Source organism: Rhizobium sp. LjRoot30 (genome assembly GCF_964253915.1).
In the GTDB taxonomy this organism is placed as follows: domain Bacteria; phylum Pseudomonadota; class Alphaproteobacteria; order Rhizobiales; family Rhizobiaceae; genus Metarhizobium.
Map to the genome: position 1 here is coordinate 225,300 of NZ_CAXUSG020000007.1, position 94,063 is coordinate 319,362.

Below are 94,063 nucleotides of genomic sequence, written 5' to 3' on the forward strand. Positions count from 1 at the left end.
ACGGATACGGGTCTGCTCGGGCAGCGACAGGCCGAATTCGGCCAGCACGCCGCGTGGATCGATAACGGCCCGCGAGCGATAGGCCGGCGCCTTGTACCAGACCGGCGGCAACCCCAGCACCGACCACGGATAACAGGAGCACAGGGTGCAGACGACAAGATTATGGGTATCCGGCGCGTTGAAGACAGCCCGCATATGTTCGCCCTGCCGCCCGGTAAAGCCGAGGCTGGCGATTGCCGCCGTGGCATCCCGTTTCAGCCACTCGGCAAAGGCCGGATCGCTCCAGGCCTTTGCGACGACCTTGGCGCCATTGCGCGGGCCGACTTTCGTTTCGTAGGTCTCGACGATCACATCGATCGCGCCGGGGTCGATCAACCCCTTTTCCGACAGCAGGCTTTCCAGCGCTTTTACGCGCGCCTGCATATCGGAGTAATGGTTCTCCGGGTGATCGTGGTCGTGATCGTGCCCATGGTGATGATGATGGTCGGCCATGTCCTGCTCCCGATGTTCGAACCGATCTTACTTGAGCATCGGCCACAAACTCAACACCAACAACACCGCCATGACGATGTTGAACCATTTCAGCCGCACCGGCACGGACAGCCACTCCCGCAGCGCCGAACCGAAACCCGCCCATGTTGAAACGCTCGGCAGGTTGACCACCCCGAAGGCCAGGCCGACGATCATGACGGTGAAGAAATATTGCTCGGTGTCGGTGTAGGTGGCCATAGCCGTCACCGCCATCACCCAGGCTTTCGGGTTGACCCATTGAAATGCCGCGGCGCCGAGAAACGTCATCGGTCGCGCCCCTGCCTCCGCCTCGCCGATCGCCCGCGACGTGCCGATCTTCCAGGCGATCCAGACGAGGTAAGCGCCACCGGCGAATTTCAACGCGGTGTAGAGCAGCGGCACCGTGTGCAGCAAGGCGCCGAGGCCGAAGCCGACGCCGAGCAAAAGCGAGAAGAAGCCGGCGCCGATGCCCAGCATATGCGGAATGGTCCGCCGGAAACCGAAGTTCACGCCGGAGGCAAACAGCATCATGTTGTTCGGCCCGGGGGTGATCGAGGTGGTAAAGGCAAACAAAACCAGCGCAAGCAGCGTCTCGAACGGCATTCCACTCTCCGCAAAGAAGTTCGGCATACTGAAGTCGTTTCGGTTGCGCCAGACGGAAACTTGTCATTGTGACAAACCGGTCGTCTTCGGCGCTGTTCCATCAAGCCCGCCCGGACAAACCGCACCGGAGGCGACCGCAAATCGCTGGCTGCATCGGGGGAAACCGGATATCGTCGCCGCGTCTGCCCGAACGGCGCAACGGAGGAGCTTCATGTCCGATCCCATCCCCACCGTCACCCTCCCTTCCGGTATCAGCGTCCCCGCCCTCGGCCAGGGCACCTGGAACATGGGCGAAAACGCCGCCGATGCCACACGGGAGATCGAAAGCCTGAAGGCCGGGCTTTCCCTGGGATTGACCCTGATCGACACCGCCGAAATGTATGCCGAAGGCGGCGCCGAAAAAGTGGCCGGCCGCGCCATTGCCGGCCAGCGCGACGAGGTGTTCCTGGTCAGCAAGGTCTATCCCTGGAACGCCAGCCGGCGCGGAACCATCGAAGCCTGCGACCGCAGCCTGCAGCGCCTCGGAACCGACCGCATCGACCTCTACCTGCTGCATTGGCGCGGCGATCATCCGCTTGCCGATACCGTCGCCGCCTTCGAAGAGTTGCAGCAGGCCGGAAAGATCGGCGCCTGGGGTGTCTCGAATTTCGACGTCGACGACATGCAGGAGCTTCTGGCCGTGCCGGGCGGCGAAAACGTCGCCGCCAACCAGGTCCTCTACAATCTCGGCCGCCGCGGCATCGAATATGACCTGCTGCCGTTCTGCCAGGAGCGCAACATCCCGATCATGGCCTATTCGCCGATCGAGCAGGGCCGGCTTTTGCATCACCCTGATCTCGTCGATATCGCCAAGGCCTATCAGGCGACGCCGGCGCAGGTGGCGCTGGCCTTCGTTCTCGAACGCGACGGCGTGATCGCCATTCCGAAGACCAGCCATCCGCATCGTGTCGAGGAAAACCGCGGCGCCCTCGACCTCGATATCACCGACGAGGACTGGGCGGTCCTCGACGCTGCGTTTCCGCCGCCGGCGAGGAAAACCTCGCTGGCGATGCTTTAAGACATCTGTTTTCACGCAATTCCGGACACAAACCGCTCAGCGCTTTTGCTGGAATTGCTCCGGCTTTACATGCCCTGCGGGCCGCGGTTCATCGCCGCGATGCCGGTGCGGCAAACCTCGATCAGCCCCAGAGGCTTCACGATCGCCACGAACTGGTCGATCTTCGACGACTTGCCGGTCAGTTCGAAAATGAAATGCTCGACGGTGGCGTCGATCACCTTGGCATGGAAGGCATCGGCCAGGCGCAGGGCTTCCGCACGGCTCTCGCCGGTGCCGGCCACCTTGATCAGCGCCACTTCACGCTCGATCGGCCGCTCCTGCTTGAGATCGCGTGCACGCACCGTCAGGTCGACGACGCGGTGAACCGGCACGATGCGCTCCAGCTGCGTCTTGATCTGCTCCAGCACGATCGGCGTGCCACGCGTGACGATGGTGATGCGCGACAGATGCGATTCATGCTCGGTTTCGGAAACCGTCAGGCTCTCGATGTTATAGCCCCGGCCGGAAAACAGGCCGATGACGCGAGCAAGGACGCCCGGCTCGTTATCGACCAGCACCGAAAGCGTGTGGCTTTCAACCTTGGCCGTTTCCGGCGAGATGAAATAGGCGGAGCCTGTGGGTTGCAGGTGTGCGTTCATGTTGTTTCGTCCGTTGTTTCAGCAAGTGTTTGATTTCAGGACGCCAGCGTGATGGTGGCGTCGGGGAAATGGCGTTTGGCGTATTTTACGAGATCGCGGTCAAAGGTGGCAAAAGCGTCCGCGTGGCGTGCATTGATCACATGAAACGCATCCGCAAAATCCGTGCCGTCTGCATGCGCCGGAAGCACAGCTTGAAGCGTGTCGACCTGCTCGACCTCGAAGAGCGGCAGTTCGAGCATGGAGCCGATCATCCGGTTTATCGCCGGGCGGTCTATTCTCATGACACCTCTCAGCACCCATTCGGTTTCAAGCAGAACCGTTGTCGATACATAAAGCGTCGCCGTCCCCAGCAAGGATTCAGCGTATCTGGCCTCGGGCGAATCCTCATTTGCCAGAAGGCGTGCGAGGATATTCGTATCAACGGCTATTTTCTTCATCCCAGCGCCGGCGCGCTTCCTCCTCTATACCCTTTCGGATCATTTCGTCGGTGAGCGGTGGCCCTTTGTAGACAGGCCGCATCGCCAGAAACTCCTCCACCGTCAGCGTCTTCTTCGGCGCCTCCGCCTTCGCCTCCACCGGCCGCAGCATAATCTCCCTGCCGCCGTCGATGACCTCGAACTCGGTGCCCTCGGAAAAGCCGTGCGCATCACGAACCGCCTTCGGAAGCACGACAGCACCCGCTTTCGACATCTTCGTTCTGCTCATGGGCTTTCTCCGGAACGACGGGATGCGGCCAGGATAGCCGCATCCCCAGCGCTTATCAAACCAGCTGTCGGCCCTTCGCGTCGATGGCGTTGGCGACGGCCTCGTCGGTGGCTTCGTCGGGCAGCAGCATCTCGTTGTGGGCCTTGCCCGAGGGGATCATCGGGAAGCAGTTGGCGAGGTTGGCGACGCGGCAATCGAAGATCACCGGCCGCTTGACCTCGATCATCTCCTGGATCTTGTCGTCGAGTTCACCCGGCTTTTCGCAACGCAGGCCGACGGCGCCGTAGGCTTCCGCCAACTTGACGAAGTCGGGCATGGCTTCTGTATAGGAGTTCGACAGGCGGTTGCCGTGCAGCAGCTGCTGCCACTGGCGCACCATGCCCATGTACTGGTTGTTGAGGATGAAGATCTTCACCGGCAGCCCGTACTGGATCGCCGTCGACATTTCCTGAATGCACATCTGGATCGAGGCATCGCCGGCAATGTCGATGACCAACGCGTCGGGATGGGCAACTTGCACGCCGAGCGCTGCCGGCAGGCCGTAACCCATGGTGCCGAGACCGCCCGAGGTCATCCAGTGATTGGGCGCCTCGAAACCGAAGAACTGCGCCGCCCACATCTGATGCTGGCCGACTTCCGTGGTGATATAGGTATCGCGGCCCTTGCTGAACTCGTAAAGGCGCTGCAGCGCATATTGCGGCATGATGACATCATTGCTCGGCGTGTAGGCAAACGAATTGCGTGCCCGCCAGCGCTTGATGCTCGCCCACCAGTCTTCGGTCTGCGCCTTTTCCGGCTTTTTCGGCAGTGCCCGCCACAGGCGAACCATGTCTTCCAGGACATGGCCGACATCACCGGTGATCGGCACGTCGACCCGGACGTTCTTGTTGATCGACGACGGGTCGATGTCGATGTGGATCTTCTTCGAGTTCGGCGAGAAGGCATTGAGACGGCCGGTAATGCGGTCGTCGAAGCGGGCGCCGACGCAGACCATGACGTCGCAATCATGCATCGCCATGTTGGCTTCGTAGGAACCGTGCATGCCGAGCATGCCGAGCCAGTTCGGGCCGGATGCCGGATAGCAGCCGAGGCCCATCAACGTCGAGGTGATCGGGAAATTGGTGAGTTCGACCAGCTCGCGCAGCAGCTTGGAGGCTTCCGGACCGGAATTGACGACGCCGCCGCCGGTGTAGAAGATCGGCCGGCGCGCCGTTGCCATCAGCTCGATGGCGGCGCGGATGCTGTTCAGGTTGCCCTGTACCTTCGGCTGGTAGCTCTGCTGCGTCAGGTGCTCGGACGGCGGCTCGTAGAAACCGGTGGCAAACTGTACGTCCTTCGGAATATCGACGACAACCGGGCCGGGCCGGCCGGTCTGGGCGATGCGGAACGCCTCATGGATGACGCGAGCCAGATCGTTGACGTCCTTGACCAGCCAGTTGTGCTTGGTGCAGGGGCGCGTGATGCCGACGGTATCGCATTCCTGGAAGGCGTCCGAACCAATCAGCGAGGTCGGAACCTGGCCGCTGAGGCAGACGAGCGGCACGGAATCCATCAGCGCGTCCTGCAGCGGCGTGACGGCGTTGGTCGCGCCCGGACCCGACGTCACCAGCATGACGCCGACCTTGCCGGTCGACCGGGCATAACCTTCGGCCGCATGGCCGGCGCCCTGCTCGTGACGCACGAGGATGTGCTGGATATCGTCCTGCTGGAAGATCTCGTCATAGATCGGCAGCACGGCGCCGCCGGGATAGCCGAAGATATGTTCGACTCCATTGTCCTTCAGCGCCTTGAGAACGATCTCCGCGCCCGTCATCTGCTCTTTGCCCGTCATGCCTGTTTCCGTTCTGCTGCTTGTTCGGGTTGGATGGAAAATTTGGACATAAAAAAAGGCCCCTTTAGGAGCCTGTCTGTCGCGCATGGGTGGCTACCGCCGGGTGGTTAGACCACCCTGCCCATGCGCGTTCCCACCACAATAAGGTTGCCAAAAATCTTCATAGCGCGAAGTGATAGACAGAAATATTCGGCACGTCAACGCGCTTCTTCATAAAACGATGCTGCGCCGCAGCTTGAAACCCGAGCAACTGCCTACACCAGTTGTTAAGCCGGCGTCGTTATGGTCTGGCATGAGGAAGAAGGCCCGCGGCATACGAATTCCGCCCCAAAAAGCCTTCCTGTTTCCGTAACGGGAGCGACGTTGCTAAATAATGACCTCCAGACATCCGGCAAGGCCGGAGAAAGCGAGCGCCGTGACGGGATGCATCCCGGCAACCGCTTTCTCGGACGGGTCATTGCGTGCAACGGTTCGCGCGCCACCATCGCGGCGGTTGCCGAAGCCGGTGGCACCGATCTCACCGAACTCTGGTCCGTCGGCCGGCTGATTTCCATTTCGGTCGGCAAGAACCGTGTTGTCGCGCTGGCCTATTCGATGGCTGTCGGTGACAGAAGCTGGGGCGAAGTACAGGACAACCAGTTTCACATCGAAGTGGAGCTTCTCGGCGAAGTGCAGGTCCATCCCGACGGCCGCGAGCAATTCTCCACCGGCATCTCCCGCTATCCCTATCTCGGCGCCATCGCCCACCGTATCCGCGCCACCGACCTCGTCCGCATCTACGACACCGGCAAGACCGATACCTGCGTCGTCGGCAAGCTGACGCAGGACGAAAGCATCGACGCGACAATCCATATCCCGTCGATGCTGTCGAAACATTTCGCCGTCGTCGGATCGACCGGCGTCGGCAAGTCCACCGCCGTATCGCTGCTCCTGCACCGCGCCATCTCCTCCGACCCGAAGCTGCGCGTCCTCATCCTCGACCCGCACAACGAGTTCGCTGCCGCATTTCCCGATCACGCCGTCGTCATCGACACCGATACGCTCGATCTGCCCTTCTGGCTGATGCGCCTCGAAGAATTCGCCGAGGTCGTTTTCCGCGGCCGTCCGCCGGTGGCGGAAGAACTGGACATGCTGCGCGACCTGATCCCGGAAGCCAAGCGCGCCTTTCGCGGCAGCGACTCGCCGCTGATGCGCCGGCAGACGGAAAAAAGTTCGGTTACCGCCGACACGCCCGTTCCTTACCGCATGGCCGACCTGTTGGCCCTGATCGACGACCGCATCGGCAAGCTGGAAGGCCGCAGCGAAAAGCCTTTCCTGCGTTCGCTGAAGATCCGCGTCATCTCGGCGATCAACGATCCGCGCTATCACTTCATGTTCTCCAACAACACGATCAGCGACACGATCATGGAGACGATCGCCCACATCTTCCGCATTCCGGGAGACAACCGGCCGATCAGCACGTTCCAGCTCTCGGGCATTCCCTCCGAGGTGGTGAATTCCGTCGCCTCGGTGCTCTGCCGCATGGCGTTCGAACTGGCGCTGTGGAGCAACGGCGCCATCCATATGCTGGTCGTCTGCGAAGAGGCGCACCGCTACGTGCCCTCCGATCCGACGCTCGGGTTTTTCCCGACCCGCCAGGCCATTGCCCGCATCGCCAAGGAGGGCCGCAAATACGGCGTCTCTCTCGGCATCATTACCCAGCGGCCGGGCGAACTCGACCAGACGATCCTCTCGCAGTGCTCGACATTATTTGCGATGCGGCTCGCCAACGACCGCGACCAGGAAATCATCCGCTCGGCAATCCCCAATTCCTCGATCTCGACCACCAATTTCATCTCGTCGATCGGCAACGGCGAAGCCATCGCCTTCGGTGAGGCAATCGCCGTTCCCATGCGCATGCGCTTTACCCGCGTCGAGGAGAGCCTGCTGCCGAAGGCCAACGGCGCAACGGCAAAATCAACCGACGAGACGCCCGATACGGTCGATCTGCGCGGCATCGTCAGCCGCATGCGGGCCATTTCCGGCCCCGACATCTCGGCTTTCCAGCAAAGCTACTCGGCGACGCTCGACGGCGAGGATTTCGACAGCGACTTTGCCATGCCGATGCGCGAAGTGCCGGCGCCTTCCATCGAGCGCAGCACGGCGTCTTCCTTGTCGGGTGGAACGCCACCGGAACCCTATCGGTCCGATATGCTGCCCCGTGGCGGCCCGTCCGCACCGCCGGAAGCATCGACAAGCTACGACCCGCGGCGCCGGTCTATGGACGAGCCGCATGCCGCTCAACGCCCGCCGTCAACGACCTATCCCGAGACAAGGCGCATGCAGCCGGCCGACTCTCCGCCGACACCCTATCGGCCCGCCCAACCGGAGACAGACGCCTCCGGCAGCATTCGCCGCGATCCAGGCATGTCGTTGCGCGAAAGCATCCTGAAGAAGCCGCTCAGCAGCCTCTATCGCAAGGATTGAGTGATCGTCAGGGTGTCGCCAGGCGCTCCCAGCTGTCATCCATCTGATTGCGGAACCAGGTCATCTGCCGTTTGGCATATTGGCGTGTTGCCGCCGCACCGCCTTCGATCACCGCCGCCCTGTCGAGTTCCCCGCGCAGGAGGCCGGCGATCTGCGACACGCCGATCGCCTTCATCACCGGCATGTCGAGCGGTAGGTCCTGCGCCAGCAGGGCGCGAACTTCCTCCACCGCCCCCTCCTCCAACATCCGGTCGAACCGGCGGTTGATGCGATCGTGCAGTATGGACCGATCCGGCAGGACGACGATCTTGCGCGACCGGGCGGGATCGACGACCACCGGTCCCGTCGTCTGCTGGAACGTCGAAATCGACCGGCCGGTGCTTTCCAGCACCTCGATAGCCCGCACGATGCGCTGCCCGTCCTGCGGATTGAGCGTCCCGGCCACCTGCGGATCGCGCTCGGAGAGATCGCGGTGCAATGCCTCCGGGCCGAGATCGCGCAACCGCAGCCGCACACTGCAGCGGACATCCTGATCCACCTCCGGCATTTCCGAAAGCCCGCCGGTCAGCGCCTTGAAATACAGGCCGGTACCGCCGACGAAAACCGGCAGACGACCTTCCGCACGCAGCCGCGGCAGCAAGGCCGTCACATCCCGCAGCCAGGCGCCGGTGGAATAGGTTTCGCGCGCCGGGACATGGCCATAGAGCAGATGCGGAACGTCGCCCATTTCGTCTTCGGACGGACGGGCCGTCAGGATGCGCAGCGTGTCATAAACCTGCATGCTGTCGGCGTTGATCACCACACCGTCCTGCTCTTGCGCCAGCTTGAGGGCAAGCGCGGACTTGCCGCTGGCGGTCGGCCCGGTTATCAGGATCGCGTCCCTATCGTTTTCAAGGTTCTTCATCATGGCTTTCGTTGCCACGCTTATGGCCAATCCGTCAAATCCCGTCCTGTCCGCAGCCATCGCGGAACGGGCCGCAGCCACCGTCGAGGCCGCCGGCCTCTACTGGCTGGCAGACGGGATCGCCTGCGACATCATGCTTCGCGACGGCAGCGATACGGCTGAAGCGGAAGCGGCGATCCGTGCCGTGATCGCCGATGCGCCCATCGACGTGGCGCTGCAGGATGCCGACGAGCGCCGCAAGCGTTTCCTCATCGCCGACATGGATTCGACGATGATCCAGCAGGAATGCATTGACGAACTGGCAGCCGAAGCCGGCTTAAAGGACAAGGTCGCCGCCATCACCGCCCGGGCGATGAACGGCGAGATCGCCTTCGAGCCGGCGCTGCGCGAGCGCGTCGCGCTTTTGAAGGGCCTGCCGCTCTCGGTGGTCGACGACGTCATCCGCAAGCACATCACCCTGATGCCCGGCGGACCGGAGCTGATCGCCACCATGCGGGCGCGAGGACACTACACGGCGCTCGTCTCCGGCGGCTTCACGGTCTTCACGGGCCCGATTGCAGCCCGGCTCGGCTTCGACGAAAACCGCGCCAACGTGCTGCTGCAGGAAGACGGTTTCCTCAGCGGCTTCGTTGCCGAGCCGATCCTCGGCAAGCAGGCGAAGGTCGATGCGCTGCTCGACATCACCCAAAGGCTTGGCATCTCGCCGCAGGAGACGATGGCCGTCGGCGATGGCGCCAACGATCTCGGCATGCTGCAGCTGGCCGGCTCAGGTGTTGCCCTGCATGCCAAGCCCGTCGTCTCGGCGCAGGCAAAGATCCGCATCGACCACGCCGACCTCACGGCCCTGCTCTACCTGCAAGGCTACCGCAAGCACGAATTCGTCACCGGCTGAAGCAAGACGATCTTCGAAGGCAGGCCTCCATGCATATCCTCGACGCCGAAAGAGTGCGATTGCGCAACTGGAAAGAGACCGACCGTGATCTCTTCCATGAGATCAATGCCGATCGCAAGGTGATGGAATTCTTTCCCTTCCGCCGGACGAAGGCGGAATCCGACGTCCTGTTCGACAAGGTCCGGGGAATGATCGATGACACCGGCTTGGGCTTCTATGCCCTCGTCGACAGGATCAGCGACGAGCCGATGGGGTTTTGCGGCCTGTCGCGACCCAATCTGGAACCGCAACTGGAAACCCAAGGCGTCGAGATCGGCTGGCGGCTGGCGACACGCTTCTGGGGTAAGGGTTATGTGACGGAAGCGGCAGCGGCGCTGATGCAGCACGGTTTTGTCACCGTCCAGCTTCCCGAGATCGTCTCGTTTGCCGTCAGTGCCAATCATCGCTCGACGGCGGTGATGGAGCGGCTCGGGATGCGACGGGACCCCGGCCGCGATTTCGATCACCCCCGCGTGCCCGACAGCCATCCGCAGCTGCGCCGCCACGTCGTCTATGTCGTGACCAATCAGGAATGGCTCGCCCGCCAAGCGGGCAAGCCCTGACTGCAGCCGGCCGCTATTCCAGCGGCAGGGCAACGAAACGCAGGTCGCCCGTGGCACCCGCGATCATCAGATGCGCATTGCGCCGGCCTTCGCTCTTCAACTCGCCAAGCTTCTTGGTGACGGCCGCCGGCGTATCGACGAAGCTCTGCGCCACCTCGACGATGACCTCGCCCTTCTTGACACCCTTCTGGGCTGCCACGGAGCCATCGGCGACCTCGGTGATCAGGACACCTTCCACGCCTTCGGAAATGCCGAAGGACTTGCGCCCTTCCGCATCCAGCGCGCCGAGCGTCATGCCCAATGTCGCCGCCGGCGTCACGTCGCCATCCTCCTGCGGTGTATCGGGCGTTGCCTGCTCATTGTTGTCCGCATCCGGAACGGTCTCTTCCTCGCCTTCCGGAACGATGACGGGATCGGTCTGCGCCGCCGCCGTGTCGACGCTGTCTTCCAGGCGACCGAGCGTCACCTTGACGGTCTGTTCCTTGCCGTCGCGCAGGATGACCACGTCGACTGCCTTGCCGACCGGGCTTTCCGCCACGACGCGCGGCAGGTCGCGAACCTCGGCAACGGCCTTGCCGTCGAATGTTAGGATCACGTCGCCGGTCTTGATCGGGCCGTTTTCCACCGGTCCGCCCTTGACGACGCCGGCAACCAGCGCGCCACGCGCCCGGTCGAGGCCGAGGCTCTCGGCGATGTCATCGGTGACCGGCTGGATGCGCACGCCGAGCCAGCCGCGACGCGTCTCGCCGAACTCGATCAACTGCTTGACGATATTCTCCGCCAGTTCCGTCGGCACGGCAAAGCCGATGCCGATCGAACCGCCGCTCGGCGAGATGATCGCCGTGTTGATGCCGATGACCTCACCCTTCATGTTGAAGAGCGGGCCGCCGGAATTGCCCTTGTTGATCGCCGCATCGGTCTGGATGAAGTTGTCGTAGGGGCCGGCATTGATGTTGCGGCCGCGGGCCGAAATGATGCCGACCGTCACCGAGCCGCCGAGGCCGAACGGATTGCCGATCGCCATCACCCAGTCGCCGATGCGCATCACCTTCGAATCGCCGAATTTCACCGCCTTGAGCGGCGCCTTCGGCTCGACCTTGAGCACCGAAAGGTCGGTCTTCGGGTCGGTGCCGATCAGCTTCGCCTTGAGCTTCGAGCCGTTCGGAAACACCACCTCGATATCGTCGGCGCCCTCGATGACGTGGTTGTTGGTGACGATGAAGCCGGCCGGATCGATGACGAAACCGGAACCCAGCGAATTGACCTTGTGGCTGCCGCTGCCGTCATTCTCGCCCTTGAAGAAATCGTTGAAGAACTCCTGGAACGGCGAGCCTTCCGGGATCTGCGGCAGCGGTCCGCTTTCGTCCTTCTCCTTGACGTTCTGAGACGTCGCGATGTTGACGACGGCGTCGAGCAGCCCTTCCGCCAGATCCGCGACCGAAGCCGGCCCGGTGCCGGGCGGCGTCCCTTGTGCCTGCACGGCAGGCACTACTGCGCCAACAAGCAGGCTTGCGGTCGCCAGCATCACCAGTGAACGTTTCAGGGATGATCGTATCGTCAGCGCCATAGGGCTTCCTCATGCTGGAATTGCGGGACGCGGCGAAGGCCACCATAATTCGGAATGATCACAGGTTAAATGGCCTTTTCAGGGCAGCCGGATCATATTGCCGCGAGCAGGCCACTTGTCGGCCCCCTTGTCCACACCAAAGAAAGAGGCCGGAAAACCGGCCTCTCGAAGTCTCGTGTCATGCCCGGTCGGGCAATCAGTTCGCCGGAACCGCTGCGCCGCCGGTGACCGGTACGGCGCCATCTGCCGGCTGCGCCGCAGCGCCGGCCGAATTTTCGAAATAGCGGAAGAATTCCGAGTTCGGCGAAAGCACCATCGTCGTGTCCGGGCTGCCGACCGCCGCCACGTAAGCGCGCATCGAACGGTAGAACTCGAAGAACGACGGGTCCCGCGAAAAAGCGTCGGCAAAGACGCGGTTCCGCTCGGCATCGCCTTCACCGCGCAGGATTTCCGAATCGCGCTGGGCTCCGGCGATCAGCTCGACCACCTGGCGGTCGGCGATAGCGCGACGGCGCTGGCCTTCTTCGTTACCGCGGGCGCGGATCAGTTCCGCTTCGGCAAGACGCTCGGCCTTCATGCGCTCGAAGGTCTGCTGCGAGACTTCCTGCGTCAGGTCGGTGCGGCGGATGCGGACGTCCTCGATGCGCAGGCCGAGCGATTCGGCATCCGGGCGCAGGTCGTCACCGACCTCCTTCATCATCGAGGCACGCGCATCGGACAGTGCCGATTCGAAGCCGCGCAGACCGTAAACCCGGCGCAACGAAGCATCGAGACGGGTACGCAGGCGCGATTCGGCCGCTTCCCGGTCACCCGAGACGGTTTCGCGGAAACGACGCGCATCGGTGATCTTGTAGACCACGAAGGCATCGACCTCGTAGAACTTGCCGCCCGAAACCTGGACGCGGATATTGTCCAGATCGAACCGCAGGGCCTGGTCCTGCACGTACTGGACGCGGTCGGCATCCATGAAGGCGAACGGCAGCTTGAAGTAGAGGCCGGGCTCCGTCTTGACGTCGCGGATCTGACCGAAGCGGACGACGATCGCCTGCTCGCGCTCGTTCACCACGAAAACCGACGAATAGATAATCCCGAGAACGACGACGAGGCCGATCAGGAAAGCGGGCAAACGATTGGACATCACTGCGTCCCTCCCTGCTGCGACTGCGGACGGGTGATCTCGTTGAGCGGCAGGTAAGGCAGCACGCCTTGCTTTTCGTCGATGATGATCTTCTTCGAGTTCTTCAGCACGTTTTCCATCGTTTCGAGGAAGAGACGCTTGCGCGTGACATCCGGCGCCTTGGAATATTCGTCGTAGATAGCAACGAAACGTTGCGCTTCACCTTCCGCTTCCTTGACGACGCGATCCTTGTAGGCGGCCGCTTCTTCGCGGTTCTGCGCCGCCTGACCACGGGCCTGACCGAGCTTCTGGTTGGCGTACTGGTTGGCTTCCTCGACGAAACGGTCTTCGTCCTGCTCGGCGCGCTGCACTTCATCGAACGCGTCGGCGACTTCACGCGGCGGTGCCGCATCCTCGATCGCCACGGCATTCACCGAGATACCCGAACCGTAATGGTCCATGGTCGTCTGGATGGTGCTCTTCACTTCGGCGGCAATCTGCTGGCGGTTGTCGCGGAAAATATCCTGCGCCGGACGGCGGCCGACCACTTCGCGCATGGCGCTCTCGGCCACCTGCTGCAGGGTCTCTGCCGGATTTTCGAGATTGAAGAGGTAGGACTTCGGATCGCTCACCGTATAGAGCACGGAGAACTGCACGTTGACGATGTTCTGGTCGCCGGAAAGCATCAGGCCGGAATTCGAAGAAGACGACGCCTTCGAGCCGATATTCTGCTGCTGCTCGGTCACCTTGACGATTTCGACGGTTTCGAACGGCCAGAGGTGGAAATGCAGGCCGGGCATGGCGACTTCCTGCTTCGGCTTGCCGAAGCGAAGTTCAACGCCACGTTCGTCCGGCTGGACGGTGTAGATCGACTGGATGAGCCAGAAGATGACGAGGACGCCGGCGAGAATGACGAGCACGCCGCCGTTGAAACCACCGGGAATGATATTCTTCAGCTGGTCCTGACCCCGCCGGATGATATCTTCGAGATCCGGAGGGCCGCCATTGTTGCCACCGCCGCCGCCACGCGGGCGGTTCGGTCCCTGGCCCCAAGGCCCCTGATTATTGCCGCCACCGCCCCCCCAAGGGCCGCCGCCGCCACCATTCTGATTGCTCCAGGGCATCAAAACCTCATCTGTAAGACTTGCGCAAACGGTCGTACCCGCAATCCATATGACTGCCGGCACGCGTTATCCACCTTATAGGTATCGCAGACAGTGCTTTCAACGCGACATGCTAAACTTCGGGCCAATTAACGGAAAATAGTTAAACTTTGGCCGCCCGCCGCCGGTAGATAACAAAGCGGGTGGCATAACTGTCGCGCTCACCGGCGGGAACGACTTCCTCGTCGCCTTTTTCCCAAAACGCTGGATCGATGGCGGGAAACCGCGTGTCGCCCTCCACCACACAGTCCACGTGGGTGACATAGAGGATATCGGCCCGATCCAGCGCCTGCCGGTAGATTTCGCCACCGCCGATCACCGCAATTTCCGGCGCATCCGTTTCCGCAGCCAGAATTGCCGCCTGTGCCAATGCCGCATCGAGATCATGAACGGCATCAACGCCCGCAAATTGAAAACCCGTATCGCGGGTGATGACGATGTTCGGCCGTCCCGGCAACGGCTTGCCGATCGACTGCAGCGTCTTGCGTCCCATGACCACCGGCTTGCCGAGCGTCAGCGCCTTGAAGCGCTTGAGATCGGTCGACAGCCGCCACGGCATGTCGCCGTCACGGCCGATGATGCCATTCTCCGAAACGGCGACGACGATGGAAATGGCGGGAACTGGCATGCATGTCCTTTCTGCTTGGAGACAAGGCTCTCCCCGCATCTCTTACATCCGGTTTCTTTGCGGCGCCATCTCCTGCATGGAAAGCGTGTCAAAAGGGGTGAAACTTAGATTTTCGTTCACCATCGCCACTAAACGAATAGAAACAAAAAGCACCTAGTGTCGCCTCCAGAAGAGAAAATCTGAATTTTTCATTTTGATAGACATCAATAAACGGGGCGTCGCACCTTAGGGAGTCAGGATATGCCATTAAGCGCAACAGACCGTAAGACCTTTGACGACAAAGTCGTACCCGGGGTTAGGGAAGTATTTGGCAGCGACGCCCTCACCCGGACCCAAGCATCCTTTATACTGGCCGAACTGGAAAAGAACCCCTCGGCAGCCAACTCGTTTTTCGCCGCGAAAATCTTCGACGTACCCATGGTTCGAAGCGGCTCCACCCATGTCTGCCGCGCCATCATGTGCATCAAGGCTGTCAACGGAGTGGTAATCGGCGGCGTGTCGGCGGACAAGATTACCGCCCAATACAATTCGATGCTTATCGACTACAGGACAGACGATAGGAAAAAGAACACATACAGGCTCGAGCTGACGAGCATGATCGCCGCCTTGGGAACCGCCCGAGGGTCGGAACCGACGATGTCGTCTGAACCGCTGCGCCCGCAAGACACCGCGAGCCACCCCGACGCCATTGCGCCAGTCTTCCTTCCGACAGAGCTGGAAAAGAGGATGAAAGCCAACTTCCTCGCGTCGATCAGTTCCGCCGGAGCGTCCGGCGGCCGAAGCAACCTCGCTTATCGCCTGACCAACGAAATCTCCAGCAGCCGCACCGGGCCGTTCATCCCGGTCGACCAACGGGTCCTCGCCCCGGACACGCTCACCGCAAAGGTTACGAGCGACAGGGAAAGCGCCATTCTCGACGTGAAGACGAAATTCCTCAGCCTGGCGAACCAGAACCTGGTGCATCTGACCAAGATGGGCGAGCAGGTGGACAGCGCATACGACAACTTCAGTGCCGTCTACCGCGATGCCGGCGAAGCGGGTAACGCCCGCCTGAAACTCATCTCGATGATCGCGACCAAAACCCTCTCGGCCATTCCGGTCGTCGGTTCCGTGGTGGGCGCCGTGGCCGGTGCATGCATCGATTCGCTCAAGTACAATACCAAGATCGCCCAGACGGACTACGAACGCGCACCCCCGATCATCGACCAGAGCAGCGCCATCTCCCGCATGGTCGGCGCGGTGACCGAGAAGGTCGACAAGCATACGACGCTCGGCGTTCGCGCCGATACCATCCCCACCGTGCGCTCCATCCGCCAACTTCTCAGGGATAGCTGGGCGGTAGCCCAGGAGGGTGCGGAAACGGCGCTGAAAGAAACGCTGCAGACCACATTCGAAATGGAAGGCGACGCCCGCCAGCAAGCGAGGTCCGCGCAGCAGCGCATCGCCCTCCACGGCAACAAATTCGGCTCCTACCTTCACGGCGACGTCATCAACAGCATCAAGAAGGACAAGGAAGACATCAAGCGGGCCCTCGAAAACTATTTCATGCGGCGGGTGATGATCCCCGACGACAAGATGAGCAAGTATGTCGAACTCAGCCTTTTTGCCACCTACATGGAGCAACTGGTGAAAACGGAAAAGTTCCACGCCCGTTTCGCCGACATCAAGGGCATCAGCTTCTCGCTTCCGGCGCCTGTCGCAACGCGGCTGATACAGCTTGAAATCATCCAGCCGAAAGGCAGCAGCCACTATATCGACGTGGTGAACGGCGGCCGGCTGCCCTACGACGGGCACCAGGTGCACGATCTCGGCCTGCTGCTCTTCTTCCGCTGGTATGCGGACGTAAACCCCTTCGAGATGATCGGCAGTTCGACCTTCACGCCGGCAAAACTCGACGCCAAGATCAAGCAATACATCACCAGCATCGGTGCCGCGATCAACAGCAGCAAGTCGAAGGGCTTCTTCCGCTCCGGCGTCAAGGACATGACGCAGATCGCAAGCGTGCACGAAAATCAGGTTAAGGCCATTCGCGCCTGAGCCCACGGCCAGGAAGGCGCCTCACACCGCAATCGGCGCCCTGATCGTCGCATCCGCCTCATAACCTTCGAGGGTAAAATCCTCGAAGGTGAAGGCGAAGATGTCTTTCACATCGGGATTGATGCGCATCGTCGGCAGCGCCTTCGGCGTCCGCGAAAGCTGCAGCTTCGCCTGCTCGAAATGGTTGGCGTAGATATGCGCATCCCCGAAGGAATGGACGAAGTCGCCCGCCTTCAGCCCCGTCACCTGCGCCACCATCATCGTCAGCAGCGCATAGGAGGCGATGTTGAAGGGCACGCCCAGGAAGATATCGGCCGACCGCTGGTAAAGCTGGCAGGACAGCCGCCCGTCGGACACGTAGAACTGGAACAGGCAGTGGCAGGGCGGCAGCGCCATCTCGTCCACTTCGGCCGGGTTCCAGGCAGAAACGATGTGGCGGCGGGAGTTCGGGTTGGTCTTGATACCCTCGATCAGCCCGGCGATCTGATCGATATGCCGGCCGTCCGGTGCCGGCCAGGAACGCCATTGCGAGCCGTAGACCGGGCCGAGGTCGCCGTTCTCGTCGGCCCACTCATCCCAAATCGAAACGCCGTTCGCCTTGAGATAGGCGATGTTGGTCTCGCCCTTCAGGAACCACAGGAGTTCGTGGACGATCGATTTCAGGTGCAGCTTCTTGGTCGTCAGGACCGGAAAGCCCTCGGCGAGATCAAAACGCATCTGGTAACCGAAGACCGAGCGCGTGCCCGTACCGGTGCGGTCGCCGCGGTCGCTGCCGGTGTCCATCACATGGCGCAAAAAGTCGAGATATTGTTTCATGAGCGTGCCGCCGTCGATTCCCTTGAGCATCCCAGTTTAGCCGCCAAAGGCGGCCAAACCAAGCGGCCATGCGGGGTATCCCCATCTTCGCCGGCGGCAGCGGCAGCCGTTACAGCGAACCGAGCTTGCCGAGTTCCTTGGCAACCAGGTAATAGAAGGTCACGCGCGATTTCGAGCGGTCGGCCGCCATCGCCTTGCAGGTGGTATCGATCGCCTTGTCGGCTTCATCGCCACCGATGCCGAGCTTCTTTTCGCACCATTTTTCCTTGACTCGGGCGAGTTCGGTCGGGTCGGAGGCCGATACCAGCGAGGAATCGCGGTTGCGCAGCGCAATCCCCAGGTGGCGCACGATCTTCTGCACGATGGCCTCGTCTGCATTGCCATCGTACTTCTTCACGTCTGCGAGATAGTCGGTCGTCATGTGCTCTCCTTCCTCCGGGGTGCATCGTTGGCGGCACCCGCGCCGCGAGAATGGTGGAAGCATTTCCCGGCGTCAAGCGGCGGCGAATTCCTGTTCGGATGCCCGGGAACCGGATCGGCGGGAGGTCTCGCAGCTGTGGTTGCGGGGGACACCACTGTTGTTGGTGAATTCCCCTCCGTGCTAGAGGAGTAAAGGCTGCCACGCCAAAATAGCCTTGCCTCCTGCATTCCTGATCTCAACAATCAAACCGGAACACACGTGGCGGACAACGGGAATAAACTGCACGCCGGGTTCCGGCCGATAGAAATCTGCAGCACGATTGCGCCAACCTCGATAATTCGATCAACAATTATATTCGCTTATGGCACCTTCACGCTGCGGTACGATTCCAGTCTTCGTGAATTTCGATAAAATTTTCTGTGTCGTTTCACCTTTGGAGGTTTAAATGATGGCGTCTGTCGAGCAGAGCCTTACGCACCACCGAACGGGCTATTTTCCGCGCCTGCGGCAACACTATATCCTTGTTTCGACAATACTGACGCTGCTTGGACCAACGATTGCGGTCGCTCAAGAACAATCCCTCCCTCTCGTGACCGTGGCCAAGCCCATCGTTCGCGATGTTGTCGATAACGACGAATTCATCGGCCGCTTCGAAGCCGTTGATCAGGTCGAGGTCCGCGCCAGGGTGGGCGGCTACCTCGAGGAAATCCGGTTTAAGGACGGAACCATCGTCCAGAAGGGCGATATCCTGTTCGTCATCGACCAGCGCCCCTATGTCACCGCCCGCAATCAGGCCAACGCTGCGCTGGAGGTTGCCAAGTCGACGCTGACCTTCGCCGAAGCCCAGTTCAAGCGGGCCGAATCCCTGGCGCAAAGCGGCAGCCAGTCGATATCGACGCTCGATGACCGCCGCCGCGAATGGATTTCTGCCCAGGCAAGCGTGCAGGGTGCCCAGGCCGCGGCCGACCGGGCCGCACTCGATATGGAATACACGGAGATCAAGGCGCCGATCACCGGCCGCATCGACCGCCGTCTCATCTCCGCCGGCAACCTGATCCAGGCGGATCAGTCCATCCTGACGACGATCGTTTCGATGGACCCGATCGACTTCTATTTCGACGTCGATGAGCGCCGCCTCTTGAACTTCGCCGACACCGCCCGCTCCCGCGGTTCGGACCTGCAACAGGGCGGCGGCGGCCTCGACGTGAAAGTGGAGATCACCGACAGAAACCAGGAGGCCTTCGTCGGTAAGCTCGATTTTGCCGAAAACCGCGTCGACCATGAAACCGGCACCATGCGTATCCGGGCACGGTTCTCGAACCCGGATCTCATCCTGCAGCCGGGCCTGTTCGGGCGTGCGCATATCGAGGCCTCGAACACCTACAAGGCGGTGCTCATACCGGATGAAGCGATCGGATCGGATCAGGATCAGCGCATCGTCTATGTCGTGGGCGATGACGGAACGGTATCGTCGAAGCCTGTCAGGCTCGGGCCGCGCATTTACGGATACCGCGCCATCCGCGAAGGACTGTCAGGCGACGAGCAGATCATCGTCAACGGGCTGATGCGTGCCCGTCCGGGCGTCAAGGTCAAGCCGGAAGTCACGACCCTGCCCGAGACGAGAACCGAAGGTGCGCCCGACTCCGCGACGCTGGAGGCGCTGCAATGAGGTTCGCGCACTTCTTCATCGACCGGCCGATCTTCGCGACGGTCATCTCGATCCTGCTGCTGATCGTCGGCGGCATCGCCTATTTTCAGCTGCCCGTATCGCAATATCCGGAAATCGCTCCCCCGACCATCGTGATCCGGACGGCCTATCCGGGAGCGGATTCCGAAACGATCGCCAACGTGGTCGCAACGCCGCTGGAGCAGGAAATCAACGGCGTCGAGAACATGCTCTACATGTCGTCCTATTCCAGCGCCGACGGCCAGATGCAGCTAACCGTGACATTCAAGCTGGGCACGGATCTCGATCAGGCACAGGTTCTCGTCCAGAACCGCGTCGCCATCGCCGAACCCCGGCTTCCCGAAGAGGTCCGGCGGCTCGGCATCACCACGGCAAAAAGTTCGCCCGACATCATGATGGTCGTGCATCTCCTGTCGCCGAACGATCGCTACGACCAGCTTTACGTCTCGAACTATGCGCGTAACCGCATCCGCGACAGCCTTGTCCGGCTCGACGGCGTTGGCGACGTGCTGCTGTTCGGAGAACGGGAATACTCCCTGCGCATCTGGCTCGACCCCGACAAGCTCTCTGGCTTCGGCATGACCGCGGCCGACGTGGTGCAGGCGCTTCGCGAGCAGAACGTGCAGGTGTCCGGCGGCTCCATTGGCGCACCGCCGACAAGCGACGCCAATGCGTTTCAATATACCGTGACGACCCAAGGCCGGTTTTCCGACCCGCGGCAATTTCGCTACGTGATCGTCAAGTCCTCCGAGGCCGGCCGCCTTGTCCATTTGCAGGATGTCGCTCGCATTGAACTGGGCGCTCGCGACTATGTCACCAACAGCTATCTCGACGGCAAACCCGCCGTCGCCATCGCCGCCTTTTCCCGTCCGGGAACGAATGCGCTGGAGGCGGCCGAGCAGATCCGTGCGACGATGGAGGCCGCGGCCCGCGATTTCCCTCCGGGGCTCGAATACAGGATCGTCTACAATCCGACAGAATTCATCTCCGCATCGATCGAGGAGGTCTACAAAACGATCATCGAGGCGGCGATTCTCGTCGCCATCGTCGTGCTTGTCTTCCTGCAATCCTGGCGGACGGCGCTTATCCCGATCATAGCCATTCCCGTGTCGCTGGTGGGCACCTTCGCGTTCCTGCTGGCGTTCGACTTTTCGCTGAACATGCTGACGCTGTTCGGGCTGGTCCTGGCGATCGGCATCGTGGTCGACGACGCCATCGTCGTGGTGGAAAACGTCGAGCGCAATCTCGCGGCGGGGATGTCGCCGCTGGAGGCGTCGCATGTGACGATGGACGAGGTCGGGACTGCGGTTCTGGCAATTTCGCTGGTGCTCATCGCCGTGTTCGTGCCGACCGCCTTCATCCCGGGGATCTCCGGACAGTTCTATCGGCAGTTTGCGGTGACCATTTCGGTCGCTACGGCCATCTCCGCCCTCAACTCGCTGACCCTGTCGCCCGCCCTCGCCGCCTTGCTGCTGAAACCGCACGCGCATGCCCACACACGGCGAAATCCGGTCAGCGCACTGTTCGGGGCTATCGCCGACGGCTTCAACAACGGCTTCGATAAATTGAGTCACGGCTATTCCTGGGTCGTGCGCCATCTGGTGCAGACACGGACTGCCCTTGCAGCCGTCATGCTGGCTTTTGCCGGATTGCTCGTTGCCACCTATCTGATGGGGACCACGGTGCCGCGCGGCTTCATACCGTCCGGCGATCAGGGTTATGCGATCGTCGTTGTCCAACTGCCGGACGGGGCGTCGCTGAACCGCACGGACAAGGCGATGCTCGAAGCCGACGAGATCATCAAGGGCGTACCGGGCATCGCCAACACGGTATCGTTCTCCGGTTTCAGCGGCGCGACCTTCACCAATGCCTCCAATGCCGGCGTCATCTTCGCCACCTTCGAATCTTTCGAGGCCCGGCACGAAAGCCATAGGACGGCCACCGCCATCATCGGGGAAATGTACGGCAAGCTTCAATCGATAAAAGAGGCTTTCATCATCGCCATCCCGCCGCCCTCCGTTCGCGGTATCGGCAACGGCGGCGGCTTCAAGATGCAATTGGTCGACCGGGGCACGTCGGACATGCGGCGGGCGCTGGGGATCGCCTACCAGATGATGGGAACCGCCAATCAGACCGAGGGGCTGACGGGCGTCTTCACCACCTTCTCGGCCAACAGCCCGCAATACTTCCTGGAGATCGACCGGGACAAGGCGAGAATGCTGAACGTCCCCATTCCCAACATCTTCGATACGCTGTCGATCAACCTCGGCACTGCTTATGTGAACGACTTCAACGCTTTCGGACGCGTCTATCAAGTGCGTGCGCAGGCTGACCAGCAGTTCCGCGTCAATCGCGAGGACATTCTGGGGCTCAAGGTCCGATCGGCCACCGGAGCCCTGGTTCCGCTGGGAACGCTGGTCGACATCAAGGATACCAGCGGCCCCTCCCTCGTCCAGCACTACAACATGTATGTCTCGGTGCCGCTCCAGGGTACGCCGGGTCCCGGCGTATCGACCGGCGATGCGCTGGAAAAGATGGAAAAGATCGCCAGCGAAATCCTGCCGGCTGGCATGGGTTACGAATGGACGGAGCTTGCCTTCCAGGAGCGCAATACCGGCAACACAGCGATCTACATCTTCGCTCTCTCGGTCGTCTTCGTCTTCCTGGCGTTGGCCGCGCAGTATGAGAGCTGGACGTTGCCGCTGGCGATCATCCTGATCGTGCCGCTGGCGATCCTCGCCGCCCTGCTCGGGGTGCAGTTCCGTGGCATGGACAACAACATCCTCACCCAGATCGGCTTGATCGTGCTGATCGGCCTCGCCGCAAAAAATGCCATCCTCATCGTGGAATTTGCGCGACAGGCGCAGGATGAAGGCATGACGGCGGTGGACGCAGCGGTGGAGGCAACGCGGCTTCGGCTTCGGCCGATCCTGATGACCGCCTTCGCCTTCATCTTCGGGGTGCTGCCGTTGATGATCGCGACAGGCCCCGGTGCGGAAATGCGCCAGTCCCTCGGCACCGCCGTATTTTTCGGCATGCTTGGCGTGACGCTGTTCGGCCTCTTCCTGACCCCGGTCTTCTACGTGATCCTGCGCGGGCGGAGGAAGGCTAGGCCGAAGATCGAGGAGGCGACGGAGACGACATCCGCCACTGTTTCCCCCTGAAACCGAGTGCCGGGGACGCGCCTATAATCCCCGGCATATTCAACGACGCCAGACAGCGGCGGAAATCCAAGGCAGCTTCGTTGAAACGGTTGTCCACATGAGCCGCTGACGATGACGAATGGCCTTGAAAGTGCCGCAACTTTTGCCTATCTGTCAAAGTGCTCCGCTTGCGGAGACTACGGTGCTAAACCTTTTGTGCAATAGGCATACAGGACGGGGCTTCGATGCCCCCGCCTCCACCAGCAACCTCGATGATCGTTTCATCGGCAAATGGGGGCGACATGGGATCGACTGGTGTTGAAAGACAAAAGCTGTGCTCGGCATGATACCGCCGTTATCGGGTCACAAGTGTAGTTGCAAACGACAACAACGCTAAGGGTTATGCTCTCGCTGCCTAATGGCGGTGCGGGAAACCCGACCTAAGTCCTTGCGGTTAGCACCGTAAGGCGGGGTCCGAAGGCACCTGGCAACAGAAGCCTTCACCTTCTCCATTCGCTGCAAATTAGATATGATGAACTGACTCGGCCCTTGAGGGGTTTCCCACGGCGCGGCAACATGGCATATAGCCTTGATTTGCGATGGTAAGTACAGAAAGACAGGACAAGATGGGGCAGGACCACATCCGTTACGACATTCTCGCGCAGGACGCGCTCCGCGGCGTGATTCGCAAGGTTTTGACTGAAGTCGCTGCCACCGGCCGCCTGCCGGGCGACCATCATTTCTTCATCACCTTTCTGACCGGTGCGCCGGGCGTGCGCATCTCGCAGCACCTCAAGTCGAAATATGCCGAGCAGATGACCATCGTCGTCCAGCACCAGTTCTGGGAACTGAAGGTGTCCGACGTCGGTTTCGAGATCGGCCTCTCCTTCTCCGACACGCCGGAAAAGCTGGTGATCCCGTTCAATGCCATCCGCGGCTTCTATGATCCGTCGGTGAATTTCGAGTTGGAATTCGACGTGCCGCTGGCCGAAGAAGAAGATCTCGGCGGTGCCGAAATCACCGCCTATCCCGTCGCCAGCGAAAAGCCGGAAACAGAAGCCAAGCCCACCGGCGGCGACGACAAGAAACCGGCCTCGGTGGTTTCGCTCGATTCCTTCCGCAAGAAGCAATAAACATTCAATTCCGGGCGCCCAAAGCGCCCGGTGCCGTTTTGGAGACGTCTATGAGCGGAGATCTCGTCAATCTGCGCCAGTTCCGCAAGCAGAAGGACCGCCGCGACCGCGAGGCGCAGGCGGAGCAAAACCGCATCTCCTTCGGCCGCACCAAGGCAGAAAAAACGCTGACCCAAGCCTTGAACGACAAGGCGGAAAAGACCCTCGACCAGGGTCGCCTGGAGCACAAGCCGGACACGGAATAGAGCAATTCCAGTGGTTCTTCCCGGATACCCGGGTTCGGATCAGCACACGATTTCAATGCCTTGAACATCGAACCGGAATCAGGTTCGCAACGGCTTGAATCAGTTTGTCAGGCCAGCGCATTTCCGCTTTTCTGCGAATCGCGAAAATGCTCTTCCTTTTGTTTTTGCGCAATTCCGGACGCAAAACCGCTACGCACTTTTGCTGGAATTGCTCTAGGATGATCAGAAAACACTCCGCCACGCTGCACGGCCACCGCACCAGCTTCTCGCTCGAGGACGCATTCTGGGATGAGTTGAACGCCATCGCCGCTCAGAAAAACATGCCGCTGGCAGCCCTGCTCCGCGAAATCGACGACAGCCGCAGCCCGGACAGCAACCTCTCCTCCGCCCTGCGCGTCTTCGTTCTCGACTGGGTCAGGCAGGCGGCGCGATAGCGCGGTCTCGTTGCCTGCTGTTGCAGGGCTTTCGCCTATGGCGCGGCCTGTTACTGTTGCACGCCCGGCAAAATCTCGAAATTCAGCCCCTCCGGCGCAACGAGCTCGCCGCCGCGCGTAACCTTCTCTTCCGGGTTGACGGGCATGGACCGGCGCTGGACTTCCCGTTCTGCCTCTTCCCTGGCGGCTTTTTCCGCCGCCGCACGCGCCTCGGCAGCCGCTTTTTCCTGCGCGACCTTCTCCGCCGCTGCACGAACTTCGGCCTCGGCCCGTTCGCGCTCAGCCCTTTCGGCCGCCGCCTTGGCCTCGGCTTCAGCCTTGCGCTGCGTTTCTCTTTCGATTGCCAGCTTTCTCAGGCGAAGTTCCTCGCCGCTGCGAACGCGCTCCTCTTCGGCCGCCCGCTCGCGGGCTGCCTGCCGCTCGTCGGCGCGGAACTTGTAGAGCGCCACCTCGCGCCGCAGCCGCTGTTTTTCCAGGACATTGGATTGTAGCCGCTCGACCCGCCGCCGCTCGCGCTCGAAGGCCCGCATCGACAGGAAGTTGGTAACGTCGGTCACGTCCATGGCCTGTTCAGGAGCCGCCAGCGGCCCGGAAAACTGCAGTTGGACGCCAGGCTCGGTTCCGGTCGGCGCATCGACGGGCGGCGAGAAGGCGATGTTCAGCGCCGCATCCAGCGTGTGCGCGGCGACATCGATCGTCGCATCGGCCGTCAGCCGGGCGAATTCGTTGGCGGCGGTGATGTTTTGCGCCCGCAACATCCCGGATGCCAGGTTGAACGGTACGCTGACGGCGCCCAGCGATGCCGTTTCTCCCGATATTAGATTCTTGACCACCGGCAGGATGCGGGCGGCACCAAGCTCACCCTGCATGTCGTCGGCAGCCGTCATCAATGGCCGCAGCAGTCCGAGGTTGAGACCTTGCACCGCCGCATCGGCAAGATTGAGTTCGCCCGATCCGCTGGCGCCATCGACGATCTGCGCCACGGACTGGCCGGTCGACTCGGCCGTCATCGTCAGGCCGAAACGGCCGGTCACGACGGGCGCTCCACCACGCATCCAGGCGATGGCGGCAGTATCTCCATCCTCGACGTCGAAACGGGTCTGCAGGAAACCGGCGCCTTCGGAATTGCCCAGCAAGACGCGGCCCGACAGCTTGCCGCCGCTCCAGGTTCCGTCGATGTCGTCCAGCACCAGCTGGTCGCCCTTGAAATTCAGGTTGCTGGTAAAATCGCGAACCGGCCCGAAGACCCCCGGCCAGAAATTGGTGGCCCGCAGTTTCAGATTGGCGTTGAGGCCGCCAACAAGTTTCGGCAGCGGCGCCGAGGAAAAATTGCCGGTCAGCGGATCGAACAACGGTCCATAGATCGCCTCCGCCATCCAGCCGAGATCGGCCGTCGTCACCTTGACATCGCCAGACGCCGTCAGCACGGCCTGCTGGCGGTCGAAGGTGATGCCGCCGGCAAGCACGTTTCCGCCGCCTTCGATCCTGGCGTTGGAGAAGGTCATCTGCGCCGGGTCGACCGCCAGGTCCGACGTCGCCTTGATCGGCAGGCCGGCGCCGAGCTGCGGCAGGCTGATGCCGTTCATGATGAGGTATGGCTCGATGTCGCCGCTCTCCAGCGTCATCTTCATCTGGCCGGACAGGAATCGCTCCGAGGCGAGGTCAATGTTGCCGGAGGCGTTGAACGACGTCTGTTTCGTCGTATAGGCAACCGTCGCATCCGCCGTCGTGCCGCCGGAGCTGGCAATCTTCAGCGCCACCACGCCGTTGCTGTCGGCTTCCAGCGGTAGCGGGTCGAAGCCGGCCTGGCCGAAGAGGATCGACGTCACCGGGTTCTCGAGCGTCGCCTCCAGGCTGACGCCATCGGAAATGCTGAGCAGGTCCTGCAACTTGAAATCGAGGTTGACGCGGCTGCCGTTGGTGGTCCCCGCCAGCTTGACGGACAGCCCCTGCCCCTGCTCGCCGCCGATCGAAAGCGTCAGCTTCAGATCGGCATTGGCAAACCACGCGGCATTGCGCACCAGCCGGTCGATAACGGGATGATGCGGCAGGTGTGCCTGCAGCATCGCCAGGAACGGGCCGGGATCGAAGGCCTGAAACGTCATGCGGCCTGTGCCGGAATAATCCGTCAGCGCTCCTTCGGCGCGCCCGATCGCGGTCAGCGCCGCACCCGAGAGGTTGCCGATCGTCAGCCGCTCCAGCGAAAGCGCGCCATCGTCGACGGTGAACACCGTATCGACATTTTCGGCCTCGACGCCGAAGGCAATGAATTTCGACGCCTTCATCTGCGCGGCGATGCGATGCTCCAGGAAACCGCTATCGGCATCCTTGCCGGCGAAGATGCCGGCCAGCGCCCGCAACACGTCGAGATCGATGGCATTGCCGTTGAGATCCATCGACAGGCTCGGCCGTTCGCCTTCCACCGCCTGCCGCTCGATACGGCCGCGCATCACCTCCTGGCCGACGACGAATTCCAGCCGCTCGAAGCGCTGCAACTCGGGCGTCAGGCTGACGGAAGCGGAAAAACCAGCCGTCTTCAACTGCCGGATGACCGGATCGACGTTGCCGGACAGCCAGCTCGACAGGCCGGAGGGCTGGGTCGAGGCGACCAGCATGTCGCCGGTGAAGGACGGTTCGCCGCGCAGCACGAGATTGCCCTTAGCTTCCACCTGGGTACGCCCCGGGAAGATCGCCACGGCGTTGTCGATCGCCCAGCCGTCGCCGTCCGGTCGGACATCGAGGCGCACGTCGCGGATCGTGGTATCGCCGACGACGATGGCCGGCAGTTTCAGGTTGGCCCGGCCGGGCACCTGCGGCACGGGGATATCCGCCAGGATGCCGATCAGCGTATTCAGCCGCTCGTGCGCTGAAATGGCGGCATCCCGCCCAGTCTTGCCTTCGGTGCCGCGATTGCCGATCCGGTTGACGTCGATCTGCTGGCCGTCCGCCGTCAGCAGGAATTCCGGCTGCTTGCCGGTATCGAGCGTCGCTTCGCCGGTAACGACATAGGGATCCTGCGTGTCGCCGATCTCCAGGCGGTACTCCGGAATCCGCATGCGTTCGTTGGTCAGCTCGAACTGTCCGGAAAGGCGGGGCGCCGGTGCGGCCTGCTTGTTGTCGGTCTTTTCCAGCGAAGCCGCGGTAAAGCTGCCCTGGTAGCTCGGCTTGCTATCGACGATCTTCAGTTCACCGTCGAGATCGACGCTGAGCGCACGGCCGTTCGGCACGATGCGGGTCTTCAGCCGCATGGCATTCTTGTCTTCGTCGGGCTGCGTGCTCGTCAGCGAAAACGCGCCTTTTTCGCCGTCCAGTGCCGCACTGCCCTCCACGCGCCACGGCCCCGCCAGCGATTTCGCCGACATTTCAGCGTTCAGATCGGAAATGCGCCTGGTGCGGCCGGACTGCTCGTCGATGAAATCGATCTGCCCGCCGGTGATGTGGACGTTTTCCAAGACGACGGAGCGCGCCGGAATATCGGCCTTGCTGCCGCGCATCCAGTCGAGCGTGCCGTCTTCCAGAAGGCGGATACGGGCAACCGGTTCTTCGATGCGCATGTCGAAAATCAACGCCTCGCCGCTCAGGAAGGGCGCAAGCTCCGCGTCCATGGAAAAACGCTCGACCTTGACCAGTGGCGTGCCGTCCTCTTCCTGCCCGACACGCACGTCGTGCAGAGTCACGGAGGGAAACGGCAGGATGCGGGCATCGACGGCGCCGTGAACGACCACCTTCTTGCCGATGATACGGCTGGCCTGCTGCTCAAAATCCTTGCGGAAGTCGGTCCAGTCGACAAAGAGCGGTGCGAGAAGCGCTGCAAACAGCAGCACCACCAGCACGCCGCCGAGGAACACCAGAATCCGTCCTAGCACCGCATCGTCTCTCCGTTGCGCATGAAGGCCCCACTTCCGACGGAGGAGGCTCTGACAAGTTCATGCGCATATTCAAAATGTTAGGGCATCCTGCCAGATCTCTCTTACAGCCCTCGGCAGGAACACTAACCGCATTCCCGGCAGGAGCAAGCCGCCAACGCGAAAAATGCAGCTTTTCAGCCGAGATAGAAGATCTTTCCGGGGTTGAAGATGTTGTCCGGATCGAGCGAGCGCTTGATCTGGCGCATCAGGTCAACCGTGCCGCCAAGCTCCTGTTCCAGATAGGGTATCTTGCCCTGGCCGATGCCGTGTTCGCCGGTGCAGGTGCCATCCATGGCCAACGCGCGCGCATTGAGCCGCGCCACGAATTCCTCGGCCTTCCGGACGTCGGCGGGATCCTTGTCGTCGAGCACCAGGCTGACGTGGAAATTGCCGTCGCCGGCATGGCCGACGATCGGCGCGATCAGCCCGTGGGCGTCGATATCCTCTTCCGTCTCGGCGACACAATCGGCCAGCCGCGAGATCGGCACGCAGACGTCCGTCGCAATCACCGCCGCACCCGGCTTCAGGTTCTTGGCGGCGAAATACACGTCGTGGCGGGCCTTCCAGAGCTTGGCACGAACCTGCGGATCGGCGGTCCACTGGAACTCGCCGCCGCCGCATTCGGCAACGATTTCACCGAACTGCTGCGATTGCAGTGCCACGCTTTCCTCGTTGCCGTGGAACTCGACGAACAGCGTCGGCTGTTCGGCCAATGTCAAACCGGAATAGGCGTTGCAGGCCTTGATCTGCAGGGTATTGACGAGTTCGATGCGAGCAACGGGAATGCCGAGCTGGATCGTCATGATGACAGCGTTGGAGGCATCGCGAAGCGATGGAAAGCCGCAGACGCCGCCGGCGATGACCGCCGGAATGCCCTGCAGCCGGAGCGTCACGGAGGTCAGCACGCCAAGCGTGCCCTCAGCGCCGACGAAGAGCCGCGTCATGTCGTAACCGGCCGACGATTTGCGGGCGCGCCGGGCGGTGCGAACCTCCTCGCCATTGGCGACGACGGCGGTCACGGACAGCACGTTGTCCTTCATCGTGCCATAGCGCACCGCATTGGTGCCGGAGGCGCGCGTCGATGTCATACCGCCGATCGAGGCATTGGCGCCGGGATCGATGGGGAAGAACAAGCCGGTGTCGCGCAGGTAGACGTTCAGCTGCTCGCGGGTCACACCCGGCTCGACCGTGCAGTCCAGATCTTCCGGATTGACTTCGAGAATGCGGTTCATCCGGCTGAAATCGATCGATATTCCGCCTGAGGGCGCATTCACCTGGCCTTCGAGGGAAGAGCCGGTGCCGAAGGGAATGACCGGCACGCGGTGGTCGGCGCAGGCGCGCACCACCGTCTTCACGTCATCGGCGTTTTCGGCAAAGACGACGCCATCCGGCAGCTGCGCCGGAATATAGGTCGTCGTATGCGCATGCTGGTATCGCAGCGTCTCGCCCGTCTGAAAACGCTCGCCGAACGCCTGCTTCAGAATGCCCAGAACACTGGCGATACCGGCTTCGTTCCGCTCGCCCGCGCGGAGATCCGACAATGCCATGACTACTCTTCCCCACTCATCATCATGTTACGTCACTGCCGTTTCGATCAGCCCGCCTTGATCGGCGCGATCATGATCTCTACGCGACGGTTCTGCGCCCTGCCCGCTTCGCTGCCGTTCGAGGCGACGGGCTGGCTCGGGCCGAAACCCATGGCCGACATGCGGCGCTGGTCGATGCCCTGGCTTCCGAGATAGCTGGCGACGGAGATGGCGCGGCGCTGCGACAGATCCTCGTTATGCGCTAGGCTGCCGGTCGAATCCGTGTGACCGTTGACGTCAACGAGGGTCTGGTTGAACTTGCGCAGGACGATGGCAACGGAATTCAGCGTCTGGAAGAAGGCCGGGCTGATCGAATCCTGATCGGTCGCGAAAGTGATGTTCGACGGCATGTTGAGGATGATCCGGTCGCCGGCGCGGGTCACGGAAATGCCGGTGCCCTGCAGCTGCGCACGCAGCTCGGCTTCCTGATTGTCCATGTAATTGCCGATGGCGCCACCAGCCAGCGCGCCTATGCCGGCACCGAGCAGAGCCGCATTGCGACGCGAAACCGCCGAGTGACCGACAGCCAAACCGCCAAGCGCACCCAGGCCGGCGCCGATCATCGCACCGCCCGCGGTGTTCGAAACCTTCTGCTCGCCGGTATAGGGATCGGTGGTCGTGCAGCCGGAAAGATAGACGGCGGCAAGGCCGGCGATGGCAATTTTCTTCATCATGGAATCAGGCTCCCTCTTCAGGCTTGAAACTTCGTCATATCACGAATCACGGCAATTTCATGGGTAGCGACCTCTCCGCTCGCAACCCTCGCCCGGTGTGATCGCAAAACCACATTTCTGGCCAGAACACTACCGCCGGCAGCTTCACCTTGACACCGGGCAATGCTCATGAAAACTTTTTAAGCATGAAATAATAATGCCTAATTTTAGGGCAAAAAAAGGGAACAAAAATCATGATCAGCATCAGCGAATTTCTCGCCCGCGTGCCAAAGATCGAACTCCATTTGCATCTGGAAGGCAGCATCCGGCCGGAAACGGCGCTGGCGCTCTCGGTCAAGAACGGGGTGAAACTGCCACCGTTCAAGGAGGTCAAGGATCTCTATCGCTACGAGACGCTGGAAGAATTTCTAACGATCTACACAGCCGTCTCCGACAGCGTGATTTCCGCCGACGACTATCGCCGCATCACCTACGAAATGCTGCAAAGCTGCGCCGGCAGCAATGCCCGTTACGTCGAATTCTTCTTCTCGCCGCAGGTGCATTTCGCCAACGGCGTCTCCTTCGACACGCAGATGGACGGCATCCTCACCGGCATGGCCGATGCGGAACACGATTTCGGCATCGTCAGCCGCATTGCGCCGGGCGTGAACCGCGAACTCGGCCCGGCCGCCGGCGAGGAGCTTCTCGATATGATTCTCGCTCGCGGCGATGAAAAGCTGATCGGCATCGGCCTCGATTTCAACGAAGCCCCTTTCCCGCCGGAGCCTTACGGCCCGCTCTTTGCCCGCGCCCGCAAGGCGGGCCTCAACGTCACCGCCCATGCCGGCGAAACCGGTCCTGCCGATTTCGTCCGCCGCTCGATCGATTCTCTTGGCGTCCGGCGCATCGACCACGGCTACCATGTCGTCGATGACGAGGCGCTGATGGCGCGCTGCCGCGACGAGGGCATCCTCTTCACCGTCTGCCCCTCGACTAGCGCCGTCACCTCGCCCTGGCACGACCTCTCGGCACCGGATCATGCCATTCGTCAGATGAAGGAGTTCGGATTGAAGGTGATGATCAACAGCGACGACCCGCCGATGTTCTTCACCGATCTCGGCGGCGAATATGAAAAAGCGGCGCAACAACTCGGCTTTTCGCCCGCGGATATCCGAACATCCATCCTCACCGCCATCGAGGGGTCCTGGCTGGACGACGCGACCAAGAAGAGCTGGTCGTCCGCCTGGGCCGCTGAAATCGATGCGCTGATCGCCGAAACCGCCTGACGGGGCCAGTCGATACGGACGGCCTTTGCCATCCGATTTCTCGCCTGAGCCCCCCCAACCTCTGCTCTGCCGTTTCCAACGGCACAGACAGCAGCTTTGCTGCCGTGGCATCTTCTCTTCGCCATCCTGGATTCGGAGAGAACGATGATTGCGCTGTGGATCGTGTTTGCCGGCTTTGTGGCCACCGCCATCTTCGTATCGGCAACGGCCTTGGCAGGTCGGGCTTTCGGGCTTCGACCGCAGACGATTTCCTGTGGTGCCGGCCCGGCGCCGGTCACAATCCGGCTTGGAGGCTGCGATTTTCGTCTCGGCATCATCGTCCTCGCCGGCTCGGTGCGTTTTGCCGAAGACGAGCGCAGCGTCGAAAGCCTTGCCGTATGGCAACAGGTGCTGCTGCATCTGAGCGGCGTTGGCGCCCTGCTGCTTGCGGCGATCCTGCTTGCCGGAGTGGACGAACTTCATCTCGCCTGGCGGGCCGCCACGACACTGGTAACGTTTTCCCTGTCGCCGCTCGATCACGACGCGCTGTTCCGCGACGCTCTCGCCGTCTATGCAGCGCTGCCGGTATCCGGCAAATTTGCCGCAATCTTCGCCGTGTTTGCGGGCGTCAACCTGCTGCCGATCGCGGTTTTCCCCGCCGGCGGGATCGTCATCGCCGTTGCCGATCGTCTTGCCGGCCTGCCCCGCGACGATGGTGTCGTGCGGATCTATCTGCTCGCCAGCCTCGCCTACATGATCTGGATCTTGCTTCTGCTGCTTGCCCAAGCCTGGCGCCTTGTTCAGCAGAGCGGCTTGATTTGACAAGGGAATCACCGAGACATCGAGCGAATCGGAATGAAACCAGAACATGGGTTCTGGCCTTTCAATCCCGAATCACTACATTACGCCGCATGAGCAACGGTTTTGACGATATTCCCTTCTTCGACGAAGAGCCTGACGAGGCTCCGCGTCGGCCGCAGCAACCCGCCCCGGCCCCGCAGCCGACCGGCGGCATTGCAGCGCGCGCCATGGCCGCCCGCGACGGCAATCGCCCGCCGGCCGCCTATCTCTCCGGCCTGAACCCGGAGCAGCGCAAGGCCGTCGAGACCGTTGATGGCCCCGTTCTCGTACTCGCCGGCGCCGGCACCGGCAAGACGCGGGTGCTGACCACCCGTATCGCCCACATCCTCGCCACCGGCAGCGCCTATCCCTCACAAATCCTCGCCGTCACCTTCACCAACAAGGCGGCGCGTGAGATGAAGGAACGCATCGGCGTGCTCGTCGGCGAGATGGTCGAAGGTATGCCGTGGCTCGGCACCTTCCACTCGATCGGCGTCAAGCTTTTGCGCCGTCATGCCGAACTCGTCAGCCTGCGTTCCGATTTCACCATTCTCGATACGGACGATGTCGTCCGCCTGATCAAGCAGCTGATCCAGGCCGAAGGCCTCGACGACAAGAGATGGCCCGCCCGCCAGTTCGCCGGCATGATCGATACCTGGAAGAACAAGGGCCTCGGCCCGGCTGACATCCCGGAAGGCGATGCCCGCGCTTTCGCCAACGGCAAGGGCCGCGAGCTTTACCATGCCTACCAGGCGCGCCTGAAGACGCTGAACGCCTGCGATTTCGGCGACCTGCTGATGCACCCGATCAGCATCTTCCGAAACCATCCGGATATCCTCAAGGATTATCACGCCCGCTTCCGCTACATCCTCGTCGACGAGTATCAGGACACGAATACCGCACAATATATGTGGCTGCGGCTGCTCGCCCAGCGGCCGAAGGGCGTGCCGCAGAATGTCTGCTGCGTCGGCGACGACGACCAGTCGATCTACGGCTGGCGCGGTGCCGAAGTGGACAATATCCTGCGCTTCGACAAGGATTTCCCGGGCGCCGTCATCATCAAGCTGGAGCGCAACTACCGCTCGACTGAACATATCCTCGGCGCCGCCGGCCACCTGATCGCGCACAACGAGGGACGCCTCGGCAAGACCCTGTTCACCGAACGCGCCAATGACGACGACGAGAAGGTCGTTGTCCACGCCGCCTGGGATTCGGAAGAGGAAGCCCGCGCCGTTGGCGAGGAGATCGAGCGGCTGCAGCGCGGCGATGCCGACGGCAAGAAGCACAATCTCAACGACATGGCGATCCTGGTGCGCGCCTCCTTCCAGATGCGCGAGTTTGAAGACCGTTTTGTCACGCTCGGCCTCAACTACCGGGTCATCGGCGGCCCGCGCTTCTACGAGCGCCTCGAAATTCGCGATGCCATGGCCTATTTCCGCCTCGTCTGCCAGCCGGCGGACGACCTGGCGCTGGAGCGCATTATCAACACGCCGAAGCGCGGTCTCGGGGATACCACGGTGCGCGCCCTGCACGACTATGCCCGCGGTCGCGACACGCCGATGCTGGCCGCAGCCGGCGAGCTGATGGATACGGACGAATTGAAGCCGAAGGCGCGCAAGGCGCTGTTCGACGTCGTCACCGATTTCCGCCGCTGGCAGAGCCTGCTGGAAACCACGCCACACACCGAACTTGCCGAGCAGATCCTCGACGAGAGCGGCTACACCGCCATGTGGCAGAATGACAAGTCGGCGGAAGCGCCGGGGCGCCTGGAAAACTTGAAGGAACTCATCCGTTCCATGGAAGCCTTCGAAAGCATGCGCGGCTTCCTGGAGCATGTCTCGCTGGTGATGGACGCCGAGCAGAACGAAAACCTCGACGCCGTCTCGATCATGACGCTGCATTCCGCCAAGGGCCTGGAATTCGACACCGTCTTCCTGCCGGGCTGGGAGGAAGGCCTGTTCCCGCACCAGCGCGCCCTCGACGAAGGCGGCCGCTCCGGACTGGAGGAAGAACGCCGCCTCGCTTATGTCGGCCTGACGCGCGCCAAGCGGCGCTGCCACATCTGGTTCGTCTCCAACCGCCGTATCCACGGCCTGTGGCAATCCACCCTGCCCTCGCGATTCCTCGACGAACTGCCACCGGCGCATGTCGATGTCGCGGCTTCGGACAATTCCTACGGCGGTTATGGCGGCCGCGGCGGTTACGGCCAGTCGCGCTTCGACAAGGTCGATACCTTTTCCAACAACTATTCGACGCCCGGCTGGAAACGCGCCCAGGCCAACAAGACCGATGCCACGCGCACCAACTGGGGCACACGCTCCGGCCATGCAGTGGAGAGGATCGGTTATGGGGAGAGCGGCCCGAAGAGCCGGACGATCGAAGGGGAACTGGTTGCCAAGTCGACCGCGGATGTGCCTTCGAAATTCACGGTCGGCGACCGCGTGTTCCACATCAAGTTCGGCAACGGCAATGTGTCGGCCATCGAAGGCAACAAGCTGACCATCGATTTCGACCGCGCCGGCCAGAAAAGGGTTCTGGATGGGTTTGTCGAGCGGGCCTGAGCCCGCTCGCCTGCGTCGATCAGATTACCGCAGAGCGCGGCGCTTCTGCCCTGCCTTGCCGTCATCGGCGGAAGCCGTGAACGAGCGCCAGCCGGACATCTTCGGCACGATGACCATCGTGTCGATTTCACCGCGCTGGAAGGCCTTCAGGAATTTCGGATAGTTGGCAAAAGCAACGCAACCATGTGAATCGCCGCGGCGTTTCAAGAGGTAGCTGTGAGCCAGCAGGCCGGTGCGGCCAAGCGGCGCAATGCCGTTGGTCGGCGTCAGGCGGATAGCAGCAACGCCATAGAACAGGCTTTCACGCATCGACAGGCGATAGGTGCCGGCCGGTGTCGGCCCGCGCATCTTCACATGCGTGAACTTCGGGTTGTCGCGCATGGCGCCGATGCCGGAATGCGCCTCCAGCTTCTCGCCGTTCGGCATGTAGACCACGCCCGCCGAGATATCGTAATAGGCGACCTTGCCCTTGCGGCGCGGGATGACGGGAATGACATCGTCGTCGTCATCATCCATGGAAGCATCCGGGCTTGCATAGGCAAGCTCGCGCTTGCCCGTACGCTTGCCGTCTTCCTTGTCCTTTTCAGGCTTTTCGATTTCCACTTCCGCCTGAATTTCCGGCCGGGAAACCGGCAGCGGGATTGAATCCGGCAAATCCGTCATGGTCGCAGCCGGATCGGCGAGAACCAGGTTGAACGGTTTTGGCAGGAGATCCTCCTGCACCGCCGTCGGCTCGACCAGTGCGGTCGCCAGGATCGGCTGCACCACCGCCGTGGCGCTGGCCGCAAACTCCTTCTCTGCCCTCGACCCGGTAAGCGCCGCAACCGCCACGACCGGCGTCGTATCGACAACCTGCTTCACCGACTTGATGGAGGCGACAGCCGTCATTCGCGTGTGCGACAGGCGGATCGCGTCCGCCGTCAGCTTGCCATCCTGCGTCTGCTCCTTGCCGGAAACATCAAGCCGCGCCAGCACCGCCATCTTTTCCCGCGACGAGCGGATCGCATCCTCGGTCAGACCGCTCTGGGCGATCCTTTCCGACAGAGGCAATTGCATGCGCGAGAACTTGCTTGGCTGGACCCGGCGCTCCGCCGGTGTCGCCCGAATAATCGGGTTCAGCGCCAGTGACGCTTCCAGACGATTTCCGGCCCCCGGGGCGTAAGACGTCGCCATGGTCTGCATGGTGGCAAGCGTTGCCATCATCCATGAGACGGCAGCGATGCCGGCACAGGCGGTAACAACCCCGCCCAGAAACCGGCGACCACGTGCCCGCCGGCGAATTGCGACTGATGAAGCTTCGGAACGACCGAACTGTTTGACGCTGGACGCCATGATACTCGTTACCCAATACGCATTACTCAATCCGGCTCGTGCCTTTTCGGGCTGTCCGCCGGGGCCGGTATACTGGCGACCGGCATTGCGCTTTGCGCTCTTCTGCCGTGTCGACTCGGGGGAAGAATGACAAACTATGGTAACCAAATCCTTTATACGGAGTGGACAATTCGCCGGAAGTCCTGGCCTGGCACACGTTGGGCGCGACATCTCCATTCAGAAGGACGACAGACAGCATAGCCACCGCGACGCATGCCGGGCAGATGCAAGCTTCAGATTCGGATGTACTTTTCAGGCGATGCGGCTGCGTATATTGCAATTGCGTCATGAAAACGGCACGGAATATGCCTGCGCGCAAAAATCCCGCAAAAAGTCACATTTTTGGTTGTTGGGGGCCTGTCCGCGCCGATGCCTAGCCCCCGAAGGCGGGCAATCGGCCAAGCCACGTCGTCCGGGATTCGTAGGCGGCGGCGACCTGAAGCACGGCCCTGTCAGCCCTCGGACGGCCGATGATCTGGATGCCTGCCGGCAACCCTCGGTCGTCGAAGCCCGCCGGCATGGCGGCAGCGGGCAGGCCCGCCATTGTCGGCCCGATCACCACCTCCATCCAGCGGTGGTAGGTGTCCATCGCCCGCCCGGCAATCGCCTTCGGCCAGTCGAGCGTGACGTCGAAGGGGAAGACCTGCGCCGATGGCAGGATCAGGAAATCGTAGGTCGCAAAGAGATCGCAGACGTAACGGTACCAGTCGCTGCGCACGCCGGAGGCGGCATGAACCTCGGCGGCGGACAACCGCTGGCCGTTTTCGATTTCCCAGATCATTTCCGGCTTCATGAAAGCGCGCTTTTCCGGATCGGCGTAATCGGCCTTCTGTCCCCCGGCGACAAGGAAGTGACGCAGAGTCCGCCAGCTTTCCCAGAGTCGGCCCATCTCGAAGCTTTGCGTTACGTCCTCCACATGGCATCCCATGCCGGAAAATACGGCCAGCGACTGGCGGCAGAGTTCCAGCACGCCATCCTCGAATGGCAGGTAACTCTTGTAATCACCAAGCCAGCCGATCCGTGCGCCGGCAAAATCCGGCAACGGATCGAGCGAAAAATCTTCCGCCGGCAGCGACAGCGGATCGCGCTCGTCATAACCGGCCTGCACGGAAAGCAGCGCCGCGACATCCCGCACCGTCCGGCCCATCGGCCCGTTGACGGCGAGTTGGCCGAGGAAAAGCTCGTTGCCGAGCGCCGGCACGCGACCGAAACTCGGGCGGAAACCGACGACATTGTTGAAACCGGCCGGATTGCGCAACGAGCCCATCATGTCGCTACCGTCCGCCACCGGCACCAGCCGTGAGGCCAGCGCCGCCGCCGCGCCGCCGCTCGAACCGCCGGCGCTCTTGGTGGGATCATACGGATTGCGTGTCGCACCGAAGACGGAATTGTAGGTGTGGGAGCCCAGCCCCATTTCCGGCGTGTTGGTCTTGCCGATGATGATCGCTCCGGCGGCGCGAATGCGCTCGACCTGGATATCGTCGAAATCCGGCACGAAATCACGGTAGATCGGCGAGCCGAAGACACAGGGCAGTCCCTTGGCCTCGGAAAGATCCTTCACCGCATGCGGCAGGCCGTGCATCCAGCCGCGCGAACGGCCGGCTTCCAGTTCGGCATCGGCCGTGGCCGCCTCGCCGAGCAGCACATCCCTGTCCCGCAGGCTGACGATCGCATTGACCTTCGGATTGATCGAAGCGATGCGGTCGAGATAGGCGGCCATCACCTCACGGCAGGAAAGCTTGCGGTCGTGGATGGCGGCGGAAAGGTCGAGGGCGGAAAGCGAGGTGATGTCGGTCATGATGGCTTCGTTGGCTCGTCGAATGTCGATGATGGAGGCTTAGCAGGAGTCGCGGCTCTTGCCTGCGGAATTTTGCACGACCGTCGTTCTTGATCTCACGGCGCGATCTTGGCATCGTGCGGCCGTCATCCCGCCTCAAGGAAACCAGCCCCATGAAAGCCCTGCTGCTCATCGACATCCAGAACGGTTTCTGCCCCGGCGGCAATCTTCCCGTGGCGGAAGGCGACCAGGTGGTGCCTGTTGCCAACAGCCTGATCGACAGCGGCCGCTACGACCTGATCGTCGCCTCGCAGGACTGGCATCCGGCCGGTCACGGCAGCTTTGCCTCTGCCCATCCCGGCAAGGCGCCGTTCGACATGGGCGAACTGTCCGGCAAGCCGCAGATGATGTGGCCGGATCATTGCGTCCAGGGCTCCAGCGATGCCGAATTCCATCCCGACCTGAAAACCTCGGCCATCGACCATGTGCAGCAGAAGGGCCAGAACCCGGCCGTCGACAGCTATTCCGCCTTCCGCGACAACGACCAGGCGGCCCTCACCGGCCTCGCCGATTACCTGCGCCAAAAAGGGGTGACGGAACTGGATATCGGCGGCCTGGCGACCGATTACTGCGTCAAGTTCTCGGCGCTCGATGCGGTGGAAATGCTGCCCGGCGTCAAGGTCCGCTTCATCGCCGACGCAAGCCGCGGCATCACCGCCGAGGGTGTCGCGGACGCCATTGCCGACATGCGCAGCAGCGGCGTCGAGATCACCGACAGCAAGGCTGTGCTCGCCGGATAGACGTCTGGTCTGCACCGCAGTCCAACCCTCGATCACAGCACAAGACAGCGACGGCCAGCCCGCCCCGCCGATGCCTTTCCATGCGGGTTTTCCTGTTTTAGCGTCATTGAAAACAAGGCCAGACACCCCCATCTGCATAGTTATTAAGCCGATTGCCTTTTTGCAATGCACAGGGTAGGAAACAGCCGCATTTCTTGGGGTATGAGCGGTGTTGTGGGGAGATTATACCGCACTGCCGCAAAGACGGAGGACCCGGCATGGAGATCATCACCAGCATCGTTGCGCTGCGCGAGCGTCTTGCCATCCATAGGCGCGCCGGACGGTCGATCGGCCTGGTGCCGACCATGGGTTACCTTCATGTCGGCCACATGCAGCTCGTCGCCCGCAGCCGCGCCGACAACGATGTCACCGTCGTCTCCATCTTCGTCAATCCGCTGCAGTTCGGCGCCAATGAAGATCTCGCCAAATATCCCCGTGACCTCGAACGCGATGCCGCCATGCTGCGCGCCGCCAAGGTGGATTTCCTGTTTGCCCCCGGCGTCGAGGACATGTATCCGCGACCGATGGAGACGGTGGTCGATGTGCCGTCGCTCGGTGCCGAGCTGGAAGGTGCCGTCCGCCCCGGGCATTTTGCCGGCGTCGCCACCGTGGTCACCAAGCTGTTCAACATCGCCCAGCCCGACAAGGCCTATTTCGGCGAAAAGGACTACCAGCAGGTCGTCGTCATCCGCCGCATGGTCGAGGACCTGGCGCAGCCGGTGCGCATCGTGCCGGTGCCGACGGTGCGTGAGTCGGACGGTCTCGCCTGCTCCTCACGCAACGTCTACCTGAATGCACAGGAGCGCGCCGCTGCGGTGATCGTGCCGAAAACGCTGGCGGAAGCCGAACGCCTCTATCACAGCGGTCTGCGCGATGTTGCCGCCTTCGAGGATGCTTTGAAGCGTTTCGTCGCCACCGAGCCGCTGGCCGATCCGGAAGTCGTCGCCCTGCGTGATCCCGACACACTGGAAGAAATCGATACCATCGGTGATAGTCCGGCACTGGTGCTGCTCTATATCCGCATCGGCAAGACGAAGCTGCTCGACAATTGCCTGATCGGCAAGTCGCTGGCCGAAACCCACCGGGCCGCCTGAGATGAGCGCCGTCGGAGCCCAGCGGCGCCTCAGCCCCGCCGCCATTACCGCCCTCAAGGGCGAACGCCCCATCGTTTCGCTCACCGCCTATACGACGCCGATTGCCCGGCTGCTCGATCCGCATTGCGACCTGCTTCTCGTCGGCGATTCGCTCGGCATGGTGCTCTACGGGCTGGAAAGCACCGTCGGCGTCACCATGGAAATGATGATCGCCCACGGCCAGGCGGTGATGCGTGGCGTCAAACGATCCTGCGTCATCGTCGACCTGCCCTTCGGCAGCTACCAGGAATCCAAGGAACAGGCTTTTCGCAATGCCGCCCGCATCCTCAAGGAAACGGGGTGTGACGGCGTCAAGCTCGAAGGCGGCGAGGAAATGGCCGAAACGGTCGTCTTCCTCACCAGTCGCGGCATTCCGGTCTTCGGCCATGTCGGGCTGATGCCGCAGCAGGTGAACACGACGGGCGGTTACCGCTCGCTCGGTCGCTCGGAAAAGGAAGCCGCCAAGATCCGCCGCGACGCCCGCGCCATCGCCGAGGCCGGCGCCTTCGCCGTGGTGGTCGAGGGCACGGTCGAGCCACTGGCCCGCGAGATCACGGGTAACATCGCCATCCCCACCATCGGCATCGGCGCCTCACCGGCCTGCGATGGACAGGTGCTGGTCTCCGACGACATGCTCGGCCTGTTCAACGACTTCAAGCCGCGTTTCGTCAAACACTTCGCCGAACTGGCGCCGATTGTCTCTCAAGCAGCGGAAGATTATGCGCGCGAGGTCAAGGAACGGCGCTTTCCGGGGCCGGAGCATACGTTCCAGGTGAAGAAGTAACGGCTGACTGGCAAGCCGCCATTCGCTCAACGCCGTCTTCCTCTCGCTCAAGCCCGTCATCCTCGGGCTTGACCCGAGGATCTGCCGACGTCTGCCAAGAAGCCGACGGTAGAGAGCGCATCTGGCATGCTTGGATCCTCGGGACGAGCCCGAGGATGACGTCAGAGGGGCTGTTTCGCCTCTTGGCAGCCAAGCCAGCCGGGAGGTTACCGCCGTTCCTCCACGGGCTTTTCCAACAGATAGACGGCATCCGCCACATCGTCCATTTTCGCGACAAACGTCTGGTGCGCGGCCCGCAGTCCCTGATTGTAGTGATAGGGGCCGATCAGCTCCGACATGAAATCGAGCAGCAGCTCGGCCGGCAGCGCGCCGATCTCCTGGTCAAGTTCGTCATCGAAATAGCTGCGGATGCGCTCGACGAGCAGCGCCTTGGCGGCCTTTGCGATTTCGACCTTCATGAGCCTCCTCCCCTTGCGTCGCCGCGCAATGCTTCACCGGAATCAATCGATCCATAAGGCATATTTGATTGCGGCAAAAAGCGCATCGCATTAAGGCTGCCTGATCTTCAGGGAAAGCGGCAGATGGACAGATCGGAATTCATGGAAGGCGTGCGTGGCGGGTTTCCCGTCATGGTCTCGGCGGCACCGTTCGGCGCACTTTTCGGCGCCGTCGCCGTCGCCAACGGCCAGACGATCGCCGAAGCGACGCTGATGAGCGCCACGGTGTTTGCCGGCGCCAGCCAGCTGGTCGGCATCGAGCTGTTCGGCCACAAGGTGCAGCCCTGGCTGATCATCCTGTCCGTGCTGGCGGTAAACTTCCGCCATATCCTCTATTCGGCGGCGATCGCCCGCTTCATCCGGCATTTTTCGCCGCTGGAAAAATTCCTGACCTTTTATGTGCTGACCGATCCGCAATTCGCCCAGACGGTGCAGCGCGGCGAAACCGGCCGCAAGGTGACTTTCGCCTGGTACGCCGGCTTTGCCGTCATCATCTATTTTCCCTGGCTGGTGATGACGGCGCTCGGCGGCGTCTCCGGCAAGCTGATCGGCGATCCGAAGATCATCGGCCTCGACGTGCTGCTACCGATCTATTTCATGGCGCTGGTCATGGGGTTCCGCAGGAAGCCGAACTTCATCCCCATCGTCGCCGTCAGCGCTGTCGCCTCGGTGCTGGCGCTGCAATTCGTCGGCTCGCCCTGGCATGTCAGCATCGGCGCCATCGCCGGCATCGTGCTTGCTGCCTTGTTGCCCATCGACAAGCAGGCAGCCGCCGCTCCGTCAACGGAACAGGAGGCATAGGCCGATGGAAAACCTGTTCAACAGCGACATGGTGATCCTCATCCTGCTCTGCGCCGTCGCCACCTTCGCGACGCGCATCGGCGGTTACATCCTGATCACGCGGCTGAAAAGCATCCCGCCACGGCTGGATGCCGCGCTGAACGCCGTTCCCGCCGCCGTATTGACCACGCTTGTGGCGCCGGCGTTTTTCGCCGGCGGCATCGAAGTGAAGGTAGCGATGGCCGTCGCCCTGGTGATCGGCCTGCGATACTCAGCCATGCCGATGCTTGCCATCGGCTGGCTGGTCGTCATGGGCTTCCGTCACATCCTCAATTAAGCGGACGGGTTGCCTGCTGCAGCCAGTTGCGCACCGCCGGATCCTCGATCAGCGGCAACAACGTCTCATGCGTCTTCGCATGATAGGCATCGATCCAGTGGACCTCGTCTGCGGTCAACAGTTCGCGCAGGATGAGGTTGCGGTCGATGGGGCAATAGGTCAGCGTTTCGAAACCGAGCATCGGCTGATCGCCGCCATCGACGTCTTCCGCCTCGCGCACATAGATCAGGTTCTCGATGCGGATGCCGAAGCTGCCGGGGCGGTAATAACCGGGCTCGTTGGAGAGGATCATGCCGGGCAACAGCTCCTGTGTCGAAAGCCGCGCAATGCGCTGCGGCCCTTCATGCACCGAGAGATAGGAGCCGACGCCGTGGCCGGTGCCGTGGGCGAAATCCGCCCCCGCCTTCCACAGGTTGATGCGGGCAAGCGGATCAAGGTCGCAGCCGCGCGTTCCCTTGGGGAAACGGGCCGTCGAAATGGCGATCATGCCCTTCAGCACCAGCGTGAAGAAGCGCTTGCGCTCGGGATCGACGGCGCCGACAGCCACCGTGCGGGTGATGTCAGTCGTGCCGTTGATATATTGGGCGCCGGAATCGATCAGGAACAGTTCGCCAGGCGCAATGAAGCGATCGGTATCGACGGTGACCCGGTAATGCATGATCGCCGCATGTTCGCCGGCTCCGGCAATGGTATCGAAGGAAATGTCCTTCAACGGATTTTGCATCGCCTGGCCGACGCGGCCGCGCACCTCTTCCAGCTTCTTCGTCGCGTCGATCTCGGTGATCGTGCCGGGCTTGGTATCTTCTAGCCAGGCGAGGAATTCGACCATCGCCGCGCCGTCCTGCACATGCGCCGCCGCCGAACCGTTGATCTCGACGAGGTTCTTGCAGGCCCGCGGCAGCTTGGCCGGATCGTTGCCTTCAACCACCTCGCCGCCCTTGGCGCGGATCAGTTCGGCCAGCGCAAAAGGCGTCAGGTCGGGATCGACGAGAATGCGGGCACCGTCTGCCGCAACCGCAGCGAGGCGTTTTTCCAGCGTGTCCGGCGCGACCTGGTGGCTAAGCTGCGCGAGATAGGCTTCCGCCTCAATATTGGTCTTGCGCTTGTCGAGGAAAAGTTCGGGCTTGCCGTCGGCATGGATGATGGCGCGCGCCAGCGGATGCGGCGTATGCGGCACATCCTTGCCGCGGATGTTGAAGATCCAGGCGACCGACGATGGATCGGTGATCAGCACTGCCGCAAGATTCTTCTGCTTGAGGTCATGGGCGATGGCACCGATCTTTTCGGCCGCCAGCACGCCGGACTCGCCGAGATTCTGGATCGTCACCGCGCCCAGCGGCTCGGCCGGCCGGCTGGCCCATAGGCGATCGAGCGGATTGTATTTGAGGAAAACGAGCGCACCGCCGATATCGGCGAGCGCCTTCTCCAGACGCCGCACCTCGGCGCCAGTGTGCAGCCAGGGGTCGATACCCAGCCGGAACCCTTTTGGCGCATGCTTCTTGATCCACAGATGCGGCGGCTCGCCGACAAGATCACCTCCGGTGAAAACCGCGCCGTCCACCTGTTCGGCAAGCTGGGTGACATAACGGCCGTCGACAAAAACCACCGCCTGCCCGCGACCGATCAATGCCACGCCGGCCGATCCGGTGAAACCCGTCAGCCAGGACAGGCGCTCGGACGACGCTGGCACGTATTCGCCCTGATATTCATCGGCGCGCGGCACCAGGAAAGCGTCGATGCCGAGCTCATCGAAGGTTGCGCGCAAAGCCTCCACCCGCTCGCGACCGAACTGCGGCGTGGATGTGACCTCGAAAGACTGAAACATGGCGACTTTCCAATTGTGCTGAACGATTCCAAACCGCGGCATACTATCTGCGCAAAGCAAGGGCGGAAAGGACAAATGACCGCCACCGCCTGTCCGCGCATATCAGCAGGCGCTGCATTATGTATGCAGCAGACGCATGGCATCCATGACGGATTGCCTCTGTCCATATGAGAAAATCTGCGTATAGTGCGCGGCAACGAAAGGGGTTCGAACGAACTTCATTCGAAACCAAGCGAAAGAGCTACGCGCCCTGAGCGAAATATCCGGTCGGTCACTCCTCCTCCCTCCTCCGATCGGGTATTCAGAGCGCTAGATGTCCGCTCGAGCATCTCCTCTAAGGCTCGCGGACCACGATCAGGTCAGACTGATCGGCAGGCGGTGCCACTGGCACCGCCTTTTGCTTTTTAAGGCCCTTTTCTCACCCGGCCCGGTCGAGATGGATGGTCACCCAGCCGTTGCGCCAGATGGTGCGCACATGGCGGAGATGTTCGCCATTATAGGCGGCCAGAACCTTCCAGCGCTGTGCCGCCAGAATCCCCGACAGGATCACGGAACCGCCCGGCGCCAGATGGGTGGCAAGCTGCGGCGCCATCTTGATCAGCGGCCGCGCCAGGATGTTGGCGATGATCAGGTCGAACGGACCGTGGCGACGGAAGGCATCCGAATGAAAGCCCGGCGCCGTCTCGACGGTGATCCCGTTGGCGATGCCGTTGCGGCGGACGTTTTCGCGGGCGACGCGGGTAGCGATGGGATCGATGTCGGTCGCTAGCACCGGGATGTGCCGGAGCTTGCGCACGGCAATGGCGAGCACGCCGCTGCCGGTGCCGAGATCGAGCGCATTGCGCACCGTGCGGGCGCGCATCACCGTTTCGATCACCTCAAGGCAGCCCGCGGTCGTGCCGTGATGGCCGGTGCCGAAGGCCTGGCCGGCGTCGATCTCGATGCCGATGTCGTTGATGGAAACCTTGTCGCGGTCGTGCGAGCCGTGCACGAGGAAACGCCCTGCCCTGACAGGCTTCAGGCCCTCCAGCGACTTCGCCACCCAGTCGATATCGGGGATAACCTCGCGCATGATCGACAGGTCGGCGAAACTCGCCGCCACCATGGCGTCCAGGCGGCTGCGGATATCGTCTTCCTCATCCAGCATCATGTAGATGGAGGCTTCCCAGATATCGCGCTTTTCGTCGATTTCCGTCGTGGCGATCGCCAGATCTTCCTCGCCGAAAACCTCGGTCATCAGGTCGAGGACCTCTCCGGCCCGCTTTTCGGTCGTCGTAAGGTAGAGGCGAATATCCACGGCGGTCGGTCACTTTCTCGGATTTGCGGCTTCAACGCCGTCTTTAACGGCAAACGCCCCCCGACCGCAATCTCCGACCTTTTGTCTTTATGCAATTCCGGACGCAAAACCGCTACGCACTTTTGCTGGAATTTGCCCTAGCCCTTGGCAGCGAGGTTTTCCAGCTTCTTCACCGCCGTCTCCGGATTTTCCTGATAGGCGATGGTGCCGGAAAAACGTCCCTGCGAATCGAGCAGGAAGACGGAAGCCGTATGGTCCATGGTGTAGTCGCCGTTCGGCTCCTTCTCGTCCAGCGGCACCTTCTTGGCGTAGACGCGGAAACCCTTGATCACCTCGGCGATCTTCTCCGGCGGGCCGGAGATGGCCGTGATGCGTTTCGAAACGTTGGAAACGTACTGGCCGAGCAGTTCCGGCGTATCGCGCTCCGGATCGACGGTGATGAAATAGGCCTGCAGCTTCGTTCCATCGGGATCGACCTTGGCCAGCCAGCCATCCAGTTCGTACAGCGTCGTCGGGCACACTTCCGGGCAATGGGTGAAGCCGAAGAACAGCGCGGTCGGCTTGCCGCGCAACGCCTGCTCGGTGATCGGCTTGCCATCCTGGGCAACGAGCTGGAACGGCACGCCGAACGGGCCATCCGCCAGTTCCTGCTTCGAACGCGTCATCTCCAGCGTCAGCCAACCAAGCACGCCGGCAAGAACCACGACGGCGACCCAAAGGATAATGCGTACGGTTTTCATGCCACTCCCCGCGATCACGGCGCCCCGATGCGCCTTTTGCCGCCAGATATCGCGTCTCTCGGCGGGAGGCAAATCAAGTTCCGCGTTATCCGCCGGCCCGCGCGGATTTGTCACGATTGCAACATCCTGCAATCAAACATGCGCCATTTGCGGACATGTCGGGCCGGAGTGCGAATATCGTTAGCGAAGGTTTAAGCAATTTTTGAGAATTTTGGAGTGCGTTCGCAGTCTTCCAACTGCCTGACATGATGTCTACCGGCTTTGCCGGCCTCCGCATGGGTGAATTCGGGGTTGCGGAAAAGCGGCGTACGGTGCCGCGGGGGCGAGACAATACATGTCGACAGGCAACATTCAGAAAACATTGTCCGTGCGCCAGCGCCTGCTGTCGCTCAGCGTCGCGGCGATCATCGGTTTCGGCTCCGTGGTTGCTGTGGGCTGGTATCAGAACAGCGTGGTCAAGACCGCCCTCGACCGCGCCAACACCATCCAGACGAGCGTCGGCATCGTCAACGAAATGCGGACCGCCAATCTCGATCTCGTGCTGGCAGCGATGGATACGATCATCGACCGCGACGAGAAGGCGATCCAGCCGGAGCGGCTGCAGACCATCCAGTCTTCGATCAAGAGCCTTTCCGACGGCCAGCAGATCCTGCGCGACCTCGCAGCGGAACTCGGCGCAAGCTCGATCGTCGGCAGCTTTGATGCCGATCTCAAGGAATTGCAGCAGGCCATCGCCGTCGACCTGAAATCCATGGTCGAAAAGGGTGCGCCCGTCGAGGAATACGGCAAGCTCGACGATGTGGTCGACGGCGCCGGCGCACGCATGGGCGCCGCCCTGAAGACCCTGTCCAACGACGGCGGCAAGTTGGTCACCGCAAGTGTTGCCGAAGCCAAGGCCACCTCGAGTTCGGCGCTGATCTACCAGCTGGCCTTCGGCCTGATCGCCCTCCTGACCATGACGGCACTGCAGAAATACCATGGCGGATCGTTACGTCGCGGCATCTCTGCCGTACGCGAGAGCATGCAGCACATCGTCGACGGCGATACGGCACGGCCGGTTTCGGAAACCAGCCGCGGCGACGAAATCGGCGACATGGCGCGCGCAACCGAAGTGTTCCGCCTGGCAGCCGTCGAAAAGCTGTCGCTGGAGCAGCAGGCGGACAACAACCGCCGCCGCGACGAGACCGAGCAGAAGAGCCGCGAAACCGACAGACTTGCGGAAGAAAAAGCCATCAAGGCAGTCGTCGATGCGCTGGCACATGCGCTGACCCGCCTTTCGGAAGGTGATGTCACCGTCACCATCGACAACCCGTTCCGCAACGATTTCGAACAGCTGCGCGCCGACTTCAACCGCACGACGGCGCGCCTGCGGCAGGTGCTGACCGAAATCCGCGAAAACGGCACCTCGATCGAGGCCAACAGCCGGCAGATGCGCTCCTCCGCCGACGATCTCGCCCGCCGCACCGAGCAGCAGGCCGCCTCGCTGGAGGAAACCTCCGCCGCGCTCGATCAGATCACCGCCACCGTTCGCAGCGCCACGCAGCGCGCCGAAGAAGCCAGCCACATGGTCGAGGAGACCAAGCGCAATTCGGAAAAATACGGCCAGATCGTCAGCGAGGCCATGGCCGCCATGGAGCGCATCGAGGATGCGTCGCGGGAAATCGGCAAGATCATCAACGCCATCGACGAAATCGCCTTCCAGACAAACCTGCTGGCCCTCAACGCCGGCGTCGAGGCAGCCCGCGCTGGTGAAGCCGGCAAGGGCTTTGCCGTCGTCGCCCAGGAAGTGCGCGAGCTTGCCGGCCGTGCCGCAACGGCGGCCAAGGACATCAAGACACTGGTCAGCAAATCCAGCAGCGAAGTCGCCAGCGGCGTGGAGCTGGTTACCGCCACCGGCGAGGCGCTCAACAAGATGGGCGAGAACGTCCTGCGCATCAACGACCACGTCCAGTCGATCGTCACTTCCGCACGCGAACAATCCGTCGGGCTTTCGGAAATCAACACCGCCGTCAGCCAGATGGACCAGGCGACGCAAAAGAATGCCGCCATGGTCGAAGAGACCAACGCCGCCAGCCACACGCTGGCCAGCGATGCGGAAAATCTGGCCAACCTGATCGGCCAGTTCAATATCGGCGGCGGAGCTTCCGCCGCGCAGATGCCGCGATCGGCCACCGCCGCCTCGCGTCCGACACCGTCCCCCGCAAAGGCCCTGATCAGCCGGGTTGCGGGAACTTTCAGCAACGGCAACGCCGCCCGCAAGCCTGCGCCTGCGGCGGTCAGCGAAGAATGGGAAGAGTTCTGATCATGTCCAACGCCATCAAGCAGTCGGGAGCTTATCTCGAAATCGTTTCCTTCCACCTCGGCGACCAGGAATTCTGCATCGACATCATGGCCATCCGCGAAATCCGCGGCTGGGCTCCGGTGACGCCGATGCCGCATACCCCGCCCTACGTGCTCGGCCTCATCAACCTGCGCGGCGCGGTGATCCCGGTCATCGATATGGCCTGCCGCCTCGGCATGAAGATGACCGAGCCGTCCGAGCGTTCGGCGATCATCGTCACCGACATCGCCGGCAAGCTCGTTGGCCTGCTGGTCGAACAGGTTTCCGACATGATGACCATCCGCAGCGAAGACCTGCAGCCGGCGCCGGAGATCATTCCGGAAGCCCAGCGCGCCTTCTGCCGTGGCATCGTCGCCCTGGAAAAGACCATGGTCTGCTTCCTCAACCTCGACACGGTCATCGCCGACGAGTTGGCGCAAGCCGCTTAAAAAAGCCTTCCTGCAGACCTTCCCGGTCAGCCGCCTCGTCATTGACGGGGCGGCCGAAGGCGTTTGCGGGGCAGGCATGCCCAAATTCCTTGCCAATTCGTTAAGATCCACGGAACGATTTCCCGTTCCGCGCGTTTCATCGAGTGATTTCGCTCGAACCGGCAAGGACCACGGTCATGAGGACCCGTATCTATGCAGCGCTTTCCGTTTTTCTCACCCTCTCGGTCGCCGCTGGAACCGTTCACGCGGCAGATCCCAAGGGGCCGAGGCTGGGTACGCCGGCCGTGGACCAGACCATACCGGGCACTGACGACATGACGACGGGCTCGATCGCGCCGGCCGTTTTCAGCGTCGTCTTCGTCGCCGATCTCGACCGGACGGACCCCACGCGCCGCATGATCGAGCAGCAGGCGAGAAACCTCGTGGAGGTCAACAGGGTGCGCAAGGTGCTTGCTGACGATCCCTCCGCCGTGGCGCAACTGCGCGACCAGCATATCGACGAGGCAAACATCATAGCCGTCGGCCAGGATGTGGACGGTTCGAATGTGTTTTATGTCGAATAGCAAAGACACATGCCCCGGACGCGCAAGCGTCCAGGGCTGTGATTGGAACTGACGGATGGGGTTGAACCACCAGGCCAATAGGGCAAGACAAGGAACAAGCCGCGAAAACAAACAACTTTAGCACGACATGCCGGTGTCCACTTGCAGTCTGCAACAGTATGGATTGCAGGAAAAGGACAGCCGCGATGAAAAATCCGTGATATCGCAATAACAGCGCGACCATTTTTGGTTCGAATGGTCGAGAGCCTTTACGGCTTGCCGTTTTTCCATTCCACCGGCTGATTGTAGAGCGGTATGGTCGAGATCGCCATCTTGGCGGAGCCATCCGTCAGTTCGCGCGTGTGAACGAGATAGATCAGCGTGTCGTTCGCTTTGTCGTAGATGCGGTTGACGACCAGCGACTTCCAGATCAGCGACATGCCCTCGCGAAACACCTCCTCGCCATCCTTGGACAGGTCGATGTCGCCGATGGCGATCGGCCCCGTCTGGCGGCAAGCGATGGAATTGTTGGAAGGATCTTCGAACCAGTTGCCGTTCTTGAGCCGGTCGATGATACCGCGTTCGAAATAGGTGACATGGCATGTCACCCCGGAGATTTTCGGGTCCGCCATCGCCTCGACGATGATGTCGTTGCCGATCCAGTCGACACCGACCTCCCCCACCACTTCGGCGCGGATGGGAAGTGCAAGGCAAAACAGCGAAACGAGCGCGACGGCAGCGCGGCGAAAAACGAACCCCATGAGCACGGCCCCTCCTGATCGGTGACGCCCTGTAGATAGGTGTGGGGCACGGCAATGCAAGGCGTCGCACCGCCCGAGACGGTCGCGGACGGAATGAGCGTCTGCCGCCTGCCCCCTTCTCTCCCGCGGGGGGAAGGTCCCGGCAGGGGGATGAGGGGGTTGCCACGAGGGAAGGTCCTGCCGTGTAGCGCCCCCTCATCCGACCCTTCGGGCCACCTTCTCCCCGCTGGGGAGAAGGGTGAACGTCCCTCAGCCGCCGATCAAGGCCAGCCACTCGTCCTCGTCCATTGTCTGGATGCCGAGTTCCGCTGCCTTGGCAAGCTTGGAACCGGCGCCCGGCCCCGCGACGAGAATGTCCGTCTTCTTCGACACCGAACCAGCCACCTTTGCGCCCAAGCGCTCAGCATTGGCTTTCGCCTCTTCCCGCGTCATCTTTTCCAGTGAACCGGTGAAGACCACCGTCTTGCCGGTAACCGGGCTACCCGTCGCGGCAGGCTGTTCCGCGGCCTGAGGCGTCACTTCGGCGATCAGCTTGCCGATCACCTCGGTGTTGCGCGGCTCCTTGAAGAATTCGACGATAGCGCGCGCCACCACCTCGCCGATGCCTTCGATGTTGTTGAGATCGTTCCAGGCATCGCCGCTGAAAACGGCCGCCTCGGCCATCGCCGCCTGCAGCGCCTCATAGCTACCGTAAGAGCGCGCCAGCAGTTTGGCGGTGGTTTCGCCGACATGACGGATGCCGAGCGCATAGATGAACCGGTGCAACGCAATGCTGCGGCGCTCATCGATCGCATCGTAGAGTTTGCGCACGCTGACCTTGCCGAAACCGTCGATGTTCTCGAGCTTGGTGAGCGAGGCCTCCTGCCGGCGCTTCAGCGTAAAAATGTCGGGAGCGGTGCGTATCGACAAAGCGGGGTCTTCCGCCTCGAAGAAGAAATCGACCTGTTTTGCACCCAGCCCCTCGATATCGAAGGCATTGCGCGAGACGAAATGTTTCAGATGTTCCGTCGCCTGCGCCCGGCATACGAAACCGCCGGTGCAGCGCGTCACCGAATCGAGCTTGCCGGTCTTTTCGTTGCGCTCGCGCACCGCATGGCTGTCGCAGACCGGGCAACGCTTCGGGAACTCGTAACGCACGGCTTCCGCCGAACGCTTTTCCATCACCACATCGAGCACCTGCGGGATGACGTCGCCGGCGCGCTGGACGATGACGGTGTCGCCGATGCGGATATCATGGCCCTCTTCGCGGATGCGTTCGCCGCTGTTGCCGATGCCCTCGATGTAATCGGCATTGTGCAATGTCGCATTGGTCACCACGACGCCGCCGACCGTCACCGGCGTCAGCCGCGCCACCGGCGTCATTGCCCCGGTGCGGCCGACCTGGATGTCGATGCCCTCGACGGTGGTGAAGGCCTGTTCGGCCGGAAACTTGTGCGCCGTCGCCCAGCGCGGGCTGCGCGAGCGGAAGCCGAGACGCTCCTGCAGCGCCAGCTGGTCGACCTTGTAGACGACACCGTCGATGTCGTAGTCGAGGCCCGGCCGGGCCAGCCCGATTTCGTGATAGTGCGCCAAAATGTCTTCGACGGAGCTGAGCCGCTTCATCATCGGGTTGACGGGAAAACCCCAGCTCTTGAACACCTCAACCATGCCGAACTGCGTATCCGCCGGCATCTCCGACATTTCGCCCCAGGCATAAGCGAAGAACCGCAGCTTGCGGCTCGCCGTCACCCTGGCATCGAGCTGACGTAAAGAACCGGCCGCCGTGTTGCGCGGGTTGACGTAGGTCTGCTTGCCTTCCGCAACCATCTGTTCGTTGAGCGCCAGGAAGTCGCTCTTTGCCATGTAGACCTCGCCACGAATTTCCACGACGTCAGGCGCGCCGGCCGGCAGGAGGTTGGGGATCTCGCGGATGGTCTTGATGTTTTCCGTGACGTTCTCACCCGTAGCGCCGTCGCCGCGGGTGGCGGCGTTCACCAGCCTGCCGCCCTCGTAGCGGATCGACATCGACAGCCCATCGATCTTCGGCTCGGCGGTAAAGGCAATCGAGCCATCCGGAAGCCTGCCGAGGAACCGATAGACGGAACCGATGAAATCGCGCACGTCCTCGTCGGAAAACGTGTTGTCGAGCGACAGCATCGGCCGCGAATGGGTGATCGGCGCAAAGGTCGGCAACGGTGCGGCACCGACGTGCAGCGAAGGACTGTCGGCCCGCAGAAGCTCCGGAAACCGCTGCTCGATCGCCTCGTTGCGGCGCTTCAGCCCATCATAGTCGGCATCGCTGATCTCCGGCGCATCCTTGCCGTGGTAGAGTTCGTCGTGATGGGCGATCTCTTTCGCCAGACGCTCCAGTTCGGCGGTGGCCTGTTCGAGCGTCAGGTCTGCGACGGCGATGGTTTCGGTCGGCATGGGGTCTCACTCCGGACAATCTGGAACGGTTTTAGAGCAATTCCAGCAAAAGTGCGAAGCGGTTTTGCGACCGGAATTGCGTCAAAACAGAGGGCTGGAGCATTTTCGCGATTCGGAGAAAAGCGGAAGTGCTCTCGTGCAAAATTCTGCGATTGAAAGAGAGGCGGCCGGGATTTGCACGGCCATGCACCGGTCGGAAATCCTGGCAAGCAATCAGCCTAGCCGCCACCCGAAAGCAGGCGTTTTGCCGCCGCCCTCGCCTCATCGGTCACCGAAGCGCCGGCCAGCATGCGGGCGATCTCTTCGGTGCGATCCGAAGGCGCCATGGTGGCGACGCGGGTGGCGATCTTGTCGGAATTGCCGCCGGCCGGTCCCTTGGAAATTAGGAAATGCGTGGCGGCGCGAGCCGCGACCTGCGGCGCATGCGTGACCGAAAGAACCTGCACCCGGGCGGAAAGCCGCTTCAGCCGCTGGCCGATGGCATCCGCCACAGCGCCGCCGACGCCGGTGTCGATTTCGTCGAAGACGAGCGTCGGCGCCGAGCCGCGATCGGCAAGCGCCACCTTCAGCGCCAGCAGGAAACGTGACAGTTCGCCACCCGACGCCACTTTCATGATCGGCCCGGGGCGTGTGCCCGGATTGGTCTGGACATGGAACTCGACAACGTCGATGCCGTCGGCCGTGCCCTCGTCCGGATCGGTGGTGATCTCGACCATGAAGCGCGCCCGCTCCAGCTTCAACGCCGGCAGTTCGGCCATGACAGCGGCTGCAAGCGCATCCGCCGCATGGCGGCGCTTGTCGGAAAGCGCGCGTGCCGCAGCGTCGAAAACCTGCTTCGCCTCGTCCAGCAATTTGTCCAGCTGTGCCAGACGTTCCTCGCCGGCATCGAGCTCGGCAAGGTCGGCGATCATCTTTACGGCAAGCGCCGGCAGGTCGGTGACGGGAACGGCATATTTGCGTGATGCCGCCCGCAGGGAAAACAGCCGCTCCTCGACGCGCTCGAGTTCCCGCGGATCGAATTCGGTGCGGCGCAGAGCGGCCTCGACTTCCATCTGGGCATTGGAAAGCTGGTCCAGCGCCGCATCGAGCAGCGCGACCGTCTCTTCCAGCAGGCCGGGCGCCTCGTGGCTCTTGCGCTCCAGACGCCGCACCAGCGAGGCGATGTGCGGTACCGGCGAGGCGTTGCCGTTCAGGAATTCGCTGGCTTCGGAAATGTCGCCGGCAATACGCTCGGATTTCTGCATCCGGGTGCGGCGTTCGGCAAGCTCTTCCTCCTCGCCGTCCTTCGGCGAGAGCACCTCCAGCTCCTCGACCGAAGAGCGCAGGTAGTCCGCCTCACGCGCCGCGTTTTCCACCTTCTCGCGGTGTTTTCGCAGGCTGCGTTCGGCTTCCTTCCAGCTGCGGTAGAGGCCGGCAACCGCCACGGCCTCCTCGCTCAGGCCGGCGAAGGCATCGAGAAGAATACGGTGGGCATTGGTATCCACCAGCGCGCGGTCGTCGTGCTGGCCATGGATTTCCACCAGCATCTGGCCGGCCTGGCGCATCAGCTGCACGCTGACGGGCTGGTCGTTGATATAGGCCTTGGTGCGCCCGTCCGCCGATTGCTGGCGCCGGAAAATCAGGTCGCCGTCGTCGTCAAAACCGTTTTCCCGCACCAGCTTGCGGGCCGCGTGATCCGCCGGCACGTCGAATACGGCCGTGACCTGGCCCTTGTCTTCGCCATGGCGGACAAGGCCGCCATCACCACGGCCGCCGAGCGCCAGCGACAGGCTGTCGAGCAGGATGGATTTGCCGGCGCCGGTTTCGCCGGTCAGCACGGACAGTCCCGTTTCGAAGGCCAGATCCAGCCGTTCGATCAAGACGATATCGCGGATCGACAACTGAACGAGCATCGGCTTTCAGATCTCAGGTTCCAAGCAGAATGCGTTTGCCGGCACGCGCGATCCAGGAACCGCTGTTTTCACGCGGGGCAACGCCACCGCTCTGCAGCAGCTTGAAGCTGTCGGCATACCACTGGCTGTCCGGATAGTTGTGGCCGAGAACCGCGGCTGCGGTCTGCGCCTCCTGGACGATGCCCATGGCGTAATAGGCTTCGACCAGTCGCGCCAGCGCTTCTTCCACCTGGTTGGTGTTCGGGAACTGCTCGACGACGACGCGGAAGCGCGAAATTGCCGCCAGATATTCCTTGCGCTCCAGGTAGTAGCGGCCGATCTGCATTTCCTTGCCGGCCAGCTGGTCGCGGGCGAAACGGATCTTCGCCTGCGCGTCGTCGACATATTCCGACTTCGGATAGTCGTTGACGACCTTGAGCATAGCCTCGATGGTCTTGGCGGCGGCGCGCTGGTCCTGCGTCACGTCGACGATCTGCTTGGAATAAGCAAGACCGATCAGATACTGGACATAGGCGGCATCCTCGGAATGCGGGAACTGGTTCATGTAGCGCGTGCCGGCGGTCACCGCTTCGTCGTACTGCGTCTGGCGGTAGCGCACGAAGGTGGACATGACCAGCGCCTTACGCGACCAGTCGGTGAACGGATGCTCGCGGTCGATCGCATCGAACTTGCGGCCGGCTTCGTTGATGTTGCCGGCCTTGAGGTTGGCGAGACCCTGATTGTAGAGCACCTCAGGCGGATCGGTTTCGACGCCGAGCTTGGTGATGTCGATGTCGGGGTCCGTCTGGCACCCGGCCACGAGGGCCCCGGTGCCGACAAACAGCAAGGACGCGACCACAATTCTTGCTGCCTTCTTCATTATCAAAGACCCCGCACTATCCATCTGGACAAATCCCACTTGTCGTCGCGACCACGAAACGCCGCCCCTTGCTGGCGTTTCTAGCCACAAAAGCATCTCAAGAGCAACGCAATGATGTGGCATTAACGCATTTTTATGGCAAAATCGATCTTCAAGTCATTTCTTCGCAAACCGCAAGGCCCGGAAAAGACTTGCGAATCAGAAACGATCTTCAAACAGCACGTCTCATTGCCGCAATGTAAAAGGCCGCCCCGAAGGACGGCCGTTCAAAGAGCATTAAGGATGCTTATGCCGACCAGGGCGCGAACTCCGGCGCATTGACAGCAATGAAGTCGCGTGCGCCAACGCGCTGGCGCGGCGTGCGGGTTTCAACCACTTCATAAGCGGTCGGATCGCTGAGCAGCGCCTTCAGGGCATTGGCGTTCATCTTGTGACCGCCGCGATAGGAGCGATAACAACCGATGAACTGCGCGCCGGCCAGCGCCAGATCGCCAACGGCATCGAGCGCCTTGTGGCGCACGAATTCATCGTGACGGTAACGCAGACCTTCCATGTTGATGACCGTGTCGTCGTCGGAAATGACCACGGAATTTTCGAGCGAGGACCCCAGCGCATAGCCGGCCGCCCACAGCCGCTCGACATCCCGCATGAAACCGAAGGTGCGGGCGCGGGAAAGTTCGTCGCGGAACACCTGCGCGGTCAGATCACCCTTCCAGACCTGGCGACCGATCAGCGGCGACGTGAAGTCGATCTCGATCTCGAAGCGGGTACCGTCGTAAGGGAGGAACTCCGACCAGGAGCCGCCAGCCTCGATGCGCACCGGCTTGACGACACGGATATAGCGACGCTTGACGCCGAGGCCGCGCGTACCGACCTGTTCGATTGCCTCGATGAAGGCCTGCGAGCTGCCGTCCATGATCGGCATCTCGGCGCCGTGAACCTCGACCAGAAGATTGTCGATACCCATGGCATAAAGCGCTGCCATCACGTGTTCGACGGTTGCCACCGAGTGATTCGGCACGCGGCCGAGCACCGTGCAGAGATCGGTATTGCCGACCTGGGACGAGACCGCCCGCACTTCGGCCACAACGGTGTCATCCTGCATGCGCTGGAAGACGATGCCGGTACCGGCTTCGGCAGGGTGGAAGGTAATCGATACCGGGGCGCCCGAATGAACGCCGATCCCCGTCAGGCTGACGCTATCGGCTATCGTGGTCTGAAACCCCAGCAATCCTATTGGCATGAATTTTCGCCTTCTCATTCGCCTGCCCGGGACACTCCGAAACGAGATCACCGGGCTGGCCTCAATATCAACGCGGCGCCGAAGGCAGCCGCTTCACGATCCATTCATACGGATCACCGGGCGACATTCAAATCACTGTTTCTTTCGGTTTGTTACGAAACTATCCAATTGAAAACAAATATGAATTTTCGGCACCGCCAAAACATTGAAACACGAATGCCCGGGCTTGCGGCCCGGGCATCGAATCTGTGCCTGTATGGCGATCAGTTGGACTGGCGGCGCAGGAAGGCCGGGATTTCCAGCTGGTCTTCTTCGCCGTGCGAACGGCTCTGGGCAACCGGGCGACCGTGGTCGTCAAGCTGGCCGCGGCGCGGTGCATAGAGGCTTGCTTCCGGCGACAGCGGGCGACGCTGCTGCGATGCAGCACTCGGCGCGGATGTCGTCATGTCGGCCGAGACCTGTTCTTCTTCCTCGCGCCGGCCGAGCGAATTGGTGATTCGCTTCAGCAGGCCCATCGGACCACGCTCTTCCGTCGACTGGACAGGCGCAACGCGGTGATCCATTTCAGCCTTCACGACCGGCGGGAAATCCTCGACCTTCGGCATGCGCACCTGCTGTTCGACGGCAGGACGAATGACCGGGGCCATCGGCTCCTGGCGCAGCACCGGCTGGGCCTGGGCGATCGGCTGGCTGATCACCGGAGCGGAAACCGGGGCGTGAACCACCGGCTGCTGCAGGATCGGCTGCTGGACCTGAACCGGGGCAGCGCGAGCTACCATCGGCGTTTCGGCCGGGGCGGCGCCAGCGAAGAGCTTGCTCTGCGGGCGGAAGGCATCTTCGACCTGGGCGACCGGCTGGGTCACGACCGGCTGCTGAGCCGGGGTGGCCTGCATGGAAATTTCCAGCTCGCGCTCCATCTGCACTTCAGCGGCACGGATGGTCTGCGCGATCGGGTCGACGGCGATCTTCGGGGCCTGCATCGTTGCGGCAGGCTGGACTGCGGCCGGTGCCGGAGCAACGGCCGCGGAAGGACGGATAATCGGCTTGGAAACCTGGCGGAAATCGACGTCGCCGCCGGCCTGGTTGAGCGCGCGGTCGATGCCGGTGGCAACGACGGAGACGCGGATGATGCCTTCCAGCGATTCGTCGAAGGTGGCGCCGAGGATGATGTTGGCGTCCGGATCGACTTCTTCGCGGATGCGGGTCGCGGCTTCGTCGACTTCGAACAGGGTCAGGTCGCGACCGCCGGTGATCGAGATCAGCAGGCCCTGCGCACCCTTCATCGAGGTTTCGTCGAGCAGCGGGTTGGCGATCGCGGCTTCGGCGGCCTGCATGGCGCGGCCCGAACCGGAAGCTTCACCCGTACCCATCATCGCGCGGCCCATTTCGCGCATGACCGAACGGACGTCGGCGAAGTCGAGGTTGATGAGACCTTCCTTCACCATCAGGTCGGTGATGCAGGCGACACCCGAATAGAGAACCTGGTCGGCCATGGCAAAGGCGTCAGCGAAGGTCGTCTTGTCGTTGGCGATGCGGAAGAGATTCTGGTTCGGGATGACGATCAGGGTATCGACCGACTTCTGCAGTTCCTGGATGCCCTGCTCGGCCAGACGCATGCGGCGAGCGCCTTCGAAGTGGAACGGCTTGGTGACGACGCCAACCGTCAGGATGCCCTTGTTGCGGGCGGCCTGCGCGACGACCGGAGCAGCACCGGTGCCGGTGCCGCCGCCCATGCCGGCGGTGACGAAGCACATATGCGTGCTGTTGAGGTGATCGACGATCTCGTCGATGCATTCTTCAGCGGCAGCGCGGCCGACTTCCGGCTGCGAGCCGGCGCCGAGACCTTCGGTGACATTGACCCCGAGCTGGATGACGCGATCCGACTTGGTCATGGTCAGCGCCTGGGCGTCCGTGTTGGCGACGACGAAATCGACGCCCTGGAGGCCTGCGGTGATCATGTTGTTGACAGCATTGCCGCCACCGCCACCTACGCCGAATACGGTGATCCGAGGTTTCAGCTCGGTGATGTCTGGCTTTTGCAGCTTGATGGTCATTTACCCGTTCCTTCTCTATTCGGCCGCAATCGCCACGCCGGCCAATTTATTACATTAGTGATTCCACCTTGCCCGGAGCCGGTGTCCCCCTCCGGGCAAGACGTCAAAAGCTTTCCTTCAGCCATTGGCCCATGCGGGCGATCCGGCTGGTATTTCCGGCAAAGGACGAGAGCAGACCGCCCGTTGCCGCATGTGTTTCCATTTCCGCGACTTGCGGATAGATCATCAGACCCACCGCCGTCGAAAAGGCCGGACCCTTGGCTGCCGTCGGCAGGCCGGAGACGCCCATCGGCCGGCCGATGCGGACGTTACGGGCCAGGATGCGCCGTGCCGCTTCCGAAAGACCGGTCAGCTGGCTGGCGCCACCCGTCAGGACGACACGCTTGCCGACGATCGGGCTGAAACCCGAGCGCTGGATGCGGTCGCGGATCAATTCCAGAGTTTCCTCGATGCGCGCCCGGACGATGCGCGAGACAAGCGCCCGCGGCACCTGCGTCGGCTGGTCGCGGTCATCCTCGCCGATCGGCGGGATCGCGACGATATCGCGCTCGTCGCCGGCATTCGGCAGCGCCGAGGCGTGAACCACCTTCAGGCGTTCGGCATCCTCAATGCGGGTGGACAGGCCACGCGCCAGGTCGGTGGTCACATGGTGACCGCCGAGGCTCACGGCGTCGGTATGCACCAGGCGGCCTTCGGCAAAGACGGAGATCGTCGTGGTGCCGCCGCCCATGTCGATGGCGGCGCAACCCAGTTCAACCTCGTCTTCGACCAGGGCTGCAAGGCCGCTGGCATAAGGCGTCACCACGATGCCCTCGACCGAGAGATGCGCCCGGTTGATGCAGAGTTCGAGGTTTTTCAGCGCAGCGCGTTCGGCCGTGACCACATGCATGTCGACGCCGAGAACGTCGCCATACATCGACAGCGGATCGCGGATGCCGCGTTCGCCGTCGAGCGAGAAACCGGTCGGCAGCGAATGCAGCACGGCGCGGTCCTGGCGGATCGACTGCTGGCAAGCCGCAGTCAACACGCGCTTAAGATCGTTCGATTCGACTTCCTGGCCACCGAGATCGATGGTGGCGGTATAGATGTCGCTGGCGATGCGGCCGGCGGAGATGTTGACGATCAGGCTGTCGACGGTCAGGCCGGCCATGCGCTCGGCAGCATCGACGGCCAGCCGCACGACGCTTTCGACCGCTTCCAGATCGGCAATGACGCCGGCCTTGATGCCGCGGGAGCGCTGGTGGCCGATGCCGATCACCTCGATGTTGTGGGTGCGGTTCGGCAACATCTGGCTTTCTTCGCGCGGCGTCAGCCGGCCGATCATGCAGACGACCTTGGTCGAGCCGATATCAAGCACCGAAACGATATGCGACCGCTTCGAAGAAAGCGGCTTCAGACGCGGCAGACCGAAATGCGAGGATCCGAAGAGGCTCATATCTGCTTCTCCCTTTCCGCTTTCTTCACGGCCTTGTCGCGCGCTTCGACGACGGCCTGGCGGCGGGTGGCGGCTTCCGGCGTCAACTGGATGGTGGTGCGGTCCTGCAGGCGCAGGTCGATGGCAGCGATGTCGCGCTCCAAAAGGTTCTGTTCGGCATCGAGCCGGGTCAGTTCCTGCATGGCGCGCTGCACGTCGGTTTCCGGCAGCTTGACGACGACACCGTTGTCGAGATGCAGATCCCAGCGACGGCCGGCGACACGCACGAAGGCCTTGACGCGCTTCTTGAGGTCGGGCCAGCCGGCAAACTGCTCCTCGAAATCGACGGCAGCGGCTTCGGCATCCTGACCGACGAACAGCGGCAACCCCGTGAACTTGTTGTCGCGCAGCGGCGCGATGACGCTGCCGCTCTTCTCGATCAGCGACAGTTCCGAACCGTGCTGCCAGATGGCATAGGCTTCACGCTCCTTGAGCGTGACCTCGATGGTGCGCGGATAGACCTTGCGAACCTCGACGGTCTGCACCCAGGGCAGGTGCGCCAGCTTTTCACGGGCGGCAGCGATGTCGAGGGCAACGAGCGACGTCGTGCCGTCGAGACCGAGGAGCTGCAGGATATCGATCTCGGAGGTCTCGTTGTTGCCGGACACCTTGACGTCCTCGATGGCGAAACCGAATGCCGTCGTCGTCGCCTGGGCAACCGAATAGGTGTAACCGCTGAGCGACATGCCGTAGAGGCCGGTCGCGGCGTAGAAGGCGACAGCGGAAATCGTGCCGGTATGCGCTGGGATATGAACGCGGCCACTGGCCAGGTTCACCAAAAAGCGCGCCATGCGGCGAAACGGCCGCGGCAAAACCAGCCGGCCGTCCGGGTCCGCAGCGGGCAACGGCAACCGTGCACCCCGCAACCTTCTTGCTTTCCTGCCAATCACCGCAAACACGACGCGTCCTCCACCATCCAACGGAGAAATTCACCAAAGGAAAGGCCGGCATGCGCGGCCATTTCGGGCACCAGCGACGTAGGGGTCATGCCTGGCTGGGTGTTGATTTCCAGCCAGATGACTTCGCCATCCTTGGAGAAACGGTCATCGAAACGGAAGTCCGAGCGGCTTACCCCGCGGCACCCGATCGCCTGATGCGCCTTGAGTGCCAATGATTGTATTGTTTGGTAAATATTTGGTGAAATTTCCGCCGGAATGACATGCCGCGAGCCACCCTCGGCATATTTGGCGTCGTAGTCGTAGAAGTCGTGGCTGAGCGGAATGATCTCGGTGACGCCGAGCGGCTTGTCGCCCATGACGCCGCAGGTCAGCTCGCGGCCATGGATATACCGCTCCACCATCACCGATTCGCCATAGCGCCATTCCGAGGAGGAAAGCACCTGCGGCGGATGCGACCGGTCTTCCTGGACGATGACGACGCCGAAGGACGAACCTTCGCGCACCGGCTTGACCACGTAGGGCGGCTTCATCGGATGTTCGTTGCCGATCTCGAAGCGGGTCATGACGCGCGCCTCGGCGACCGGGATGCCGGCAGCCTTCGCCACCAGCTTTGCCTGCGCCTTGTCCATTGCCAGCGCAGAGGCCAGCACGCCGGAATGCGTGTAGGGAATTTCAAGATATTCGAGGATGCCCTGGATGCTGCCATCCTCGCCATAGGGACCATGCAGGGCGTTGAAGACGACGTCCGGACGCAGCTCGGCCAGCACCGACGCAACGTTGCGATCGACATCGACCCGCGTGACGCGAAAGCCCTCGGCCTCCAGCGCATCGGCGCATGCCGTTCCCGAAGACAGGCTGACAGGCCTCTCCGAGGAAAATCCGCCCATCAGGACAGCTACATGCTTACCGCTCATTCATGCCCCCAAATCAATTGACCGATGTTGCCCGTCACAGGGTGTTCGCCCGAGAATCCGACAACTTCGTGCCACGCCCTACTAAAACGCCATTAAGGTTAATGAAGTGTTTACTTTAGTTAACCAAATGGCTCGGAAGGCGAATTTTTCTTTTCGCGAATCAAATCATCCCTGCCGATTCCGCGCTTAGAATCAGAGACTTGCGGCATTCGCAAGACATGGCATGTCACAGCCGTGAGAAAAGCGATCAACGGGCGGCACTTCCCTGCCCGCCACCGGGGAGCCCACAGGCCGGGGCGATTCGGTTGTCCGATTCGGGACAGAAATCCGGACCCTCCATGAAGCCGCCCGAAATCGGACAGCCGGACCGATTGAAACTTTATACCAAAGCCGTACGGGCAAAATTGCCATTTCTTGCGCCTTTGCGGTTTCGCAATTCCTAAAATTGGATTAAGGAACCGGAAGCCCTCCCAAGGCTGAAAAAACATTCCCGATAGGAAAAACAATGTCTGACGCGATATCCCGTATATCGCCGGCCGCTGACTCCCCGAACGATGTAAAGACAAATTCGCCTGCACGAGTTCTGATAGCCAGCCTGGTCGGCACAACGATCGAATTCTTCGATTTCTATGTCTATGCCACCGCGGCGGTCCTGGTGTTCCCGCACCTCTTCTTCCCCGCCAGCGATCCCACCTCGGCGATGCTGCAATCCTTCGCCACCTTCTCGATCGCCTTTTTCGCCCGCCCCGTCGGCGCCCTGATCTTCGGGCACTTTGGCGACCGCATCGGCCGCAAGGCGACGCTGGTTGCGGCCCTGATGACCATGGGCCTCTCCACCGTGCTGATCGGTCTCCTGCCGGGCTATGAGTCCGTCGGCGTGCTCGCGCCGCTGCTGCTCGCCTTGTGCCGCTTCGGCCAGGGTCTCGGCCTGGGCGGTGAATGGGGCGGCGCCGTGCTGCTCGCCACCGAAAACGCCCCGCCGGAAAAGCGCAGCTGGTACGCGATGTTCCCGCAGCTCGGCGCGCCGATCGGCTTTATCCTGTCGTCCGGCTTCTTCCTCATCCTCTCGGAGACGATGACCAAGGAAGCCTTCATGAACTACGGATGGCGCATTCCCTTCGTCGCCAGCCTGGCGCTGGTCGCCGTCGGCCTTTACGTCCGCCTCAACATCACCGAGACGCCGGAATTCCAGAAGGCGCTGGACAAGCAGGAACGGGTCGCCGTGCCGATCACGGAAATCCTGAAGTCGCACAAGCGCAGCCTGGTTCTCGGCACCTTCGTCGCCGTCGCCACCTTCGTGCTCTTCTACCTGATGACGGTGTTCACCCTGTCCTGGGGCACGACGAAGCTCGGTTATTCGCGTGAACAGTTCCTGGTAGTGCAGCTCGTCGGCGTCGTGTTCTTTGGCCTGACGATCCCGATTGCCGGCCTGCTGTCGGACCGGTTCTCGCGCCGCTGGGTGCTGATCCTGACGACCATCGGCATCGCCATCTTCGGCCTGTTCTACTCGACGCTGCTGGAAGGCGGCATCGTCGGCGCCTTCGCCTGTTCGATCATCGGCCTGGCGCTGATGGGCTTCACCTACGGTCCGATCGGTGCGGCACTTGCCGCCCCCTTCCCAACCAGCGTGCGCTACACCGGCGCTTCGATGACCTTCAACCTTGCCAGCATCTTCGGCGCCTCGCTGGCACCGTTCATCGCGACGTCGCTGGCGACGAGCTACAGCCTGACCTATGTCGGCTATTATCTCGCCGCTGCCGCTGTAGTCTCGTTGCTGTGCATCGTGCTGTCGGGACACGAAGAGATCTGATCGACACGCCTTGTTCCGGAAGAGCCGTGCGGGAAACCGCGCGGCCCTTTCTTTTGGCTGGATGAAAACCGCAGACAACATGCAGCCACTTCTATGACCTGCATTGCACTCTTATAGTGCCGTCATCGGAAATCGGAGGACAGGCATGGTCACGCGACGTTCGCTTCTACTGCAGGGCATGGGTGCCGGCCTCTGGCTCTCGGCGCCGCCGGCGATCCGCCGGGCGACGGCCGCCATACCGCAGACCGACGTCACCTTCCTCGTCATCAACGATATCCACGCTTGCCGCATGGGCAGCGGCCTCAGCCCGAATTGCGCCGCCGAGGGCAAGACCGACGCCAACCTGCTGCGCCACATCGCCGCCCTCAACGGCATAGCCGGTAAACACTGGCCGAACGAGATCGACGGCAAGCCGACCGGCCTTGCCAGCGCCGGCAAACCGATCCAACACCCGCACGGCATCGTCGTCTGCGGCGACATCACCGACGACGGTGGCGGGCAGACGGCCGAACCCGGCGAAGGCAGCCAGTTGTTGCAATTTTCGCACCGTTACCAGCAAGGGCACGGGCCGGACCGGGTGCATTACCCCGTCTATGTCGGGCTTGGAAACCATGACCTCGACCAGGACGGACGGCCACCGCAGGTGGACTGGTATCGCGACGAACTGCGCGACTATGTCCGCTTCAACCACAAGCCCAGCGTCTTCTTCAAGGCACCCTTCCCCGCCGACAACTACGACGAGGCGTCAGACAATTATTCCTGGAACTGGGACGGGCTGCATCTCATCCAGGCGCAGCGTTTTGCCGGCGACACCGGCAAGGGCGCGGCAAGCGGCCTTGCCTGGCTGAAGAGCGACCTCGCCGCCTATGCCAGCGATGGCCGCCCGGTGGTGATCTTCCAGCACTACGGCTGGGATCATTTTTCGCTGGAACGCTGGGATCCGGACAAGAAGACCTTCGATGCCGATGGCAGCGGCCCGCCGCACTGGTGGTCGGATGCCGACCGGCAGGCTTTCGTCGATACGCTCAAGGGCTACAATATTGCCGCGATCTTCCACGGCCACGAACACGATACGCCGATGATCTACCAGTCCGCCGGCCTCGACATCGTCAAGCCGAAGGCCGCCTACATGGGCGGCTTCGGTCTGGTGCGCATCACCGGCACGACGATGGACGTGGCGCTTGGCGAAGCGTCGGACGACAAGGGCGGCATCCGTTTTCTTGCCGCCCACAGCAAACCACTGGTCCGTTGACCAGAGCAATTCCAGCAAAAGTGCACAGCGTTTTCGCGGTTCGGAGAAATGCGGAAATGCTCTATTCCGTCGTCGCGCCCAGGAAGGGCTCGACTTCGCGACCCGGCATGAACGTGCCAAGGCGCTTGATTTCCCACTCCAGCTTGATGCCGGAGGTTTCGAACACCTGTCCGCGCACCGTTTCGCCGAGATACTCCAGATCGTAGCCGGTCGCATGGCCGACATTGATCATGAAGTTGCAATGCAGCGACGACATCTGCGCCCCGCCGATCATCAGGCCGCGGCAACCCGCGTCGTCGATCAGTTTCCAGGCCGAATGGCCTTCCGGGTTCTTGAAGGTGGAGCCGCCGGTCTTTTCCTTGATCGGCTGCACCGTCTCGCGATGGCTGCGGACCGCATCCATCTCGGCACGGATCTTTGCGCGATCCTCCGGATAACCTTCGAAGACGGCATGGGTAAAGATCAGGTCGGCAGCGGCTTCCGAATGACGGTAACTGTAGCCCATCTCCGCATTGCTAAAGACGTGTTTTTCGCCCTTGCGGTCGATGGCATGGATCTCCGCCACCCGCATCGCGGTCTCGACGCCGTTGGCGCCGGCATTCATGCGCAATGCGCCGCCGATGCTGCCCGGGATGCCATAATAGAAATGCAGGCCGCCGATGCCATTGTCGGCCGCCATGGCCGCGACATTCTTGTCCGGGCAGATGGCGCCAGCACGGATGCGGTTTTCACCGGCAAGCTCCACCTGGCCGAAACCCTTGGCGGACAGACGCAAGACAACGCCCGGAATGCCGCCGTCGCGCACCAACAGGTTCGAGCCGACACCGACCACCGTCAACGGCACGTCAGCGGGCAGGAATTTCAGGAAGGTTACGAGATCGTCGATATCGTGCGGCTGGAACATCAGCTCCGCCAGCCCGCCCGCCTGGAACCAGGTCACACGATCCATCGGCGCATCCGGAGTGAGACGGCCACGCAACTGATTGACGCCGTCCCCGAGCGACGCCAGAAGCTTTTCCCCATTCACCTGTTTCATGACTTCCCTGAAAGGCCTTCTAATTCCTTCGGCAGCGCCGCCGCCCATTGCGTTATGTTTCCAGCCCCCAACAAAACCACAAAATCACCCGGCTGTGCAATGCCTGCTATGATTGAAGCCAGCTGATCGGGTGACGTAAGGTAACGGGCGTCACGATGGCCGGCGGATTTGATGCGCGAAACCAGCGTTTCCGAATCGGCTCCCTCGATCGGATCTTCGCCCGCAGAATAGACCGGTGCGATCAGGATGCTGTCGGCATCGTTGAAGCAGGCGGCGAAATCCGGCAGCAGGCTCGCCAACCGGCTGTAGCGGTGCGGCTGGTGAACGGCGATGATTCGTCCGGTTCCGGCCTCGCGCGCCGCCCGGAGCACGGCCTTGATCTCGACGGGATGGTGGCCATAGTCATCGAACACCTGCACGCCGTTCCATTCACCGGTAAAGGTGAAGCGACGCTTGACGCCACCGAAGGAGGCCAGCCCCTTGCGGACATCGTCGTCGGAAATGCCGAGCCGGTTGGCGACGGCAATCGCCGCCGTGGCATTCGAAACGTTGTGGCGGCCGGGCATCGGCAGCACCAGGTCCTTCATGGCAAAAACCTTGCCGGTGCGGCGGCGGCGAATCTCGACGTCGAAAATCGACTTGGTGCCCTCCATCCGCACATTGGTGAAGCGCGCATCCGCCTGCGGGTTCTCGCCGTAGGTGATGACCTTGCGGTCCTCGATCTGGCTGACGAGGGCCTGCACCTCCGGATGATCGAGGCACATGACGCCGAAACCGTAAAAGGGCACGTTCTCGACGAACTGCCGGAAGGCGGCACGCACGGCATCGAAATTGCCATAGTGATCGAGATGTTCGGGATCGATGTTGGTAACGACGGCAACGTCGGCCGGCAGTTTCAGGAACGTGCCGTCCGATTCGTCGGCCTCGACCACCATCCACTCGCCCTCGCCCATACGGGCGTTCGTGCCATAAGCATTGATGATACCGCCGTTGATGACGGTCGGATCGAGATTGCCGGCTTCGAGCAGCGTCGCGACCATGGAGGTGGTCGTCGTCTTGCCGTGCGTGCCGCCGATGGCGATGGCATTGCGGAAGCGCATCAGCTCGGCCAGCATTTCGGCACGGCGCACCACCGGCAGCAGCTTTTCACGGGCGGCGATGAGTTCCGGGTTGTTCTTGCGGATGGCGGTCGAGACGACGACCACTTCGGCGTCGCCGAGATTTTCCGCCTTGTGGCCGACGAAAACCTCAATACCCTTGGCGCGCAGGCGCTGCACGTTGGCGCTGTCGGACTGATCGGATCCCTGAACGCGGTGGCCGAGATTGTGCAGCACCTCGGCGATGCCGCTCATGCCGATCCCGCCGATCCCGATAAAGTGGACGAGGCCGATGGCCTGCGGCATTTTCATGCATGCGCTCCTTTGAACTGTGTAATCGATTGTTTGCCGGCAATGGCCTCGACCATATCGGCGAGTTTTACCGCCGCGTCCGGCTTGCCGGCCTTCTTTGCGGCAGCAGCCATGCGGACGAGCTTGTCCGGATCGTCCATGCACGCCTTGAAGATCGCCGCCAGCCGTTCCGGCGAAAGCTCAGCCTGGGCGATGACCTTTGCGCCGCCGGCAGCCGCCAGCGACGCGGCATTGGCCGCCTGGTCATGGTCAAGCGCATAAGGATAAGGCACGAGGATCGCCGGGCGGCCGATGACGGAAAGCTCCGAGACGGTCGAGGCCCCCGAACGGCAGATTATCAGGTGCGCCGCGGCAATGCGTTCCGCCATGTCGGTGAAGAAGGGTGAGGTTTCGGCGGGCACGCCGAGTTTTTCATAACTACCGGCCACCTTGTCGCGGTCTTCCGGCCGCGCCTGCTGCGTCACGGAAAGGCGCTTGCGATAGGGTTCGTCGAGAAGGCTGATCGCGGTCGGAATGGCCGAGGAGAAGAACTGCGCGCCCTGGCTACCGCCGAAGACAACAAGACGAAACGTCTCTCCCGCAGCGGAGGGATGATACGGCATTGCCGCCGCATCGAGGATGGCCGGCCGCACCGGATTGCCCGTTGCCACCGTCTTGGCGGCGTAAGCGCCTTCGCTCTCCGGCAAGAAACCTCCGGCAATTGCCTGCACGCGGTTCGCCAGCGCCTTATTGGCACGGCCCATGACCGCGTTCTGCTCGTGGATCATCGAGGGCACGCCCATGCCGGTCGAAGCGATCAGCGGCGGCAGCGTCGGATACCCACCGAAACCGACGACCACCAGCGGCTTCAGCCTGGCGATCAGCCGGCGTGCGGCACGCATGCCGCGCCACAGGGTCCACAGCGAGCGGGCAAGCGCCACCGGGTTCTTCGAACCGATGGTGGCGGAAGGGACGATATGGATCTCGTCAGCTGGAAATTTTCCCGCAAAACGCTCGGCACGGCTGTCGGTCACCAGGTGGATGGAGTAGCCGCGCGCCTTCAGCGTATGCGCCAAAGCCTCTGCCGGAAAAACATGGCCGCCGGTACCACCGGCGGAGAGAAGGATGATACCCTTGGTCATATACGCTCCTCGCGTCCGGCCGTTCGGTTACTCTGCCGGCACGCCCTGATGCACCCGGAACAGGCTGCGCTCCTGCGCCCGCTTTTCCGGACGGTGCCTCGTCAGCGCCAGTATGAAACCCGCCGTCACGCTGATCGCCACCATCGACGAGCCGCCGTAAGAAATCAAAGGCAGGGTCATGCCCTTGGCCGGCAGCAGTTCGAGGTTGACGCCGATGTTGATCATCGACTGCAGGCCAATCTGCAGCACCAGGCCGGCAACGGCGAACCGGTTGAAGTCGTTACGCTCCTTGAAGGCATGACTCAACCCCCTCAGGACGACGAAGGAAAAGATGATCACCAGCGCCATGCAGAACAGGATGCCGAATTCTTCGGCCGCGACCGAGAAGATGAAGTCGGTGTGGCTGTCCGGGATGATGCGCTTGACGATGCCCTCGCCCGGTCCCTGTCCCAGCCAGTCGCCACGGATGATCGCCTGACGGGCGGTATCGACCTGGAACGTATCGCCTTCGCCGGTGAGAAAGCGGTCGATACGGCCGGCGACGTGCGGCAGCATGTAATAGGCGGATACGAAGCCGGCGACGCCGAAGCCGCCGAGCAGCACAATCCACAGCCAGGGCATGCCGGCCATGAAGAACATGCCGCCCCAGACGGCGGTGGTCAGGATCGTCTGGCCAAGGTCCGGCTGCGCCACCAAGAGCGAGCCGACCATGCCGAACAGGATGATGGCGAAGAAATTGCCGGGAATTTCCGGCTGGCGGGCATGTTCGGCGAACAGCCAGGCGCAGACGACGACGAATGCCGGCTTCATGAATTCCGAGGGCTGGATGGAGATGCTGGCAATCGTCACCCAGCGCCGCGATCCCTTGACCTCGACGCCGAAGAACAGCGCCACCAGCATCAGGCCGAGGGCCACGACCAGAAGCACGATTGCCGTGCGCCGCACCTGTCGCGGCGACATGAAGGATATGCCGATCATCACCGCCAGCGACGGCAGCAGGAAGGCGGCGTGGCGCTTGACGAAGTGAAAACTGTCGAGCCCGAGGCGTTCGGCAACCGGCGGCGATGCTGCAAAAGACAGCATGAAGCCGATCCCCATCAGCAGGATGAACGTCGCCAGGAAAAACCGGTCGATCGTCCAGAACCAATCCGCTACAGGGCCTCGTTCAGCACGGCTCACCATGTCACTTCTCTCCGCTTTCGGTATCGATCAGCATGGTCACGCCGTCCAGCGCCCGGACATGGCCAACGAAGGCATAACCCCTGATCTCGAAGTTCTTATATTGGTCGAAGCTTGCGCAAGCCGGGGATAACATGACGGCGGAAGGCCCACCCGCATCCAGCGCCGAATCGGCAGCTGCATGGGCGACCGCCCGCTCCAGCGTTCCGGAAATCTCGTAAGGCACCGCTTGGCCGAGGGTTGCGGCAAACTCCGCCGCCGCCTCGCCGATCAGGTAGGCTTTGACGATCCGCGGGAAATACGAGGTCAGCGACGTGATGCCGCCCGTCTTCGGCAGGCCGCCGGCAATCCAGTAGATGCGGTCGTAGCTCGACAATGCCGGAGCCGCCGCATCGGCATTGGTCGCCTTGCTGTCGTTGACGAATACGACATTGCCACGGCGGCCGACCGGCTGCATGCGATGCTTGAGGCCGGGGAAGGATTTGAGCCCAGCCCGGATCTGCTCCGGCGACACGCCCACCGCCAGGCAGGCGGCAATCGCTGCCGCCGCGTTCTGGGCGTTATGGCTGCCACGCAGCGTCTGGATGTCGGTAAGGTCGGCGATCTCCGAGGCAGCCCCGGTCTCGGCACGGATGATGCGGCTGCCTTCGGCATAAAGCCCGTCGGCCAGCACCTGCCGGCGCGAAATACGGATAACCCTGGTGCCGGCCCGCTCGACGCGGTCGGCGATCAAGGCCGAAAAACTGTCGTCGACGCCGACGACGGCGACTTTGCTGCCGGCGACAAGCCGTTCCTTGACGTCGGCATAATGCTGCATGGTGCCGTGGCGGTCGAGATGATCGGGCGTCAGGTTGAGCAGGATACCGGCCGAGGGATTGAGCGTCGGCGCCAGGTCGATCTGGTAGGAGGAGCATTCAACGACGAAATAACGTTCCGCCTTCGGCGGCTCCAGCGTCAGGATCGCCGTGCCGATATTGCCGCCGAGCTGCGTATCGCGGCCGCTCGATTTGAGGATATGGGCGATCAGCGCCGTCGTCGTCGATTTGCCATTGGTGCCGGTGATGGCGATGAACGGGCAGTCGGGCGCATGCGCCCGCCGCTCGCGCACGAAAAGCTCGACGTCGCCGATCACTTCGACGCCGGCGGCTTTCGCAAGATCCACCGTCCAGTGCGGCTTGGGATGGGTCAGCGGCACGCCCGGCGACAGCACGAAAGCAGACAAGCCGCTCCAGTCGATCAAGCGCAGATCGGCGGTCGGGATACCCTCGGCAGATGCCTTGGCGACACTGTCGGGATTGTCGTCCCAGGCGGTGACGGCGGCGCCGCCGGCAACCAGTGCCCGCGCCGTCGCCAGCCCCGAACCGCCGAGCCCGAACAGCGCGACCGCCTTGCCCTTGAATGTCGTGACCGCGATCATCGGCTCACCGCAGCTTCAGGGTCGACAGGCCGACCATGGCGAGCACCACGGCGATGATCCAGAAGCGGATGACCACCTGGCTTTCCGTCCAGCCCTTCTTTTCGAAATGGTGATGGATCGGCGCCATGAGGAAGACGCGCTTGCCGGTCATCTTGAAGAAGCCGACCTGGATGATCACCGACAGGGTTTCCATGACGAACAGGCCGCCGATGATAACCATGACGATCTCATGCTTGGTGGCGACGGCAACCGAACCGATCAGGCCACCGAGCGCCAGCGAACCGGTGTCGCCCATGAAAATGGCGGCCGGCGGTGCGTTGAACCACAAGAAGCCGAGGCCGGCGCCGATCACCGCGCCGAGGATGACGGCAAGTTCGCCGGTGCCGGGCACGAAGTTGATCTGCAGGTAGCCGGCGAAGACCGCGTTACCCGCGAGGTAGGCGATGACGCCGAAGGAGGCCGAGGCGATCATGACAGGCACGATGGCAAGGCCGTCGAGGCCGTCCGTCAGGTTCACCGCATTGCCGGCGGCAACGATGACGAAACCGCCGAACAACACGAAGAAGATGCCGAGATCGATCAGGAAATCCTTGAAGAAAGGAAAGGCGACCGAAGAGCCAAAGCCGCCGCCATGCGCCGGATTGGACAGTGCCGTGTGCATCATGAAGTAGACGGCGATGCCGGCAATCACGAATTCGATGCCGAGCCGGGCCTTGCCGGAAAATCCCTTCTCGGTCTGCTTCGTGACCTTCAGGTAGTCATCGTAAAAACCGATGGCGCCGAAACCCAGCGTCACCAGAAGCGTCGCCACCACATAGACGTTGGAGAGATCCGCCCACAAAAGCGACGAGACGACGATGCCGGCAAGGATCATCAGCCCGCCCATGGTCGGCGTGCCGGCCTTCTTGAAATGCGTCTGCGGTCCGTCCGCACGGATCGGCTGACCTTTCCCCTGGCGGATTCGCAAGGAGGTGATCATGCGCGGCCCGAACAGGAAGACGATCGCAGCCGAGGTGAAGAGTGCTGCTCCGGTGCGGAAAGTAATGTATCGGAAGAGGTTGAAGAGTTGAAAGTGGTCCGCCAGTTCCACAAGCCAGATTAGCATAGGAGCCCTTTCTCAAGCCCAATCAAGATTGGCGCTCCGTGTCGGAAAACGCAGGATATTTGTCAAGCAGTGCTGCGACGATCTTGCCGAATCCGATGCCAAGCGACGATTTAATCATCAATACATCGCCCGGCATCACCGATGCGACGGCAAATTTCACCATGTCTTCGGTTGCCGCGCGATATTCGACATGAATGCTGGCCGGCAGCGCATCACGGAGATGGACCATCTCCGGCCCGGCAAGCCAGGCATGCTCGATGCCGCTTGCCAGAAGCGGCGATGCCAGTTCGGCATGCACCTGGGCTGCGAATTCGCCCATTTCCAGCATGTCGCCGAGAATGGCGACGCGCCGCCCCTCACCTTCCGGCTGCGCCGAAGCGAGCAGCGCCAGCGCCGCCCGCATCGAGGCCGGATTGGCATTGTAGCTTTCATCGATCAGCGTGAAGAAACTATCGTGGCCGATGGCGAGGCGATGGCGCTGGCCACGGCCCTTGACGGCCCGCAAGTCTTCCAGCGAAGCGACTGCCTCGGAAAGATCGGCGCCGACCAGCTTTGCCGTACCGAGCGCCGCCATGGCGTTTTCGGCAATGTGCCGGCCCGGAGCGCCGATCAGGATCTCCGTCGTCTCGCCGCTCAGCGTCGCCCAGACGACGGACCCTTCCGCCGAACCGTCGAAATCCGCCAATCGGAAATCGGCTTTGGCATGCTGCCCAAAAGAATACAGGTGCTCGATGCCGACATTCTGGGCGGTCTTTTCCAGGAATTCATACTGCTCGTTGTCGCGGTTCAGCACCACGGCACCACCCGGCTCGACACCCTCGAAGATTTCCGCCTTGGCTGCGGCGATTTCCTGCAGGTCGCGGAAATTGCCGAGATGGGCGGCGGCGATGGTGGTGATGATCGCCACGTGCGGACGCACCATCTTGACCAGCGGCCGGATTTCGCCCGGATGGTTCATGCCGATCTCGAACACGCCGAAGGCGGTATCGGCCGGCATGCGGGCGAGCGTCAGCGGCACGCCCCAGTGATTGTTGAAGGAGGCGACCGCCGCATGCACCTTGCCGGACGGCTCCAGCACATGGCGCAGCATTTCCTTGGTGGTCGTCTTGCCGACGGAGCCGGTCACGGCGACGATCTTGGCCGCAGACCTCGCCCGGGCGGCGGCGCCGAGACGGCCAAGTGCTGCCAGCACGTCGTCGACGACGATCATCGGCACGGTCAGACGCCCAAGCGCGGGGAGCTTCGCTTCGCTGATGACGAGAAGCGAAGCGCCGTTCGCCATGGCGACGCTGGCATAGTTATGCCCGTCGACACGGTCGCCCTTGATGGCAAAGAAAGCCTCGCCTTCGGAAATGCTGCGGCTGTCGATCGAAATGCCGGTCACGCCCTCCGGCAGGGTGCCGATCGGCCGCCCCACCATGGCAGAAATCATTTCGTCGGTTGTCCAAAGCCACTTCAATGCCTGCGCTCCTCCAAAGCCTTTCTGACTTCCGCATGATCGGAAAACGGCAGCGTCACGGCGCCCACCGTCTGCCCCTCTTCATGCCCCTTGCCGGCAACGATCAGCGTGTCGCCGGCCTCGAGCAGGGCAACGGCATGGCGGATCGCCTCGGCACGGTCGCCGATCTCGGTGGCGCAGGGTGCCGCCGCCATGATCTCCGACCGGATGGTCGCCGGCTCTTCCGAGCGCGGATTGTCGTCGGTTACGATCACCACATCGGCGAGCCGGCAGGCGATTTCGCCCATGATCGGCCGCTTGCCCTTGTCGCGGTCGCCGCCGCAGCCGAACACCACGACGACGCGGCCGGTTGTGAAGGGCCGCACCGAAGCGAGCACGTTCTGCAGCGCATCCGGCTTGTGGGCGTAGTCGACATAGGCAAGTGCCCCGTTGCCGGCATGGCCGACCAGTTCCAGCCGCCCGGACGCGCCCTTGAGCTTGCCCAGCGCCGCCATGGCATCGGCCGGCGCAACGCCGGTCGAAATCGCCAGTCCGGCGGCAACCAGCGCGTTGGCGATCTGGAAATCGCCGGCGAGCGGAATATGCACTTCGAAAATCTCGTCGCCGTGATGCACCTCGGCGACCTGCTTGTGGCGGAAATGCTCGACACGCTTCAAGCTGAGGAAGCTGCCCTGGCGGCCAACGGTGCGCACATCGTGGCGGGCAGCCGTCGCCACCCGGATCGCTTCCGCCGACCACGGATCGTCGGCGAAGATCACCGCCGGCGAGCCCTTCGGCAACAGCGTATCGAACAGCCGCATCTTCGCCGCCATGTAGTTTTCCATGGTCGGGTGATAGTCCATGTGGTCGCGACCGAGATTGGTGAAGGCAGCGGCCGACAGATGCACGCCGTCCAGCCGGCTCTGGTCGAGGCCATGGCTGGAGGCCTCCATTGCCGCATGCGTCACGCCGGCGCCGGCAAGCTCAGCCAGCAGCCGGTGAAGGGAAACCGGATCGGGCGTGGTCAGGGAACCGTAGTCGTCGCGGCCCGGAGCAATGACGCCCGTGGTGCCGATCTGCGCCGCAGCCCGGCCGGCGCCTGCCCAGATCTGCCGCGTGAAGGAAACGACGGAGGTCTTGCCGGCGGTGCCGGTCACGGCGACCATGGTCTGCGGCTGTGCGCCAAAAAAGCGGGCGGCGGCCAGCGCCAGGAAGCGCCGCGGCTCGGCAACGGAAAGAACCGGCACATCGGCGCTGTCCGCGCCATGTCCAGCCTCGGCAATCACGGCAACGGCACCGCGGGCGATGGCGTCGCCGATGAAGCGGGCACCGTTCGCCTTGCTGCCGGCAAGCGCCACGAAAAGGCTGCCGGGTTTGACGGCGCGGCTGTCGGCGGTCAGATCCGCCACGGCGATGTCACCGGCCTTGCCTTGGAGTTCAGTTGAGAGTTCCGGAAAATCGGCTCCGGCCAGTTCGCGCAGTTTCATCGGATATGCTTTTCTGTCCCTTGCGTCGCGCACCCCACGCGAATCGCTCGCCGCCATTCTTTCCCACTCAATAAGACTGCAGCAAGGCAGTACCGCCATCACCAAACTGCGGCTGGACGCCCAGAAGCGGTGCTGCACGACGAATGATGTCGCGCACCATCGGTGCCGCCGTATAGGATGCAATCGTGCCGCCGCCCTCGCCGCTACGCGGCTCGTCGCAGAAGGACAGGACGACGTAGCGCGGATTGCCCATCGGGAAGGCCGCGAGGAACGCGTTGAAGTTCAGCTTGCTGTCGTAGCGGCCATTGACCACCTTGTCGGCGGTGCCGGTCTTGCCGCCGACGTCGAAGCCGGCAACGCGGGCATTGCGGCCCGAACCGTTCACGCCGTTATATTCGAACAGGTAGCGCATATCGGCGCTGGTCTTGTCCTGGATCACCACTCTTGCGACCTCGTCGGCCTGTTCCTGGGTGCGTGGCAGGAAGGTCGGGTCGATGAGCTTGCCGCCGTTGATCAGCGCCGCACCGGCCACCGCCGTCTGCAGCGGCGTCGTGGATACGCCGTGGCCGAAGGAGATGGTGATCGAGTTGATCTTCTTCCATTCGCGCGGCTGCGACGGCATCTTCACTTCCGGCAGCTCGGTCTGCAGCTTGGTCAAGAGGCCGAGCTTGGTGAGAAACTCCTTCTGCGCCTCGATGCCGACGACATCGGCCATTTTCGCCGTGCCGATGTTCGAGGAATACTGGAAGATTTCCGGCACGCTGAGCACCCGGTGCTTGCCGTGGAAATCCTTGATGGTGAAGCCGCCAATGCGAATGGGGAACCGGGCGTCAAAACTGTCGGTCAGCTTGACCTTGCCGGAATCGAGCGCCATCGCCGTGGTGAAGGCCTTGAAGGTCGAGCCCATCTCGAACGTACCGTTCGACATGCGGTTGAGCCAGCCTTCGGCCGCGCCCTCCAGCGGATTGTTGGGATCGAAATCCGGCGCCGACGCCATGGCCAGCACTTCGCCGGTATTGGCGTCGATCACCACGGCACCGGCGCCCTTCGCCTTGTAGTTGGTCACCGCGTTGACGACGACATCGCGAACGATCGCCTGGACGCGCACGTCGATGGAGAGTTTTACCGGCTCCAGCGGCGTATCGCTGGTCATGCCCACGGCGGCAAGATCGGCCAGGCCCTGGTTGTCGATGAATTTTTCCATGCCGGCAACGCCGCGGTTGTCGATGTTGACGTAACCGACGATATGCGCGGCGGTGGCACCGCCCGGATAGAAGCGGCGCTTTTCCGGACGGAAGCCGATGCCGGGGATGCCGAGTGCGAGAATCTGGCTCTGCTGCTTCGGCGTCAGCTGCCGGCGCAGCCACTGGAAATGCGACTTGGACGACAGCTTCTTGTAGGTGCCCTTGAGGTCGAGATCCGGCAGGACAGTCGCCAGCATCTCCACCGCCTCGTCGGCATCGACGATCTTGTGCGGCTCGGCATACAGCGAAACGGTGCGGATGTCGGTGGCCAGCACTTCGCCGTTGCGGTCGAGGATATCCGGACGCGAGGCCATCAGCCGGTCGGCCGGCATGATGCTGGAAACGACTTCCGGCGAGGCCATGCCGTATTGCACCAGGCGACCGCCGATGATGCAGTAGACCACCGAAAAGCCGGCGATGATGATGGCGACCCGGCTGCGCGCCTGATCGCTCTTCTTCTTGACGGTCCCCTGGAAAGCCGAGGATTGCGTGCTGCTGCCGGGGCGATTGTGACCGCCTGCGGAAAAATGCGCCTTGCTCTTCAGCACCATGATACGGGAAAGAAAAGACATCAGGGTTTTACCGATCCTGTTGCGATTTTGTCCGTTGCCTTGTCCTTGGCGCCTTTCGCGCCATCCTTTTCGGCCGCTTCCGTTGCCGGCACGTCGGCCTTGAGCATCGGCAGTTCCATTTCCTGGGCGATCTGGCGCGAGTCGGTCGGCACCAGCTTCAGCTCTTCGGCATAGACCGTGATCAGCTTTTCGAGCCGGTTCGGCTGCGTCAGCAGCGCCCAGTCGGCCCGCAGCAGATCGATCGTATCCCGCTCCAGCTTGATTTCGGCTTCCAGGCGCTTGACCTCGTCGAGCTTCAACTCGGCGCGATGCTTGATGGAATAGGTCACCGTGGCGGTCACGGTCATGACGGCGATCAGAACGATGTCAAAGGTGCGCAGCATCGGTTCAGCCTCCAATCTTTCCTAGGCTCGTCAGGTTGGGGAGATCGAAGATCGAAAGGTCTTCCGTTTCGGCCGGGGCCAACGTGCGGCTACCGGCGCGCAGCTTTGCCGAGCGCGCCCGCGGATTGAGGTCCGCTTCCTCGTCGCTGGCGGCCACCATCGACTTGCCGACGGGATCGAAGGTCGCCGCCCGCTCATGCACCATCGGCATGTGGCGGGAGCCGGAGGCCTTGCCGGAACGATCGGAGAAGAATTTCTTGACGATGCGGTCTTCCAGCGAATGGAAGGTGACGACGACGAGGCGCCCACCGGGCTTCAGCGCCCGTTCGGCGGCAAGCAGCGCCTGCGCCAGCTCGCCAAGCTCGTCATTGACATAGACGCGCAGCGCCTGGAACACCCGCGTTGCCGGATGGATCTTGTCCTTGGCCTTGCGCGGGGTGACGATCTCGATCAGGCCGGCAAGGTCGCGCGTCGTCTGGAACGGTTCGCTGGCACGCTTCTTCTCGATGGCGCGGGCAATACGGCCCGCCTGCTTTTCCTCGCCGAGGAAACCGAAGATGCGGATGAGGTCGGACACCTTGGCGCGGTTGACGACATCGGCAGCGGAAACGCCCGATGCCGACATGCGCATGTCGAGCGGCCCGTTCTTCTGGAAGGAAAAACCGCGCTCTGCCTCGTCGATCTGCATGGAGGAGACGCCGATGTCGAGCACGACGCCGTCAAGCCCGCCGGCGGGCGCGTGGTTGGCAAGCCGGGAAAATTCCGAATGGATCAGGGAGAGACGGCCATTGCTTGCAGCGACCAATGCCTGGCCGCCGGCAATCGCCGTCGGATCGCGATCGAGCGCGATCACATCGGCACCGGCATTCAGGATCGCCGAGGTATAGCCGCCGGCGCCGAAGGTGCCGTCGAGGATGACCTTGCCGGGAGCCGGCTCGAGTGCTGCCAAAACCTCATTCAGAAGAACCGGAATGTGGCGAACCGGTCCGCCATCGGCTTCAGAAACAGATCCTCCGCCAAGATTCGCCACCATTCCGTTTCCCCGTCTTAATTGGGTCGCATTCCTTTCAGTTTGCGTCCCTCTCGCGCAGCCTGCTGCGTCTCCTGGAAGACCGTCGGCTGCCAAAGCTGAAAATGATCCGCCCGCCCGACAAATGTCACCTCGGTGGTGATACCGGTGAAATCGCGGATGAAATCCGTGACCATCAGCCGCCCCTCGGCATCGAGCTTCATGAAGACCCCGCCCCCGTGAATGAGGAGCGACATCTCGTTGGCATCCGGCGAAAAAGGATCTTCCGCCGAAATCTGGCGCTCGAAACGATCGAGCACATCCGGGCCCCCGACACTGATCGCCGGAAACACAAAATCCTGGAAGCAATAAAGCTCCTGGATGTTCCGCTGCGCCAAAACCGACCGGAACACGGAAGGCACGGACACCCGCCCCTTCGCGTCGATCTTGCTGGTCACGTTGGAAAGGAAACGGTTCATGATTCGATACAGCCGTTCCCCATCGAAGGGAGCGCCGCATCCGCCCCCGAAGATACACCCTATGAAACAAAGCATTCCTCATCCGGGGAGCGGGCAGCACCCCGTCAACTCCATCCTGGAGCTGGCCTTTATTTTGCGATGAGCGGGCGTCAAATCGCCCTTGAGCAGTGTGCATTTGGGATAACATGGGACCATATGGGCGTCAATGGGAACTGGCCGCCGACACCCGTGACAGCGTCAAACGTTTATAAGCCGTTAAGTTTAATGAATCGTTATAAAACCCCGGCCCTGCGGGGTTTGGCGGGCAATAGGCACAGAAACGGTCAATCGCTCGCCAATGAAGAAAAAGCGTTGCAAAACCAACGATTTGATTGAAATTTCCGTGAATTCCGGAAAAATATCAGGGGTAAAAAATTGCCAGTTGGCCTGTAAGCCGGGTTCTGTATGGCTCCGGTTGTGACACCGGTGCGTGGCAGCCATTCCTCTGGGACAGGACTTGCGCCCTGCCTCTCGCAACCCACCCGGATGACCGGCCCGGAAACGGGCTGTAACGCTTGCGCGCCCACGTCATCCCTATTCGGTCTTGCTCCCGGTGGGGTTTACCATGCCGCCCCTGTCGCCAGGCGCGCGGTGGGCTCTTACCCCACCCTTTCACCCTTACCCCGCCGGCTTTGGCGTCGCTGTCGACGACGCAAAAGCAGGCGGGGCGGTTTCCTTTCTGTGGCACTTTCCCTGGGGTCGCCCCCGCCGGACGTTATCCGGCACCGTGTTTCCGTGGAGCCCGGACTTTCCTCACCCTACCGCCTTTCGGCATTGGTAAAGCGCGGCTGCCCGGCCAACTGGCAGGGGGTCAATAGCCGAGAGCGGCATGGAATGCCACCGAAATATGCACGCTATCGCGTGTCAAAGAAATTCCGGTTTGAAATCCGTCGCATAGGCGCCGTCGCTGATTCGATTTCCGAGCATCAGCTCCGCCCCCAGCCGGCCGATCTCGTCCGAGCTCTTGGCCGAGGCACCACAACCGCCCGTCAGCACGGCGATGCGCGGCGAAGAGGTGAACCCGATTGCCGGATAGCCGCTCGGCGGAAACGAGGTGACGCAGGACGCGGTGGAAATCGATCGCACCGCCAAATCGGGGATGATCTCGCCCATGATGCGCACGAGGTGATCGCGGGCAAAGGCACGGCCGTCGGTGCGGAACCAGTCGCGAATGTCCGGCTCGGTGTGCAGTTGCAAATTGTCCGGGTCGCCGCCGATCTTCGCATAGATCCTGCCGTCGGGATACCGGATCGGCGGCAGCATGTAGATGCCGTCGCGTGGGTCCGCAGGCTCGCTGATCAACGACGGCATCGCAGCGAGCCGCATGGCCTCGGCCTCGTCGACCTCAAAGAAGACGATCGTGCGACCGTAAACCGTCATGGCAAGCCGATCCGGCAAGAGTCTCTCCGCAATCGAAAATCCACCCGCCGCCACCAGCACCTTTTCGGCGCTGTAACTGCGCCCCGTATCGGTGACGACCTCGACGTGATCGCCGCGATCATGCGTCGAAACAGCAGTCTCGCGGATGACGGCAGCACCTGCCTTTTCCGCCAGTAGAGACTGCGCCTTTACCAACCCTCGCGGACTGATGTGCCCGGCATTGCGCGCTTCGTGCACACCTTCGCTACCATCGGCAAAGGCAAAGAATGGAAACCGCTCGGCCAGCGCCGCATCGTCGAGAATATCGATCTCGACGCCGAGCGCGGCGGCAGCCTCCACGACGTTGGCGATATAGGCGCCGCCGTTGCTGCGCTTCTGGCCGGCGATGAGGCAGCCGGCGGGCGTGTAGAAATCGATGCCGCTCTGCTCGGCAATCTGGGCATAGCGGGCAATCGAACGATTGGCGAGGCGCGCCCAGTCGGCATCCTTGTCGATGGTACGGGTAATCCGGCCCTCGTCGTAATGACTGGCGAAAACGCCGCGATGGCCCTGCCGCTCGGCAGGCTCATCCGGGCCGAGCACGGCGACACCGTCTGACTGCAGCGCCAGGTGACGGGCGGCAGCGGCACCCATCATGCCGCGACCGATCACGAGAACTTTGAAATCCGCCGCCATGATCGCCATCCCCTTCAACGCCTGAAAGGCAAGCGATAGCATGACGGCGGGATTGCCGCATTACTTGAAGTCGGGACGAAAACGATTCATCCCCAGGCACTTACGGGACGCATTGGAAATATCAGTCGATCAGCGACTGCACCTTGCCGCAATAGCGCTTCGACACCGGATTCATGCGCTTGGCGGCATGGCCGGCATTGTATTTGAGGATGGTGCTGCAGGTTTCGCCGCCACCCAATTCGTGGGCCATGGCAAGGTATTTCATGCCGAAGCGGATGTTGGTTTCCGGATCGTACAGGCCTTTGCGCGTGCCGGAATAACCCATCATCCGCGCCGTCGCCGGTTTGATCTGCATCAGGCCGATCTCACCGGCGCTGCCGCGGGCCTTCGGGTTGAAATTACTTTCGACCCGCACCACCGCATGCGCCAGCGCGACGGGGACGCCATACTGCCGGGCATATTTGGAAATCAGCTGCGAATAGGGACCCCTGGAAGAAAAGGATGGCGCCGGATAACCGGTCGTGCGGGTGGTCGAGGTCAGCGATATCGTCTCGACACGGGCGGGCTTCTCAGCGGCAAAAGCGCAAGAAATCCCCGACAACAGCATGCCAAGGCATGCCGCAGCAGCAAAAGTCAGTCTCGTCATGTTTGAAGTTCTACTCCGACCCAAAGGCCTGCCGGACAGCGCGCCCACGCGTTTCGTCCTCGTGCGGATGTCCTCGGACGGCATCGCACGGCAGCAGCACCTTATCGTTTAAATTCGCAGCCAGCCCTTCCGGCGGCTGCCGTTCACGAGGGCCGTTAGACCAGCGCAATGCGGAAACAATAGGGAATTGCTGTGGCAGCGCAGCATTTTGCGGGAAATCGCCATTTCGGGGCGAATAAAGCCCCCCCTTCAACCGTTCAGTCCCGACCAAACCGCGGCAGGCCCGCAAGCAGGCGATGCAGCGTGTCGATGGTCGAGAAATCGGCGATGCCGTCGATCCGCTCCGGCCGGAAATGGCGTTGGAAAGCGTTGACGCACCCTTCGGTCTTCTCGTCGAACGCGCCTGTGATTTCAACACCGTACCCATACATCGACAACATCGATTGCAGGGCTTCGATCGGCTGGCCGTGATCGCCGCGCTGGAAGAAACGCCCGCCCATCGCCCGCCCCGGCTCGACCCAGTGGCCGACACCCTGCCGATGCAAGGTTTCCCAGGGAAACTTTTCACCCGGATCGACCTTGCGAACCGGGGCGATATCGGAATGCCCCAGCACCCGTTCCGGGGCGATAGCCCAACGTTGGCCGCAATCCAGACACAAATCGATGACGGCGGCAATCTGCGCCGGCGGAAAATCCGGCAGACCGCCGGGATGACCGGCATTGGCGATCTCGATGCCGATCGAAGCGGAATTGATGTCGGTCGCCCCGCTCCAGAAACTCTTGCCGGCATGCCAGGCACGCCGCGTCTCCGGCACGAGCTGCAGCACACGGCCGTCCTCGTGGACGAAGTAGTGGCTCGACACCTGGCTCTCGTCGCGACAGAGCCAGTCCAGTGCCCGGTCGGCACTGTCCATGCCGGTATAATGCAGGATGATCATGCTCGGCGCGCCGCCATCGGCACGTTCGCCATGGTTGGGCGAAGGCTTGACCTCCGCACCGGCATAGTCGGCAGTAAAGTGGGAGGTCATGCCGCGCGGCGTTCTTTCTCGATCGCCGCATACGCGGCATTCAGCGTCGCCATGCGATCATTGGCGATGGTGTGGAATTCCTCCGGCACGCCGCGGGCAATCAGCCGGTCGGGGTGGTGCTCGGAGACGAGGCCTCGGTAGTGCTTGCGGATCGTCGCAAAATCGTCCGACCGGTTGACGCCGAGAACGATATAGGGATCACGCCCTTCGACGAAGACGTGGCGGGCGGTGATGCGCTCGAAATGCGCCTCGCTGATGCCGAAAATCTCCGCCACCCGGGCGATGAAGGCCATTTCCTTCTCATGCAGGGCGCCGTCCGCCTTGCCGATGTGGAAAAGTCCGTCGATGACGTCTTCGAGCACCGGGCAGTTGGCGGCACAGGTGCTGCACAGGCCGGCCAGTTTTTCGGCATAGGCCTCGTAACCGGCGACGTCCTGGCGGGCGAGATTATAAAGGCGTGCGACGTTGCGCGCCTCGCTGTCGGGAAAATCGAAGATATGACGGAAAGCCGCCACTTCGGCTTCGGTCACCACGCCGTCGGCCTTCGCCATCTTCGCCGAAAGCGCGATGACCGCCACGGAGAATGCGACTTTGCGCCGAGTCTCCGGATCACCTTCGAACACCGTTCGAATGGCTTCCACCACCGCTGACAAGGCATTGCTGGCAGCGTCAGCGACTGCGCTCAGCAACTTCTCCCAGAAAGACATTATCGATCCATAGGCAAAAAAAATGCGTCGTTCTGCAAGCTGATCAAATAATCCTGTCAATTGCAAGATGGCCTTAGGATCGGTCCGGATTAAACATCGTTCACATTTGTTTCATCGCATCGCCACGCCCTGTGACACGATGACAGGCAGCGCAGACACGCTTTCGCCTGAGGAAACCTCAAAACTTCACTTTACACCTGCCCCCGGCTGTCGCATCCATGGCCCGAATGAACCATGAGCGGCGGTGCCGATGGCACCAAAGGAGGAACGATGGCGAAACAGAAAGTTGCAATGCTGACGGCCGGCGGCCTGGCCCCCTGTCTCTCGTCGGCGGTCGGCGGGTTGATCGAGCGCTACAGCGACGTCGCCCCGGAAATCGAACTGATCGCTTACCGTTCCGGTTATCAGGGCCTGCTGCTTTCGGACCACGTGTCGATCACGCAGCAGATGCGTGAAAAGGCCGGCCTGTTGCACCGTTATGGCGGTTCGCCGATCGGCAACAGCCGCGTCAAGCTCACCAACGCCGCCGACTGCGTCAAGCGTGGCCTGGTGAAGGAAGGTCAGAACCCTCTGGCGGTTGCGGCCGACCGGCTGGCCCAGGACGGCGTCACCATCCTGCACACCATCGGCGGCGACGATACCAACACCACCGCCGCCGATCTTGCCGCCTATCTCGGCGCCAACGGTTACAACCTCACCGTTGTCGGCCTGCCGAAGACGGTGGACAACGACGTCGTGCCGATCCGCCAGTCGCTTGGTGCCTGGACGGCGGCGGAAGTCGGCGCGAACTTCTTCGACAATGTCAGCAACGAGCAGAGCGCCGCCCCCAAAACCCTCATCGTCCACGAGGTCATGGGCCGCCACAGCGGCTGGCTGACGGCGGCGACGGCGCGCGCCTATATACAGAAGAGCAGCCGCAACGAGTATGTCGAAGGCCTGATGATGGACGAGAAGCTCAAGACCATCGACGGCCTCTACCTGCCGGAAATGGCCTTCGACCTCCAGGCCGAAGCCGCAAGGCTGCGCAAGGTCATGGAAACCAACGGCTTCGTCAGCCTTTTCGTGTCGGAAGGTGCCTGCCTCGATGCGATCGTCGCCGAACGCGAGGCGGCCGGCGAGACAATCAAGCGTGATGCTTTCGGCCATGTGAAGATCGATACGATCAATGTCGGCAACTGGTTCTCCAAGCAGTTCGCCGCCCTGCTCGGCGCCGAGCGCTCGATGGTGCAGAAATCGGGCTACTTCGCCCGCTCCGCGCCGGCCAACCAGGACGACCTGCGACTCATCCAGGGCATGGTCGATCTCGCGGTGGAAAGCGCCCTCAACAAGGTCTCCGGCGTCACCGGCCACGACGAGGCACAGAAGGGCAAACTCAGGACCATCGAGTTCCCCCGCATCAAGGGCGGCAAGCATTTCGACCTGTCGACCAAATGGTTCGGCGAAGTGATGGAAACCATCGGCCAGAAATACAAGCCGGCCTGATTGAACACTGGCGGCGCCCGGAAGTTTCTGGCAGGATATCTGCGGAGGAATCGATGTCCACGGAATATCTGGCGATTTACGCCGTTGGCGCCGCAATCGTCCTGGCCCTGCCGGGTCCAGGCAACTGTCTCATGATTTCCTACGGCCGCAGCAAGCGGCCGTTGCAGAGCGTGGCCGCGGCTGCGGGAATCATTCTGACCGGCACGGTGTTGACGACCGCCATCGCAACTTTCGTCGGCGTCGCAACCGGCCTTTCCGAGTTGCTTGGTGCCGTTCTGCGTGGCTGCGGCTTGGCTGTTCTGGTGTGGTCGGCACTGGCGCTCTGGCGCCTGCGCGGCATGACCGGCCTCGTCGCCGACAATGACAATCTCGACGGCAAAAACGCTGCCTCGGCCTTCCTCAAGGGGGCCAGAACAATGATCCGCAATTATTGGCAGTTGACACTGTTTGGCGCCCTCGCCACCCAGGCTGCTGGGCCTGGCATCACGAATTTCCAGCAAGTCATTGCTTTTCCTGTTATATTTTTTGCATTGTCGGTTTTGGCCAACTTTGCTTATGCCATTTTCGCCGGCCGTATCCACAAAAGGCTTCGTCGCCTGGAAACCCGGAAGATCAAGGGCAGAACCCGCGGCAAGCTGCGCGTCAACGCGGGAATCGTTAGCGTCGGCTATCGGCGCCTCGCTGCATAGCCAACTTGCCCCATGCTTGCGAGCCGTTCACGAATAGGTTAATGGGTGAAAAATGGTGTTAACAGTTTCCCCCTGTTTATGCGTTGCGGGGAGGCACGATTTCGCGAGAGTGATCAGATGGTAGCGATCGGACATGTCACCCTGAAACGCAATCTGGCATTGGCGGCCGTACTGACCGCAGGCCTTTCTGGATGCGCCAGCGTTGATGCGACTTCCGAAGCCGAATTGACTGCCGTGCAGACGGTTGTGCCCGTGGCCAAGCCCGGCACGGAAGTCGGCTACGCGACGACGGCCGAAGCGGGCGCGCAGACGACCGGTGCCGGAATGGTGACCACCACGGCAGCACTCGACACCTCCGGCGCAGCGGCAAATACGCCCGCGACGATGGCTTACGCGACGCAGACGACTTCGACCGCCACAACAGCCTTGACGACCGCGACGAACGACACGGCAACCGCCACCAGCACCACCGTCGTCGCCACCACGGAAACGCCGACCGACACCACGGCGCAGCAATCTATGACGGCGTCCTATGCAGAGATGCCGCTGACCGATGAAGTCACCGCCATCCAGTCGGTTATTCCGATGAAGCGCCCCAGCAGCGAACTCGCCTATGCGGCGACGACGGCAACACCGACGCGGGCGGCCTTTACCTCGATGAATTCTATGCTGGACTTCGACACCCGCCCGGCCAGCGCCATCCAGCCCGCCAGCCTGACCTTCCAGCCGAGCGATGGCGCCGCGGACACCGGCAACAAGGGTCCGCTCAAGGAACTGATTTCGAAATATGCGAAGCTTTACGAGGTTCCCGAAGCCCTCGTGCATCGCGTCGTGAAGCGTGAGAGCACCTACAATCCGAAGGCTTTCGCCCACGGCAATTACGGCCTGATGCAGATTCGCTACAATACGGCCAAGGCCATGGGTTACGAAGGCCCCGCTTCCGGCCTGTTCGACGCCGAAACCAACCTGAAATATGCGGTCAAATATCTGCGCGGCGCATGGATCACCGCCGATACCGACCACGACGGTGCCGTTAAGCTTTACTCCACCGGTTATTATTACACCGCAAAGCGCAAGGGCCTGCTGCATCTGACGCAGTAATTCCCTCCCCATTCAACTTTATCCACGCAGGTCGAGTATAGCCCTCAGCATGTGTTGCGGGCGATAATTCAGCCGTCCGGGCGTCAGTCCGAGTCGAACAACGACCAGTTTCGCCGACGGGGCGATGGCGACGGTCTGACCGTCATGTCCTTGCAGCCAGAAGATGTCCTCGGGCAAACCCGTTTCTTCCCCACCTCTCTGTCGCGGGCCGGCATGCCAGGCCTGCATCTCCGTATACATCCCGTTTGAGACCCCGGTCGGACGGCCCATTGCCGCGACAAAACCCTCGGGAAGCAGTCTTTCGCCGTTCCAGACGCCATCCTGCAGCAGGAACTGGCCGAAACGCGCCCAATCGCGTGCCGTGGCGTAGAGATAGGAACTCCCGACGAAGGTGTTGGCCGCATCGGTCTCGAAAACGGCGCTACGCATGCCGAGCGGCGCAAACAATGCCTGCCGGGGATAGTCGAGCGCTTCCTCCACCGATCCCGCCCGCGCCATCCACAGACGGGTCAGCAGCGTTGCCGTGCCCGAGGAATAGTTGAAGGCCGTTCCGGGTTTAGCCTCCAGCGGCCTGCTTGCAGCAAACGTTGCCATGTCCCGCTCCAGATACAGCATGCGGGTGACATCGGTGACGCTGCCGTAATCCTCGTTGAACTGCAGGCCATCCTCCATGGCAAGCAGATGCCGGATGCTGATCGCAGCGCGCTCGTCCCCCTTCCACGCGTCGAAGAGGTTCGTCTCATCAAGGCCGAGCTTGTCTTCGGCCATGACCCGGCCAAGGATGGCGGCATTGACCGTCTTGGTCATCGACCAGCCCAGCAGCGGCGTATCTTTGTCGAAACCGTCACCATAGGCCTCACCGACGATCCGTCCATCCTTGACCACGACGATGGCGCGCATGCCAGGCCCCGCCAGTCCGGCATCGGAAATCAATGCAGCGATACGCGGATCGCCGGCCTCGACCTGCTCGCCAGACGGCCAAGGCGCCTTCTCTGCCGGCACAGGTGCCGTTGGGGTCGCCACAGCGCCGACAAGCGCTGCACCATCGCCATCCGGCACCACGGTGCAGCCAAGCCCCGGGCGATAGACCGCCGTCGACGCCGCAAACAATCCCATGAAGCGCGAGGTTACCGTCGACGCTTCACGGTCGACACTGACCCGCAGCAGCTTGAGCAGAGGATGCCCCGGCGCCTGCACATCTTCGGCCAGGACCTGATCCGCATCGCGCCCGGCAAGAAAGACATTGGAGCAGACGATCTTGGCCGCATAACCGTCGCCTACCTTCAAGAGCAGCGGCGGTGCCACGGCAAGCCAGACGCCACCGCCGGCAATCGCTACGACGGCCGCCGCCCCCAGCGTCTTGAAGATCTTGCCCAACGCCATGCGACCATCTCCCTCGGTTGCGTCCAGACAAGCAGGTAGGGTTCGTGGAGGGAAATCACAATGTCTTCAGGGCGCGCCCTGCCCTGTCCTCAGGCTGCGTCATGAAGCTGTAGCAGTAGCGGAGTAGATGCGTTCAACCCAAACGGAGGGCAGACTCAGATGACCGAATTCGCACCCGACGCCGGCTTCCGCAAGAACCGGAAACTCAAGGACGCACTTCTGCAGCACAAGGCGCTGTCGAAGGCGGGTTTCTCCGAGCGCCTGTTCGGCCTGCTGTTTTCCGGTCTCGTCTACCCGCAGATCTGGGAGGATCCAGACGTCGACATGGCGGCCATGGAACTGGCACCGCAGCATCGCATCGTCACCATCGGCTCCGGCGGCTGCAACATGCTCGCCTATCTCTCCAAGGACCCGGCCCGCATCGACGTGGTCGATCTCAACCCGCATCACGTGGCGCTGAACCGCCTGAAACTCGCCGCCTTCCGCCATCTTCCGGCCCATGGCGACGTGGTGCGCATGTTCGGCATGGAAGAGGTCGAAACCAACAGCCTCTCCTACGATACCTTCCTGCTGCCCAACCTCGACGAAGCGACCCGTTGCTACTGGAACACCCGCACCAACATGTTCGGTCGCCGGCGCATCGAGGTCTTCAACCGCAACATCTACAAGACCGGCCTGCTCGGCCGCTTCATCGGCTTCGGCCACCTGATCGCCCGCCTGCACGGCGTCAAGCTGCAGGAGATCGCCGACACCCGCTCGCTGCGCGAACAGCGCCAGTTCTTCGAAGACCGTATCGCGCCGTTGTTCGACAAGCCGCTGATCCGCTGGATGACCAGCCAGAAGAGCTCGCTGTTCGGCCTCGGCATTCCGCCGCAGCAGTTCGACGAACTCGCCAGCCTCAGCGCCGGAAAGTCCATCGCCCCGGTCCTGTGCCAGCGTCTGGAAAAGCTAACCTGCCATTTCCCGCTGCGCGAAAACTACTTCGCCTGGCAGGCATACACCCGTCGCTATCCGACCGCGGAGGAAGGCATCCTGCCGACCTACCTGAAATCGGAAAACTATCAAGCGATCCGCCGCAATGCCGGCCGCGTCGAGGTGCATCACGCCAGCTTCACCGAGCTTTTGGCGCAGAAGCCGGCCAATTCCGTCGACCGCTTCGTGCTTTTGGATGCCCAGGACTGGATGACCGACAAGCAGCTCAACGAGTTGTGGGCCGAGATCACCCGCACCGCGACGCAGGGCGCCCGCGTCATCTTCCGCACCGCGGCGGAAAAGAGCGTCATCGAGGGCCGGCTGTCGGAGACCATCCGCGACCAGTGGACCTATCTGGCAGCCCGTTCGCAGGACCTCAACACCCAGGATCGCTCGGCGATCTACGGCGGCTTCCACATCTACGAAAAGGCCGCCTGATGGCCGTGGACGCAACCGCCGGCGACAACCACGCCGCCCGCATGGACCGGATGTACCGCTACCAGCGGCACATCTACGACCTGACGCGGAAATATTACCTCTTCGGCCGCGATCGCACGATCGCCGGCCTGGAGGTTCCCGATGGCGGCTCGCTGCTCGAAATCGGTTGCGGCACCGGCCGCAACCTGTTGCTCGCCCACAAGCTTTACCCGCAGGCTCGCCTCTACGGCCTGGATATCTCCGCCGAGATGCTATCCTCCGCCCGCAAGGCGTTTTCGGGCAAGGCGACGATGCCGGAATTCCGAGTGGCGGATGCAACGACCTTCACGGCCCAGACCTTTGGCACCGAGGGTTTCGACCGCATCATGATCCCCTATGCCCTCTCGATGATTCCCGCCTGGGAAGCCGCAATCGACGCGGCACTCGGCGCCCTCAAGCCCGGCGGAGCATTGCACATCGTCGATTTCGGCCAGCAAGAAAAGCTGCCCGGCTGGTTCCGCCGGCTTCTGCAGGCCTGGCTCAAGCGTTTTCACGTAACGCCGCGGGCCGATCTGGAAGAGGTACTGAAGCAGCGCTTGCCGGCTTACAACGCCACGATGCGTTTCGAACGCATCGGCGGCGGATATGCTTGGCGCGCCATAATTACGCCGAGTGCGACAATCTCCGCTTGAAAATAACGCAATTTTTACGTTGATATGGTGAAAAAGAGGTTCACACCTCTGAGGGGATCTCTATTCGCGGAAGCCATCAGTGGGTCATCGACACCATCCATCTTCGAATGGGACGCGTATGCGGCGGCTTCTTGTTGCGTTTTTGCCAGTGGTTATGCTCCTTTCCGGCTGCACGTCCGGCAGCTACGACCTGATCGAGACAGCCGCCATCCCGCCGAAATTCGAGGACAAGGACCCGCAGGATTTCGGCGCCAAACACCCCAGCCGTCATCCGGTGCACGGCATCGACGTGTCGAAATGGCAGGGCGATATCGAGTGGGAAAAGGTCAAGGCCTCGGGCGTATCCTTCGCTTTCATCAAGGCCACCGAAGGCAAGGACCGGCTCGATACCCGTTTCCACGAATACTGGCGGCGGGCCAACGCCGTTGGCATTCCGCATGCGCCCTATCATTTCTACTATTTCTGCTCGACGGCCGACGAACAGGCCGACTGGTTCATCCAGAACGTGCCGAAGGCGTCGATGGACATGCCGCCCGTGCTGGATGTCGAATGGAACGGTGAGTCGAAGACCTGCCTGACCCGCCCCGACCCGGATACGGTGCGCAGCGAGATCAAGCGCTTCATGGACCGGATCGAAGCCTATTACGGCAAGCGCCCGATCATCTACACGTCGGTGGATTTCCATCGCGACAATCTCGTCGGTTATTTCGGCGACCATCACTTCTGGGTCCGCTCCGTCGCCGCACACCCGGAAAAGACCTATGCCGACCGGCGCTGGGCCTTCTGGCAATACACCTCGACGGCCGTCGTTCCGGGTATACCGGGCAATACCGACATCAACGTCTTCGTCGGCACGCAGAAGAGCTGGAAGAAGTGGCTTGCCTCCGTCAACAAGCAGTGATTTTTGCTGCAAGTTCCGTCATCTTTCTTGCTTCCGTCACAATGTTCTGTGAAAGCCACCGAAGCTGAACAGAGAAAAAAGGATTGCCGTATGTCCCGTTTTGCCGCCCGTCGTTTTGGACTTCTGATGTGCTTCACGTCGATCCTGGCAACCACTGCGGCAGCGCAGGAATGTGGCGGCGATCTTTCGGCCTTCCTTGACGGCGTCAAGAAGGAAGCCGTTGCCGGCGGTATCCCGGCGGAGGTCGCCGACAAGGCGCTTGCCGGCGCCCGTATCGACGAAAAGGTGCTGTCGCGCGACCGTGCCCAGGGCGTCTTCAAGCAGACCTTCCTCGAATTTTCGCAGCGCACCGTCAGCAAGGCGCGCCTCGATATCGGCGCCAAGAAAATCAAGGAATATGCCGAAGTCTTCAATCGCGCCGAACAGGAATTCGGCGTTCCCGCCGGCGTGATCACCGCCTTCTGGGCGATGGAAACGGATTTCGGCGCCGTGCAGGGCGATTTCAACACCCGCAACGCCCTCGTGACGCTGTCGCATGACTGCCGCCGCCCGGAACTCTTCCGGCCGCAGCTGATCGCGCTGATCAAGATGGTCGAGCACGGCGATCTCGACCCGCAGACCAACACCGGCGCCTGGGCCGGCGAAATCGGCCAGGTGCAGATGCTGCCGAAGGACATCGTCGCCTTTGGTGTCGACGGCGATGGCGACGGCCACGAAAACCTCAAGGCAAGCTCCCCGGACGCCATCCTGACAGCAGCGAAATTCATCCAGCATCTCGGCTTCCGCCGCGGCGAGCCCTGGATCCAGGAAGTGACGCTGCCGGAAAACCTGCCGTTTGAAAAATCGGGCCTCGGCGGCACGATGACCGCGGGCGAGTGGTTCGCCGCGGGCGTCACCCCGCGTGACGGCAACACCAGCTTCGGCAACCTGCCGGCCGCGCTCGTTCTGCCGCAGGGCCGCAAGGGCCCGGCCTTCATCACCTATCCGAACTTCGGCATTTACCTGGAGTGGAACAAGTCCTTCATCTACACCACGTCGGCCGCCTATTTCGCAACGCGCCTCATGGGTGCTCCGACCTATGACAAGGGCAATCCGGAAACCGGCCTGAACGATACCGACATGCGGGCGCTGCAGACGAAGCTGCAGGCGCTGGGCCACGATGTCGGCAAGATCGACGGCATCCTGGGGTCCGGCACGCGCATCGCAATCCAGAAGGAACAGGCGCGTCTCGGCATGCCGGCAGACGGCTGGGCGACGCCAGCGCTGCTCGGCGCGCTCTGATCAACCGGTTGTCCCCGGTTTTCTTGTCTCGGTGACAAGAATCGGGTGGTTGGGGCGGCAGCCGCCGCCTACAGCCTTCCGCACGGTGCGGGAGGACGGAAATGGCAGGCGAAACGGAATACAGGATGAGCACCCTCACCTGGGGGCTTCTGGTGCTGCTCGGCCTCATCTGGGGCGGTTCGTTCTTCTTCGCCCGCATCGCCGTGCAGCAGGTTCCGCCCTTCACGCTGGTCTTCCTGCGGCTCTCGCTTGCCGCCCTCGCCCTGCATCTCTATCTCCACGGCCGTTTCGGCTTCTACGACGCGCTGCGCAGCCGCTGGCGGCAATTCCTGGTGATGGGGCTGATCAACAACGCCGTGCCGCACACGCTGATCTTCATGGGCCAGACCGAGATCGGCGCCGGCCTCGCCGCCATCCTCAACGCCACGACGCCGATCTTCACCGTACTGATCGCCAACAGCCTGACGAAGGACGAAAAAATCACCTCGGCAAAGTTGGCGGGCTGCATCCTCGGGCTGGCAGGCACAGCCGTGATGATCGGCCCCGGCGCCTTTGCCCGCAGCGACATCCCGTTCTGGGCCTTGCTGCTGCCGGTGCTCGCCGCGGTCTCCTATGGGTTCGCCGGAACCTACGGCAAGCGTTTTCGCGGGGTCGCGGCGCCGGTCACCGCCGCCGGCCAGCTGACCGCCTCCTCCTTGATGATGCTGCCGGTCTGTCTGGCCGTCGACTCTCCCTGGACGCTCTCCTTACCCTCCACCGGCGCCATCGCCGCCATCCTCGGCCTGGCGCTGTTGTCGACGGCCTTCGCCTACATCCTGTTCTTCCGCATCATGAGCCTGGCCGGTGCCACCAACACGTCGCTGGTGACGCTGCTCGTGCCCCCAAGCGCCATCCTGCTCGGCATCCTGTTTCTCGGCGAACATCTTGAGGCGACCGATATCGGCGGCATGCTGTTGATCGCCGCCGGCCTGGTCATCCTCGACGGCCGGATCGTGGCAAGACGCCAGCCGGGCTGAACCGGCAGGCAGAATCAACGCCTCGCTCGGCCGGAAAGTCCCCTTTGGCGGTCGACCACGCGCAAAGCCGGTTGCCACCGAGGACAATATTCATAAAAACCAGCGTTT

General features: G+C 62.3%; 79 protein-coding genes and 2 other RNA genes (1 of these 81 running past the window's edge). 32 read left to right on the top strand and 49 right to left on the bottom strand.

Annotation, left to right across the window (positions count from 1 at the left end; genetic code table 11):
- Together nthA and ACSQ3I_RS16225 are read right to left on the bottom strand one after the other, a co-directional pair.
- On the bottom strand, positions 1-492 hold the 5' portion of the coding sequence (nthA, locus tag ACSQ3I_RS16220) for a nitrile hydratase subunit alpha (RefSeq protein ID WP_436000563.1). The gene continues 153 nt to the left of window position 1, outside the view; the window shows 492 of its 645 coding nt (coding positions 1-492); the start codon lies at positions 490-492; the stop codon falls past the left edge of the window.
- 27 nt (positions 493-519) lie between these two features.
- Positions 520-1,113, bottom strand: coding sequence for a LysE family translocator (locus tag ACSQ3I_RS16225; RefSeq protein ID WP_436000565.1), 594 nt, complete (start codon positions 1,111-1,113; stop codon positions 520-522).
- Positions 1,114-1,324: 211 nt separating this feature from the next.
- Here ACSQ3I_RS16225 and ACSQ3I_RS16230 point away from each other — a divergent pair, with 211 nt between their 5' ends.
- A complete protein-coding gene (locus ACSQ3I_RS16230) occupies positions 1,325-2,170 on the top strand; it encodes an aldo/keto reductase (RefSeq protein ID WP_436000566.1) in 846 nt (281 codons plus the stop codon).
- 65 nt (positions 2,171-2,235) lie between these two features.
- Here ACSQ3I_RS16230 and ilvN read toward each other — a convergent pair whose 3' ends face one another.
- Genes ilvN through ACSQ3I_RS16250 form a run of 4 tightly spaced genes read right to left on the bottom strand, consistent with a single transcriptional unit; the run spans position 2,236 to position 5,326 of the window.
- Positions 2,236-2,808, bottom strand: a complete 573-nt coding sequence (gene ilvN, locus ACSQ3I_RS16235) for an acetolactate synthase small subunit (RefSeq protein WP_109460035.1) — start codon at positions 2,806-2,808, stop codon at positions 2,236-2,238.
- A gap of 35 nt (positions 2,809-2,843) precedes the next feature.
- Positions 2,844-3,245 carry a type II toxin-antitoxin system VapC family toxin gene (locus ACSQ3I_RS16240; protein WP_436000569.1) on the bottom strand — a complete coding sequence of 134 codons (402 nt, stop codon included), beginning with the start codon at positions 3,243-3,245 and terminating at the stop codon, positions 2,844-2,846.
- Positions 3,226-3,513, bottom strand: a complete 288-nt coding sequence (locus ACSQ3I_RS16245; RefSeq protein ID WP_436000571.1) for an AbrB/MazE/SpoVT family DNA-binding domain-containing protein — start codon at positions 3,511-3,513, stop codon at positions 3,226-3,228. The genes ACSQ3I_RS16240 and ACSQ3I_RS16245 overlap by 20 nt, the downstream gene beginning before the upstream one ends.
- Before the next feature lie 55 nt (positions 3,514-3,568).
- Positions 3,569-5,326 carry an acetolactate synthase 3 large subunit gene (locus ACSQ3I_RS16250; protein ID WP_436000720.1) on the bottom strand — a complete coding sequence of 586 codons (1,758 nt, stop codon included), beginning with the start codon at positions 5,324-5,326 and terminating at the stop codon, positions 3,569-3,571.
- A 381-nt stretch (positions 5,327-5,707) separates the two neighbouring features.
- Between ACSQ3I_RS16250 and ACSQ3I_RS16255 the strand changes: the two genes are divergently transcribed.
- Entirely contained in the window at positions 5,708-7,810 is a 2,103-nt protein-coding gene (locus tag ACSQ3I_RS16255; protein WP_436000573.1) for a helicase HerA domain-containing protein, read from the top strand.
- A 7-nt stretch (positions 7,811-7,817) separates the two neighbouring features.
- On the opposite strand, the gene miaA is transcribed toward ACSQ3I_RS16255, so the two are convergent.
- Positions 7,818-8,717, bottom strand: coding sequence for a tRNA (adenosine(37)-N6)-dimethylallyltransferase MiaA (miaA, locus tag ACSQ3I_RS16260; protein WP_436000575.1), 900 nt, complete (start codon positions 8,715-8,717; stop codon positions 7,818-7,820).
- On the opposite strand from miaA, the gene serB reads away from it, so the two are divergent.
- Entirely contained in the window at positions 8,716-9,606 is an 891-nt protein-coding gene (gene serB / locus ACSQ3I_RS16265; protein ID WP_436000577.1) for a phosphoserine phosphatase SerB, read from the top strand. The two genes, miaA and serB, sit on opposite strands and share 2 nt — an antisense overlap.
- 29 nt (positions 9,607-9,635) lie before the next feature.
- Positions 9,636-10,208: a GNAT family N-acetyltransferase gene (locus ACSQ3I_RS16270; protein WP_436000579.1), complete on the top strand. Its 573-nt coding sequence runs from the start codon at positions 9,636-9,638 to the stop codon at positions 10,206-10,208.
- Between the two features lie 13 nt (positions 10,209-10,221).
- Here the strand turns inward: ACSQ3I_RS16270 and ACSQ3I_RS16275 are convergent, their stop codons facing one another.
- The 4 genes from ACSQ3I_RS16275 to ACSQ3I_RS16290 all read right to left on the bottom strand — a co-directional run bounded on the left by ACSQ3I_RS16275 (position 10,222) and on the right by ACSQ3I_RS16290 (position 14,683).
- Entirely contained in the window at positions 10,222-11,775 is a 1,554-nt protein-coding gene (locus ACSQ3I_RS16275; protein WP_436000581.1) for a Do family serine endopeptidase, read from the bottom strand.
- Positions 11,776-11,971: 196 nt separating this feature from the next.
- Positions 11,972-12,913, bottom strand: coding sequence for a protease modulator HflC (gene hflC / locus ACSQ3I_RS16280; RefSeq protein ID WP_436000583.1), 942 nt, complete (start codon positions 12,911-12,913; stop codon positions 11,972-11,974).
- On the bottom strand, positions 12,913-14,016 hold the full coding sequence (hflK, locus tag ACSQ3I_RS16285; RefSeq protein WP_436000585.1) for an FtsH protease activity modulator HflK: 1,104 nt from the start codon (positions 14,014-14,016) through the stop codon (positions 12,913-12,915). The genes hflC and hflK overlap by 1 nt, the downstream gene beginning before the upstream one ends.
- Before the next feature lie 142 nt (positions 14,017-14,158).
- The gene (locus ACSQ3I_RS16290) at positions 14,159-14,683 is read right to left on the bottom strand and encodes a dihydrofolate reductase (protein ID WP_436000587.1); all 525 of its coding nucleotides are present in this window, start codon (positions 14,681-14,683) and stop codon (positions 14,159-14,161) included.
- A 726-nt stretch (positions 14,684-15,409) separates the two neighbouring features.
- Here ACSQ3I_RS16290 and ACSQ3I_RS16295 point away from each other — a divergent pair.
- On the top strand, positions 15,410-16,720 hold the full coding sequence (locus ACSQ3I_RS16295; protein WP_436000588.1) for a hypothetical protein: 1,311 nt from the start codon (positions 15,410-15,412) through the stop codon (positions 16,718-16,720).
- Positions 16,721-16,741: 21 nt separating this feature from the next.
- Here the strand turns inward: ACSQ3I_RS16295 and ACSQ3I_RS16300 are convergent, their stop codons facing one another.
- Positions 16,742-17,536 carry a thymidylate synthase gene (locus ACSQ3I_RS16300; RefSeq protein WP_436000722.1) on the bottom strand — a complete coding sequence of 265 codons (795 nt, stop codon included), beginning with the start codon at positions 17,534-17,536 and terminating at the stop codon, positions 16,742-16,744.
- A gap of 109 nt (positions 17,537-17,645) precedes the next feature.
- Complete coding sequence (locus ACSQ3I_RS16305) at positions 17,646-17,957, bottom strand: DUF2853 family protein (protein WP_436000590.1); 312 nt, start codon at positions 17,955-17,957, stop codon at positions 17,646-17,648.
- Between the two features lie 445 nt (positions 17,958-18,402).
- On the opposite strand from ACSQ3I_RS16305, the gene ACSQ3I_RS16310 reads away from it, so the two are divergent.
- From ACSQ3I_RS16310 to ACSQ3I_RS16335, 6 genes are all read left to right on the top strand, one after another.
- A complete protein-coding gene (locus ACSQ3I_RS16310) occupies positions 18,403-19,626 on the top strand; it encodes an efflux RND transporter periplasmic adaptor subunit (RefSeq protein WP_436000592.1) in 1,224 nt (407 codons plus the stop codon).
- Complete coding sequence (locus ACSQ3I_RS16315; protein ID WP_436000594.1) at positions 19,623-22,808, top strand: efflux RND transporter permease subunit; 3,186 nt, start codon at positions 19,623-19,625, stop codon at positions 22,806-22,808. The genes ACSQ3I_RS16310 and ACSQ3I_RS16315 overlap by 4 nt, the downstream gene beginning before the upstream one ends.
- A gap of 120 nt (positions 22,809-22,928) precedes the next feature.
- Positions 22,929-23,292: a transfer-messenger RNA gene (gene ssrA, locus ACSQ3I_RS16320) on the top strand.
- A gap of 121 nt (positions 23,293-23,413) precedes the next feature.
- A complete protein-coding gene (locus tag ACSQ3I_RS16325; RefSeq protein WP_436000724.1) occupies positions 23,414-23,920 on the top strand; it encodes an SspB family protein in 507 nt (168 codons plus the stop codon).
- A gap of 50 nt (positions 23,921-23,970) precedes the next feature.
- A complete protein-coding gene (locus ACSQ3I_RS16330) occupies positions 23,971-24,165 on the top strand; it encodes a DUF4169 family protein (RefSeq protein WP_436000596.1) in 195 nt (64 codons plus the stop codon).
- 218 nt (positions 24,166-24,383) lie between these two features.
- Positions 24,384-24,599: a ribbon-helix-helix domain-containing protein gene (locus ACSQ3I_RS16335; RefSeq protein ID WP_436000597.1), complete on the top strand. Its 216-nt coding sequence runs from the start codon at positions 24,384-24,386 to the stop codon at positions 24,597-24,599.
- A 50-nt stretch (positions 24,600-24,649) separates the two neighbouring features.
- Here the strand turns inward: ACSQ3I_RS16335 and ACSQ3I_RS16340 are convergent, their stop codons facing one another.
- The 3 genes from ACSQ3I_RS16340 to ACSQ3I_RS16350 form a co-directional block, all read right to left on the bottom strand.
- Positions 24,650-28,465 carry an AsmA family protein gene (locus ACSQ3I_RS16340; RefSeq protein ID WP_436000599.1) on the bottom strand — a complete coding sequence of 1,272 codons (3,816 nt, stop codon included), beginning with the start codon at positions 28,463-28,465 and terminating at the stop codon, positions 24,650-24,652.
- 176 nt (positions 28,466-28,641) lie between these two features.
- Entirely contained in the window at positions 28,642-30,054 is a 1,413-nt protein-coding gene (locus tag ACSQ3I_RS16345) for an FAD-binding oxidoreductase (RefSeq protein WP_436000601.1), read from the bottom strand.
- Between the two features lie 47 nt (positions 30,055-30,101).
- Positions 30,102-30,767, bottom strand: a complete 666-nt coding sequence (locus ACSQ3I_RS16350) for an OmpA family protein (RefSeq protein WP_436000602.1) — start codon at positions 30,765-30,767, stop codon at positions 30,102-30,104.
- 233 nt (positions 30,768-31,000) lie between these two features.
- Between ACSQ3I_RS16350 and add the strand changes: the two genes are divergently transcribed.
- The 3 genes from add (at position 31,001) to ACSQ3I_RS16365 (ending at position 35,412) form a co-directional block, all read left to right on the top strand.
- Entirely contained in the window at positions 31,001-32,032 is a 1,032-nt protein-coding gene (gene add, locus ACSQ3I_RS16355) for an adenosine deaminase (RefSeq protein WP_436000604.1), read from the top strand.
- Between the two features lie 144 nt (positions 32,033-32,176).
- Entirely contained in the window at positions 32,177-32,833 is a 657-nt protein-coding gene (locus ACSQ3I_RS16360) for a site-2 protease family protein (RefSeq protein WP_436000606.1), read from the top strand.
- 89 nt (positions 32,834-32,922) lie between these two features.
- Positions 32,923-35,412, top strand: a complete 2,490-nt coding sequence (locus ACSQ3I_RS16365) for an ATP-dependent helicase (RefSeq protein ID WP_436000608.1) — start codon at positions 32,923-32,925, stop codon at positions 35,410-35,412.
- Positions 35,413-35,436: 24 nt separating this feature from the next.
- On the opposite strand, the gene ACSQ3I_RS16370 is transcribed toward ACSQ3I_RS16365, so the two are convergent.
- Complete coding sequence (locus ACSQ3I_RS16370) at positions 35,437-36,744, bottom strand: DUF2778 domain-containing protein (protein WP_436000610.1); 1,308 nt, start codon at positions 36,742-36,744, stop codon at positions 35,437-35,439.
- A 412-nt stretch (positions 36,745-37,156) separates the two neighbouring features.
- A complete protein-coding gene (locus ACSQ3I_RS16375; RefSeq protein ID WP_436000611.1) occupies positions 37,157-38,581 on the bottom strand; it encodes an amidase in 1,425 nt (474 codons plus the stop codon).
- A gap of 152 nt (positions 38,582-38,733) precedes the next feature.
- Between ACSQ3I_RS16375 and pncA the strand changes: the two genes are divergently transcribed.
- The 3 genes from pncA to panB all read left to right on the top strand — a co-directional run bounded on the left by pncA (position 38,734) and on the right by panB (position 41,316).
- Entirely contained in the window at positions 38,734-39,360 is a 627-nt protein-coding gene (gene pncA / locus ACSQ3I_RS16380; protein WP_436000613.1) for a bifunctional nicotinamidase/pyrazinamidase, read from the top strand.
- 257 nt (positions 39,361-39,617) lie between these two features.
- Positions 39,618-40,493 (top strand): pantoate--beta-alanine ligase, encoded by an 876-nt coding sequence (gene panC, locus ACSQ3I_RS16385; RefSeq protein ID WP_436000615.1) that lies wholly within the window; start codon positions 39,618-39,620, stop codon positions 40,491-40,493.
- 1 nt (position 40,494) lies between these two features.
- Positions 40,495-41,316, top strand: coding sequence for a 3-methyl-2-oxobutanoate hydroxymethyltransferase (panB, locus tag ACSQ3I_RS16390; protein WP_436000617.1), 822 nt, complete (start codon positions 40,495-40,497; stop codon positions 41,314-41,316).
- A gap of 206 nt (positions 41,317-41,522) precedes the next feature.
- On the opposite strand, the gene ACSQ3I_RS16395 is transcribed toward panB, so the two are convergent.
- Positions 41,523-41,774, bottom strand: coding sequence for a DUF2164 domain-containing protein (locus tag ACSQ3I_RS16395; protein WP_436000618.1), 252 nt, complete (start codon positions 41,772-41,774; stop codon positions 41,523-41,525).
- 123 nt (positions 41,775-41,897) lie between these two features.
- Here ACSQ3I_RS16395 and ACSQ3I_RS16400 point away from each other — a divergent pair, with 123 nt between their 5' ends.
- Positions 41,898-42,614 carry an AzlC family ABC transporter permease gene (locus ACSQ3I_RS16400; protein ID WP_436000620.1) on the top strand — a complete coding sequence of 239 codons (717 nt, stop codon included), beginning with the start codon at positions 41,898-41,900 and terminating at the stop codon, positions 42,612-42,614.
- A 4-nt stretch (positions 42,615-42,618) separates the two neighbouring features.
- Positions 42,619-42,930 (top strand): AzlD family protein, encoded by a 312-nt coding sequence (locus ACSQ3I_RS16405; RefSeq protein ID WP_436000622.1) that lies wholly within the window; start codon positions 42,619-42,621, stop codon positions 42,928-42,930.
- Here ACSQ3I_RS16405 and ACSQ3I_RS16410 read toward each other — a convergent pair.
- The 3 genes from ACSQ3I_RS16410 to ACSQ3I_RS16420 form a co-directional block, all read right to left on the bottom strand.
- Positions 42,923-44,755 carry an aminopeptidase P family protein gene (locus ACSQ3I_RS16410; protein WP_436000623.1) on the bottom strand — a complete coding sequence of 611 codons (1,833 nt, stop codon included), beginning with the start codon at positions 44,753-44,755 and terminating at the stop codon, positions 42,923-42,925. The two genes, ACSQ3I_RS16405 and ACSQ3I_RS16410, sit on opposite strands and share 8 nt — an antisense overlap.
- A 418-nt stretch (positions 44,756-45,173) precedes the next feature.
- Complete coding sequence (locus tag ACSQ3I_RS16415) at positions 45,174-46,052, bottom strand: 50S ribosomal protein L11 methyltransferase (RefSeq protein WP_436000624.1); 879 nt, start codon at positions 46,050-46,052, stop codon at positions 45,174-45,176.
- 137 nt (positions 46,053-46,189) lie between these two features.
- A complete protein-coding gene (locus tag ACSQ3I_RS16420; protein WP_436000625.1) occupies positions 46,190-46,792 on the bottom strand; it encodes an SCO family protein in 603 nt (200 codons plus the stop codon).
- A 334-nt stretch (positions 46,793-47,126) separates the two neighbouring features.
- On the opposite strand from ACSQ3I_RS16420, the gene ACSQ3I_RS16425 reads away from it, so the two are divergent.
- The 3 genes from ACSQ3I_RS16425 to ACSQ3I_RS16435 all read left to right on the top strand — a co-directional run bounded on the left by ACSQ3I_RS16425 (position 47,127) and on the right by ACSQ3I_RS16435 (position 50,124).
- On the top strand, positions 47,127-49,094 hold the full coding sequence (locus ACSQ3I_RS16425) for a methyl-accepting chemotaxis protein (RefSeq protein WP_436000627.1): 1,968 nt from the start codon (positions 47,127-47,129) through the stop codon (positions 49,092-49,094).
- A 2-nt stretch (positions 49,095-49,096) separates the two neighbouring features.
- Entirely contained in the window at positions 49,097-49,561 is a 465-nt protein-coding gene (locus tag ACSQ3I_RS16430; protein ID WP_109460099.1) for a chemotaxis protein CheW, read from the top strand.
- Positions 49,562-49,737: 176 nt separating this feature from the next.
- A complete protein-coding gene (locus ACSQ3I_RS16435) occupies positions 49,738-50,124 on the top strand; it encodes a hypothetical protein (RefSeq protein ID WP_436000629.1) in 387 nt (128 codons plus the stop codon).
- Between the two features lie 248 nt (positions 50,125-50,372).
- Here ACSQ3I_RS16435 and ACSQ3I_RS16440 read toward each other — a convergent pair whose 3' ends face one another.
- The 9 genes from ACSQ3I_RS16440 to ACSQ3I_RS16480 all read right to left on the bottom strand — a co-directional run bounded on the left by ACSQ3I_RS16440 (position 50,373) and on the right by ACSQ3I_RS16480 (position 62,605).
- Positions 50,373-50,864, bottom strand: a complete 492-nt coding sequence (locus ACSQ3I_RS16440; RefSeq protein ID WP_436000631.1) for a CreA family protein — start codon at positions 50,862-50,864, stop codon at positions 50,373-50,375.
- Between the two features lie 249 nt (positions 50,865-51,113).
- A complete protein-coding gene (gene ligA / locus ACSQ3I_RS16445) occupies positions 51,114-53,270 on the bottom strand; it encodes an NAD-dependent DNA ligase LigA (protein WP_436000633.1) in 2,157 nt (718 codons plus the stop codon).
- Positions 53,271-53,488: 218 nt separating this feature from the next.
- The gene (gene recN / locus ACSQ3I_RS16450; RefSeq protein ID WP_436000635.1) at positions 53,489-55,162 is read right to left on the bottom strand and encodes a DNA repair protein RecN; all 1,674 of its coding nucleotides are present in this window, start codon (positions 55,160-55,162) and stop codon (positions 53,489-53,491) included.
- A 13-nt stretch (positions 55,163-55,175) separates the two neighbouring features.
- Positions 55,176-56,045, bottom strand: coding sequence for an outer membrane protein assembly factor BamD (locus tag ACSQ3I_RS16455; protein WP_436000637.1), 870 nt, complete (start codon positions 56,043-56,045; stop codon positions 55,176-55,178).
- Between the two features lie 262 nt (positions 56,046-56,307).
- A complete protein-coding gene (lpxC, locus tag ACSQ3I_RS16460) occupies positions 56,308-57,264 on the bottom strand; it encodes a UDP-3-O-acyl-N-acetylglucosamine deacetylase (RefSeq protein WP_436000639.1) in 957 nt (318 codons plus the stop codon).
- Between the two features lie 263 nt (positions 57,265-57,527).
- Positions 57,528-59,318 carry a cell division protein FtsZ gene (gene ftsZ, locus ACSQ3I_RS16465; RefSeq protein ID WP_436000640.1) on the bottom strand — a complete coding sequence of 597 codons (1,791 nt, stop codon included), beginning with the start codon at positions 59,316-59,318 and terminating at the stop codon, positions 57,528-57,530.
- Between the two features lie 103 nt (positions 59,319-59,421).
- Positions 59,422-60,753, bottom strand: coding sequence for a cell division protein FtsA (gene ftsA, locus ACSQ3I_RS16470; protein ID WP_436000642.1), 1,332 nt, complete (start codon positions 60,751-60,753; stop codon positions 59,422-59,424).
- A complete protein-coding gene (locus tag ACSQ3I_RS16475) occupies positions 60,750-61,691 on the bottom strand; it encodes a cell division protein FtsQ/DivIB (RefSeq protein ID WP_436000643.1) in 942 nt (313 codons plus the stop codon). The genes ftsA and ACSQ3I_RS16475 overlap by 4 nt, the downstream gene beginning before the upstream one ends.
- Entirely contained in the window at positions 61,679-62,605 is a 927-nt protein-coding gene (locus ACSQ3I_RS16480) for a D-alanine--D-alanine ligase (protein WP_436000645.1), read from the bottom strand. Before ACSQ3I_RS16480 ends, ACSQ3I_RS16475 begins: the two co-directional genes overlap by 13 nt.
- A 505-nt stretch (positions 62,606-63,110) precedes the next feature.
- Here ACSQ3I_RS16480 and ACSQ3I_RS16485 point away from each other — a divergent pair.
- On the top strand, positions 63,111-64,415 hold the full coding sequence (locus ACSQ3I_RS16485; RefSeq protein ID WP_436000647.1) for an MFS transporter: 1,305 nt from the start codon (positions 63,111-63,113) through the stop codon (positions 64,413-64,415).
- 145 nt (positions 64,416-64,560) lie between these two features.
- Positions 64,561-65,667 (top strand): metallophosphoesterase, encoded by a 1,107-nt coding sequence (locus tag ACSQ3I_RS16490; protein WP_436000649.1) that lies wholly within the window; start codon positions 64,561-64,563, stop codon positions 65,665-65,667.
- 61 nt (positions 65,668-65,728) lie between these two features.
- Here the strand turns inward: ACSQ3I_RS16490 and murB are convergent, their stop codons facing one another.
- The 17 genes from murB to ACSQ3I_RS16575 form a co-directional block, all read right to left on the bottom strand.
- Positions 65,729-66,703 (bottom strand): UDP-N-acetylmuramate dehydrogenase, encoded by a 975-nt coding sequence (gene murB, locus ACSQ3I_RS16495; RefSeq protein WP_436000651.1) that lies wholly within the window; start codon positions 66,701-66,703, stop codon positions 65,729-65,731.
- On the bottom strand, positions 66,700-68,112 hold the full coding sequence (gene murC, locus ACSQ3I_RS16500; protein WP_436000653.1) for a UDP-N-acetylmuramate--L-alanine ligase: 1,413 nt from the start codon (positions 68,110-68,112) through the stop codon (positions 66,700-66,702). The genes murB and murC overlap by 4 nt, the downstream gene beginning before the upstream one ends.
- A complete protein-coding gene (murG, locus tag ACSQ3I_RS16505) occupies positions 68,109-69,233 on the bottom strand; it encodes an undecaprenyldiphospho-muramoylpentapeptide beta-N-acetylglucosaminyltransferase (protein WP_436000654.1) in 1,125 nt (374 codons plus the stop codon). The genes murC and murG overlap by 4 nt, the downstream gene beginning before the upstream one ends.
- Before the next feature lie 27 nt (positions 69,234-69,260).
- Positions 69,261-70,415: a putative lipid II flippase FtsW gene (gene ftsW / locus ACSQ3I_RS16510; RefSeq protein WP_436000656.1), complete on the bottom strand. Its 1,155-nt coding sequence runs from the start codon at positions 70,413-70,415 to the stop codon at positions 69,261-69,263.
- 1 nt (position 70,416) lies between these two features.
- On the bottom strand, positions 70,417-71,829 hold the full coding sequence (gene murD / locus ACSQ3I_RS16515) for a UDP-N-acetylmuramoyl-L-alanine--D-glutamate ligase (protein ID WP_436000658.1): 1,413 nt from the start codon (positions 71,827-71,829) through the stop codon (positions 70,417-70,419).
- A 4-nt stretch (positions 71,830-71,833) separates the two neighbouring features.
- Positions 71,834-72,934, bottom strand: a complete 1,101-nt coding sequence (gene mraY, locus ACSQ3I_RS16520; protein ID WP_436000660.1) for a phospho-N-acetylmuramoyl-pentapeptide-transferase — start codon at positions 72,932-72,934, stop codon at positions 71,834-71,836.
- A 22-nt stretch (positions 72,935-72,956) separates the two neighbouring features.
- On the bottom strand, positions 72,957-74,393 hold the full coding sequence (locus ACSQ3I_RS16525; RefSeq protein ID WP_436000662.1) for a UDP-N-acetylmuramoylalanyl-D-glutamyl-2,6-diaminopimelate--D-alanyl-D-alanine ligase: 1,437 nt from the start codon (positions 74,391-74,393) through the stop codon (positions 72,957-72,959).
- On the bottom strand, positions 74,390-75,859 hold the full coding sequence (locus ACSQ3I_RS16530) for a UDP-N-acetylmuramoyl-L-alanyl-D-glutamate--2,6-diaminopimelate ligase (protein WP_436000664.1): 1,470 nt from the start codon (positions 75,857-75,859) through the stop codon (positions 74,390-74,392). The genes ACSQ3I_RS16525 and ACSQ3I_RS16530 overlap by 4 nt, the downstream gene beginning before the upstream one ends.
- A gap of 67 nt (positions 75,860-75,926) precedes the next feature.
- Positions 75,927-77,675 carry a peptidoglycan D,D-transpeptidase FtsI family protein gene (locus ACSQ3I_RS16535; RefSeq protein WP_436000666.1) on the bottom strand — a complete coding sequence of 583 codons (1,749 nt, stop codon included), beginning with the start codon at positions 77,673-77,675 and terminating at the stop codon, positions 75,927-75,929.
- Positions 77,675-78,058: a cell division protein FtsL gene (ftsL, locus tag ACSQ3I_RS16540; RefSeq protein WP_436000668.1), complete on the bottom strand. Its 384-nt coding sequence runs from the start codon at positions 78,056-78,058 to the stop codon at positions 77,675-77,677. The genes ACSQ3I_RS16535 and ftsL overlap by 1 nt, the downstream gene beginning before the upstream one ends.
- A gap of 4 nt (positions 78,059-78,062) precedes the next feature.
- Positions 78,063-79,091 carry a 16S rRNA (cytosine(1402)-N(4))-methyltransferase RsmH gene (gene rsmH / locus ACSQ3I_RS16545; RefSeq protein ID WP_436000670.1) on the bottom strand — a complete coding sequence of 343 codons (1,029 nt, stop codon included), beginning with the start codon at positions 79,089-79,091 and terminating at the stop codon, positions 78,063-78,065.
- Positions 79,092-79,105: 14 nt separating this feature from the next.
- Positions 79,106-79,546 carry a division/cell wall cluster transcriptional repressor MraZ gene (gene mraZ / locus ACSQ3I_RS16550; RefSeq protein WP_436000672.1) on the bottom strand — a complete coding sequence of 147 codons (441 nt, stop codon included), beginning with the start codon at positions 79,544-79,546 and terminating at the stop codon, positions 79,106-79,108.
- A 413-nt stretch (positions 79,547-79,959) separates the two neighbouring features.
- Positions 79,960-80,389: RNase P RNA component class A (rnpB, locus tag ACSQ3I_RS16555), an RNA gene on the bottom strand.
- Positions 80,390-80,449: 60 nt separating this feature from the next.
- The gene (locus ACSQ3I_RS16560) at positions 80,450-81,640 is read right to left on the bottom strand and encodes an NAD(P)/FAD-dependent oxidoreductase (RefSeq protein ID WP_436000674.1); all 1,191 of its coding nucleotides are present in this window, start codon (positions 81,638-81,640) and stop codon (positions 80,450-80,452) included.
- Positions 81,641-81,761: 121 nt separating this feature from the next.
- Positions 81,762-82,286, bottom strand: coding sequence for a lytic transglycosylase domain-containing protein (locus tag ACSQ3I_RS16565; protein ID WP_436000676.1), 525 nt, complete (start codon positions 82,284-82,286; stop codon positions 81,762-81,764).
- A 257-nt stretch (positions 82,287-82,543) separates the two neighbouring features.
- Positions 82,544-83,314: an N-acetylmuramoyl-L-alanine amidase gene (locus ACSQ3I_RS16570; protein ID WP_436000678.1), complete on the bottom strand. Its 771-nt coding sequence runs from the start codon at positions 83,312-83,314 to the stop codon at positions 82,544-82,546.
- Positions 83,311-84,021 (bottom strand): TerB family tellurite resistance protein, encoded by a 711-nt coding sequence (locus ACSQ3I_RS16575; RefSeq protein ID WP_436000680.1) that lies wholly within the window; start codon positions 84,019-84,021, stop codon positions 83,311-83,313. Before ACSQ3I_RS16575 ends, ACSQ3I_RS16570 begins: the two co-directional genes overlap by 4 nt.
- 270 nt (positions 84,022-84,291) lie before the next feature.
- Between ACSQ3I_RS16575 and ACSQ3I_RS16580 the strand changes: the two genes are divergently transcribed.
- From ACSQ3I_RS16580 to ACSQ3I_RS16590, 3 genes are all read left to right on the top strand, one after another.
- On the top strand, positions 84,292-85,503 hold the full coding sequence (locus ACSQ3I_RS16580) for a pyrophosphate--fructose-6-phosphate 1-phosphotransferase (protein ID WP_436000681.1): 1,212 nt from the start codon (positions 84,292-84,294) through the stop codon (positions 85,501-85,503).
- Between the two features lie 53 nt (positions 85,504-85,556).
- Entirely contained in the window at positions 85,557-86,192 is a 636-nt protein-coding gene (locus ACSQ3I_RS16585) for a LysE family translocator (protein WP_436000683.1), read from the top strand.
- Between the two features lie 117 nt (positions 86,193-86,309).
- Positions 86,310-87,293, top strand: coding sequence for a transglycosylase SLT domain-containing protein (locus tag ACSQ3I_RS16590; protein ID WP_436000685.1), 984 nt, complete (start codon positions 86,310-86,312; stop codon positions 87,291-87,293).
- An 18-nt stretch (positions 87,294-87,311) separates the two neighbouring features.
- Here ACSQ3I_RS16590 and ACSQ3I_RS16595 read toward each other — a convergent pair whose 3' ends face one another.
- Positions 87,312-88,676: a serine hydrolase domain-containing protein gene (locus tag ACSQ3I_RS16595; RefSeq protein ID WP_436000687.1), complete on the bottom strand. Its 1,365-nt coding sequence runs from the start codon at positions 88,674-88,676 to the stop codon at positions 87,312-87,314.
- Positions 88,677-88,835: 159 nt separating this feature from the next.
- Between ACSQ3I_RS16595 and ACSQ3I_RS16600 the strand changes: the two genes are divergently transcribed.
- From ACSQ3I_RS16600 to ACSQ3I_RS16620, 5 genes are all read left to right on the top strand, one after another.
- Positions 88,836-90,086 (top strand): DUF3419 family protein, encoded by a 1,251-nt coding sequence (locus ACSQ3I_RS16600; protein ID WP_436000689.1) that lies wholly within the window; start codon positions 88,836-88,838, stop codon positions 90,084-90,086.
- Positions 90,086-90,757, top strand: a complete 672-nt coding sequence (locus tag ACSQ3I_RS16605) for a class I SAM-dependent methyltransferase (RefSeq protein WP_436000691.1) — start codon at positions 90,086-90,088, stop codon at positions 90,755-90,757. Before ACSQ3I_RS16600 ends, ACSQ3I_RS16605 begins: the two co-directional genes overlap by 1 nt.
- A 118-nt stretch (positions 90,758-90,875) precedes the next feature.
- Complete coding sequence (locus ACSQ3I_RS16610; protein ID WP_436000693.1) at positions 90,876-91,658, top strand: glycoside hydrolase family 25 protein; 783 nt, start codon at positions 90,876-90,878, stop codon at positions 91,656-91,658.
- Between the two features lie 126 nt (positions 91,659-91,784).
- Positions 91,785-92,939, top strand: a complete 1,155-nt coding sequence (locus ACSQ3I_RS16615) for a lytic murein transglycosylase (protein ID WP_436000726.1) — start codon at positions 91,785-91,787, stop codon at positions 92,937-92,939.
- A 125-nt stretch (positions 92,940-93,064) separates the two neighbouring features.
- Positions 93,065-93,955, top strand: a complete 891-nt coding sequence (locus ACSQ3I_RS16620) for a DMT family transporter (protein ID WP_436000695.1) — start codon at positions 93,065-93,067, stop codon at positions 93,953-93,955.
- Positions 93,956-94,063 lie beyond the last annotated feature (108 nt).

Coding starts and splice junctions, on each gene's coding strand:
- ACSQ3I_RS16225 (WP_436000565.1), bottom strand. CDS start 1,113: ATGCCGTTCGAGACGCTGCTTGCGCTGGTTTTGTTTGCCTTTACCACC.
- ACSQ3I_RS16230 (WP_436000566.1), top strand. CDS start 1,325: ATGTCCGATCCCATCCCCACCGTCACCCTCCCTTCCGGTATCAGCGTC.
- ilvN (WP_109460035.1), bottom strand. CDS start 2,808: ATGAACGCACACCTGCAACCCACAGGCTCCGCCTATTTCATCTCGCCG.
- ACSQ3I_RS16240 (WP_436000569.1), bottom strand. CDS start 3,245: ATGAAGAAAATAGCCGTTGATACGAATATCCTCGCACGCCTTCTGGCA.
- ACSQ3I_RS16245 (WP_436000571.1), bottom strand. CDS start 3,513: ATGAGCAGAACGAAGATGTCGAAAGCGGGTGCTGTCGTGCTTCCGAAG.
- ACSQ3I_RS16250 (WP_436000720.1), bottom strand. CDS start 5,326: ATGACGGGCGCGGAGATCGTTCTCAAGGCGCTGAAGGACAATGGAGTC.
- serB (WP_436000577.1), top strand. CDS start 8,716: ATGGCTTTCGTTGCCACGCTTATGGCCAATCCGTCAAATCCCGTCCTG.
- miaA (WP_436000575.1), bottom strand. CDS start 8,717: ATGATGAAGAACCTTGAAAACGATAGGGACGCGATCCTGATAACCGGG.
- ACSQ3I_RS16270 (WP_436000579.1), top strand. CDS start 9,636: ATGCATATCCTCGACGCCGAAAGAGTGCGATTGCGCAACTGGAAAGAG.
- ACSQ3I_RS16275 (WP_436000581.1), bottom strand. CDS start 11,775: ATGGCGCTGACGATACGATCATCCCTGAAACGTTCACTGGTGATGCTG.
- hflC (WP_436000583.1), bottom strand. CDS start 12,913: ATGTCCAATCGTTTGCCCGCTTTCCTGATCGGCCTCGTCGTCGTTCTC.
- hflK (WP_436000585.1), bottom strand. CDS start 14,016: ATGCCCTGGAGCAATCAGAATGGTGGCGGCGGCGGCCCTTGGGGGGGC.
- ACSQ3I_RS16290 (WP_436000587.1), bottom strand. CDS start 14,683: ATGCCAGTTCCCGCCATTTCCATCGTCGTCGCCGTTTCGGAGAATGGC.
- ACSQ3I_RS16295 (WP_436000588.1), top strand. CDS start 15,410: ATGAAAGCCAACTTCCTCGCGTCGATCAGTTCCGCCGGAGCGTCCGGC.
- ACSQ3I_RS16300 (WP_436000722.1), bottom strand. CDS start 17,536: ATGAAACAATATCTCGACTTTTTGCGCCATGTGATGGACACCGGCAGC.
- ACSQ3I_RS16305 (WP_436000590.1), bottom strand. CDS start 17,957: ATGACGACCGACTATCTCGCAGACGTGAAGAAGTACGATGGCAATGCA.
- ACSQ3I_RS16310 (WP_436000592.1), top strand. CDS start 18,403: ATGATGGCGTCTGTCGAGCAGAGCCTTACGCACCACCGAACGGGCTAT.
- ACSQ3I_RS16315 (WP_436000594.1), top strand. CDS start 19,623: ATGAGGTTCGCGCACTTCTTCATCGACCGGCCGATCTTCGCGACGGTC.
- ACSQ3I_RS16325 (WP_436000724.1), top strand. CDS start 23,414: ATGGGGCAGGACCACATCCGTTACGACATTCTCGCGCAGGACGCGCTC.
- ACSQ3I_RS16330 (WP_436000596.1), top strand. CDS start 23,971: ATGAGCGGAGATCTCGTCAATCTGCGCCAGTTCCGCAAGCAGAAGGAC.
- ACSQ3I_RS16335 (WP_436000597.1), top strand. CDS start 24,384: ATGATCAGAAAACACTCCGCCACGCTGCACGGCCACCGCACCAGCTTC.
- ACSQ3I_RS16345 (WP_436000601.1), bottom strand. CDS start 30,054: ATGGCATTGTCGGATCTCCGCGCGGGCGAGCGGAACGAAGCCGGTATC.
- ACSQ3I_RS16350 (WP_436000602.1), bottom strand. CDS start 30,767: ATGATGAAGAAAATTGCCATCGCCGGCCTTGCCGCCGTCTATCTTTCC.
- add (WP_436000604.1), top strand. CDS start 31,001: ATGATCAGCATCAGCGAATTTCTCGCCCGCGTGCCAAAGATCGAACTC.
- ACSQ3I_RS16360 (WP_436000606.1), top strand. CDS start 32,177: ATGATTGCGCTGTGGATCGTGTTTGCCGGCTTTGTGGCCACCGCCATC.
- ACSQ3I_RS16365 (WP_436000608.1), top strand. CDS start 32,923: ATGAGCAACGGTTTTGACGATATTCCCTTCTTCGACGAAGAGCCTGAC.
- ACSQ3I_RS16370 (WP_436000610.1), bottom strand. CDS start 36,744: ATGGCGTCCAGCGTCAAACAGTTCGGTCGTTCCGAAGCTTCATCAGTC.
- ACSQ3I_RS16375 (WP_436000611.1), bottom strand. CDS start 38,581: ATGACCGACATCACCTCGCTTTCCGCCCTCGACCTTTCCGCCGCCATC.
- pncA (WP_436000613.1), top strand. CDS start 38,734: ATGAAAGCCCTGCTGCTCATCGACATCCAGAACGGTTTCTGCCCCGGC.
- panC (WP_436000615.1), top strand. CDS start 39,618: ATGGAGATCATCACCAGCATCGTTGCGCTGCGCGAGCGTCTTGCCATC.
- panB (WP_436000617.1), top strand. CDS start 40,495: ATGAGCGCCGTCGGAGCCCAGCGGCGCCTCAGCCCCGCCGCCATTACC.
- ACSQ3I_RS16395 (WP_436000618.1), bottom strand. CDS start 41,774: ATGAAGGTCGAAATCGCAAAGGCCGCCAAGGCGCTGCTCGTCGAGCGC.
- ACSQ3I_RS16400 (WP_436000620.1), top strand. CDS start 41,898: ATGGACAGATCGGAATTCATGGAAGGCGTGCGTGGCGGGTTTCCCGTC.
- ACSQ3I_RS16405 (WP_436000622.1), top strand. CDS start 42,619: ATGGAAAACCTGTTCAACAGCGACATGGTGATCCTCATCCTGCTCTGC.
- ACSQ3I_RS16410 (WP_436000623.1), bottom strand. CDS start 44,755: ATGTTTCAGTCTTTCGAGGTCACATCCACGCCGCAGTTCGGTCGCGAG.
- ACSQ3I_RS16420 (WP_436000625.1), bottom strand. CDS start 46,792: ATGAAAACCGTACGCATTATCCTTTGGGTCGCCGTCGTGGTTCTTGCC.
- ACSQ3I_RS16425 (WP_436000627.1), top strand. CDS start 47,127: ATGTCGACAGGCAACATTCAGAAAACATTGTCCGTGCGCCAGCGCCTG.
- ACSQ3I_RS16430 (WP_109460099.1), top strand. CDS start 49,097: ATGTCCAACGCCATCAAGCAGTCGGGAGCTTATCTCGAAATCGTTTCC.
- ACSQ3I_RS16435 (WP_436000629.1), top strand. CDS start 49,738: ATGAGGACCCGTATCTATGCAGCGCTTTCCGTTTTTCTCACCCTCTCG.
- ACSQ3I_RS16440 (WP_436000631.1), bottom strand. CDS start 50,864: ATGGGGTTCGTTTTTCGCCGCGCTGCCGTCGCGCTCGTTTCGCTGTTT.
- ligA (WP_436000633.1), bottom strand. CDS start 53,270: ATGCCGACCGAAACCATCGCCGTCGCAGACCTGACGCTCGAACAGGCC.
- recN (WP_436000635.1), bottom strand. CDS start 55,162: ATGCTCGTTCAGTTGTCGATCCGCGATATCGTCTTGATCGAACGGCTG.
- ACSQ3I_RS16455 (WP_436000637.1), bottom strand. CDS start 56,045: ATGGATAGTGCGGGGTCTTTGATAATGAAGAAGGCAGCAAGAATTGTG.
- lpxC (WP_436000639.1), bottom strand. CDS start 57,264: ATGCCAATAGGATTGCTGGGGTTTCAGACCACGATAGCCGATAGCGTC.
- ftsZ (WP_436000640.1), bottom strand. CDS start 59,318: ATGACCATCAAGCTGCAAAAGCCAGACATCACCGAGCTGAAACCTCGG.
- ftsA (WP_436000642.1), bottom strand. CDS start 60,753: ATGAGCCTCTTCGGATCCTCGCATTTCGGTCTGCCGCGTCTGAAGCCG.
- ACSQ3I_RS16480 (WP_436000645.1), bottom strand. CDS start 62,605: ATGAGCGGTAAGCATGTAGCTGTCCTGATGGGCGGATTTTCCTCGGAG.
- ACSQ3I_RS16485 (WP_436000647.1), top strand. CDS start 63,111: ATGTCTGACGCGATATCCCGTATATCGCCGGCCGCTGACTCCCCGAAC.
- ACSQ3I_RS16490 (WP_436000649.1), top strand. CDS start 64,561: ATGGTCACGCGACGTTCGCTTCTACTGCAGGGCATGGGTGCCGGCCTC.
- murB (WP_436000651.1), bottom strand. CDS start 66,703: ATGAAACAGGTGAATGGGGAAAAGCTTCTGGCGTCGCTCGGGGACGGC.
- murC (WP_436000653.1), bottom strand. CDS start 68,112: ATGAAAATGCCGCAGGCCATCGGCCTCGTCCACTTTATCGGGATCGGC.
- murG (WP_436000654.1), bottom strand. CDS start 69,233: ATGACCAAGGGTATCATCCTTCTCTCCGCCGGTGGTACCGGCGGCCAT.
- ftsW (WP_436000656.1), bottom strand. CDS start 70,415: ATGGTGAGCCGTGCTGAACGAGGCCCTGTAGCGGATTGGTTCTGGACG.
- murD (WP_436000658.1), bottom strand. CDS start 71,829: ATGATCGCGGTCACGACATTCAAGGGCAAGGCGGTCGCGCTGTTCGGG.
- mraY (WP_436000660.1), bottom strand. CDS start 72,934: ATGCTAATCTGGCTTGTGGAACTGGCGGACCACTTTCAACTCTTCAAC.
- ACSQ3I_RS16530 (WP_436000664.1), bottom strand. CDS start 75,859: ATGAAACTGCGCGAACTGGCCGGAGCCGATTTTCCGGAACTCTCAACT.
- ACSQ3I_RS16535 (WP_436000666.1), bottom strand. CDS start 77,675: ATGTCTTTTCTTTCCCGTATCATGGTGCTGAAGAGCAAGGCGCATTTT.
- ftsL (WP_436000668.1), bottom strand. CDS start 78,058: ATGCTGCGCACCTTTGACATCGTTCTGATCGCCGTCATGACCGTGACC.
- rsmH (WP_436000670.1), bottom strand. CDS start 79,091: ATGGTGGCGAATCTTGGCGGAGGATCTGTTTCTGAAGCCGATGGCGGA.
- mraZ (WP_436000672.1), bottom strand. CDS start 79,546: ATGAACCGTTTCCTTTCCAACGTGACCAGCAAGATCGACGCGAAGGGG.
- ACSQ3I_RS16560 (WP_436000674.1), bottom strand. CDS start 81,640: ATGGCGGCGGATTTCAAAGTTCTCGTGATCGGTCGCGGCATGATGGGT.
- ACSQ3I_RS16565 (WP_436000676.1), bottom strand. CDS start 82,286: ATGACGAGACTGACTTTTGCTGCTGCGGCATGCCTTGGCATGCTGTTG.
- ACSQ3I_RS16570 (WP_436000678.1), bottom strand. CDS start 83,314: ATGACCTCCCACTTTACTGCCGACTATGCCGGTGCGGAGGTCAAGCCT.
- ACSQ3I_RS16575 (WP_436000680.1), bottom strand. CDS start 84,021: ATGTCTTTCTGGGAGAAGTTGCTGAGCGCAGTCGCTGACGCTGCCAGC.
- ACSQ3I_RS16580 (WP_436000681.1), top strand. CDS start 84,292: ATGGCGAAACAGAAAGTTGCAATGCTGACGGCCGGCGGCCTGGCCCCC.
- ACSQ3I_RS16585 (WP_436000683.1), top strand. CDS start 85,557: ATGTCCACGGAATATCTGGCGATTTACGCCGTTGGCGCCGCAATCGTC.
- ACSQ3I_RS16590 (WP_436000685.1), top strand. CDS start 86,310: ATGGTAGCGATCGGACATGTCACCCTGAAACGCAATCTGGCATTGGCG.
- ACSQ3I_RS16595 (WP_436000687.1), bottom strand. CDS start 88,676: ATGGCGTTGGGCAAGATCTTCAAGACGCTGGGGGCGGCGGCCGTCGTA.
- ACSQ3I_RS16600 (WP_436000689.1), top strand. CDS start 88,836: ATGACCGAATTCGCACCCGACGCCGGCTTCCGCAAGAACCGGAAACTC.
- ACSQ3I_RS16605 (WP_436000691.1), top strand. CDS start 90,086: ATGGCCGTGGACGCAACCGCCGGCGACAACCACGCCGCCCGCATGGAC.
- ACSQ3I_RS16610 (WP_436000693.1), top strand. CDS start 90,876: ATGCGGCGGCTTCTTGTTGCGTTTTTGCCAGTGGTTATGCTCCTTTCC.
- ACSQ3I_RS16615 (WP_436000726.1), top strand. CDS start 91,785: ATGTGCTTCACGTCGATCCTGGCAACCACTGCGGCAGCGCAGGAATGT.
- ACSQ3I_RS16620 (WP_436000695.1), top strand. CDS start 93,065: ATGAGCACCCTCACCTGGGGGCTTCTGGTGCTGCTCGGCCTCATCTGG.